Genomic DNA, 113,808 nt, shown 5'->3' on the forward strand with positions numbered 1-113,808 from the left:
CCATTCGCTCGTGTCGTAGTCGGGATGCTGATAGGACACGATGTCCGCCTCGTCCACACTCTGTTCGGTGTTGGGCTTGTCGAACAACGTCCTGATCCAAGGCATCCGCATGTGGGCATTCACCTGAACCTGAGGCTCGATTTCGGCCGGATGATCGAACGCGCCGATGGCGATCTCTACCCCGCCCGGATAATGATAGGTCAGCGGTGTGCCGCATTTGTTGCAGAAACCGCGATGGATTTTCTGGGACGAGCGAAACAGGGAAGGCTGACCCCGCGTCCATGCCAGATGCGCCTGATCGGCTGTCACCAGCGCGCCGAAGAAATTGCCGAAATGTTTCTGGCACATGCGACAATGGCAGATGGAAGGGCGGCCGATCTTGCCCGCGTGAAAACGCACCGCGCCGCACTGGCATCCGCCGGAATAACCCGTATCGCTCATGACTTGTTCTCCGGCGGCCAGTTTTCGGTATCTTGATCGGGGTGCTGGTAGGAAACGAGGTTTTCGAGGAAGGGAACGGCCTCGAAATCGTCCGGTGTGTCGTGGCCGGGTAACTCGGACAGATGATCGACAAAGGCGATCTTCGCCTCCGTTCCATATTGCAGCGTCGGGGGAAACAGGGCCGGATCGTCGAAAGCACCCGCAGCGATTGCTATTCCGTCCGGCGCTTCATAGGTCAGCGGCGTGCCGCATTCGGGACAGAACCCGCGTTTCACCACATTGGAAGACTGGAAGCGCTTCGGCTCTCCCCGCGTCCAGCGAAAAGCAGCTTTGCGAACGGAAACGAGCGGCGCGTAATAGGCGCCGAACGCCTTCTGGCACATGCGGCAATGGCAGATCGAACTGTCGCTCAGATCGCCCTCAGCCCGAAAACGCACGGCGCCGCACTGGCATCCGCCGGTGTAGACGGTCATGGATGATCCTCCTTTCGCCTTCTAGCCTTGTTCGGCCAGCCTATGCGGCGAAAGGAGGCTTCGCAAGCGTGTTACCGCTTCAGCTCCCACGTCGTCGTGCGCTCACCTGTCTGCTTGTCCTTGCCGTCCTTGAGCTGGATGCCCTTGGTGGAAAGTTCGTCGCGGATACGGTCGGCCTCGGCGAAGTTTTTCGCCTTCAGCATTTCGAGGCGCATTTCGACGAGCGAGTCGACGGCTGCTGCGATGGCTTCATCCACCTCCGCCTTTTCCGGCAAGACGCCAAGCAGGGCGGCACTGGCGGCAAAAGCGGCCAGTTTCTCGGGGGCGTTATGGGCGGATTGCGCCAAGGCGTGCAATGCCTGCACGGCGGCGACCGTGTTGAGATCGTCGGCCAGTGCGTCGAGCACCGTCTGGTCCGGATCGGCATCGCTCGGCTCAGCAACAGGCCATTTTGCCAGCAGACGTTCCGCTTCTTCCAGTCTCTTCACGGAAAAGTCGATAGGCTCGCGGTAGTGCGTCATCAGCATCGCCAGACGCAGAACCTCGCCCGGCCACTGCCTGCCGCCGAACTTGTCAGTGTGCAGCAATTCGTAGATCGTCACGAAGTTGCCCTCGGACTTCGACATCTTGCGGCCTTCCACCTGCACGAAGCCGTTGTGCATCCACACATTCGCCATGACATGGGTTCCGTGCGCGCAGCGCGACTGGGCGATTTCGTTTTCATGGTGCGGGAAGATCAGGTCCAGCCCGCCGCCGTGAATATCGAAGACTTCGCCGAGATAACGGCCGGACATGGCCGAGCATTCGATATGCCAGCCGGGACGGCCACGGCCCCACGGGCTTTCCCAGCCGGGTTCGTTGTGGCTGGAAAGCTTCCAGAGCACGAAGTCGCCGGGGTTTTTCTTGTGCACATCGACGGCGACGCGCGCGCCAGCCTGCTGCTCGTCCAATGGTCGCTTGGAGAGCTGGCCGTAATCAGCCATCGACTTCGTATCGAACAGAACCTCGCCGCTCGCCACATAGGCATGACGGCGCTCGATCAGCTTTTCGATGATCTCGATCATCTGCGGAATGTTGTCGGTCGCGCGAGGCTCGACGGTCGGCTCGAAGCAGCCGAGTGCGGCTACATCGTCGTGGAACTGCTTTGCGGTCTTTTCTGTGACGGCGTGGATCGCGTCGTTCAGCGGTAGGTGAGGGTAGTCCCGCAGCGCCCGCGCATTGATCTTGTCGTCGACGTCCGTGATATTCCGGGCATAGGTTACCTGGCTTTCGCCATAGACATGCCGCAGCAACCGATAGAGAACGTCGAACACGATGACCGGGCGTGCGTTGCCGATGTGGGCAAAATCGTAAACGGTCGGGCCGCAGACATACATGCGCACATTGTTTGCGTCGATTGGCGTAAATTCCGCCTTTTCGCGGGTCAGCGTATTGTGAAGTTTCAGGCGCAAGGACATGCGGCAGTTCCCTAAAGGCAGTCAATTGTCCTGGCCGGAACGTTTGTCTTTTGGACCTTTCGGGAGACGAAAACGATCTGGCCGGTGGCAAACCAGCAAAATTTGTTTCAGCAGCAGGTGCGGATCGTCGTTTTCATGACTTGCGTTATGGCGCGGAGGCATTCGCCGGTCAAGGGCATCGTCCAACGCTTGCATGAAGACCGAGCGGATTTTACTCCGGCTGGCGGTAATCCACGAACCTGTCTTCACGCACGACGAACAGCTTACCGGTTTCCTTCAGTTCCGGGGAAGCCAGCGGCAGGATGGCGGCTGCGACTTCCGAAGGGTGCGGCACGGTCGCCGGGTCTTCACCGGGCATTGCCTGAGCCCGCATCGCGGTTCGCGTGGCGCCCGGATTGATGCTGTTGATGCGCAGGTGAGTGTTCTGCGTTTCGGCGGCCCATGTGCGGGCAAGCGCCTCGACGGCGGCTTTCGACGTTGAATAGACGCCCCAGAAGGGGCGACAGGAATGCGCGGCACCGGACGAGAGGATCAGCGCACGGCCCGCATCTGATCTGAGCAGCAGCGGTTCGACTGAGCGGATCAGCCGCCAGGTTGCGGTCACGTTGATCGTCATGACCTTCTCGAACACTTTTGCCTCGATATGCCCGACCGGCGAGATGACGCCCAGAACCCCCGCATTGGCGACCAGAATGTCCAGCTTGCCCCAACGCTCAAAGATATTGGCGCCGAGCGCATCGATGGCATTCATATCGGTAAGGTCGAAGGGAACGAGCGTCGCGGTGCCGCCGACGGCCTTGATGGCGTCGTCCAGCTCTTCAAGACCACCTACCGTACGAGCGCAGGCGATGACATGCGCACCGGCCTTGGCAAGTTCCAGCGCGGTGAAATAGCCGATGCCGCGCGATGCGCCGGTCACAAGCGCGATCCTGCCTTTAAGGTCGATGGTCATGGTATTTCCCCCCGAATGAATTGCACTTCTTTTTAGAAAGCGGCGGCCCGTGACCGCAAGCAATCAAAATGTCGCATGCGATAATCCCCGTCGCAGGCAACAAAAAGCGGCCACCGAAGAACGGTGACCGCTTGTTTATCTGGAGTATCAGCCGTTGCTGGCCAGCACGGAAATCTTGCTTCCGAGCGATTCGCCGTTCTTGTCGAGAAGGCGTGTCGGGTAATCACCGGTGAAATAGTGGTCGGTGAACTGCGGACGCGCATTGTTGCGGTCCTCGCCGCCGACGGCGCGGTAAAGGCCGTCGATCGACAGGAAGGCAAGCGAATCGACACCGATGAATTTCGCCATGTCGTTCACGTCGGCATACTGGTTAGCCAGCAGCTTGTCGGCGTCCGGCGTGTCGATGCCGTAGAAGTCGGGATGGAAAATCATCGGGCTGGCGACGCGGATATGAACTTCCTTCGCACCGGCTTCGCGGATCATCTGTACGATCTTGACCGAGGTGGTTCCGCGTACGATGGAATCGTCCACCAGAACGACGCGCTTGCCTTCGATCATCGCCCGGTTGGCGGAATGCTTCAGTTTCACGCCGAATGCGCGGATCTGCTGTGTCGGCTCGATAAAGGTACGGCCGACATAGTGGTTGCGGATGATGCCGTATTCGAAGGGAATACCGCTCTGCTGCGCAAAACCGAGAGCCGCAGGCGTCCCGCCATCGGGAACCGGCACGACGACATCGGCTTCAAGCGGCGCTTCCTTGGCGAGGTTGATGCCCATATTCTTGCGCGTCGTGTAGACGTTGCGGCCGCCGACGACGGAATCGGGACGGGCGAAATAGACATATTCAAAAAGGCAAAGGCGCTCGGGCTGCGGCTTCTGCGGCTTGCGGGCGTCGATGGTGATCGAACCGTCGGGCTGGATTTCGCAGATGATGACTTCGCCGTTTTCGACGTCACGAACGAACTTAGCACCAATGATGTCGAGTGCGCAGGTTTCGGAGCAGAAGATCGGTTTGCCGTCGAGTTCACCCATGACGAGCGGGCGAATGCCGATCGGGTCGCGGGCGGCGATCAGCTTCGTGCGGGTCATCGCCAGCATCGAATAACCGCCTTCCATCTGGCGGATGGCGTCGATGAAGCGGTCGGCAGTCGAGCTGTGGCGCGAACGGGCGATCAGGTGCAGCACCACTTCGGTGTCCGAGGTGGACTGACAGATGGCGCCGGTCGCGATGATCTGACGGCGAAGCGTCAGGCCGTTGGTGAAGTTGCCGTTATGGGCGATCGAAATGCCGCCTTCTTCCAGTTCGGCAAACAGCGGCTGCACATTGCGCATCGCCACTTCGCCGGTGGTGGAATAACGGGTGTGACCGATGGCCATGGAGCCGGGAAGGCGGGCAAGCGTTGCCGGATCGGTATAGTGATCGCCCACGAGGCCCATATGGCGTTCCTGATGGAAGCGCTTGCCATCGAAGGAAACGATACCGGCTGCTTCCTGGCCGCGGTGCTGCAGCGCATGCAGGCCAAGCGCCGTCAGCGTTGCGGCATCCGGATGCCCGAGAATGCCGAACACACCGCATTCTTCATGCAGCGTATCGCCGTCGATCTCTTCATTGAAAGTGGAATGCGAAAGCGGCTCAATCATTCGGCTTGCCCTTGCTCTCTTACCAAAAAAAGAAAGACCTGTCCGGCGAGCATGTCTCCGGGGCGGCCTGTCTGTTGTCGTGCTAGATATTTAGCACAAATAGCGCGCCTTGCATGCATTGCAAGGCGCGACACTGTGTCAATTATTTGTAGCCGGTGGATTTGTTGCCGGTACGTCCTCGGCTGGCGTCTGCCCCGGAGCCGTCTCCTGCTGTTTTCCAAGGATGCGGGCGCGGATCTGCGGCTCGATATCTTCAGGAAGAACGGCTTCCAGCTTGCCGACCAGCCCGTCAAGGAAGGGCTTGGACTTTGCCTGCGTTACCCACTGGGGCTGCGTCTTGACGTCAACCAGCCAGTTCCAGAAGGCGACCGCGACGACCAGCAGCAGAAGGCCGCGCGCCGCGCCGAACAGGAAGCCCAGCGTGCGGTCGAGCGCGCCGATGCGGCTGTCGATGATGAAATCGGCGATCCGCGAGGTGATGAAGGAAATGATGATCAGCGCGACGAGAAAGACGACTGCCGCAGAACCCGCGATGGCGATCTTGTCGTCATCGGTGTAGTTGCGCGCATAAGGTAGCACGACCGGGTAGAGATAATAGGCGGCGGCAACCGAACCGGCCCAGCTGGCGATCGACAGGATTTCTCTGGAAAAACCACGCACCATTGCGAGAATAGCGGAGAAAAGAACAACGGCGATAACGATGCCGTCGAAAATTGTAATGGGCATATACCAACTCCGGAGGTGCGACGCCTTGTCAGACGCTGCCGTGCCAATTTTGCGATCCTCTTACACCACTGTTTCGCCGGGTGAAAGGATCAATATTCTTCTTCCTCAGCCTGCTTGAACCGGTTGCCGGAACCGGCGATGCGTGCCACGAGGTCCGGCAGGCTTTCGATTTCCGTCCAACGACCCCCGGCGCCTTTCTTGGCGCCCTTTGACAATTCAGCCGAAGCGGAAGGCAGAAGTGCGGCGGAAAAGCCAAGTTTCTCCGCTTCTTTCAATCTTTGAACCGTATGTGCGACAGGCCGAACCGCGCCAGACAGGCTGATTTCGCCGAAATAGACGCAATCGGCAGGCAGGGCAAGACTGGCAAGTGACGAAACCAGTGCAGAGGCTATCGCCATGTCTGCGGCGGGCTCCGATATCCGATAGCCCCCCGCGACGTTGAGATAGACGTCGTGCTGGCCGAGCTTGACGCCGCAATGTGCCTCCAGGACGGCGAGAATCATGGCAAGACGCGACGAATCCCAGCCGACGACGGCACGGCGCGGTGTGCCGAGCGAAGTGGGTGCCACAAGCGCCTGCACCTCCACCAGCACAGGCCGCGTGCCTTCGATGCCGGCGAAAACGGCAGCACCGGGTGATTTTTCGTTGCGTTCGCCAAGGAACAGTTCCGACGGATTGGAGACTTCCCGCAAGCCCCGGTCCGACATCTCGAACACACCGATTTCGTCCGTGGGGCCGAAGCGGTTCTTGACGGTGCGCAGGATCCGGTAATGGTGGCCGCGGTCGCCTTCGAAATAGAGCACCGCATCCACCATATGCTCGACCACGCGCGGACCGGCGATCTGGCCTTCCTTGGTGACGTGGCCGACGAGGACCATGGTGGTGCCTGTCTGCTTGGCGAACCGGATCATCGCCTGAACCCCGGTACGCACCTGCGTGACCGTACCCGGAGCGGAATCGGCCGTGTCGCTCCACAGGGTCTGGATGGAATCGATGATGACGAGATCGGGCCGTTTGCCTTCGGAAATCGTCGCCAGAATGTCCTCGACATTGGTTTCCGCCGCCAGCAGTACATCCGTTTCGGCCGCGCCCAGACGCTGCGCACGCAGCCGCACCTGCGCGACGGCTTCTTCGCCCGACACATAGATGACACGATGATTGCGGCGCGAAAGGGCAGCGGCAGCCTGCATCAGCAAAGTTGATTTTCCGATGCCGGGATCGCCGCCGATCAGCACCGCCGAGCCGCGCACGAAACCGCCGCCGGTCGCCCGGTCAAGCTCGCTGATGCCGGTCGGAATGCGCGGCGCTTCCTCGATTTCACCGGAAAGAGAGGTAAGCGTAACCGGCTTGCCCTTTTTCGGCATCTTTCCGGGGCCGGAGCCGATGCCACCCATCGGATCTTCTTCGACGATGGTGTTCCACCCGCCACAGCCGTCGCATTTGCCCGCCCAGCGGGTGTGAACCGTGCCGCAGTTCTGGCACACGAATTGGGTCTTGGCTTTGGCCATGTCGGGGGTATTTCTCCAGCAGTGCGACACGCATTGTCCATGAGAACAAATGCGGAACTTTATTCTCCGATAAACCCGTGCCGGAGAATTTGCAAGACCGCCCGGCAATCACCCTGTATTAGTCCTCGTCCACCAGATACTGCCGCTCGTAACGCAATCCAAGCCCGGTCAGCAGTTCGTAGCCGATGGTGCCGGCGGCATGAGCCACCTCGTCGACAGGCACGTTCGGGCCGAACAGTTCGATATAGTCGCCTGCGCGGACTGCGTTTTCAGGAATGTCGGTGACATCGAAAATGGTGAGATCCATCGTCACACGCCCTGCCACCGGGGCCTTGTGGCCGTTGATGAAACCATATGCGCCGCCATGACCCATTTCCCGCAATGGAATGCCTGAGCCGGAAAGCGAACGCTGATAACCATCCGCATAACCGACGGAGGCGATTGCGAGACGGCTGGCCCGCTTCAACAGAAATGTCCCGCCATAACTCACGGTCTGGCCTTCGCCTGCTTCGCGGATCTGGATGATGCGCGCTTCGGCTTTCGCGACCGGGCGCATGGGATTTTTAATGCCATTGACGGCTTCGCCACCATAGACGGCAATGCCAGGGCGGGTGAGGTCGAAGTGATAGTCCGGTCCGAGAAAGACACCGGCCGATGCCGAGAGACTTGATTCGATGCCTTCGAAAGCCGCGCTAACCTGCCGGAATGATTCGAGCTGCACCTTGTTCATCGGCGCGGAAGGTGTATCGCCGCAGGCGAGGTGGGACAGCACCAGAACCGGATCGAAACTTGCAGGGCGCGTCGGATCGTCGGCAAGATAAAGGGCATCGTTCAACGGCAGACCAAGGCGGTTGAAGCCGGTATCGACATGCAGCGCGAAGGGATGCTCGCCACGATCCGCCAGCGTACTCGTCCAGAAGGAAAGCTGCTCCTCTGAGGCAATAACCGGCACCAGATCGTTGTCGAACACCTGCCGCTCCTGTCCCGGCCAGATGCCGGAAAGCACGAAAATACGTGCTTCGGGCGCGTATGAGCGCAGCGTCGCGCCTTCGGCGACCGTCGCCACGAAGAAATCCCTCGCTCCGGCATGGTAAAGCGTTGCACCGCAATCCTCGATACCGAGGCCGTAGGCGTCCGCCTTGACCACGGCTGCCGTGCGCGCCTTGCCAGAGCGCTTTTTCATGTCGCGCCAGTTGTCCGCCAATGCGCCAAGATCAATGGTCAGACGCAGCGGCGCATGATCGAAAGCGTCGGTATCGGTGTCAGTGAAGGTCGTGTCGAGGTCGTCTGTCATGCCATGCGTCCGGATTTGTTGGAGCCGACCTATCCCTAGCACTTTTGTTCAAGACGGTAATGACCGATTGGGGTAAACGTCACCTATGCACAATGTTTCGCAGGAACAGGCCATCGATGTCATGCCTCTGGCAGCGGCAGAAACCACGCGTTTCTGGCGCGATGGCCGATTCGAAGATATGGAGTGCCTGAGCGCGACCTTTCTGACGCATGAATATTCGCCACATGCGCACGACACGTTTTCCATCGGAGCGATTGAAAGCGGCTCGCAGATCTCCACCATTCAGGGCACCACCGAACAGACGGGACCAGGACATCTCTATCTCATAAATCCCGGCGAGATTCATGACGGCGCTCCCGGCGGTGGCGGATATCGTTATCGCATGATCTATCCGGATATGGGGCTGCTTCGCGGGGTTCTGGAGGATGTGACGGGGAGGGCGTTTCACGGAACGCCGTTTTTCCCGCGCTTCCTGCCGTACGATCCGCAAATGGCCGCTGCATTCCAGATCGCGCACCGGCGGCTGGAGGGAAAATCCGGCGCGCTGGAGGCGGATGAGGGCATGTTCTCTGTGCTGGCGGAGCTATTTCGCAGACATGGCGGCGCCATGATCCTGCCCGTGGAAACACGTGAACGAACAGCGGTGTACCGTGCGCGCGACTATCTTGCCGACAACTATGAAACCGATATCGGTCTTGAGGAACTGGCAGCGGTCGCCGGTCTCAGCCGGGCGCATCTCATTCGGGCATTCCGCAAGCAGTTTTACATCACTCCGCATGCTTTTCTGACCGACATCCGCATCCGCAAGGCGAGAGCGCTGCTGCGTGGAGAAGAAACGCTGGCAGACGTGGCGGCATTGTGCGGCTTCGCCGATCAGGCGCACTTTACCCGGCACTTCAAGGCGCGCACCGGCATCACACCCGGACAGTTCCGCGCGGCATGATGTGTCGGCCAGCCCCGGCGACATGTCACTTTCATTCAATACGCGACGCCGTTTGAGGAATAGAGGCAGTCTCTCGAACGGGAGAATACAATGTCTGAACAAACCAGAACCGCGGAATTCGGGGCCGGACTGAAAGCCGCCGCGCCCTTGCTCGTTGCCATGGTCCCCATCGGTGTCGTGTTCGGTGCGGTCGCCGTGTCCAAAGGGCTTTCACCGCTGGAAGCCTCGTTGATGTCGCTGCTGGTCTTTGCAGGCGGCTCGCAATTCGTGGCGATGGATCTGTGGACACATCCCGCCAACTGGGCCGCACTCGGCTTTGCCGCGCTGCTCGTCAATCTGCGCCATGTGTTGATGAGTGCCTCCATTGCCGGAAAACTAGAAAATTTCACGGGCTGGCGGAAATATGCCGCGATGCTGATGCTGACGGACGAATCCTGGGCGCTCGCGGAATTCCGGGTGATGGCGCGCCGTTTGACGCCCGCCTTTTTCGCCGGCGCCGCATTGTCTATCTACATCGTCTGGAACATCGCGACGCTGGCTGGCGCGCTTCTCGGTGCTGTCGTGGGAGACATGTCCGTGATCGGTCTGGACTTTGCATTCCCGGCCGTCTTCATCGTGTTGCTGATGGGCTTCTGGAAAGGAACGGAGACGGGCCTTGTGCTGCTTGCCAGCGCCATGGCCGCCTTCGTGACGCATAAATATGTCCCGGGTGCCTGGTATATCGCGGCGGGTGCTCTGGCGGGATTGGCCGCTGCCGCTTTCGGCAGCCGTGAGCAGGCCGAGCAACCCGCATGACACTCGACTGGAACACGCTCCTGACAATCCTTGCAATGATGGCGGCAACCGTTGCGACGCGCTTCGGCGGCCTGATGCTCGTCAGCTACATGGATATGACGCCGCGCATGAAAAAGGCGCTTGGCGCGGTGCCGCCCGCCGTGCTGATGGCGGTCGTCACCCCGACGGCGCTGACCGGCGGCCTGGCGGAAACCATTGCCTGCGCCGTGACGGCCATCGCCGCTTTGCGCCTGCCGTTGCTTCCGGCGGCCTGCGCGGGAGTGGTGACGGTGGCAGTTCTACGCGGAATCGGATTGTAAACGAACTGCACCAACCCCTTGAAAAGATTCCGCCCCGCGCTTTGGACAAGGCGGGGCGGATTTTTGGGTCAATGTTCTTCGTACTGGCTGAAGGAAGGGTCGGCCAGATCGGTGAAGCGGGTGAATTCCGACTGGAACGCCAGCTTCACGGTGCCGGTCGGTCCGTGACGCTGCTTGGCGATGATAACGTCGGCCGTGCCTTTCACCTTGTCGAACAAGGCTTCCCATTCCGCATATTTCGGATCGGCCGGGTCGCGTGGCTCCATGTTCTTGACGTAATATTCCTCACGGAACACGAACAGCACCACGTCCGCGTCCTGCTCGATGGAGCCGGATTCGCGAAGGTCGGAGAGCTGCGGCCGCTTGTCTTCCCGGCTTTCCACCTGACGGGAGAGCTGTGACAGTGCGATGATGGGAACGTTGAGTTCCTTGCCGAGTGCCTTGAGGCCGGTGGTGATCTGGGTGATTTCCTGCACGCGGTTTTCGCCGCCCTTGCCGGAGCCGGTCATAAGCTGAATATAGTCGACCACCAGAACATCAAGGCCGCGCTGGCGTTTCAGGCGGCGTGCGCGCGCCGAAAGCTGGGCGATGGAAATACCACCGGTCTGGTCGATATAGAGCGGCACCTTCTGCATCATCTGAGAGCATGCGACGAGTTTTTCAAAGTCTGCTTCGGTGATATCGCCTCGGCGGATTTTCGAGGACGAGACTTCCGTCTGCTCGGAAATGATACGCGTGGCGAGCTGTTCGGACGACATTTCGAGTGAGTAGAAGCCGACGACGCCGCCATTCTTGGCCTTGAACGAACCGTCCGGCTGTACCTCCTGCTCGTATGCCGCTGCAATGTTGTAGGCGATGTTTGTCGCAAGCGACGTCTTACCCATACCCGGACGGCCGGCGAGCACGATCAAGTCCGAGCGTTGCAGACCACCCATGCGGCCATCCAGTGAGTGGATGCCGGTCGAAATGCCTGAGAGGTTGCCGTCGCGCTCGAAGGCGGCGCCTGCCATGTCGATGGCCTGTGCAACCGCATCGTTGAACGACTGGAAACCACCATCGTAGCGGCCGGTTTCGGCAAGTTCGAACAGACGGCGTTCGGTATCTTCGATCTGCGCCTGCGGCGGCATGTCCAGCGGCGCGTCGTAGGCGATGTTGACCACATCTTCACCGATCTGGATCAGTGCGCGACGTAGCGCCAGATCGTAGATCGCCCGGCCGTAGTCTTCCGCGTTGATGATCGACACGGCTTCGGCCGCAAGGCGGGCAAGGTACTGCGCGACTGTCAGGTCACCAATCCTGTCGTCCGCGGGCAGGAACGTCTTGATCGTTACCGGGTTGGCGGTCTTGCCCATGCGGATGATGTCGCCCGCCACCTCGAAAATCTTTCGGTGCAGCGGCTCGTACAGATGAACGGGCTTCAGGAAGTCCGAAACGCGGTAGTAGGCGTCATTGTTGACGAGGATTGCGCCGAGCAGCGCCTGTTCGGCCTCAATGTTGTTCGGGGCTTCCCGATAGTGCGGGTCTGCGGCCTGTGCGGGGGTGATCTTCCTTGCAGCGTCGTTCATGGTTTTGCGCGATCTCCCTTGCCTTGCATCTTGAAGAACCGGGTTTGACCCCCTGCGGCATGGCAGTCAATGATAATGTTGCAACAGAGACAGACAGCCGCACACCTTGCCGCCGAACCGCGATCACATCTTCAGTTGTCCCCAGCAATCCACAGGAGTGCTGGAAAAAACGGGAGCCGTACCGGCGGCGGCATGATTCGGGTATCATGATTTTATCGCATAGCTGCCCCTCAGGAAAAATTCTTGAAAATAGTCAGCTTTCAAAATAAGTAGGGACAAAATAGATAGTGTACTAATTATAAGGTTTGCTTAGATGTCGCGTGAAACCGACAAGGAACAACTTCTCGATGAGGTTTCGGCCTTCACCCGAAAGCTGCGGGCGTTTTTCGACGCGCGGGTAGGGGAAAGCGGCCTGACGCTGGCGCGTGCACGTGCGCTTTTTGCCCTGTCGCGCCGCGGGCCGCTGACGCAGACGGAACTTGCCGAAGAGATGGAAATCGAAACGCCGACGCTGGTGCGCGTGCTTGACGGCATGGAGAAACAAAACCTCATCGAACGCCGTTCCGACGCGAATGATCGCCGGGCGAAACGGATATATATGACGCCGGATGGAGAGAAAACGTCTGACGAGGTTCAGAACCTCGCAAGGGGACTCCGTGCGGAGATCGCCGCCGATATATCGACGGAGGATCTGCGCATGGCTCTGAATGTGATGCGCAGGCTTTCGGCGAATCTGCAGAACCTTGCGGTTGAAAGGGCAAAGCCGTGAGCAACACCCTGTCTCAAAGCACTTCTTCCGATGCGACGGGCGAAACGGAAAAGGTTGCCGATATAGCGCAGCCGCAGCAAGTGACTCCCGCCCAGCCGCCACAGCCTGCCGAGCTTTCGCTGGGCAAGCGGCTCGGCTACATTTTCGGTGGCCTGCTGTTTTTCGTCACGCAGGGTCTCGGCATGAACCTCGTCATGGCCAATATCTATCAGTTGCAGGGAGAGTTCTCTGCAACGGTGGCTGAGGTCGCCTGGCTTTCCGCCGCCTATATGGCCCCCTATGCGACATTTTCCATAGCTCTGTTCAAGGTCAGGGCGCAATATGGTCTGCGGCCTTTCGCGGAAGTCAGCATTCTGCTGTTCGTTGTCGTATCCTGCCTTAATCTGTTCGTGACGGACCTCCATTCGGCAATCGTCGTGCGCTTCGTCAGCGGCATGGCCGCCGCGCCTCTGTCGTCGCTTGGCTTTCTTTATATCCTCGAGGCTTTCCCTCCAGCGCGAAAGTTTTCGCTCGGTTTCAGCATCGCGCTTACCGGCACCCTTCTGTCCGCGCCGATTGCGCGTATCGTTTCACCTTCGCTGCTTGCGATCGACGGATGGAATGCCCTTTATTGCCTGGAAATCGGACTGGCGCTGATATCTTTCGCCGTCATCTATGTTCTCAAGGTCACGCCGCCGCCGCGCGCCAAGGTGATCGAGCGGATGGATATTCTCAGCTACATGCTGTTTGCGGGCGGTCTTGGCTGTCTTGCCGTGTTCCTGACGCTCGGCCGTTTCTACTGGTGGTTTGAAACCTGGTGGCTTGGCGTGCTTCTAGCCGTATCTGTCGTCCTGCTAACGCTGATGGTCTTCATCGAACTGCCACGCAAGAACCCGCTGCTCGACCTGCGCTGGATCTTTTCGAAGACGAATATGCATGCCATGGCGGTCCTGCTCGTGTACCGTGCGGTGTCTTCCGAACAGTCTTCCACCGCGGTCGGCCTGTACCAGCAGCTTGGCCTGCTCAATGAACAGACAACGTTGCTCTACGCGCTGATCCTGCTGGCAACCATCCTTGGCGGAGCTGCCTGTGCCTGGCTGATGCTGACGAAATATGTCGATACGGCGCATGTGATCGCGCTTGCCCTGATCGCGACAGGCGCTTTCATGGACAGCCAGTCCTCGAACCTCACACGGCCCGAGCAGATGTATCTGAGCCAGATGATGATCGCGTTCGGTGCCGCGATGTTCCTGCCGCCGGTCATGGCGAAGGGCTTTGGCGCGGCACTGACAAAGGGCGCGCCCTACCTGGTCAACTTCATCACCATTTTTCTGTTCACGCAGATTACCGGATCGATGCTGATGACCGGTCTACTTGGCAGCTTTGTCACGTTGCGGGAAAAATTCCACTCCAACGTTCTGGTCGAAAACATTCTGATGACCAACCCGCTCGTTGTGCAGCGCGTATCGCAGCTTTCAGGCGCATACAGTCACACCATTACCGATCCGACATTGCTGAACGCCGAGGGGCTGGCTCTTCTGAGCCAGCAGGTCAGCAAGGAAGCCTATGTGCTCGCCTATAATGACACCTTCCTGCTCATCGCCACGGTTTCGGCGCTGGCGCTGGCCGCCCTTTTGATCCACCTTGCCTGGTTGCGCATCCGTCCTTTCCTCGTCCGGGAAAATGTCGATGCCGCACCGGCACAACAGTCTTGAACATCCAAGAGTAACAAAAATGCTGAAGAAGATTTTTACCCCGGTTTCCCTTCTGGTTCTCCTTGGCGGCATCGCCGGTGTTGCGCTCGTGCTGTATGCATGGAGGCTGCCGCCGTTCCTCTCCGCCGTCGAAATGACCGACAACGCATTTGTTCGTGGATATATCACCACCATGAGCCCACAGGTCAGCGGTTACGTGGTCGACGTTCCGGTCAGGGACTATCAGGAGGTCAAGCAAGGCGCGCTGCTGGCGAAGATAGATGACCGCATCTACGCCCAGAAGCTGGCACAGGCCGAAGCGACGCTCGATACGCATAAGGCAGCGCTGGATAATTCCCGCCAGCAGGAAAACGCCGCCAATGCCAACATCGCATCCAGCAAGGCTGCGGTGCAGAGCGCCGAAGCCTCGCTGAAGCAGGCCCAGCTGGCGTCTGATAGACAGGACAACCTCATCAGAAGCGGCGCAGGCGTGTCCAGCTCGCAGGAAGAGGCGCATGCCGGTCTTGAGAAGGCGCGTGCATCGCTCTCGCAGGCAAAGGCCGCACTCGAAGTGTCTCAGCAGGACCTGCAGACGATAATCGTCAACCGCAGCTCGTTGCAGGCCGCCGTCGCCAATGCCGAAGCCGCCGTCGAGCTCGCGAAGATCGACCTCCAGAATACCGAAATCCATGCGCCACGGGATGGTAAGCTGGGTGAGGTCGGTGTGCGCGTTGGCCAGTATGTCACGTCAGGCACGCAGCTGATGGCCGTGGTGCCGCACGACATCTGGATCATCGCAAACTTCAAGGAAACACAGCTTCAGGGCATGCAGGCCGGTTTGCCCGTTACCATTTCGGTGGATGCGCTGCATCGTCAGAAACTCAGCGGACATATCGAACGCTTTTCGCCCGCAACCGGCTCTGAATTCGCGGTCATCAAGCCGGACAATGCCACGGGCAACTTCGTCAAGATCGCCCAGCGTGTCGGCGTTCGCATCTCCATCGATCCGGACCAGCCGCTGGCCGCGAACCTGTCGCCGGGCATGTCGGTGGTCGTGCATGTGGACAAGAGCGCAGCGCCGGATCAGACGAAAATCGCAGGCAATTGATGCATTTGCACTGACTGCCCCAAGGTCCTGTCAGAGACAAAGAAAAACCCCGGATGTTGCCATCCGGGGTTCTTTTTTGAGCCGTGGTGGCGCAAAAATATTATTCGTCGTCGCCGTCGAAGTCGGCTTCCGGATCGAAGAAGTCTTCCGGACGCAGAGCGTCTTCGTCAACGCCGTAGATGGCGTCAGCGGAGGTGAGGCTTTCGCCCTTTGCCTGACGCTCGCCTTCTTCAGCCGAACGTGCAACGTTCAGCTCGACCTGAAGCTCGACTTCAGCGTGGAGGTGAAGCGTAACGTTGTGCAGACCGATGGTCTTGATCGGCGTGTTGAGTTCGACCTGGTTGCGGCCGACGTTGAAGCCTTCTGCAGCGAGGATTTCAACAACGTCACGAGCAGCGACAGAACCGTAGAGCTGACCGGTTTCGCCAGCCGAACGGACGACGAGGAAGGACTTGCCGCTGAGTGCTTCGGCAACCGTCTGGGCTTCCGACTTGCGCTCGAGGTTACGGGCTTCGAGCGTTGCGCGCTCGTTTTCGAAGCGGGCCTTGTTGGCGGCGTTGGCGCGCAGCGCCTTGCCCTGCGGCAGCAGGAAGTTACGTGCGTAGCCGTCACGAACCTTTACGGTTTCGCCCATCTGGCCGAGCTTGTTGATGCGTTCGAGAAGAATAACGTCCATCTTCTTGATCCTTTCTTGTTTCAGGTGTTGGTTTCGTTCGTATTGTCGGTTTTCCGTATCGGTGTGAGGGAGATCGTGCTGCGCACGTCGCTCAATCCGAATACGAGAATGATGAAAAGCGGAAAGACGAAGATTGCCGACATGTACGCAAGAACGAGGACGGGAATCCTCCAGTCCTTGCCGCGTGCCCGCGTGTGCAGCGAGGCATAACCCGCCATCAGGAATCCCGCGCCGAAGGTGCCGCACACGACCGCGCCGATCATGGCGACCGAGCCGCCAAGAAACGTCGCCACGATGCCGGCGAGGAAAATGAATACCGCGTTGCGGTGCATGCGAAGCGCGGACGCGATGTCTTCGCGTGGGCGAAGACCTTTGCCAAACGAACCGACGAGACGCGTCGCGAAATAATAGGCTGCAAACAGCAGGATGACCCATAGACCGCCCTGGACGATCGGCAGCATCAGCACGAGCAGCGATTTGCTCTGTGCCAGCGCCTGCGAATCCGGCTCGAACAGCGGCTCACGGCTCTGTACCGACGTCATCATCATGTCGACCATGCGCGAGACGAGATCCGGGCCGTAACCGATCGTCCAGCCGAGAATGACGACGGCGATGGAAATGAGAATGCACAGGTGCAGCACGATGCCGGAAAGCGGATACCATGCGAGAAGGTCTTCCGGGCCGCCGATTTCGGAGGCCGGGCGCGCCAGATTGGCCAGGTGCGACAGCCAGCCCGCCGGGATCAGCGTGAAGATCGCGATCGTCACGGCAAAGAGCGGAGACATCACGACCGCGCCGATGGCGCCGGTGGTGACGATGGCCACCACGGCGGCCATGTTGCCCCAACCCATGCCGGCGATGAAGATCGGCATGGCGGAGGCAGCGTAAAGCAGGAAGGAAAAGGACGACTGCGCCGTTGCGCCAAGCGTCAGAAACGCGGCGCATATGCCGGCAAGGATGCCGGTAGTCAGCACTGTCTGGTTCAACTTTTGCACTTCGCTGTCCTGCTGGAAACTTGAGCAGTTAGAGGACTGTTCAGGTGGAACGTCATCCCCAACATGGGTTTTATTTCATATCGATCCGCGCCCAACGCGGAAGGATTTGGAACCTACGACCTACTGCTTAGAAGGCAGTTGCTCGAGGTAGAAACGAGGCCGCGACGAGCGCGGCCTCGCTTCAAATCATTACGCTACGACGTAAGGCAGCAGGCCGAGGAAGCGTGCACGCTTGATCGCCTGAGCGAGTTCGCGCTGCTTCTTCTGGGAAACGGCCGTGATGCGGGAAGGAACGATCTTGCCACGCTCGGAAATGTAGCGCTGCAGAAGACGTACGTCCTTGTAGTCGATCTTCGGAGCGTTGGCGCCGGAGAAAGGGCACGTCTTGCGACGGCGGTGGAACGGGCGGCGTGCCGGGGAAGAGGATGCGTCAGCCATTGGTCAGAACTCCTTCTTATGCACGGTCTTCGCGCGGACGGCGCGGACGGTCTTCGCGGTTGAAACCGCCTTCACGCGGGCCACGGTCCGGACGGTCACCGTCACGGCGCGGGCGGTCGTCGCGATCGCGCTTCTGCATCATCGCGGACGGGCCTTCTTCGTGGGCTTCGACTGCGATGGTCATGTAACGAAGAATGTCTTCGTTGATGCGCATCTGACGCTCTACTTCGTGGATAGCGGCGGCCGGAGCGTCGATGTCCATGAGGGCGTAGTGAGCCTTGCGGTTCTTCTTGATGCGGTAGGTGAGGGACTTCAGACCCCAGTTCTCGACGCGTCCGACTTTACCGCCGAACGATTCGATAACGCCCTTGTACTGTTCTACAAGTGCGTCGACCTGCTGAGCAGAAATATCCTGCCGAGCAAGGAAGATGTGTTCGTAAAGAGCCATTTAAGCTTGCCTTTCTTGCGTTTTGTCCTTCACCCGGCAATAGCGCTAAGCCTCAACGACTGCTCTTGGCCGGCATGACCGGAAGCAAGAAAAGCGTTGTTCGAGACGGTCGAGAGCGGAGACACGGGAGGCCGGAAAAACCTTATGGTTCCTGCTGTTCCGTAACCGGAACCAGCCCTCCGTTCAGCCACCAGCCATAAGACCGGGTGTCGTGAACAGCGCGCTTATACGGATTTTTACCCGAAATGCAAGCGCGCTGCCGTAAAAAGCCATCTGGTACTGCTTTTGTATCAGATCGGCATCGGATATTGCCGATGAAGATCGGCGATGCCCTTCAGGACGTCTTCGGAAAGCGTCACGTCCGCAGCGGCGATATCGGTCTTCAGCTGTTCCATCGTGGTTGCGCCAATGATGGAGGAGGCAAGGAAGGGGCGGGTGAGCGTGAAGGCGATCGCAAGCTGTGCCGGATCGAGGCCATGCCGGGCGGCGAGATCGAGGTAAGCCTTGACGGGCGTTTCCTGAAGCGGCTGCAGGCGCCCGCCAAGATCCCTGTTGATCGTGCCTCGCGATCCTTCCGGGCGGGCACCATTCTGGTACTTGCCGGTCAGAAGACCTGCCGCCAGTGGCGAATAGGCGAGCAGTCCGACGTTCTCATGATGCGCCACCTCCGCCAGATCGAGATCGAAGCTGCGGTAGAGCAGATTGTATTCGTTCTGGATGGTCGCAACGCGTGGCAGACCGGTGGCCTCGGCGATATCGATATATTTCTGCGTACCCCATGCGCTTTCGTTGGAAAGACCGATGGCGCGGATTTTACCAGCCTTCACCAACTCGCCGAGTGTTTCCAGCTTCTCGGTGATTTCGGCAATCGTCCGTTCGGTCGCCTGGGTGGAGGCGTCGAAACCCCATACGCCGCGGAAATGATACGTGCCGCGATTCGGCCAGTGAACCTGATAGAGGTCGATGTAGTCGGTCTTCAGACGCTTGAGGCTGGTGTCGACGGCCTCACGAATGGCGGCGGCATCGATATCCCGCCCGCCGCGGATGTAGTCGCGACCCGAACCTGCGACCTTGGTGGCAAGAATGATGTCCTTGCGCTTGCCGGTTTTCTCGAACCAGGTGCCGATATAATCTTCCGTGCGTCCCTGCGTTTCTGCTGAAACCGGAGTGGTTGGGTAGAGTTCGGCCGTATCGAAGAAATTGACGCCGTGTTCCAGGGCGTAATCCATCTGCTGATGCGCTTCGGCTTCCGTGTTCTGGGTGCCCCACGTCATCGTGCCAAGGCAGATTTCGGACACGGAGATATCCGTGCGGCCCAATAGTCTCTGTTTCATGGAAATGTCCTGATGCTTGGAAGGTGGCATGAAAGTAGTCCGGAATTGACGCAGTGCAAGAAAAAATATGCTGCGCTGAAAACGTGATTTTGGACGGCAAAACCCCTTGGCGAAGCCTGTCCGAAGGCTTCAAGCCTTGACTTCGAGGACCGGAATGTGAATGGAAGTCCCGATAATATAAGGGAAGGCCAGAAAAGAAGGACCACATCCCATGGGTATTGCATTTACATTTCCCGGTCAGGGAAGCCAGGCCGTCGGCATGGGTAAGGAACTCGCCGATACGTTCGTCGAGGCGCGCGCCGTCTTCGAGGAAGTCGATGAGGCTCTCGGCCAGAAGCTGTCCGACATCATGTGGAACGGACCGGAAGAGACGTTGACGCTGACCGCCAATGCGCAGCCGGCGCTGATGGCGGTTTCGATGGCCGTCATGCGTGTTCTGGAAGCGCGCGGCTTCAAGCTGACCGACGCCGTTTCCTACGTCGCGGGCCACTCGCTGGGCGAATATTCTGCGCTGTGCGCTGCCGGTACGTTCTCGATTGCAGACACCGCGCGTCTTCTTCGTATCCGTGGCAACGCCATGCAGGCTGCCGTGCCGGTTGGCGAAGGCGCAATGGCCGCCATCATCGGCCTCGAGCATGACGTGGTTTCCGCAATCTGCGAAGACGCGAAAAGCCTCGGCGTCTGCCAGATCGCCAACGACAATGGCGGCGGCCAGCTGGTTATTTCGGGTGGTAAGGCGGCCGTGGAAAAGGCTGCGGCACTTGCTTCCGAGAAGGGTGCCAAGCGCGCCATCATGCTGCCGGTTTCCGCGCCCTTCCACTCCGCGCTGATGAGTCCTGCTGCAGATGCCATGCGCGAAGCGCTTGCCAAGGTGGAAAAGAAGAACCCCGTCGTGCCGGTCATCGCCAACGTGCGTGCCGCACCGGTTTCCGATGCCAACGAGATCGCTGCTTTGCTCGTCGAGCAGGTCACGGGTCAGGTGCGCTGGCGCGAGACGGTGGAGTGGTTCGCCGCCAACAATGTCACGCAGCTCTATGAAATCGGCTCCGGCAAGGTCCTGACCGGACTTGCACGCCGTATCGACAAGACGGTGAATGGCGTTGCCGTCAACAATGCTGCCGATATCGATCAGCTTTTGGTGGCGCTCGAAGGCTGAACGCCGCGGTCGTCCCGTTAAAAGAAGGAACGTTTCATGTTTGATTTGACTGGCCGCAAGGCTCTCGTCACAGGCGCAACCGGCGGCATCGGCGAAGAGATCGCTCGCATGCTGCATGCGCAGGGCGCAATCGTCGGCCTGCACGGCACCCGCGTTGAAAAGCTCGAGGCGCTGGCCGCCGAGCTTGGCGATCGCGTCAAGATTTTCCCGGCAAATCTGGCTGACCGTGCCGAAGTCAAGGCGCTCGGCGAAAAGGCCGAGGCGGAGCTGGAAGGCGTCGACATTCTCGTCAACAACGCCGGTATAACCAAGGACGGCCTTTTCGTTCGCATGAGCGACGAGGACTGGGACAACGTGATCGAGGTCAATCTCACGGCCATGTTCCGCCTGACGCGCGAACTGACCCATCCGATGATGCGCCGCCGTTTCGGCCGCATCATCAACATCACCTCCATCGTTGGCGTGACCGGCAACCCTGGCCAGGCAAACTACTGCGCGTCGAAGGCTGGCATGATCGGCTTCTCCAAGTCGCTGGCGCAGGAAATCGCCACTCGCAACGTCACCGTCAACTGTGTGGCTCCGGGCTTCATCGAAAGCGCCATGACCGGCAAGCTGAACGACAAGCAGAAAGAAGCCATAATGGGCGCCATCCCCATGAAGCGTATGGGCACGGGCGCTGAAATCGCTTCCGCCGTGCTTTATCTTGCTTCGAATGAGGCCGGTTACATGACCGGGCAGACACTGCACGTCAACGGCGGTATGGCCATGATCTGACGAGAGTTCGGTCGAAAGAGCCTGTGATACGCTGTGCTTAGCGCGTTTTCAGGCTTTTCGACCGATTGAAACCATGTTAAGCGGGCCAAGACTGTGAACAGTCGTCCCGGAGAGACAGTAAGCCGTTGCGAATTCTTGCAACGATGTCTAGCTTGGACCGGGTTTAACGGGTTTGCCCGCGGCACTGGATTTGAACGGTGCTTGAGGGCTTCTGACAGGGCAGGGTGCCGTAAGGCATTCCCTTTTAAAATAAAGGTCGAGGAAACCGACATGAGCGATATCGCAGAACGCGTAAAGAAAATTGTAATTGATCATCTTGGCGTTGACGCCGACAAAGTTGTTGAAGGCGCAAGCTTCATCGACGATCTGGGCGCTGACTCGCTCGACACCGTTGAACTGGTTATGGCTTTCGAAGAAGAGTTCGGCGTTGAAATCCCTGACGATGCTGCCGACTCGATCCTGACCGTTGGCGACGCTGTAAAGTTCATCGAAAAGGCACAGGCCTGATCGATCCTGCTCGGGGAGGTTCCTGAACCTCCCGTTCTGGCCCGGCTTGTCCGGGCCAATATTTTATCGTGAGAGGCACAATCCGTAACGGGTGCGTGTTTCCCGCGCGTAATCCTTTTGGCCGGAAATGGTCCGGCAAAATGGTTTATGCGCAAGTTCAAAGTTTTGCGGCATCCACCACCTGTTTTTTGTATCGGGTGCGGCAAAGAAGACCGATGATTTGGATAAGGGCGGAGCGTTGCTATGAGACGTGTCGTTATCACCGGTACCGGCATGGTATCTCCTCTTGGATGCGGAACTGAAGTCACCTGGGAACGGCTGCTTGCCGGCCAGAACGGTGCCCGCCTTGTGACCGAATTCGAGGTCGAAGACCTTCCCGCGAAAATCGCATGCCGCATTCCTGTGGGCGATGGCACCGACGGCACCTTCAATCCCGATGATTGGATGGAGCCGAAGGAACAGCGCAAGGTTGATCCCTTCATCATCTACGGCATGGCAGCGGCCGAAATGGCGCTGAACGATGCTGGCTGGCACCCCGAAACCGACGAAGACCAGATCATGACCGGCGTCCTGATCGGCTCGGGTATCGGCGGTCTGGAAGGTATCGTCGAGGCTGGTTACACGCTGCGCGACAAGGGTCCGCGCCGCGTTTCGCCGTTCTTCATTCCCGGTCGCCTCATCAATCTGGTGTCCGGCCAGGTGTCCATCCGTCACAAGCTGCGCGGACCGAACCATGCCGTCGTCACCGCCTGCTCTACCGGCGCACATGCCATTGGCGATGCCGCCCGCCTGATCGCTCTCGGCGATGCGGACGTCATGGTTGCCGGTGGTGCGGAATCACCGGTCTGCCGCATCGCGCTTGCCGGTTTTGCCGCCTGCAAGGCACTGTCTACCCAGCACAATGACGATCCGCAGAAGGCGTCGCGACCCTACGACCGCGACCGTGACGGTTTCGTCATGGGCGAGGGCGCCGGTATCGTCGTTCTAGAAGAGCTTGAGCACGCCAAGGCGCGTGGCGCCAAGATCTACGCCGAGGTCGTCGGTTACGGTCTGTCGGGTGACGCCTACCACATCACGGCGCCGTCCGAAGATGGCGAGGGCGCTTATCGCTGCATGTCAATGGCGTTGAAGCGCGCCGGTCTGACGCCTGCCGATATCGACTACATCAACGCCCACGGTACATCGACCATGGCCGACACCATCGAACTTGGTGCTGTCGAGCGTCTGGTTGGTGATGCGGCATCCAAGGTTTCCATGTCGTCCACCAAGTCGGCGACCGGCCACCTGCTCGGCGCTGCCGGTGCGATCGAGGCGATCTTTGCGACGCTGGCCATCCGCGACAATATCGTGCCGCCGACGCTCAACCTCGACAATCCCGACGTCGAAACGAAGATCGATCTCGTGCCGCACAAGGCGCGCAAGCGCGACGTCAACGTCGCCCTGTCGAACTCCTTCGGCTTTGGCGGTACCAACGCTTCACTCGTTCTACGCCGTTACGAGGGCTGATTGTCTGACGGCTCTTGCCGTTACAGACGGAATCGTCGAAAACCGCCTCCGGTCGTTGTGCATCGGAGGCGAGGGCAACTGACTTGGCGAGCGATTTTTTCGCCTCGTCATGCATTCGTCAGTTTGCATGATCTGCCGTATGGAGAACGAATCTTCGTGAAACCATGCGGAAAGCCTCCACCGACGCTTCGATGTGGTGCAGGATGGCATCCCGAACCTGTTTTTGCCGCATTGCCTGCGCAAAAAGCGCTGACAATGCCGAACTGAAAAGGACCGCCGGTGAGCGATACGAACCAGAACAGCCAGGGACAATACGGACGCGACGGCGCGGGAGAAGGTAACCGCGGCCCGATCATCCCTAAATCTCCGACCGAGGCATTGCGGCCGGAAAAAGTCCCGGCTCCGCCGAAGCGCTCCCGCAAGGCGCATGGCCAGCTGGTAATTTTCCTGAATTTCCTGATGACGATCGCCGTTGCGGTCTGCGTGCTCGCCGTCGCCGGCTTTTATTACATGATCAACGCTTTTCAGGAGCCGGGTCCGCTGGAAGCAAACACGCATTTCACCGTGCGTAACGGCGCGGGCCTTATTGAGATCGCCAACAATCTGGAACGCAACGGCGTGATTTCCAACGCACGCGTTTTCCGTCTGATGACGGGCAGCTACCTCCAGAAGGAACAGACGCTGAAGGCTGGCGAATACGAGATCAAGGCTTCCGCCTCGATGAAGGATATCCTGCTGCTGCTGGAATCCGGCAAGTCGATCCTCTATTCCGTATCGATGCCGGAAGGTCTGACGGTCAAGCAGATGTTCGCGCGCTTGGCCGCCGACGAGGTTCTGGACGGCGAACTGCCCGCGACCTTGCCGGCGGAAGGAAGTTTGCGCCCGGATACCTACCGTTTTACGCGTGGTACGAAGCGCGAAGAGATCGTCAATCAGATGAGCGTCGCGCAGAACAAGCTTATCGAGATGATCTGGGAGAAGCGCGATCCTGATCTGCCCATCAAGACGATCGAGGAGTTTGTGACGCTGGCCTCCATCGTCGAGAAGGAAACCGGCAAGGATGACGAGCGTGCCCACGTTGCTTCCGTGTTCTACAACCGGCTGAAAAAGGGCATGCGCCTGCAGTCCGATCCGACGATCATCTACGGTCTGTTCGGCGGTGACGGCAAGCCGTCCGACCGTCCGATCTACCAGTCGGACCTGCAGAAACAGACACCGTTCAATACCTATGTCATCAAGGGACTGCCGCCATCGCCGATTGCCAATCCGGGTCGCGCGGCGCTCGAAGCCGTAGCAAACCCGTGGCGCACGGATGACCTCTATTTCGTTGCCGATGGGACGGGTGGGCACGCGTTTGCCAAGACGCTCGAGGAGCACAACGCCAATGTTCGGCGCTGGCGCAAGATCGAGGCTGAAAAGGCTGCGGCAGGTGCAAACCCGGATGTGGTCGTTGACGGCCAGCCGGGTGGCGCGGAAGCCGAAAAACCTGCCAACAACTGATATTTTTTTACCGGGCCTCCATCAAAAGAGGCCCGGTTTGCATACTGCTGTGGGGACTTCAGAAATGACATTGCAATCGATGACCGGCTTCGCGCGCAGCGAAGGTGCTTCCGGGCGCTATCGCTGGGCGTGGGAACTACGATCCGTGAACGGCAAGGGACTGGATCTGCGCTTGCGCCTGCCAGCGGGCATGGAAGGGCTGGAAACCGAACTGCGAGAGGTCGCTTCCCGTAGTCTTTCACGGGGGAACATTCAGGCTGGCCTGTCCTTGGCGGCTACGGAAAACCGGCTGGAAGCCGTCATCAATCGCGAGGCGCTGGACGCGGTTCTGGCGCTCAAGAAAGAACTCGGCAACGTCGTTGATGATAGGCCGTTGAGCTTCGACACGCTCCTGTCCGTGCGCGGGCTGGTGGACTTCCGCGAGGCCGAGGACGACGCCGAAGCTCAGGCCGCACGCAATGCCGACGTACTGGCCGGCTTTTCCGAAGCTGTTCTCAAGCTCAAGGCCATGCGTGAGCGTGAGGGTGATTCTCTCTTTTCCATCCTGTCGGGCCAAATCGACCGCATCGAGCAGTTTGCCACCACGATTGAACGCGACCCGTCGCGCCAGCCTGAACAGATCGCAGCGCGTCTTGCCACGCAGATCGCGTTGATTGGAGATGGCGCTCAGGGGCTGGATCGCGACCGTCTGCATGCCGAAGCGGCGCTGATCGCGACGAAGGCGGATCTGCGCGAGGAGATCGACCGGCTATACGCCCATGTTGCAGCCTCGCGTGAGCTCTTGAAGGATGGCGGCCCGATCGGGCGCAAGCTCGACTTTCTTGCACAGGAATTTAACCGGGAGTCGAATACCATCTGTTCCAAATCGAACGCGAGTGCGGTAACCGCTGCTGGTATCGAGCTGAAAGTCGTGATCGACCAGTTCCGCGAACAGGTCCAAAATCTGGAGTAGGCCATGGCCCCGGTGAACAATTCTCCCGTCAAGATTGCCCGCAGAGGGTTGATGCTGGTGATCTCGTCGCCGTCCGGCGCGGGCAAGTCCACCATTGCCAGAAACCTTCTGGAAAAGGACAAGAACATCAAGCTTTCTGTCAGCGTGACGACGCGCCCGCGTCGGCAAAGCGAGATCGAGGGCATCCACTACCATTTCATTTCCAAGAAGGAATTCGAGCGCCTGCGTGACAGCGACGAACTGCTGGAATGGGCAGAGGTGCACGGAAATTTTTACGGCACACCGCGGGAGCCGGTGGAAACCGCGATGGCCGACGGCATGGATATGCTGTTCGACATCGACTGGCAGGGAGCGGAGCAGCTCCAGGACAAGATGAAGGCAGATGTCGTCTCCATTTTCATCCTGCCGCCCACCATGACGGAACTGCAATCGCGCCTGCATCGTCGCGCCGAAGATACCGAAGCCGTCATCCAGACGCGGCTTGCCAATTCCCGTGCCGAAATCGAGCACTGGCGCGATTATGACTACGTGATCCTCAACAATGACCTTCAGGCTGCTTTCGATGCTGTGGAAGCCATTGTAAAGGCTGAACGCGTTCGTCGTGATCGCCGCCACGGCATGTTCGATTTCGTGCGCGAATTGCTGGCGGAAGAGCCAAAGCTCTAAAGTCCAGCTGCTCGGGGGTGGGTTGTTTGCTGACACGACAGCCAGTTCAACGAATGGTGCACATCAGTGGCGTCATCTGCCAGCCGTGACCGCTCGCCATCGTCTTCGGCGAAACCTCAGCACGTGCTTTATCCAGTTGATCGGCCAGTTACGGCGCGCCGTCCTGATTCTGCTTGAAAACGCTGATCCCGTTCTTGTCATATGCAAGGAGGGGCGAGGAAAATCCTAGAGCGAATTCGCGAGCGTCACGAATTCCTCGACGGAGAGCGTTTCCGCCCGACGCGTCGGATCGATCCCGGCTTTTTCCAGAAGCGTTTCGCCGCCGAGTGCCTTTACGCTCTGGCGAAGCATCTTGCGGCGCTGGCCGAAGGCCGCTTCCGTGACTTTCTCAAGCTTTGCCACATCGCAGGGCATCGGCTTGTCCTTGGGCAGCAGGTGCACGACGGTCGATGTGACCTTTGGTGGTGGGCTGAAAGCCTGTGGCGGTACGTCAAAAGCCATTTCGGCGACGGTGCGCCAGCCGGCAAGCACGCCAAGGCGTCCATAATGGTTGTCGCCTTCTTCCGCCACGATGCGCTGACCGACTTCCTTTTGGAACATCAGCGTCATCGACAGCCAGAACGGCGGCCATCGGTTTGGTAGCAGCCAGTTGACCAGCAGCTGCGTGCCGACGTTATACGGAAGGTTGGCGATGATCCGCACAGGTTCGCCCGCAGGCACGAGCGCTTCGAAATCGGTCTTCAGCGCATCGCCCTCGATCACTTCGAGGCGACCGGGATAATGTGCCTCGATTTCGGCAAGCGCCGGCAGGCAGCGGCTGTCGCGCTCCACGGCAATGACCTTCTTGGCACCGAGCGAGAGAATGGCGCGGGTGAGGCCGCCGGGACCGGGACCGACTTCGATGACTGTGACGCCTTCCAGTGGACCGGCTGTTCTGGCGATCTTCTGGGTGAGGTTCAGGTCGAAAAGGAAGTTTTGTCCAAGCGACTTCTTCGCATCGAGGCCGTGGCGCTGGATGACGTCTCGCAGTGGCGGAAGCCCATCGATAGCAGCCATCAGAGCGCCGCCTTGCTGCGACCGGCAATTTCTGCGGCCATCTTCAGTGCCGCGACGAGACTTGCCTCGTTGGCAACGCCTTGGCCCGCGATGCCAAAGGCTGTGCCATGGTCCGGCGAGGTGCGGATGAAGGGCAGGCCAAGCGTGACATTGACGGAATCGTCGAAACCGAGCGCTTTCGCCGGAATGAGCGCCTGATCATGGTACATACAGACGGCGACGTCGTAGCGTTTGCGGGCAGCATCATGGAACATGGTGTCGGCGGGCAGGGGACCGAATGCGTCGATGCCCTCTTTGCGAAGGCCGATCACGGCAGGATGAATGATGTCGCGGTCCTCGATGCCGATCGCGCCATCTTCGCCCGCATGTGGATTAAGACCTGCTATGGCCAGACGCGGCGCGGCAATGCCGAATTTCTGCTTCAGATCCGTATCGATGATACGGCACGTCTCCATGATCAGCTCTTCCGTCAGGGCGGCAGGAACGTCCTTGACCGGAATGTGAATCGTGACGGGAACGACGCGAACCTTCGGTCCGGCAATCATCATGACCGGCGTTACTTGGCGACCATTGAGGCGCAGAGCGAGATCGGCAAGAAATTCCGTATGTCCCGGAAAACCGAACCCGGCTTCATAAAGCACTGACTTTGCAATCGGATTGGTGACGACGGCAGCCGTCTTGCCTTCTGCCGTCAACGCCACCGCGGTTTCGATGGCCTTGATCGTTGCATGGGCGGCGCCGATATGCGGCTGCCCTGCCTGAACCTCGAACCCGACGTGCAGGGGCAGGACCGGGAACGCCCGCTCAAAGACCTGACCAGCGTCTGCCGCCTCGCAGGTTTCGATTGCGATGTCGATACCGATCAACGCCGCACGACTTGCCACCACGTCCGGATCGCCGATGAAAACAAACGGCGGGAGGCCGGTTTCGTGGCGTTTTGCCCATGCCGCAATGGCGATGTCAGGGCCAATACCAGCAGGATCGCCCTGGGTAAGGGCAAGCGGCAGGGAAGCATGTGTCACGGATGGCGAACTTTCGCGTCAGGTGTTGACGATCTGCGCCTTCTTGCGCAGCTCATCCATATATTTCGTCTCGTTGGGGTTTTCGCCGTCCTTGGCTTTCATCAGATCTTCCGACTTGAAGACCATTTCAGCCGCGTAGTCATCCGAAACCTGGCGCTGCTTGCAGATCGCGAGGTATTCCACGCCCTTTTCCGTCACGCGCGTTCCGGTAGTACCACCTTCTTTTGCCTTTTCGACAAGCGCCTTCCACTCTTCCGGCAGTTCGGGTGCGAGAATTCTGCCAAGATCCTTGATCGAAACGTCCCGCATGGTTGCGGCAAACGTCTTGGCCTGCTCGCAGCCAGGATAACGGCTGCGCGATGCTTCCGCCTCGCTCTTGCGCTTACCGGTGATCGAATTGCGCTTGGATTCGGGAATGACGAAAATGATCTGCTGCAGGAAGTATTCGGTCGTGACCGGCTTCTCTCCGCGCTCCTTGAGGCGGGTAACGAGATCCTGGTTCGACATCTTTCCACGTCCACCGTAGCGGGCGTTGACAAGGCGCGGCCAGCTCATCTGCACGGCGATGAATGACTTGAAGTGGTCGGCACCGACGCCAGCCTGCCCGAGGACCTGCGTCAGCTGCTGCGGGGTCATCTTGTTGTTGGCAGCAAAGCGGGCGAATGCGGCGTCGACGTCATTGGTGCTGACCGACATTTTAACACGCGCGATTTCCTCGCGTTTCAGGGCTTCGTCGACCAGCTGGTCACGTGCCTTCTGATTAAGGTTGCCGGTCTGGCGCTGCAGCTTCAGGAATGCCACCCGCTTCGAGATGTCGTCACTGGTGATAGGCGTCTTGTTGACGACGATTTTCACCGTGTTGTCCGCAAATGCCTGGCTGGTAAATGGCGAAACGGCCATCGGGACGGCGAAAATCGCAAAGGCAAAAGCAGCGCTACGCAGAGCCGTCTTTCCGAAGTTCATCATATCCTTCTCCCTCTCGTCGGGCATGCAGCGCTTTCCGCTCACCCGGCAATCTGTTCCGTCCGCTCCGTACGAATGCCGTTTACGGCTCGTCTCTGTCAGACTTAGGCTTGTTCATCCGCGCCGCGAATGCGCCACGTATATATCATCGTGATCCGCAAAACGGCAATGTATCGTTTTTCCAAAGGAAAACCAAAAAATCCGTGATGGACACTGCCGATCTCTTGCGGCGAAAGCGTGGCGTTTCAGGCTGTTGCCGACACGAATGGCGAAAGCGGAGCGCATTTTTCGTGCGCCCCGCATGTCAACTCAATAATTATTCGGCTTCCAGCCAATATCCATGTTGTTCCAGTCCTCATCGGCGGAACCGACGCTGATATCGCCGAGCGTACGGAACGCCAGTCGCGCATTGATGGACCAGTCGTTGGCCGACTGCCGCGACGAGGAAATGGTGCCTTCATCCGAATAGCTGACCGTGAAGATCGTGCATTCGTCCTGGTAGAGGATGCCAACCCGGCGCTCTTCGGCAAATTTGCCGTTGAGATCGTAGTTGATCGAACCGAACAGCGACCAGTTGTCGTTCATGCGCAACGTACCGGACGCCTGAACGATGTCGCGGTCTTCGGTGTAGCCGTACTTCGGCTGCGCCTTGACCTGCGTGTAGCTGACCTTGCCGGTTACGCGGCGGTCGGAATAGGCGATACCCGTCTCCGAGCGGTTGATCTCCAGATTGTCCTTGTCGAGACGCAGGCTCGACGAGAAGGACAGGCCGATCGGAGCATCGAACGCTGCCATGGCCACATAGTCCGAACGATCGGATTCCAGGCCCGAATTAGCACCGGCATTGACCAGGTCATAAGAGGCGAAGGAATTTTCACCCGCGAGATGGAAGGACTGGCCGGCAATCGCCCGCACACCGTAACCGTTGTCGAAAGTACCGTTGTAGCGGACACCGAGGTTGGCCCGCGTACCGCCTTCGATCCGGTCATAACCGGAGAACTTGTCACGCTCGAACAGGTTGGTCGCGTCGAACACGAAAGCCTGCGAGTCTTCGTTCGGGAAACGGCCGGCAAACGGCTCGTCCGGGCGCACGAAGATCTGCGCGATCGGTTCGATGACGTGGCTGCTGTTCTGGGCGGTGAAAAGCCAAGGGTAACGGACTTCAAGACCACCCGTAACCATTCCGCGCAGGGCCGCGTCGTCCTTCAGCATGCCTTCATAGGCATAGGACGTGCCGCCGGAAGTGAAGCTCGCAGCAGACATGTCGGACCACATGGCATCGCCGCGTGCCGCCAGAAGAGGCGTTACCTGCAGGCCGCTGTCAAACGTATAAGTCCGCTTCCACTCGGCTTCCGTGGTCAGGCGCGTATAGTCGCCCTCGAGGCCGTTGAAACGCGGATACCCGCCGAGTGCATACGCGTCCTGTTTCAGGCGGGTGATGCTAGTCAGGTTGGCTGTCAGGGACAGTTCGCCACCATAGACCGGATCAGGCACGAAATAACGATAGTCTACAACCGGATGAACGATTGCCTGCTTGCGCTCCTCGGACTCGGAATCATCCGTGTCCTGAACGTTGAAGTAGTAGGCGTTCGCGTCGAACTTGTTCCGCTCGCCAATGCCGGTCAGATAAATCTGGTTGACCTGGACGTCGCTGTTGTAACCCTTCAGCTCGTAGGTGCGCGAAAAGTTATTGTCGGTCTGGACCATGGCGTCCCAGCCGAACGCCCAGCGAGGATTGATCGTGAAGTCGCCCTTGCTGGCGATCATGCCGCGTGTATCGTTCAGTGCATCGCTGGTTCCGGCCGTGAAAGTATCCGAATTCTGCTGGTCGATGCCGGCCATGCGGACCGTATGATAACCGGTTTCGAAACGCTGGCGGATTTCGGCCTGAAGAAGAAGACCCTGCGTCGTGTAATAGGTGGGCGTAACTGTCACATCCGCCGTGTCGGAAAGGACGTGGAAATAAGGTACGCCGATACCGAAACCAAGATTGTCCGTGACGCTCATCTGCGGAAACAGGAAGCCCGATTTCCGCTTCACCGTATTATCCGGAACCGTGAGGAAAGGCAGATAACCGATCGGCTGGCCGAACAGTTCGAAGCGGGCTTTCTCCAGACGCACCGTATGGGTCTTGCCGTCCTGAATGACCCGCTCTGCCTTGACCTGCCAGAGCGGCGCCTTGTCCGGTCGCTGTGCGCAGGGCAGACAGGCCGTATAGACGCCGTTGTTGAGGATCATCACGTCGCTGTTGACGCGTTCGGCGCTTTCACCCGCAATGCGGGTGTTGTCCGTCGTTTCGACACGAAGGGCATTCACGAAGCCCTGTCCGAAGTCGTCGGTGACATCCATCTCGTCGGCATAGATCTTGTTGCCGGTAGGCTCGATCAGTTCGATGTTGCCACGTGCAATCACCCGGCCGGTCTGTTGGTTGTATTCCACTTGCTGGGCCACCATGCGGTAACCCGAATAATGCATGCGAACCACACCCTTCGCGATAATGCGTTCCGCATCCCGGTTATAGGTCAGTTCATTCGCTGTAAGCAGGAGTTTCGAATCGTCTTGGCTTCCGGACGCAAGTACACCGTCCTGGCCGATAGCGACCTGACCCGATGCCAAATATGCGCACACAGCGGCACCTGTCAGAAGGGCCGTCCAAAGCCGCCTGATATTCCCGCGGTCATATACCGCCACTAGCCGTCCTCCTGATGAAGCAAGATTGTTGCACCCAGCGCCAACGCGACGGTAACTGGAACCCAGACCGCAACGAAGGGAGGGACAACGCCACTGCTCCCGAACGCTCTTACGAGCACGGTTACTACATAAAGCACGAAGCCGGAAACGATTCCACCCAGAATCACGGAGCGCGATTGGGCGAAGCGGCTGAACTTTAGTGAAACGGTCGCGGCGATCAAGGTCATCGCGACCAGAAGAAGAGGCGTCGACAGCAGAAAATGATACTGCGTCTCGAGCGCCTTTGAAGAAAGTCCGAAAGACCTGGCAATCTCGATCTTGCGAGAAAGATCAAAGAAAGCAACGGTTTCCGCCTGCGTCATGCGCTCCTGGACGAATTCCTGTCTCAGATTGGTACTGATGCGGGTGCTCTCTTGCCGAACCGGCACATGACCCGGACGAGTTTCCGTAACGCCGTTAAGAAGCCAGTAACCATCTTCCAACTTAGCCGACTTTGCATCCTGTCGGGAAATGATGTTCCCACCCTTGTCGAGGTGGACCAGAACCACGTCGAGAAGCAGCGTTCCGTTGTCCTCGAAACTCTTCGCGCCGATGATCGTGTCCTGTCCGCCGCTCGACTGGCGAATCCATGGAATGATGTCCTGCTGGCGTCCGCCATTTGCCTCGTTGCGCCAGCCGGCTTCCATCGAAAGCGACTGGTTCTGGCCCCATGCAGCGATGGGATTGAGAATGGTAACGGACATCACGCCGATCAGCACTGAGCCCAGAACGAAAGGCAGGATGAATTGCCACGCCGAAATGCCAGCCGCTCGCGTAACAACCAGTTCATAGCGACGATTGAGCGAGATGAGGGTGGTCATACCCACGAAGAGCGCGATGAACGGAACCGTCTGCTGAAGGATCAGCGGCAGGCGCAGCGCTGTAAGACCCAGCGCTGCCGGAACGGAATATCCGGGCAGGTTGGACATGCGTCGCGCCGTCTCACTGAAGTCGGCAAGATAGATGATGGCCGAAACGCCGAGTACGAACCATACGGCCGTCATCAGGTAGCGTTTCAGGAAATAGCGGGCGAGGGTGTTGAAAATCATGCGTTGCCGCTCCCGGGACGACGCGCCATCGTATTCGAGAATAGACGGCGAAGGCGGTTTGCCGCATCCGCAATGAACTTTGGCGTTCTGGGTTTGCGGCCGGTGATCAGCACGAAGGCAGCAGCAGCGCCGCTGAGGCCCGGAACGGCATAGACCAAAGGAATGAACGCGGCACTCTGCTTGACCTGGTTCGTCACGTAGAACCCGGCCCAACGCAATATGAAAGCCGTAATCAATGCGGCGACCATCGGATGCAGGCGCGCTTCGCGGTGCGAGCGGGCATCGGCCGCGATCACAAGCGAGATAAGCGCGAAGGAGAATGCGAACATCCAGTCTGACAGACGCTTGTGAAGCTCGCTACGGAAGTTCTCCGGCGAGCGCTGGTAGCTCGAATTGTTCTCGTCTGGCGAAAGAAGGAAACCAAGGCTCGCATCGCCGGGCGAAAGCGACTGCTCGGTGTCTTTCTTCTCGGACATCGTGGAGAGGTCGAAGGCATAGGACAGGAACTTGACGATGGAAACCTTGCCGTCGGGCGTTTTCTGCTGCACTTCGCCGTCACGCATCGTCAGCGACGTGCCGCTCTCGTCGATCATGCCTTCCTTGGCGTAATAGATGAGATCGAAATTCGGGTCGCGACGGTCGGCGACGAAAAGCCCCTTGAGGATGCGGCCCTGCCGCTGTGCGATCTGGACGTATAGACCGTCCTGAATGGTACGGAACGTCTTTTCCTCGATCACCGAGGACAACAGATCGGCATAGGCCGCCGCCACCATCTGACGTGCCGAATTGCGGGCGGGCGGCTCGACGAAATTGGTGATCGTGAAGGAAAATGCGCTGAGGACAGCGGCAAGAACGAGAACCGGACGAAACAGCACCATGCGCGGCGATCCTGCCGCGTCGATGATGGCAAGTTCGGAATCGTTATTCATCGCCGTGAAGGTCTGCGTGATGCCGATAACCAGCGCGAAGGGAAGAACGACCGGGATGAGTGTCGGCAGAATCATGGTCGCAAGCGCCATGAAAGACCCCATGGACTGACCGGTGTCCGTCACCAAATTGATTCTCTGAAGAACCTGGATGGTCCAGATGATGGCCAGCACCGGAAGCAGTGCTACCAGAAACATCTGCGTTGTCCGTCGCAGGATATAGTTCTCGAGAAGCTTCATGCGGCCCTTGTTGTCGTCATTTGCTCGTGTGGATCGGCGAGCGGATTTCCGCCTATCTAATCGCAACATTTGCGCTTGGCGACTCCGGACTGCTCACAAATCTGTTTTGTGCGATGTTTTTTCTCGGGTCTGTGTCTTTTTGTGGAACACTGTGGGGGATTGTCGAAACCGACATTTCTTTCTGGTGTTTCATTAAAAAGCCTTTGCCTTTAAATCGTCACCACGACCTAGATATTCTTGGTTGCGCCGAGGTCTTAAAAGGCCATGATCGCGCCCATCACATCAGTTGTTCAGCAAGAGCAGGAAAACATGTCCGCCAAATTCGATATTTCGTTCGCCAGTTCCGTTTCTCTTCAAGATAGCCTCGCCATCGTGCTGCAGGCGTCGGGTGGCGATGGGCAGCCGTCGGGAGCGTCGGCTGCGGATCCTGAAGGCGTTCTTGCCAGAGCGGCAAAAATTTCCGGTTTCTCTGGCAAGTCCATGGCAACGCTCGATGTAATCGCGCCACACGGGTCCAGCGCCGACCGCATTCTGGTCGTCGGCCTAGGCAAGCCATCGAAACTGACGGCTCACGACTGGCTGCGCGCCGGGGGCACCGCAGCGGCGAATTTCAGGAAGGCGGAGAAGGTCGCGATCTTTCTCGATGCGCCGGGTGTCGAGGTAATCGGTCAGGCCGCAGCCGATTTCGCGCTGGGTCTTCTGCTGCGCGCCTACAGCTTCGACGCCTACAAGACAAAGAAGAAGTCAGACGACGAAAAGGCGCCGAAGAAGGTTGAGGTCGTTATCGTCACGGCTGCCCGTGAAGATGCGGAAAAAGCATTCGAGGCATCGCAGGCTATTGCCGGTGGCGTGATCCTCGCCCGCGATCTGGTCAATCTGCCGCCAAATGCGCTTGGTCCGGTCGAGTTCGCCGAGAAGGCCGAAGAGTTGCAGAAACTCGGCGTCGAGGTCGAAATCCTCGGCGAAAAGGAATTGAAGAAACTCGGCATGAACGCGCTGTTGGGCGTGGCGCAGGGTTCCGCCCGTCCGCCGCGGCTCGCTGTCATGCAGTGGAACGGCGGCTCGAAGAAGGATGCGCCGATTGCATTCGTTGGCAAGGGCGTCGTGTTCGATACCGGCGGCATCTCGCTGAAGCCTGGCCTCAACATGGAGGACATGAAGGGCGACATGGGCGGCGCGGCTGCCGTGACCGGCCTCATGCACACGCTGGCGGCGCGCAAGGCGAAGGCAAACGTTGTCGGCGTCATCGGGCTTGTGGAAAACATGCCGGACGGCAACGCCCAGCGTCCGGGTGATATCGTCACCTCCATGTCCGGCCAGACCATCGAGATCATCAACACCGATGCGGAAGGCCGTCTCGTTCTGGCCGATGCCCTGTGGTACACCAAGGACCGTTTCGACCCGAAGTTCATGATCAATCTCGCCACGCTGACGGGCGCCGTCACGGTGGCGCTCGGCAATCTTCAGGCTGGCCTCTTTTCAAATGACGACGAACTTGCTGTCCGTCTTTCGCAGGCAGGGGAGGAAACTGCTGAAAAGCTTTGGCGCATGCCCCTTGGCAAGGAATACGACAAGATCATCGATTCCAAGTTTGCCGACATGAAGAACAGCGCCGGCCGCCTTGCCGGATCCATTACGGCTGCACAATTCCTCAAGCGGTTCGTTGGCGAAACGCCGTGGGCGCATCTGGATATCGCCGGAACGGCCATGGGTTCGCCGCTGACGGAGATCAACCAGTCATGGGGATCGGGTTATGGTGTGCGGCTTCTGAACGAACTCGTTCGCGCTCACTACGAAGACTGATGCGGAGCGATTCCGGGAAAGTTCGCAGCGGTTTTCCGTCTGGAATTGTGAAATCAAAAGAAAGCGGCAAACCGACCGATGACTGAAGTTCTGTTCTATCACCTGACGGAATCGAAGCTGGAGGATGCCCTGCCGCCTTTGCTTGAAAAATCTCTGGAACGCGGCTGGAAGGTCGCGGTCCAGACGACCGATCAGGATCGGCGCGATTTTCTCGATACCCATTTGTGGACCTATCGCGACGACAGCTTTCTGGCGCACGCCACCGATACGTCGTCTTCGCCGGAGCATCAGCCGGTCCTGTTGACCGCCTCTGAAACGAACGTCAACAGCGCCACCGTGCGCTTCGTGATCGACGGCGCCGAACCACCGCCGGTCGAATCCTATGAGCGGGTCGTTTTCATGTTCGACGGTTACGATGCCTATCAGCTGGAAATGGCGCGCAATCATTGGAAAAGGCTGAAGGGTGAAGGGCATGCGTTGACCTACTGGCAACAATCGCCCGAAGGCCGCTGGCAGAAAAAAGCGTGAGCATGGCACTGCTACAGAGCAGCGACCTGTGTATTTGCACAGGTAAAAAGTCGCATGTGGCAAGACACACAAGCTTCTGCATTATGGCGATTGTATCGGCTGGCCGCAGGAATCGAGTTCCGGCGTGAACGATATACAATTCAGATATTTAGAGTGTTTTCGCGTTCGCGTGGATGTACTTCTCTCTGGCGACATCGAAGTGACACGATTGCCGATTGAATTGCGTGTCCAGAGCGCAGCTTGATTTCGCTCCACAGTGTTTCGCCCGTCAGGCGGGATGAATGAAATGACGGAAGGATAGAGCTATGGACCAGATGACTTCATTACCGGAACGGGAAATGGAGCGTCTCTTGGCCGTGCGGTCGCTGATGTCATTCAAAAATGGACCTTCGCCTGAACTCGAGGCGCTCTCAGAACTGGCACGCGGCGTCTTTTCCGTGTCGCGTGCGTCCGTGCACCTCATGGATGACGACTGGCTGTACATCGTGGAACAGGCTGGCATGCAGCTGTCGGAATGCCCGCGTGATATCTCTATCTGCAACCGCGTCCTTGCCAAGCAGGATGTGGTCGTCATTCCAGATCTGACCGAGCACCCGGATTTCAGCCTCATGCCTTATGTGCAGGAAGGCCCCAAATTGCGTTCCTATGCCGGTGCGCCGATCGAACTGGAGCCCGGATTGATTGTCGGCGCGTTTTGCGTCGTGGATACGGTGCCACGGAATTTTTCAGCCGCTGAAATCGACAATCTCCAGCGCTTCGCGGTTCTTGCGACGGCGTTGCTGCGTCTTCAGCAGGCCAACTTCACCATGAGTCTCGCCGAGCGGGAGCTTCGCAATGCGGCCATGACCGACCCGCTGACCGGATTCTACAATCGCAAGGCGCTGGATGTGGTGGTGGATCTTCAGCTTGCCGTGGCGCTAAACGAGAATGAGACGTTCGGCGCTCTTTATCTGGATATGGATGGCTTCAAGTCCATCAACGACACGTTTGGCCATTCCGTCGGGGATTGCGTTCTGGCTGCTGCCGCCGATCGCATCCGTGCGGTAACCGGCAGTGAAGACATCATCGTGCGCATGGGAGGCGACGAGTTCGCCATTTTCGTGCCGCGCCCGGAAGGGTCGGAGACGTTGCGCGGACTTGCGGATCGCCTGCTGTGCGCTTTCCGGGAGCCTTTCGAGGTTGAGGGCCGGCAGGTGGTATCTCGGTTGAGCATTGGCGGTGCGATTGCGCCGCAGGCGGGCGCTGATTGTGCAACGCTTCTGTCGAACGTTGATTCTGCACTCTATCAGGCGAAAAAAGCAGGGCGCGACCGTTACGTCAGCCGCGCCCTCTGATCACTATAGGAAGATCGTCAGCCTCAATCGTAGAACGAATCCACGAACTTGTGACGGCCGAACAGGAATGCGTCGGCGACATGCGTAAGCGGCGCAAGGTCGACGTCCGATTCGCCCGCCTTGATGATCTCGGCAAAGCGCTGGTAAAGGGCAGGGTACTCGCGCTCCGGCTCGGAGAACTTCAGTTCGCCGTTGATCGAAAGCTTGGCGCCGCCTTCCGAGAGCACCATCTGGCCGTCCGCCGTTTCGGCAATGATGTCCCAGCTCTGCTTGCCTGTCTGGCGCCAGTCGAACTCGGCGCGCACCGGCATCTTCGTCACGTCGGCGAAATGCAAGTCCGCAGCAATTGGCGCGTCGCGGTTTTCCGGGAATTCCAGCGTTGCCTTGGTGATGAACAGGGCACGCGGCAGGATATGGGTGACGATCGACAGCGCATTGATGCCGGGATCGAAAACGCCGAGACCGCCCGCCTGCCAGATCCATTCCTGGTTCGGATGCCAGTGGCGTACGTCTTCCTTCCAGATGACATGCACGCTCTCGATTTTCGTCGAGGCCAGAAATGCCTTGGCGGCTTCGACGGCAGGTGCGTAGCGGGAGTGCCAGCTGGCAAAGAGCGAAAGTCCCTTGGAATCGGCGAGACGAACGAGATCCTGCACTTCCGAAAGCGTCGCACCCGGCGGCTTTTCAAGGAAAACATGCTTGCCGGCGTTCAGCGCCGAATATGCGGCTTCATAACGGTACTGCGGAGGCATGCAGAGGGAAACCGCCTGGATTTCCGGCACGGCTTCCAGCATGGCGTCGATTGTGCCGTAGGATGGGATACCGTCGACGGTGCCGTGGCGGCTGGCCGTGGCGATCAATTCGAAATCGGAATTGCCTGCAATGGCTGGAAGATGCTGGTCGCGAACGATCTTGCCGACGCCGACGATGGCGAGTTTGGTGGCTGACATGCGTGGTACCCGTGTGCGTGTTTCACTCTAGAGCACGTCGAGACGTGCTCTATCTCTTTTTTTCCGCATTTCCCAAACGTAAAACCGCTGGGCACTTTTACCGGAAATGCTCAAAAATAACATTTTTGAAGTGTTGTAGCAGAAAGCCATGGCCGGGCAAGACATGGCTTTCTCTTCTTTTTCAGCCTGATTTCAGTTCAGCGACGCCATCACCATCGGCAGCTTGCGTGGCGCCTTGTATCGCAAATGTACGACTTTATATCCTTCGGCCTTCAGCTGCGTCAGCAGGGCAGGCAGCATTGCTGCGGTGCGTTTGTGAATGTCGTGCATGAGGATGATGCCGCTGCCGCGGTGACGCAGCGCCTGCATCGTGCGAGACGCGACCACGGCAGGCGCATCCCTGAAATAGTCCTTCGAATCGACCTGAACGTCCATCACCACAGTACCGCGCGATGCGAGCGAATGACGAAGCCGCGAGGTGTCGGCAAGATATGGGAAGCGGAAGAAGGGCGCATCCGTCTCGGTGGCGTCGGCGACGGCCTTGGCACCCTTGGAGATTTCGTTGAGTGCACGATCGAAGGACAGGTGCGCAAGATTGGGGTGGCTGTAGGTATGGCTGCCGATACTATGGCCATCGGAGACCACCTTGCGGGCAAGTTCCGGGTGAGCCTTGGCCATTTCACCCACCATCAGGAATGTCGCCTTCACGCCGAATTCGTCGAGCGTCGCCAGAATGTTCTCCGTCTTGCCCGGCACGGGGCCGTCATCGAAGCTCAGCACGACTTCCTTGTTTGCGAGGCTGATATCCGAAATCGCCGAAACCTCGATATCCCGCCCCGCCAGACCGCCGGGATGCCGCGCGCGAACCCAGGCTGCAGGAGACAGTGGGACAGGATCGCTTGCATCGGCATGGCCGGCCGGATTGGCGGGCATCGTTGCGGCAAACGCCGTCTTCAGCGAGCCATCGCCCTGTGGCTTGCCTGCGCAGCCCGAGAGGACGGCAGCCATGAAAACGGCGACGGAAACGATGCGAAAAGACATGGAGAAACTCGGTTCAAAAGCAGCAAATCAACTGCGTCCGAATTTCTCCGATTATGGTTAATGAGGCGTTACTGTCCGTCCCTGGAAACTGGCTGTCTGTTCAGACAGCCATCGCCTCTTCGTATTCGCTGGACAACATCAGCCATTGCTCTTCTGCGTCGGAGAGCTTGGCGGCCGCTTCACCCCGTTCCTTGACCTTCTGCGCGGCCTTCGCGGGTGCCTTTTCATAAAGGGCAGGGTCGGCCAGCTCCTTGTCGAGCGACTGAATCAATTTCTCAAGCTTTGCCGTCAGGGATTCGATTTCATTGATCTTTTTCTTCAGCGGCGCGAGCTGCGCGCGCTTTTCGGCATTTACCTTGCGCTGGTCCGCCTTGGAGGTCTGGTCCGTTGCGGTTTCCGGCTTGTCTTCCTTCTTTTTGCCGGAAGAGACGACGATATCGCGGTACTCCTCCATGTCGCCTTCGAAGGTCTTGACAGTGCCGTCGGAAACCAGCCACAGCCGATCCACGGTCGCCTCGATCAGGTGACGGTCGTGCGAGATGAGGATGACCGCGCCGTTATAGTCGTTCAGCGCCTCGATCAGTGCCCGGCGGCTGTCGATATCGAGGTGGTTCGTCGGTTCGTCGAGGATGAGCAGATGCGGTGCGTGGAAGGCCGCAAGCCCCATCAGAAGGCGGGCCTTCTCGCCACCAGAGAGATCCTTGGCCGCGGTCGACATCTTCTCCGTCGCAAGACCCATCTGCGCCACGCGGGCGCGCACCTGCGCTTCCGATGCCTGCGGCATCAGCTTTCGCACATGCTCGACCGGCGTTTCGTTGGGAACGAGATCGTCCAGCTGGTGTTGGGCGAAGAAGCCTATCTTCAAGCCGGGTGCGACGCGCAGATCGCCCGCCTGCGGGGCTAGGCGACCGGAGATGAACTTGGCAAAGGTCGATTTGCCGTTGCCGTTCGAACCGAGCAGCGCGATGCGGTCGTCATTGTCGATACGCAGGTTCAGCTGCTTGAGAATGGACTTGCCCGGTTCGTAACCGACAGCGCCACCATTGATAGCGACGATGGGGGAGGCGGGCTGCTTCTCGGGTTCCGGAAAGGTAATCGGCTGAACGTGGTCTTCGATGACCGACGCCACGGTGCCCATGCGCTCCAGCGCCTTCACGCGGCTCTGCGCCTGCTTTGCCTTGGAAGCCTTGGCCTTGAAGCGGTCGATGAAGCTTTGCAGGTGCTTGCGTGCCGCATCGTTCTTGGCCTTCGCCTTCATCTGCAACTCGTCTGCTTCCGCCTTCTGGCGTTCGAACTGGTCGTATCCGCCGCGATAGAAGGTCAGCTTCTTCTGGTCGAGATGGACGATCGAGTTGACGGCGTTGTTCAGAAGATCGCGGTCGTGGCTGATGATGATGACGGTATGCGGATAGCGGCGGATATAGTCTTCCAGCCAGAGCGTGCCTTCGAGATCGAGATAGTTGGTAGGCTCGTCAAGCAGCAGCAGGTCCGGTTCGGCAAACAGCACGGAGGCGAGCGCCACGCGCATGCGCCAGCCGCCGGAGAAGGACGAGGCGGGGCGAAGCTGCGCTTCCTGATTGAAGCCGAGGCCGGCCAGAATGCTGGAGGCGCGTGCTTCGGCCGAATGCGCGTCGATATCGACGAGGCGCATCTGGATTTCGGCGATGCGATGCGGGTCGGTCGCTGTTTCGGCCTCCGCCAGCAGCGCGGCGCGCTCCTTGTCGGCAGAAAGCACGATGGATATCAGCGATTCTTCGGTTCCCGGCGCTTCCTGAGCCACCTGACCGATGCGGGCGCTTTTGGGAATGGTGACCGATCCACCTTCCGATGCCATGTCGCAGGTTATGACACGAAACAGCGTGGATTTACCTGCGCCGTTACGGCCGACGAGACCCGCTTTCACACCGGCAGGCAGCGTGACACTGGCGTTGTCGAGAAGCAGGCGTCCTGCGATGCGGGCGGAAAGATCGGTAATCGTAATCATGCCGCCGTTTTGTCTGAACTCTGGCCCCGATGCAAGTGTGTCGCGAGGCGCTTCGGCGTTCAGCCGCCGAGTTGCAGCAGATAGCTGGCGCGGCTGCGCTGCGCCACATCCCTCGAGTAACCGACAACGCAGTTCCGGGTGCTGCTTCTGGCTGCCAGAAGTGCCAGTTCCGAGTGGCTGTAGAATTCGGCGGGTGCTGTCGCGCCATCCATCGCCGCGACGCCGACGGAAATCGTCAGGTGGTCGCCGTCACCGTCTCTCGTTGCAAAGCGGAGGTCCTCGACGCTGCGGCGAAGTCGTTCAGCGATGCTCTGAGCCGTGTTCTGTGGCACGCCCATGAACAGGAAGGCGAATTCGTTGCCGCCGATGCGGGCGACGAAATCGTCCTTCTTGATCGTTTTGCGGAAAAGAGCGGCGAGCCGACGCAACGCCTTGTTGCCAGCGGCGGGGCCGTACTTGCTGTTGATTTCGCGGAAGTGGTCAATGTTGACCAGAACCAGCGAGGCTGCGGATGGAGCGTCGTCCGCCTCGTACATCGCGGTCAGTTTTTCAAGGAAGGCCGCGCGGTTCGGCAGCGTCGTCAGCGTGTCACGCAGCGATACGGCCTGGATGCGCGTGCTGTTTTTCTCGGTGGCGCGAATTTTCTGCAGCCCGTGCGCAAGGAAGTTCTTGAGGCTGGATTGCTCGTCATGGATTTCCTGGACCAGCCGTGAAACCTGGTCCGGTTCGGCGTGCTGCAAAGTCCCTAGGAACGTCTCCGTACGCTGTAGGCTGGCATCCAGCCGAGCCGTTATCTGCTCGACTGTCTCAGCCGCTTCGTTGGTCGCCTTGGTAGCAGCGATTCGCGAGAATCCGGCAAGGCCGTGCCGCTGTCCGACGATATCCAGTTCATGCTGCTGCGGCGCGTTGCCAAGCGCCAGGACTTCACGGCCCATGGCAGGGTTGTGGCCCGCCAGTATCTCGAAAATCAGTTCGTAGTTGCGCGGAAGGGGTGCGATGTTCATCTTGGCGATGAACTGCGTGATCTTCGTAACGATCAGGCTGTTTTTCGCATTTTCACGATGTCTGTCACCTGTCGGAATAGTCACTTGCAGCCCCAACACTGTTGTCATTACACCCAAGCCGGAAGCGCCGGTTGCGGAATGATGATGTTTTATCTGGGTGGTTGCTTAAAATACCATAAAGCCGGGGAATGCATACGTTTTATGCTTACCAGAATCTTGTACGGGCTTGTGGTTTTCCCACCGCATGACGTGCCTGCCTGATGAGTGCCATGACAATTCCTGATTTGATTTCAGCCCGCGCCCGTCCTTATATCGTCGTCCGCATGTCCATGCTGAAAGGTGCTGTTCCATGTCGACGTCCAGAACGCTGTATTCCCTGTGTGGAAGCGATGCTTCCCGTCCTTTTTCGCCCCATTGCTGGAAAACCGTTCTGTCGCTGGCCCACAAGGGGCTGGATTTCGAGGAGCGTCCCTTGCCGTTCACGGCAATTCCCTCTGCTGAAGGCGGTTTCTCGAAGACGGTGCCGATCCTCCGGGATGGCGACCAGCTGGTAAGCGACAGTTTCGAAATCGCTCTTTATCTTGATGAGGCCTATCCGGAGCGGCCATCCCTGTTCAATGGCGAGGGTGGCAAGGCCATGGCCCGGTTTGTCGAGAGCTGGTCGCAGACGGTGCTGCATCCGGCCATCGTCCGGATCGCCGTTCTCGACATTCACGACATGCTCGATGAACCTGACCGCAGCTATTTCCGAGAAAGCCGGACAAAGGCGCTGGGGCGGTCGCTGGAAGAGACGGTGGCGAACCGCGAAGCGGAAGTGGCTGCTTTTCCGGCATTGCTGACGCCGATCCGCCGTATGCTGGGCTATCAGCCGTTCATCGGCGGTATGTCGCCGCTCTTTGCGGATTATATTGTTTTTGGTGCGCTGCAATGGGCACGCATCACGACAGGCATCGACCTGTTTGCCGGAAAGGATCCCGTCCGCGACTGGTTCGAGAGCTGCCTCGACCTCTACGACGCGAAGGGTCGCAGTGTGACAGCGGCGTGAAATGTCTGGCTTCTCGGTTGCAAAGTGGTGCATCCCCCTTGTTTTCGGGCCTTTGGGCGGGTAAACACCGCCCACTTTCTCTCAAGGAACAGGAAACGGACATATGGCGATTGAACGCACATTTTCGATGATCAAGCCGGACGCAACCAAGCGTAACCTGACTGGCGCCATCACCAAGGTATTTGAAGACAACGGCCTGCGCATTATCGCGTCCAAGCGCGTCTGGATGAGCAAGCGCGAAGCCGAAGGCTTCTACGCCGTTCACAAGGAACGTCCTTTCTTCGGCGAACTCGTTGAAGGCATGACGTCTGGCCCGACCATCGTTCAGGTTCTGGAAGGCGAAAACGCAATCCTCAAGAACCGCGAAATCATGGGCGCGACCAACCCGGCAAATGCTGACGAAGGCACGATCCGCAAGCAGTTCGCTCTCTCCATCGGCGAAAACTCCGTTCACGGTTCCGACGCTCCGGAAACTGCTGTTCAGGAAATCGCCTACTGGTTCGCCGAAACCGAAATCGTTGGCTGATTCAGTTTGTCAGGCACTTGAATCGATCCATCAGGGATTCAACTCAAGAGACTGAAATGACTAAAGGAACGGAGCCGAAAGGCTCCGTTTTTGTTTGCGGTGACGATGAGAGCGTCTTGTCTGGCCTCATTCCTGCGACAACCACAGGAATGAGCGTATTACATCTTTGCTTGGTGTGCCGGTGATGCGACTTCAGAAAACAGGGCAATCCTGCACCGGCCGCATATCGGTTGTACCATCTTTCCGGAAAACCTCCGGGTTGGGCGTGTATAGCGGCCCGACCACCAGAGGCTTTGCGGGCAGCAGCGATTGGTCCGTGTCGGAGGTGATGCTTGTCTCTATGGTCTGAATCACATGCCCGTCAGGCGCTTTCAGGCGGATCTTCACCGCGTAGGGACGACCTTCCCTGATGCACTCCACCGGTGGGCTTTGCAGAACGATCTTCGGATTATTGGGGAAGAGCGGCTCGGTAATGGAAATGGCATCCCCACCGCGCGGGTTTTCGAAGTCTGCCTCAACGCTGCTGCCATCCCTGATGGGTGCTGTCGGCCGAAGCGTCACCAGATAGGTCGCCGTGGCCACCCTATAGTTGAATACGAACATGCGGCCCGACACGGTGACAATTTCGCGCTGCTCTTCCCGTTGGCAGGCAGTGAGCGAAAGCATTGCAAGGATGACAGTCGCAGCGGACCTCATGATGCCGCCTCCTTTTTGCGCCGGTAATGTCTGGCCGCTTTCTGACGGTTGCCGCAGACGGCCATGTCACACCAGATCCGGCTGCGATTCTTGCTTCGGTCGATGAAAAGCCAGCCGCAATTGCCGCAGATCCGCAGACGCTCCCGATCCGGCGACGCGATCAGCGATAGGGCGGAATGCGCCGTTGCGTTGGCTAGGCTTGCGGCGTGCGGGAATGTTCGTAGCGTCGCGCCGCAGGCAAAAAGCAGATCGGCCAGTTTTTGATCGTCACTTCTTCCTTCAAAGACAGCTGCACGGAAATAACCGTCGATTGCCTCCCTGAGATCGAGAAGCACCTGCCGGCTCGAAGCATCGGGTGCCAACAATGCCGAAAACCTGTCTCGCTCGGCACAGAACGCACTCACAGCATCGGCGAAACTCTCGATTTGCTCTGGCACCGCGAAGCGATCCACCGATTTCGAGGCGTCAAAACGCAGGATGACGCTGTTGGCGACGTCCAGCGCCAACGCGCCACCAGCAAAACGATGCGGGGTCCAGCGAAAACTCATCTCGATATTATAACTGTTAAAATCGCTTTTAGTAGTTATAATATCGAAAGAGGAGGGCTGCCGTGGCCTATTTCCTGCAGCAGCTTCTGAACGCCGTGCCGGTCGCCTCGCTCTATGCGATGCTGGCCTTCGGCTATGCGATCGCCTTTTCCGTCACAAAAAGAGCCGATGTGACCTACGGCGCGGTCTTTGCGTTTGCCGGTCAGACATGCCTGTTGTTTGCCGATTTCGGCTGGAACCAGCTGTGGCTTGTCATGCCAGCAACGCTTGCTCTGGGCGCAGGTATGGGGCTGTTTGGCGGCCTATGGGCGGCAACATTTCTCGGGCGAGCCGTGATGCGACCGCTGGCGACCACCTCCGCCAACGCAGTCACGGTGGCTTCGGTTGGCGCGTTGATAGCACTTTCCGAAAGCGCGCGGCTTGCCGCCGGAACCCGCCAGCTCTGGCTGCCGCCCCTGCTGTCGCAGCCGGTGCCGTTCTGGCGGGACGGGGAGTTTACCGTCACGCTGACGCCGATGCAGATGGTGAATACCGCCATCTTCTGCCTGCTTGTCGTGCTCGGAGTGTTATACCTCGCACGCTCGTCCTTCGGACGGCGGTGGAAGGCAGTGTCCGACGATCCGCTTGCCGCATCGCTCTGTGGGGTCAATGCGGGCAGGGTGTTCCTGCTGTCATACTGCGCCGCTGGACTGTTTGCCTCTGTCGCGGGCGTGATGGCGACCTTTTATTACGGCACGATGGATTTTGGTGCGGGGCTGGTCTTCGGCCTGAAGATCGTGCTGATTTCAGCAGCCGGTGGCTACACCAGCCCGCTTGTCTGCGCGCTCGGCGCTGCCGCTATCGGTGTGGTGGAAACGATTTGGGCCGGCTACGGGCCGGTGATGTGGCGTGACGCTGCGGTACTTGCAATGCTCGTTTCATGGCTGATCGTTCTGCGCAGTGCGCGTGACGCGCCCTGAAACCTTACCGCCATTTATCCCGTGCGGCATCGTCGGCATCCTTCGCCGCTACCCAGTCGCCAGCGATCCCATCCTTGCCATGTTCCTTTTTCCAGAACGGCGCGGACGTCTTCAGATAGTCCATCACGAAATTGGCGCCATCGAATGCTGCCTGGCGATGGGAGGAAGCGGCAATCACGAGCACGATGTTGTCGCCCGCAGCGATTTTACCATAGCGATGGATGGCAGTCAGTCCGAGAAGTCCGAAACGCTTGATGGCAAGCTCGGCAACGCGGTTCATTTCCGCTTCGGCCATGCCGGGATAATGCTCAAGCTCGAGTGCCGCCAGCGTGCCGCCGTCATCGCGGCAAAGCCCGGTGAATGCCACCACCGCGCCAACGCTCCTGTCGCTCGCCGTCAGCCTGCGCGTTTCCTCGGCGGCGTCGAAATCGCCCGCCTGAACGCGAATGGTCGGTGTGACGGCTTGCGTCATCGCCTCAGCCCCCCGTCATGGGCGGGAAGATGCCGATCTCGCGCGCTCCGGTGATCGCCTCGTCATGCTCGACATGTTCCTGATTGACCGCGACGCGGATCACATCGGGAAACTCGAAGGCGGCTTCGTAGTTCTCGCCGAGCGTTGTCAGGTAGGCGATGAGTTCGCCAGCCGTCGTCACGGATGTGGGAATATCGATGTCTTCTTCGGCTGTGCCGATCTTTTCACGAATCCAGGCGAAATAGACGATCCGGGTCATCAGTCTGCGTCCACGATATGCTTGAGGCCTGCCTTGAAGTAGTCGTAACCTGTGTAGATGGTCAGCGCCGCTGCGAGCCACAGAAGCGTGATGCCCATTTCGGTCGTGTAGGGCAGAACCTTGTCGCCCGCCGGACCTGCCAGAAGGAAGGCGATGGCGACCATCTGGATCGTCGTCTTCCATTTAGCGATGCGGGTGACGGGAACGCTGACCTTCAGCGCCGCCAGATATTCGCGAAGGCCAGATACCAGAATTTCGCGGCAGAGAATGGTGATGGCGGCCCACAGCGACCAGCCCGCGATGGTGCCGTCGGCAGCCATCAGCAGAAGCACGGATGCGACCAGCAACTTGTCGGCGATCGGGTCCAGCATGCGGCCGATATTCGAGGTCTGGTTCCAGATCCGCGCCAGATAACCGTCCAGGAAGTCCGTCAGCGAAGCGATGATAAACAGCCACAGCGCGGTCCAGCGGGCGAAGTCCGAACTCTCCAGCTTTCCTTCGATGAAGAAGCACAAAACGATGACCGGAACCGCGAGAATGCGGCCGTAGGTCAGGAGGTTGGGAATGCTGTATGCGCGCGAAGCCATGGGAACCCTGTCAATCGAATGTCTGACCTTAGATGCCGCCCCGAAGCAGCAGGGTCAACATCTGATTGTGGTTTTTTAGCAGTCAGTTCCTCACGGTCACGTCAGTCACCACTGCTTTCGTGAAAGTGATTGTAGATTTGCTTCGCCACCGTCTCGGAAATGCCGGTAACAGTCATCAGATCGTTGAGGCCGGCGCGTGACACCGCCTTTGCCGTGCCGAAGTGCTGAAGCAATGCTCGCTTGCGCCCGGGACCGATCCCCGAAATCTCGTCCAGCGGGTTCTTGACCATTTCCTTCTTGCGCCGTGCTCGGTGCGAGCCGATTGCGAAGCGATGCGCCTCGTCGCGCATACGCTGTATGAAATAGAGAACCGGGTCGCGAGGGGGCAGGGAGAAATCGCTGCGCCCGTCGGCAAAGAAACGCTCGCGTCCGGCATCGCGGTCCACCCCCTTGGCCACGCCGATGGCGATCACGCTGTCGCGGATATCCAGCTCGTCGAGAATGGCGCGCACCGCCGTCATCTGGCCCTGGCCACCGTCGATCAGTATCACGTCCGGCCATGTCGGGAATGGCGCGTCGGCAAGCTCGTCCTGTGTCGGTGTCTGGGTGCGGTCGGGTTTGCCTTCCTCTGTGAGAAGGCGCGAAAAGCGTCGCGTCATCACTTCACGCATCATGCCGAAGTCGTCGCCTGGCGTGATGTCGGTCGATTTGATGTTGAACTTGCGGTACTGGTTCTTCACGAAGCCTTCCGGCCCGGCCACGACCATGCCGCCCACGGCGTTGGTGCCCATGATGTGGGAGTTGTCGTAAATCTCGATGCGGCGCGGCACATAGGGAAGACCGAAGGTTTCTGCGAAGCCCTTCAGCAGCCGCCCCTGTGAGGATGTTTCCGCCAGCTTGCGGCCATGCGCCTCGCGGGCATTGGCAAGAACGTGGTCGGTTATGTCTTTCTTTTCGCCACGCTGCGGCACGGCGATCGTGACCTTGTGACCGGCTTTTTCGCCGAGCGCGGCAGCCAGCAGCTCCTGCTCCTCGACGGTTTCGGAAAGCAGGATCTGCCGCGGCACGGGTTTGTCGTCGTAGAACTGCGCCAGAAAGGCATTGAGGATTTCCGCACCCGACAGCGATGGATCGGCCTTCGGGAAATACGCGCGGTTGCCCCAGTTCTGCCCGGTGCGGAAAAAGAACACCTGAATGCAGGAAATGCCGCCTTCATGGTGGATTGCGAACACATCCGCCTCTTCTATACCGGCGGGGTTGATGCCCTGATGGCTCTGGACGTGGCTGAGCGCTGCCAGACGGTCGCGGTAAACGGCGGCACGCTCGAAATCCAGATCTTCCGCAGCCTCGTTCATCTGCCGCGCAATGGCCGTCTTCACGCTCTGGCTCTTGCCGGAAAGGAAGTCCTTGGCCTCTTGTACCAGTTCATCATACCCCGCATCGCTGATTTCATGCGTGCAGGGGCCGGAACAGCGCTTGATCTGGTAGAGAAGACAGGGGCGGGTGCGCGTTTCGAACACGCTGTCGGTACAGGTGCGGATCAGGAAGGCGCGTTGCAGCGAATTGATCGTGCGGCCCACCGCGCTTGCCGAAGCGAAAGGGCCGAAATAATCGCCCTTGCGGGCGCGGGCGCCACGGTGCTTGAAGATCGCCGGTGCGCGGCTGTCGGCTGTGATGAGAATATAGGGGAACGACTTGTCGTCGCGCAAAAGCACGTTGAAGCGAGGCCGCAGGCGCTTGATGAGATTGGCTTCCAGCAGCAGCGCTTCGGTTTCCGTCCGGGTGGTGACGAATTCCATATGCACCGTCAAGCGCACCATCTGGCCAATACGGTTGGAGTGGAACCGGCCTTGTGCGTAGTTGCCGACACGCTTCTTCAGCGAACGCGCCTTGCCGACGTAAAGCACGTCGCCCGCTTCGTTGAACATGCGATAGACACCCGGCGCGTTCGGCAGGTGTTTGACGAATTCGCCGATCAGGTCCATGCCCGTCAGGCCGGATTCGTTTTTCCAGCCCGCGGTCCAGTCGATGCCCTGTGTGTCGCCGGTCTGGCCTGCGTCAGGCGCGGCAATGCTGGCGTCATCGTCTTCATCATCGGTTTCATCGAAGAGAACACCGCCATCCGGCAGCTTCTTTCCGTTCATTCAGGTATCTCCGCCACGTCCGGGGTTTCCCAGCTCAGGTGCTGGCCGCCGTCGAGCGCGATCATTTGTCCGGTGATCGACGGCGTGTCAAAAAGAAAGCGAATCGTCCGCCCGAATTCTTCCGGTGCCGGACCTCTCTTTAATATAAGGCCGTCAATCTGTGCCTGAAAGTCCTCCGGTCGCTGTCTTTCGCTTTTGAAGGAGGGGCCGGGGCCGATTGCGTTGACACGCACACGCGGTGCAAAACTCTGCGCCATCGTCTGCGTCGCCATCCACAGCGCCGATTTGGAGAGAGTGTAGGAGTAAAAGCGCGGATTGGGCGACAGAACTCGCTGATCGACGATATTGACGATCAGTCCGGAATTTTCGGCAGGCAACTGGCTGACCAGTGCTGCGGCCAGAACGGACGGAGCGCGGACATGAACGGCAAAATGCGCGTCGAAAGCGGCCGCATCGGGCTTTTCGGCCGCGTCGTGGCGGAAGACAGAAGCATTATTGACAAGCACACCGATCGGTCCGAGCGCGGATTGCGCCTTTGCCACGAGGTCGGCCGTCGCAGAAGATTCTGTCAGGTCCGCCTGGAGGGCAACGGCCTTGCCGCCTTTCTGCCTTATTTCGTTAGCGAATTCCTCTGCCTGCGCCATGGAGGTGTTGGCGTGGATGGCAACGGCAAAGCCTTGCGCTGCAAGGTCTTCGGTTATTGCTCGCCCCAGCCTGCGTGCGGCCCCGGTTATCAAGACGGTCTTTGGTATATTCTCGATCACATTCAACCTGCATTTGCTCACACTCGTCCTATTTGGTTGATATAGATGCAAACCGCAAGATTTTCCTGAATGACCAAGGAAAAATGTGGAATTTTATTTTTGATATATTCAAAGTTTAATTAAAATATAATCAAGTTTAATTTGGATATACTGAAAATTAAATCTCCATTATCCTTAATAAAATATTTGTTGCAGTTAGGCAACGTCAAATTCTAGTCACGTCACTGCCCCAAACAATTCACATTTTGGCTCTGTGATTTCCGCATTCTCCTATCAAATTCAATTTCCAGAGGGGCGATTAACCCGAGGAATTATGCCGTGTCTGAAAAACCGATGTTTTTGAGTGCAGCGCGGTCTTGAAAGGAGAATAGCATGCGTATTTTCGTAGCAACCCTGATGGCTTCGACCATGGCCGCAGCGGCCTTTTCTGCCGCTCATGCTGCGGACGCCGTAAATGAAGTGCCGCAGGCGCCGGTCTCTTACGACCAGCCCGCACCGGTCAAGGATTGGTCCGGCGCTTACCTCGGTGGTACGGTCAACTACGATTGGGGCCGTTTCAGCTCCAGCAACGACGGACGTGACGCCAAGGGCGCTGGCGGCGGTCTGTACGGCGGTTACAACTGGCAGAACGGCCAGATCGTTTACGGTGCCGAAGCTGACGTCAACCTCGGCGACGAGCGTGGCTCTGCCGGTGTGGTCAACGGCAACGCCGTTGAAGGCAAGCAGGGTGTAAACGGCTCTATCCGTGCCCGCGTCGGTTACGACATGAACCCGTTCCTGGTTTACGGTACGGCCGGTCTGGCAGCATCGGACAACAAGGTTCGTGATACAACGTCCGAGGACAGCGCAACCGCTCTCGGTTATACGGTCGGTGCCGGTGTTGAAGCCATGGTTACGGACAACATCACCGCTCGTCTCGAATACCGCTACAGCGACTACCAGAAGAAGGACTACGGTCTGGACTCCGGCGCATTCTCGCGCGGTTACGACGACCACTCGGTCAAGGCCGGTATCGGCGTCAAGTTCTGATCCTTCCAGGATCATCCATTGGAAAAGCCGGGGTTTGCGCCCCGGCTTTTTTGTATTCTGGTATCGGATCGTTTGAAGCGTGAAGCAGATCAGGCCGCGGCCTTGATCTCGTTGTAGGCCTCGAAACGCTTGGCGAATTTTTCCGGCCATGCGGCCAGTGCCTCGCGGCCTTCTGCCCATTCACCGGCGAAACGCAGGTCGAGATAGCTGATCATTGCCGCCAGCGCGAAATGACCGCCATGCAGCTTCTTGCCCGTCTTGGGCAGGTTGGCGTTCAGATGGTCGAGGCCCTTGACGACCTTCTTCCACTGCTTGTCGATCCAAGGCTGATGGATTTTTTCTTCCGGGCGGAAACGGCGCTCGTAGACGATGGCCAGCAGGCAGTCCATGATGCCGTCGCACAGTGCTTCCAGCACTTCGGCATCGGTGCGCTTTTCATGCTTCTTGGGGTATAGCTTGCCGCCCGAAAGCCGGTCGAGGTAATGCATGATGGCGACGCTGTCATAAACGGAGCCGCCGTTGTCGAGCAGCAGAACCGGGATCTTGCCGAGCGGATTGTTGTCCATCAGCGTTGCGGGTTCGGCGTTGGTGTCGACGCGCACGGCGGTAAGTTCGATGCCGAGATGCCGTGCGGCCATGCGAGCTTTGGCGGAGTAGGGGGAGGCGGGCGAATAAAGCAGTTCCATGATCGGGTCCTGATGTGGGTTAGCGGATCGGAATGATTTCGGTCGTGTTGGCGCGGCAGCCCCTGCGGTCCAGTTCGGGGCATTCGCGAAAGGTCATGTCCTTGCTCAGGCATATGCGGACTTCCTCGAAGCGCTGCCCGTCGCAACTTATCGAGACGCCGCGCCTGGACATGCCGGGATTGGCTTCGGTGAAGGCGGTTTCGATGGCATCGGCAGACAGGCTGGTGGCGCGCGTACCCGAGGCGATGGTGGCTGGCAGCGCCACGGCTTCGAAGGCGTTTCGTGTCGCGGCGAAATATTCCTTTTGCGAAAGACCCGAACAGGAGCCGTGCTTGCGCCACTGATGGCCGATCAGGCCCATCGACGGCATGATGTCGAACATCGTGCGGCCGAGGGCATCGGGTACGCGGTCCGGCTCGCTGCTTTTGCAGAACTCGGGATAGCCGCTTTCATTCTGAGGCCACAGGCCGTGCACGACAAAGCCATAGCGCTTGCCGGTGCCGCATTGCTGCCTGTTGCTCGAAGCATCCGCTCCGGCGCAGAAAGCGGGCGACCATGACAGAGACAGCACGTAAAAATCGAAACCCGTCCCGGTCGGCAAGGATGTCTTTACATCGTCGGAGCGTTGCGGTTTTCTGGGCGTGTCCGGGCGCACAGTGCTCGTTTCTGTTGCCGGCGAAGGAGACTGTGGCTCGTGACCAGGCTGATTTTCCCGCGTCAGCCAGAGTGCTGCAAGCGATAGCAATCCAAGAGCTATGAAACCGGCATAACGCTTCATTTTATGGCACGTTCTCCGGAGATATGGTGGCCGTTTGGGTCTGTGGCGCGTGATGTCCCGGTCTTACATCAAGTTGTGAACGAGGCAAACCGCCAATCGCCGATGAAAAGGTTGAAAGCCATCGGCCATAACGAATAAGGTCAAACGAATCTCCCAAAAAACGATGAATAAATGGGGAAACTGGAGGAATTTGGCGGGCATGGCCGCATGAAATTGAAGAAGTATATCTGGCCTGTCGTGGGCCTTGCGACGATCGGTTTTTCCGCCTGGTTGCTGTATCACGAATTGCGTGGCCTCTCGCTTGACGATCTGTGGGATAGCCTGACGGCGATCCGCGCCCGTGACTGGATTTGTTCGGGGTTGGCAACGCTGGTCGCCTATGCCGCCCTTGCCGGCTATGACCGTATTGCTCTCCAGCATCTGGGCCGCAAGGTGAACTGGCTGTTCATCACATTGACGTCGTTCACCACCTACGCATTGTCTCACAATGTCGGGGCGTCGGTCTTTTCGGGGGCTGTAGTCCGTTACAGGGCTTACACTTCAAAAGGCCTGACGGTCGGTGAAGTTGGCGTACTTGTCGCGCTTTGCTCATTCACCTTCGCCATCGGCACGATCATGCTCATCGGTCTAGTGTTGCTGTACGAGCCGGATATCACCGAGCGTTTCACGGGAATTCTGCCGGTGGAGGCATCGACCACCACAGGCGCCCTGCTGCTTCTCGTCGTCGGGCTTTATGTGCTCGGCAGTCTGCTGAAGCTCAAGCCGCTGAGGATCGGCTCCTTCTTCCTTCCGTATCCGGCCCCGAAACTGGTGGCGCAGCAGCTTGTCATTGGTCCGATCGAGTTGATCGGCGCTGCTGGCATCATCTATTTCGCGCTGCCGGAGGCTGGAAACCCCGGATATATGATCATCCTCGGGATTTTCCTGATATCCTTCTCGGCCGCGCTGATTTCCCATGCGCCCGGAGGGCTGGGTGTGCTGGAGCTGGTGTTCGTGACCGGTCTGCCTGACATGAACCCGGCCGATGTCATCGCGGCGCTCTTGGTCTTCCGGCTTTTCTACCTCATCGTCCCGTTCGTGCTGGGGCTGTTCGTCATCCTGTTTTTCGAACGCTCGCAGCTTGCTGCCGCACAAAGGGAAGAAGGGCTTAAATAGCCCTTCATGTCTCGTCCGACTTTTCCTCACCGCGCAACCAGAACGCACGGTGAGAAGCGTAACGGTCCTGCGCCATGATGGTCTTGAGAACCGGGAGCAGGGTGTGCAGTTCGTCCTTCAAAGTGTAGGGCGGGTTGACGATGATGAGGCCGGAGCCGCTGAGGCCGTCCAGCCGGTCGCTTCTGACGGACAGCTCGGCGCACAGCATTTTCGGAATGTCGAAGGATTGCAGCCGCTCGTGGAAATCGCGGATCGGTGCGCCTTTTTTCAACGGATACCACAGGCAATAGGTGCCGGTGGAAAAACGCTTGTAAGCCTTGTTCAGGCCATCGGCCAGACGCTGATATTCATTTTCGAGTTCGAACGGCGGATCGACGAGAATGAGGCCGCGCTTTTCCTTCGGCGGCAGATGTGCGCCGAGCGACAGCCAGCCATCCAGTTCGGTCACACGCGCCTGATAATCGCCTTCGAAGAGACGCGAGAGGGCGCGGCAATCGTCCGGATGCAGTTCCATCGCTGACAGCCGGTCCTGCGGACGAAACAACATGCGCGCCAGCTTGGGAGAGCCGGGATAATACTGGATGCCGCCTTCCGGGTTCAGCTCCTTCACGGCGGTCAGGTATGGCTCCAGCAGTTCGGCAACCGCAGCTGGCAGATTTGCTTCCATCAGCTTGCCGATACCCGTCTGCCACTCACCGGTCTTCTGCGCTTCCTCGCTGGAAAGGTCATAAAGACCGATGCCTGCATGCGTGTCGAGCACGCGGAATGCCTTATCCTTGTTCTGCAGGTAGCGCACCAGCCGCGCCAGCACGGCGTGCTTGAGGACGTCCGCGAAATTGCCGGCGTGATAGATATGGCGGTAGTTCATGGACGTGTCTCGCTTGCCGATGGTAAGGATGAATATTCTTGATAAGCGCCACTTCGGCCTTTTGGCTGCTCCGTTGTTGCAATATACAAAAGATATGAACGTTGCGACCCCGATTTCCGCCAAAACCCAGGCAGATGCTACACGCGTCGGCCATACGGTCTGTCCCCATGACTGTCCGAGCGCCTGCGCGCTGGAGGTCGATATCAATGCCGACGGCCGGATAGGCCGCGTGCGCGGCGCCAATGCCAACACCTATACCGCCGGTGTGATCTGCGCCAAGGTGGCGCGCTATTCCGAGCGCATCTATCATCCGGGCCGCCTTTTGACCCCGAAGCGCCGTAAAGGCGCGAAGGGTGCTGGAGACTGGCAGGAGATTTCCTGGGAAGCGGCGCTCGACGAGATCGCTGACGCCTTCATCAAGGCGGAAGCGAAGCATGGTGCCGAGGCGGTTTGGCCTTATTTCTACGCCGGAACCATGGGGCAGGTACAGCGCGACTCGATCGAGCGCTTACGCCACGCCAAGAAATATTCCGGCTTCTTCGGCACGATCTGCACCAACATGGCCTGGACCGGTTATGTGATGGGTACCGGGGCGCTGCGTGGCCCGGATCCGCGTGAAATGGCCAAAGCCGATGTGGTGGTGATCTGGGGGACCAATGCGGTCGCCACGCAGGTCAACGTCATGACGCACGCGGTGAAGGCCCGCAAGGAACGCGGTGCGAAGATCGTAGTGGTCGACATCTACGACAACCCGACAATGAAGCAGGCGGACATGAAGCTCGTCGTCAGGCCGGGCACGGATGCCGCACTTGCCTGCGCCGTGATGCACATCGCCTTCCGCGACGGTTATGCCGATCGGGCCTATATGGCGAAATTCGCTGACGATCCGGCTGGGCTGGAAAGCCACCTGAAAACCAAAACACCGCAATGGGCATCCGAGATCACCGGTCTGTCCGTCGAGCAGATCGAGGATTTCGCACGCCTCGTCGGCACGACGAAAAAGACCTTCTTCCGCCTCGGTTATGGTTTCGCCCGCCAACGCAACGGCGCTATCGCCATGCATGCCGCGCTGTCCATCTCCACTGTTCTCGGTTCCTGGCAATATGAAGGCGGCGGCGCATTCCATAACAACGGCGCGATCTTCCGGCTGAACAAGGCGGAACTGATGGGCACTGCCTATGCCGATCCTGACGTGCGCCAGCTTGACCAGTCGCAGATCGGCCGCATCCTGACGGGTGACGCGGACGCGCTACGCCATCGTGGTCCGGTGACAGCGCTTCTCATCCAGAACACCAATCCCGTCAACGTCACGCCGGAGCAGCGGCTGGTGAAGCAGGGCTTCCTGCGCGACGATCTCTTCGTGGCCGTGCATGAGCAGTTCATGACCGAGACGGCTGAACTTGCCGATATCGTCCTGCCCGCCACCATGTTCCTTGAACATGACGACCTCTATCGTGCCGGTGGCCAGAACCACATTTTGCTCGGCCCGAAGCTGGTCGATCCGCCGGAAACCGTACGCACCAATCTCTTCGTCATCGAAGAACTGGCAAAGCGTCTCGGCGTTGATCACATGCCGGGCTTCGGCCTGTCTGCGCGCGAACATGTCGACCGCATTCTACAGGCGAGCGGCTGGGGCAATTTCGAAACGCTCGAGGAAGAAAAGTGGATCGATGCGCAGCCGTCTTTCGAGGTCGCGCACTATCTGGAAGGTTTCGGCCATGACGATGGCAAATTCCGCTTCAGCCCGGATTGGGTCAACGGCCCGGCACCAGACAAACCCCCGGCAAGCATTGGCGTCATGGGGCCGATTGGGGAGTTCCCGAAATTTCCCGATCAGGTGAACGTCATCGAAACCGCCGATGAAAACCATCCCTTCAGGTTGGCGACGTCGCCTGCCCGCAACTTCCTGAATTCCACCTTCGCGGAAACCAAGACGTCCGTACAGAAAGAAGGTCGACCGGAGCTTATGATCTGTCCTGACGATGCCGCCCGTCTCGATATCGCCGAGGGCGATGTCGTGCGGATCGGCAACGGGCGGGGCGAGGTTCGCCTCCATGCGAAGATCGTCGAGGGCGCGCGGGCCGGTGTGGTGATTGCCGAAGGGCTATGGCCCAACAAGGCGCATCTGGACGGTGAGGGTATCAACGTGCTGACCGGTGCCGATGCCGTTGCCCCTTACGGCGGTGCGGCCTTCCATGACAACAAGGTCTGGCTGCGGAAAGACTGCTGAATGTCGAAATTCGAGAATGTGAAGATCGAGATCCTGAAGGAAGAAACCCTTTCGGACAACTGGTATCACCTGCGCAACATCACCTATCGCTATACCGATTCCAAGGGCGAGACGAAGGTCCACAAGCGCGAGGCCTATGATCGCGGCAATGGTGCGACGATCCTGCTTTACGATCCGCGCCGCGATACGGTGGTGCTGGTGAGGCAGTTTCGCATGCCGACCTATGTTAACGGCTATCATGGCTGGCTTCTGGAAACGCCTGCGGGCCTTCTGGATGGTGAAAATCCCGCTGAGGCCATTCGCCGCGAAGTCATGGAGGAAACCGGCTATCTCCTGAAAGATGTCCGCTTTCTGTTCAAGTCCTTCATGTCGCCGGGATCGGTGACGGAGATCGTGCATTTCTTTGCCGCCGTCATCGACAGTTCCGATCAGGCGGAAGAGGGCGGCGGGGCCGCGCATGAGGGCGAGGATATCGAGGTTGTGGAAATTCCGCTCGCCGATGCCATGAAGATGATAGAAAACGGCGATATCTGCGACGGCAAGACCATCATGCTGCTGCAATGGGCTGCGCTCAATCGGGCCTCGCTCACCATCTGACTTTTTGATTGCGAGCGGAGTTTCGAATGCACGGTTCAGTTATCGGTTCACCTGCCGTCAACAGCGATGAAGATCGTGTCCGGCTGGTCGAAAAGACAACGGTGTGGAAGCGCTTCGTTCATCTTCAGACGCTTGTCTTCGATCAGCGCATGCCGGATGGACGGATTATCCGCATTGATCGCGAAGTGCATGACCATGGCAAGGCCGCGGCCATCCTGCTTTACGATTCCGTGCGCGACAGCGTTGTCATGGTGCGCCAGTTCCGCCCGGCCGCGTTCGTCAACGGCGATCCGTCTTTCATGCTCGAGGTTCCCGCAGGCCTTCTCGACGACGATGATGCCGCCGAGGCGGTCCGCCGTGAGGCGATGGAGGAATCCGGTTATGCGGTTGAAAAGGTGCAATATCTTTTCGACATGTATGCCAGCCCCGGCACGCTGACGGAAAAGGTAAGCCTGTTTTTTGCCCATGTCGATCTCGACATGAAGGCGGGCGAGGGCGGTGGCCTGGACCATGAAGGTGAGGATATCGAGATCCTGACGTACACGCTCGATGATGCTTTCGCGATGATCGCTTCCGGCGAAATCACCGATTCCAAGACCATCATTCTGCTGCAATGGGCGATGCTGAACAGGCAAACGTTGCGGTAAGCGTCGCAGCCGCGCCGTTAAGCCGCTCATTCGGTTTTAATGAAGTTCTGCGTTATGCCGAGATAACTTGGGCGGTGGGATCCGCATTGCCGCCGTCTCTGATCGCCCGGCCATTTTGCATGCGTACCTTGCCTTGCGCAAGCAGCTTGAGCGCAAGCGGATAGAGCTGATGCTCGACGGTCAGAACGCGTGCCGCCAGCGTGTCGGCGGTATCGTCGGCCAGAACCGGGACGACCGCCTGGCCGATCACCGGGCCTTCGTCCATGCCTTCGGTCACGAAATGCACGGTGCAGCCGGAAACCTTCATGCCGCTGTCGATGGCGCGCTGATGGGTGTGCAGGCCGGGGAAAAGCGGCAGCAGGGACGGGTGGATATTGATGATCCGGCCTTCATACGGTTTGATGAAGTCACCGGAAATCAGCCGCATGTAACCGGCGAGGCAGATAATATCGGGCGCGATCTCACCGAGAGCGGCGAGAATGGCCGCTTCGTGTTCCGCCTTGCTGGCATAGTTCTTCCGTTCGAAAGCAAGGGTCGGAATGCCGAGTGCCTGTGCTTTGGCAAGTCCGCCGGCAGAGGCCTTGTCGGAGATGACGCAGGCAATTTCCGCTGGAAACTCTTCGTCCTGACATGCCTTCGCAAGCGAAATCATGTTGGAGCCGCCGCCGGAAATGAAGACGACGACTTTGCTGCGAGTGAACGAAGAGGCAGGGCTGCTCATAGGCCAAGCGTGCCCTTGTAGATCGTGCCGTGAGCGTCTTCAGCGCGGGCGACCATGCGGCCGAGCGGGAGTACTGTTTCACCCTCGGCGGTCAGCACGTCAGTGACCTTCTGCGCATTTTCTGCCGAAACGACGACGATCATGCCGACGCCGCAGTTGAAGGTGCGCAGCATTTCGGTGGCTTCGACGCCGCCCGTCTTGGCCAGCCACGAAAAGACAGTCGGAACCTTGATCGAGGCAAGGTCGATTTCGGCAGCGAGGTGCTTCGGCAGCACGCGCGGAATGTTTTCCGGGAAGCCGCCGCCGGTGATGTGCGCGAGAGCCTTCAGGGCACCCGTTTCGCGGATCGCCTTCAGGAGTGGCTTCACATAGATGCGTGTCGGGGTGAGCAACGCTTCGCCCAGCTTCTTGCCATCGGCGAAAGGCGCAGGTGCATCCCAGCCCAGGCCGGACAGCGACACGATCTTGCGAACCAGCGAAAAGCCGTTGGAGTGGACGCCGGAAGAGGAAAGACCGAGAATGATGTCGCCTTCGGCAATGTCGCCAGCCGGAAGAAGCTGACCGCGCTCCGCAGCGCCAACGGCGAAGCCCGCGAGGTCGTAGTCGCCATCCGAATACATGCCGGGCATTTCAGCGGTTTCTCCGCCGATCAGTGCGCAGCCGGATTCGCGGCAACCAGCCGCAATGCCAGAAACGATGGCCGCGCCCTGATCCGGGTCCAGCTTGCCTGTTGCGAAATAATCGAGGAAGAAAAGCGGTTCTGCGCCCTGTACGACCAGATCGTTCACGCACATGGCAACGAGGTCGATGCCGACCGTATCGTGATAATCCGCATCGATGGCGATCTTGAGCTTGGTGCCGACGCCGTCATTGGCGGCAACCAGAACCGGATCGGTAAAGCCTGCTGCCTTGAGGTCGAACAGGCCGCCGAAGCCGCCGATTTCGCCGTCCGCGCCGGGACGTCGCGTCGAACGCACCGCCGGTTTGATCTTCTCGACCATCAGGTTGCCGGCGTCGATATCCACACCTGCATCACTATAGGTAAGACCGTTCTTGCCCGACTGGCTCATGGCTCTCGTCTCCGCTGGTTCCGTTGGCGTCGCCATTCGCATGGGATGGAGGCATATGCAAGGGTAAGAGTGGCAAAAGCTCCCGTTTTTAACGGGTTTGGGCCTCTCGCGGCGTCAGCTTGGACTTGAGGCGACGCGGCAAACGAGATTGAGCAGGCCATCGCGCGATGTATCCGAATTCTCGCTGATCGGCCGCCCGTCTTCTCCGTATCGTGCGACGATCTCGAAACCGGCCGCTTCCAGCTGGCGGGTCTGGTTCGCAAGGTCGATGAAATAGAACAGCCCGCTCCAGCGATGCGCTTGATCGACGAGGATGGCGTATTCGTCCGTCTTGCGCGTCTGCTGTTGCAGGCGCAGGTAGTTGAGCCAGCTTTTCGGGTGGAAGGAATTCACCACCTCACGCGGATGCCAGGAGCGTGAATGCAGCGGCATGCCGCCTGAACGCTTCCAGTTGCGGTTGTGAAACGAAAAGATGAAATAGCCGCCAGGCGCCAGGATGTCCCGTGCCGCATGAATGATTGCCAGCCGGTCGACATGGTCGAAGGCGCTGAGAATGGCCAGTGCGCCCAGCACGCAGTCGAACCGCGCTGGTCCGAATTCGCCGATGGCGCGCACATCCATGTCCATGAAGGTGGCGGCGGGGAAATTGCGTCGAGCAAGTCCCAGCATCTGATGGGAGCGGTCGATACCCACATAATCGCTGACAAGGGGCAGAAGGGGTTTTGTCGTCCTGCCGGTCCCCACGCCAAGATCGAGCAGCCGTTTATCGGCGTAGGCGTGGCGGAATTGTTCGAGGATGATACGCTCGGCGGGGTAAAGTTCCTGGTTGTCATACCATGCCGCCACGTCGGCGTGATCGAAAAGCTCGGCATTATGCTCCGCCATACTGGTTTCACGCATGCCTTGCATTGTTTCCCCCAATAAAAACGATCTCTGAAGGCGGTCAACGTATAATTGATACTCATCTAATCTTGGATGGTGGTCAACCTCCGGTTTATCCGCAGTCGTGGAGGAGAGTAGTCGTTACCGCGCCCGGTCTTGACCATTCGCGCAAGTGCATCCTATCTGCATCGGGGCGGATGATGACAGAGCGGCAAAGGGTGAGTGGATGCAGCAACATGTAAGCGGTACGAATCTTCGCCGGCAGGTTTTCTTCTGGGTCGGCGCGCTCATTCTCTTTATCGTGTTCCTGACGGTTTTCAGCTCCATCCTGTTGCCCTTCGTGGCGGGCATGGCACTTGCCTATTTTCTCGATCCGGTTGCCGACTGGCTTGAGCGTCGCGGCCTGAACAGGATGATGGCGACGGTCGTCATCCTCGTCACCTTTGTTCTCCTGTTTACTCTTTCGCTCATCATCATCATTCCCGTGATCGTTGCGCAGGCTTCGGAGTTCATCACCCGTATCCCGCAGTATATCTCGTCCCTGCAGCAACTGATCGCAGGCGCCGATACCAACCTCCTTCCGGATTGGGTCAGCAGCCAGATCAATGCGGTAAAAGAGAACTTCTCCAAACTTCTGGCCGAAGGCGCGGGTTTCATTGGAACCTTGCTGACGCAGATCTGGAACTCCGGCAAATCGCTGATCGATGTAGTCTCGCTGCTTGTGGTCACGCCGGTCGTTGCCTTCTATCTGCTTCTCGACTGGGACCGGATGATCGACAAGGTTGACAGCTGGATACCGCGCGACAGCGTTCATACGGTGCGTCAGATTGCCCGTGACATGGACAAGACCATTGCCGGTTTCGTGCGCGGACAAGGGTCGCTCTGCCTCATTCTGGGCGTTTATTATGCCGTTGGCCTGTCGCTGGTCGGCCTCAATTTCGGGCTGCTGATCGGTCTGTTCTCCGGCCTTATCAGCTTCATTCCCTATGTGGGCTCGATGGTCGGGCTTATCCTCGCAGTGGGGGTGGCGCTCGTTCAGTTCTGGCCCGATTATATCTACGTCGTCCTGACGCTGGCGGTGTTTTTCTCCGGCCAGTTCATCGAAGGCAACATCCTCCAGCCGAAACTCGTCGGCGGCAGCGTCGGCCTTCACCCCGTCTGGCTGATGTTCGCCCTGTTTGCTTTCGGCGCGCTTTTCGGCTTTGTAGGGCTTCTGGTGGCAGTTCCGGCCGCAGCCGCTGTCGGCGTGCTTGTCCGTTTCGCACTGTCGCGATATCTTCAGAGCGATCTTTACCACGGGCATGGTGCAAACTTTCCCTGGCAGGAGCAGGAAACGCCCCAGGAAAAGAGCGATTCTCAGAGTTAACCGATGACTGACCCATTCAAGACCGACACTGCCCGGCCGAACGCCGAGCAGCTTCCGCTCGTATTCTCGCACCAGACTGCCCTCGGGCGGGATGACCTTCTCGTGTCTGCTCCGGTGGAAGCAGCCGTCAGCCTTGTCGATGAGTGGCCCAACTGGCCGTCGCCCGTGGTGGTCCTCGCCGGACCGCCGGGGTCCGGGAAATCGCATCTGGCGAACATCTGGAAAGAGATCAGCGGCGCCCAGGAAATTCATCCGAAGGCTGGCGCGGATGTCGCGCGTCTGGCGCAGTCAGGGCCGGTTCTCTTCGAGGATGCTGACCGCCGCGTGTTCGACGATACCGAGCTTTTCCACGTCATCAACAGCGTTCGCCAGCACGGCACTGCGCTTTTGATGACGAGCCGCCTGTGGCCTGCTGCCTGGCCGGTATCGCTGCCGGATCTGCGTTCGCGCCTCAAGGCTGCGACCGTGGTGGAGATAGGTGAGCCGGACGAGGCGTTGTTGGGCCAGGTGTTGATAAAGCTGTTTGCCGACCGCCAGCTTTATATGGACGACAGGCTCATCGGCTATATCGTCAACCGCATGGAGCGCTCGCTCGATACGGCGCAAACGATCGTCGACAGGATCGACCGGCTGGCCCTCTCACGCGCCACGCGCATCACGCGGCCACTCGTCGCAGAAGTTCTGAATGCCCTTGGCGGAGGAGTGGACGTCGAATAACTGTCACAGTTCCGTCGTCAAACTGTTATACGGGCAGCAACATAATCAGGAGATGGGAAGCGCATGGACGCGGCAGGGCAGGAAAGATTGGACACGATGCAGACGCTGAATGAGGGCGAAGACCTTTGGGATAGCCCGGCACGGTTCATCAACCGCGAATTTTCCTGGCTGCAGTTCAACCGCCGTGTTCTCGAGGAAACGCTGAACACCGATCACCCGCTGCTGGAGCGGTTGCGCTTTCTGTCGATTTCGGCGGCGAACCTCGATGAGTTCTTCATGGTTCGCGTGGCTGGCCTCGAAGGTCAGGTGCGCCAGTCGATTACCATCCGCACCCCGGATGGCAAGACCCCGGGCGAGCAGCTCGAAGACATCCTGAAGGAAATCGACAACCTGCAGATGGAGCAGCAGGCCTCTCTAGCGGTTCTGCAGCAATATCTCGCCAAGGAGGAGATCTTCATCGTGCGTCCGGCGGCGCTTTCCGATGAGGACCGCGCGTGGCTGGAGAACGAGTTCGAGGAACGCATCTTCCCGGTTCTGACGCCGCTTTCGATCGACCCGGCGCACCCGTTCCCGTTCATACCCAATCTCGGCTTCTCGATGGGTCTGCAGCTCGATAGCGTGAATGGCCGCGAGCCGATGACGGCTCTCTTGCGTTTGCCGCCCGCACTCGATCGCTTCATCCGCCTGCCGGACGACAGGAACGCCATCCGTTACATTACGCTGGAAGATGTCGTCGGCCTGTTCATTCATCGCCTCTATCCGGGATATACGGTCAGGGGATTTGGTACCTTCCGCATCATTCGCGACAGCGATATCGAAGTGGAAGAAGAGGCGGAAGATCTTGTTCGCTTTTTCGAGAGCGCGCTGAAGCGTCGTCGCCGCGGTTCGGTTATCCGCATTGAAACCGACAGCGAAATGCCGCAGTCCCTGCGTCAGTTCGTGGTACATGAGTTGGGCGTGCCGGATAATCGCGTTGCCGTTCTGCCGGGCCTTCTGGCCCTCAACACCATCTCCGAAATCGTCAAGGCCCCCCGCGACGATTTGAAGTTTGCGCCTTACAACGCCCGTTTCCCCGAGCGTGTGCGCGAACATGCAGGCGATTGCCTTGCCGCGATCCGAGAAAAGGACATGGTGGTTCACCATCCTTATGAAAGCTTCGACGTGGTTGCGCAGTTCCTGCATCAGGCTGCACGCGATCCCAACGTCCTCGCCATCAAGCAGACGCTGTATCGTACCTCCAACGATAGCCCCATCGTGCGCGCCCTGATCGATGCTGCGGACGCCGGCAAGTCGGTGACGGCGCTGGTGGAGCTGAAGGCCCGTTTCGATGAGGAGGCCAACATCCGCTGGGCGCGCGACCTTGAGCGTGCAGGCGTGCAGGTCGTCTTCGGCTTCATTGAACTCAAGACCCACGCCAAGATGTCCATGGTCGTGCGCCGAGAGGATGGCAAGCTCAGAACCTATTGCCACCTTGGTACCGGCAACTACCACCCGATAACCGCGAAGATCTACACCGACCTTTCCTTCTTCACCTGCAATCCGAAGATCGCCCATGACATGGCGAACATCTTCAACTTCATTACCGGCTACGGTGAGCCGGAAGAGGGCATGAAGCTGGCCGTATCGCCCTATACGCTGCGGCCGCGCATCCTCAAGCATATCAACGAGGAAATCGAGCACGCCAAGAGCGGCGCACCGGCGGCAATCTGGATGAAGATGAACTCGCTCGTGGATCCGGAAATCATCGATGCGCTGTATCGTGCAAGCGAGGCGGGCGTCGAAGTCGATCTCGTGGTGCGCGGCATCTGCTGCCTGCGTCCACAGGTAAAGGGGCTGTCGGAAAATATCCGCGTGAAATCGATTGTCGGGCGCTTCCTCGAACACAGCCGCATCTTCTGCTTCGGCAATGGTTACGGCCTGCCGTCGGACAAGGCGCTGGTCTATATCGGCTCCGCCGACATGATGCCGCGTAACCTCGACCGGCGCGTCGAGACACTGGTGCCGTTGACCAACCCCACCGTACATGAGCAGGTGCTTTCACAGATTATGCTGGGCAATCTGATTGACAATCAGCAGAGCTACGAGATACTTGCGGACGGAACGTCAAGGCGCATCGAGGTGCGCAAGGGCGAGGAACCGTTCAACGCGCAGCACTATTTCATGACCAATCCCAGCCTTTCCGGACGTGGTGAAGCCCTGAAATCCAGTGCGCCCAAACTGATAGCCGGGTTGATTTCGTCCCGCAAGAAACAGGCTGAATGACACGATCAGAAGCACAGGGGCGGCTGACCGGCCTTGCCCCCGTTTCCGTCATAGATATCGGATCGAACTCCGTTCGTCTCGTCGTATATGAAGGTCTTTCGCGCGCCCCGGCGGTCCTTTTCAACGAAAAGGTTCTGTGCGGCCTTGGTAAAGGCCTGGCCCTGACGGGGCGTATGCACGAGGAAGGCGTCAGCCGCGCGCTCCTGGCCCTGCGTCGTTTCCACATGCTTTCCGAGCAGGCACAGGCACAGCAGCTTTATGTTCTGGCAACGGCTGCGGCGCGTGAGGCGGAAAACGGCCCCGACTTCATCCGTGAAGCCGAAGCGATCCTCGGCTGTGAAATCGAGGTTCTATCCGGCGAGAAGGAAGCGCTTTATTCGGCCTATGGCGTCATCAGCGGTTTCCACGATCCGGATGGCATCGCTGGCGACCTCGGCGGCGGTTCTCTCGAGCTGATCGACATCAAGGGCAAGACCTGCGGTCAGGGCATTACCCTGCCGCTTGGCGGGCTGCGTCTGTCCGAGCAATCGGGCGGATCGCTGGAGAAGGCGGCAACCATCGCCAGAAAACACGTCAAGTCTTCGGCGAAACTTCTGGCGGCGGGCGAGGGGCGGACCTTTTACGCCGTCGGCGGCACCTGGCGAAACATCGCCAAGCTGCACATGGAGATTACCGGCTATCCGCTGCACATGATGCAGGGTTACGAACTGCCTCTGGATGAGATGCTGCGTTTTCTCGACGAGGTCGTTACCTCCCGCGACAGCAAGGATCCTGCCTGGCAGGCGGTGTCCAAGAACCGCCGTACGCTGCTGCCGTTCGGGGCGATTGCCATGCGCGAAGTTCTCAAGGCCATGAAACCTGCAAAGATTGCCTTTTCTGCCCAGGGCGTGCGTGAGGGGTATCTCTATTCGCTGCTCTCTGAAACGGACCGCGATGCAGACCCCTTGCTTGTGACCGCTGACGAACTGGCGATCCTGCGCGCACGTTCGCCCGAACATGCGCGCGAACTGGCGGACTGGAGCGGTCGCACATTCCCGGTCTTCGGTATCGAGGAAACGGAAGAGGAAAGCCGCTACCGGCAGGCAGCCTGCCTTTTGGCCGACATCAGCTGGCGCGCTCATCCCGATTATCGTGGGCTGCAGGCGCTCAACATCATTGCCCACTCGTCATTCGTGGCCATCACCCATCCGGGGCGTGCCTATATCGCACTTGCCAACTACTACCGGTTCGAGGGGCTGAACGACAACGGAACGACGCAGCCGCTTGCAAGCATCGCCGGTGACCGCTTTCTGGAGCTGGCAAAGCTTCTGGGCGGGCTGTTACGGGTTGTCTATCTGTTCTCCGCCTCGATGCCGGGCGTGGTCGATCATCTGAAATTCCGCAAATCGGACAATCCCGATCTCGATCTGGAATTCGTGGTGCCGCATGACTATTGCGATTTCGCCGGTGAACGCCTCGATGGTCGTCTGCAACAGCTGGCCAGACTGACAGGCAAACGGTTGGCCTTCGTCTTCGAATAAACGTGCTGGCGGTTACTGCTGCTGAGATTGGAAAAACCGGCGCCGGATGTTCCGGCGCCGGTTTTTTACTTATTTCGCCTCGAGCAGATCCTTGACGTCGAGCAGGACGAATTCGTTATCGTCCGCCTTGTCGAGTGCGCGGCCTGCCGAGAAGGGCAGGTTGTTGTCGTTGCCAACGACGATGTGCGTTGCATCGACGCGATCGACGTTCTCGATGGTGAGGAAAGGCATGTCGTAGAAGCCTTCGCCGCCGCCCTGACGCTTCTTGTTGTCCGGGTCTGCGATCTTCAAAAGATCGATGTAGCCGATCTTGCGTGCGGCCTTGCCGACATTGGCGTCGGTGAACTCGATCTTGTAGATGCGCTTGACCTTCGATGGCACGGCAAAGCACGTCACTTCGGGCTTCTTTGGATCGGCGCACGCCTTATCGGTGGTGCCTACGCCGTTGTCGCGTTCGATGACGAGGGCGGTCGTGGCATCCAGCATGTTGAAGTCGCCGATGGCCTCGCCGCCTTCCGCCAGTGGATAGAGCCATGTGCGGCCGGTCCATTTCTTCGACGCGACATCCAGTTCGATGATCCGCAGAGCCGTCGCGCCGTCCTCGGTCTTCTCTACCTGACCGTCGGTATTGTAGAGCGGGCCTTCCAGCATGCCGTAGAGCTTGGTGCCGTCCGTGGACATGGCCAGGCCTTCGAACCCGCCGGAGCGCTTCAGATTGAACCCCGGTAGTTTCTGCGTCGGATTGCCCGGCAAGGTCAGAGTGGGGTGATCCGGCGATTTGACATCGATATCGCCAGCCTTGGTGGCAATGACGTCGGTCAGCTTTCCGTCGCGGCTGAATTTTAGCACGTAGGGGCCGAATTCTTCGGCAACCCAGAATCCGTCTGCAACAGGCTGAATGGATTCAACGTCGAAGTCCGCGCCGGTCAGATAGCGCTTGTCGGAGCCTTCCATGACGATGGGGAAGGGAGCTTTCTTGTCAGGGTCGGACAGGAATACGGTTTCGAGCGGGTTCACCTTGCCCTGATCCCAATCGAACTTGATGTGATGAAGCATCAGCATCGCGTCGCTGGACGTGGTTTTCGAGCCGAAGCCGTTGTCGGAAAGGCTCCAGAACGTGCCGTCTTCCATGGTCTTGATGCCGGAAAAACCCTGCATCGGCTGGCCGTTGAACGGCATGGAAATCCCGGTCGGACGCACGCCGTCCTGACCCGGTATGGTTTCCAGTCCTTCGGCGCGCTTGCGGTCGGACGTGGTGAATTTCGCGGATGTCTTCAGGTGCTCTGGTGCGTCTGCCGGAGCGGCAATGATCGTTTTGGCAGGCAGGATCGCATGCGACACGAGCTTTGCCGGAAATTCCTTTTCGGCGGCGAAGGCCGAGGTCGAAAGCGCAAGAACGGCGCATGAGGCGACGAGAATATGTTTCATGGTATAGAACCCCCGATACCGGTTGAAGACGGATCGATCCGATAAAGGGGCCATATGACAGTCAGGTGATCTGTCGTTGAAGCTTTGATGAATTTGTCGCGCGTCCGGTAAAACTTCGCCGCGGTTCTACGTTCCGGGTACGGCCTGGGTCGCGTTCACGTCGAAAACCTGAAGGCGAATGTCTAGGCTGCGGTTCGATGTTTGGTGAGCGTACATACGCCCAGCGTCTGGCCACGTCCCTTCACGGCATGCTCTCCCAGATATTCGCTGCGCACGCCTTTCGGCAGCACGATCTGGTGGGCGAGATCGGAGGAGATCAGGATAGGATGCCCGAGCATCTTGCTGAGCGATTCGAGACGCGCCGTCGTGTTCACCGTATCGCCGAAATAGGTGATCTTGTGGTGATCGACGCCGATTTCGGCCGTGATGACGGGACCGCCGTGGATGGCGAACCGCAGCCGTGGGACTTCACCGAAACGGTCGAGCCAGAGATTACGCTTCTCCTCGACGGCGTTCAGGATATCGAAGACACAGTTTATGCAGGCGGCGCGCCGCACCGCGAGATGATATGGCCACGTTATGATGGCCGCGTCGCCGATATAGTCGTCGATGATGCCGCCGGACTTTCGCACAGGCGCCGCGTAGGTCGCGAAGAGTTCTCCCAGAAATTCCTGGGCTTTCAGGTCGCCGTGGGTTTCGGCGAAGGACGTGGATCCGACAAGATCGATAAACAGGAACACGCGGTCTTCGCTGACGGGGCGTCTGTAGCGCCCGAGGATAAGGTCGGTGAAGATGTCCCGGCCGAGAAGCTCGCGCACGCGCATGATGAAAACGATGATGCCGCAGACGATGAGCGTGAAGACGAGTGTCTGAAACTCGGCATGGACCGCCCGTCGCCAGGTGCCTGGAAAGATGCCGCTGGCCCAAAGGATCGTGCCGCCAAGCCCGAAGCCGCAGAACACCAGAACCGCGTAGATGAGAAAACCGGCGGCGATATACATAGGCGTCGGCAGGGCGCTGACGCGTCGGGAAAGGCCAGGCATGATATAGCCGCGTTCGAACGCAAGTATCGGCGCACAGGCAAACAGCGCGTAGGTTGCGCCGATGAAAGCGCCGCCGCCATATTCAAGGAACGCGTAGACCACGCCGCTGCCGGCGACGGCAACGAACAGCACCACGTAATCCAGAATTGGAAGCAGTTTTCTCATAAGGTTTCTTGATCTTGCGATAGGAAAAGAATCGCCGGGCCCGCCCAGCGAAACCTCTTTCCGCTGATATGCGACATTAGTGTGGAAAAAGCGCCGCAAAAAGTGACGTTTCGGTAAGGTCGGGCGAAGGATTGGCGAGGCTGTTGCCGCGATGTCGCAAAGGCCCTGTCAGGGCCCTGTGCGCACCTCGAAAATGGTCCTGGACAGATCGCGCCGGGCGACTGTGTGGGTCGGGAGCCGGCGATTATTGCTCGCCGAGTTCGACCGCCTCGACCTTCTTGTTGACGAAACGAAGCACCACATCGCCGTTGATGAGCTTGAGGGCCACATCACCGAAAAGTTCGCGCCGCCAGCCGGAAAGAGCGGCGACCGTCGCGTTTTCACCTTCGGCGGCGATCTTATCCAGATCGTCGCTATTAGCGAGAACCTTGGCGGCGACGCCGTGTTTGTCGGCCGTCAGCTTCAGCAGAACCTTCAGAAGTTCCACAGCCGCCCCGGAACCCTCGGGCGAGTGCGTATGGCGAGGCGCCTTGGGCATTTCTTCCCGCGGCAGGGCCAATGCTGCGTTGACGGTTTCGACGATTGCGGTGCCGGACGATGAACGCTCCCAACCCTTCGGGATGGTTCTCAGTCGCGACAACGCTTCCGCATCCTTCGGCTGCTGCTGGGCGATTTCGAAAATGGCGTCGTCCTTCAGAACGCGCGCACGTGGCACGTTGCGCGAGCGTGCTTCGCGCTCGCGCCATGCGGCGACGAATTTCAGTGTCGCGAGTTCCGTCGGCTTGCGCAGTCGCGATTTCAGCCGCAGCCAAGCATCGTCGGGATGCATGTCGTAGGTGTCGCGCGATTCGAGGATGTTCATCTCTTCGGTCAGCCAGAGCGAACGGCCTTCGCGCTCGAGCTGTTCCTTGAGGGCCAGATACACGTCACGCAGATGCGTCACATCGGCCAGCGCATAGTCGAGCTGCTTGTCGGTAAGCGGCCGACGGCTCCAGTCCGTGAAGCGCGAGGATTTGTCGATCTGCACGTTCTTGATCTTCTGCACGAGCTGGTCGTAGGAGATCGAATCGCCGAAGCCGCAGACCATGGCCGCGACCTGCGTATCGAAGATCGGGTGGGGGATGAGGCCGCCGAGATGATAGATGATCTCGATATCCTGACGCGCGGCGTGGAACACCTTGATCACGTTGGGATTGGCCATCAGTTCGAAAAGCGGCGCAAGATCTATACCCTTGGCAAGCGGGTCGACCAGCACTTCCAGCGTAGAGCTTGCCATCTGTACGAGGCACAGTTCCGGCCAGAACGTCGTCTCGCGCAGAAATTCCGTGTCGATGGTGATGAATTCCGATTTCGCCAGTTCCTTGCAGGCTTCGGCGAGGGCGGCAGTCGTTTCAATCATTGTTGTTGGCCAATCTAGGAAAAGTATTCGTCTTACTTTCCCTTTGCCGTCCGCATGTCAATACAAAGGCCGCTTTTCCGGCATTACGGATCATTTTTCTCTTGCCGATGTGGCTTCTCGTCGTCGTCTTTCGGTCGTCCGGGCGCCGCCAGCTTCTGGAAATAGGCGGAGGTGCGAAGCAGCGAACGGAAACGCCAGTGGCGATCTTCCACCGGAACGCCTTCCCGTACCCTCAGCCGATGGATCGTGTAGGCGATGAAGACGATCTGAATGGCGGCCGTGTAACCGAACAGGGCTTTGGGGCCGAAAACATCGATCAGCACCGAAGCAAGCAAAGGCCCCATCGTCGCGCCGATTGACCAGAAAAACAGCAGTCCCGCCGATACCATAGCGTGTTCGCCTTCCTTGGCGTGGTCGTTGCCATGCGCGGAGCTGAGCGAATAGAGTGGCAACGCGAAGGCGCCGAAGATGAAGACGCCGATGATGTTGCTCCATTCATCCGTGCCTGCAAAGAGTGCCAGGAACAGCCCGACAACGACCGATCCGGCCGTGGTTGCAAGAATGATGATGCGCCGGTCATAACGGTCGGAATAGGCGCCGAGCGGATATTGCAGCACCACGCCGCCGATGATCCCGGCACTCATGAATGTTGCGATGGACGTGACGGAGAGCCCTATCTGTTCAGCGTAGATCGGCCCGATGTTGCGGAAAGCCGCCATGCTGAGGCCAACCGCCACGCATCCAACCACGGCCAGCGGCGAAATGCGCCAGACGGCGAAGAGGTTGAAGGGTATCTGTTTCGGCGGCGCGGGGTTGGATTTGTCGGCGAGCGAGATCGGCACCACCGACAGCGAAAGCGCCACTGCAATAAGCGTGAAGACGACCGGACCCGCAATGCCCGCGATGGGAATCACATACTGGGCGAGCGTCACCGACCCGAGGTCCACGAAGCGATAGATGGAAAGCGTGCGTGCCCTGTTCGAATTCGTCACCTGCGCGTTGATCCAGCTCTCGATCACCGCAAAAAGACAGGCAACAGCGATGCCGATGATGAAACGCATCAACATCCAGAAGAGGGGATGCATGATCAGCGGCATGGCGATGGAGGCGGCCGAAGCGATGGCTGCCATGGTGGCGAATGCGCGAATATGGCCCACCTTGCGCAGGATACGGGTCACATAGATGCAGCCGAATGCGAATCCCATGCTGTAGGCGGCACTGATGAGGCCGATGGTGCTGGCGGCAAAGCCTTCTGAAAGACCGCGCAGCGCAATGTAGGTTCCCTGAAGCCCGTTGCCTCCGATAAGGATGCCTGCGGTAATCAGCAAGGGGATGAGAGGTCTGATCTGGTTCATGCGTGTGGCACCGGCAGGCGGAGGTGATTTGAGATCGGCGGGAATTAAAGATAGATCATACTTACCGGTGCAATGCGCTGAAAGACAGCGCGATACGCGACAAAATTCCGCTTTGCCTTGACAAATCAGGCGCGTCATGCGCTTTTCCGCCCGATTTAGATACGCGATCCATCCATGTGGTCGCCGCTATGTTTCAGGATAACAAAATGCATCGTTACCGCAGCCACACCTGTGCCGCTCTCCGCAAGTCGCATGTCGGCGAGACTGTCCGTCTTTCCGGCTGGGTTCATCGTGTGCGAGATCATGGCGGCGTTCTCTTCATCGATCTCCGCGATCATTACGGCATCACGCAGGTCGTGGCCGATCCGGACAGCCCTGCCTTCAAGGTTGCAGAAACCGTACGCGGCGAATGGGTCATCCGCATCGACGGTCTGGTCAAGGCCCGCTCCGAAGACACCATCAACAAGGGCATGGCGACCGGCGAGATCGAGCTTTACGCTCAGGAAATCGAGGTTCTCGGCGTTGCCAAGGAACTGCCGCTGCCGGTCTTCGGCGAGCCTGAATATCCGGAAGACGTGCGCCTGAAGTACCGCTTCCTCGACCTTCGCCGCGAAACCCTGCACAAGAACATCGTCAAGCGCACGCAGATCATCTCCGCCATGCGCGCTGGCATGGGTGAAGCCGGTTTCGCCGAATATACCACGCCGATTCTGACCGCTTCTTCGCCGGAAGGCGCGCGTGACTTCCTCGTGCCGAGCCGTATCCACGAAGGCAAGTTCTTCGCGCTGCCGCAGGCGCCGCAGCAGTACAAGCAGCTTCTGATGGTGGCCGGTTTCGACCGTTATTTCCAGATCGCGCCGTGCTTCCGCGATGAAGACCCGCGTGCAGACCGTCTGCCGGGCGAATTCTACCAGCTCGACGTTGAAATGAGCTTCGTGACCCAGGAAGATGTCTGGGAAACCATGGAGCCGATGATGACGGCCGTGTTCGAGAAGTTTGCCGAAGGCAAGCCGGTGACGAAAGAGTGGCCGCGCATTCCTTACGACGAGGCGATCCGCAAATACGGCTCCGACAAGCCTGACCTGCGCAACCCGATCGTCATGGAAGCCGTGACCGAACACTTCGACGGTTCGGGCTTCAAGGTTTTCGCCAACATGATCGCCTCGAACCCGAAGGTTCAGGTCTGGGCCATTCCGGCAAAGACCGGTGGCTCCAGAGCATTCTGCGACCGCATGAACGCCTGGGCGCAGTCTCAGGGCCAGCCGGGCCTCGGCTACATCTTCTGGAAGGAAGAGGACGGCAAGGTTGGCGGCTCCGGTCCGCTTGCAAAAAACATCGGCGAAGAGCGCACCGAAGCGCTGCGCGTACAGCTCGGCCTCGAAGCTGGCGACGCCTGCTTCTTCGTGGCTGGCGATCCGGCCAAGTTCTACAAGTTTGCCGGTGAAGCGCGCACCCGTGCTGCCGACGAGCTGAACCTGATCGACCGCGACCGTTACGAAATGTGCTGGATCGTCGACTTCCCGTTCTTCGAATATAACGAAGAGGAAAAGAAGATCGACTTCGCGCACAACCCCTTCTCCATGCCGCAGGGCGGTCTGGAAGCGCTGGAAGGCGATGATCCGCTGTCCATCAAGGCTTATCAGTACGATGCGGTCTGCAACGGTTTCGAAATCGCTTCGGGTTCGATCCGTAACCAGTCGCCGGAACTGATGGTCAAAGCGTTCGAGAAGGTTGGCCTCTCGCAGAGCGACGTCGAAGAGCGTTTCGGCGGTCTGTACCGCGCGTTCCAGTACGGCGCGCCTCCGCACGGCGGCTGCGCATTCGGCATCGACCGCGTGGTCATGCTGCTCGTCGGCGCCAAGAACCTGCGCGAAATCACGCTCTTCCCGATGAACCAGCAGGCGCAGGATCTTTTGATGAACGCGCCGTCGCCGGCAACGCCGACGCAGCTTCGCGAACTGGCGCTGCGCGTCGTGCCGACCAAGAAGGACTGACGCGTCCGTGCTGGAAAAGCTGCTCGGACGTGTTCGTGCAGCCTTCTTCCGCGCTATGGCGGCCGCAATTGCGGCCGCTTTTGCGTTCTGGGTGGCGCATGAGTTTCTTGGCCATCCGCAACCCGTCTTTGCTGCCATCGCTGCCCTTATCTGCCTTGCCCCCGGTGTTTCCGATCATCTGAAACAGGCACTCGGGCTGATGCTCGGTGTAACGCTCGGCATTGTTGTCGGTGAACTGACGCTGCTCGTTCCGCATGACTACGGTGAGGTGCGTATGGCAGTCGCAACCTTTGCCTCGATGATGCTGGCATCGCTGTTCGGTCTGTCTGCGGTCGTGCCGATACAGGCAGGAGCTTCCGCCATGCTCGTTCTGCTCCTCGGTCCCCAGAACGCCGGTCTAGTCCGTTTTCTGGACGTATCCGTCGGCGCGCTCGTCGGAGTCGCCGTCACATTGCTTTTTTTCAGGCCACGTCCCGGCTCCTGAACTTCCTTGCCTCCCGATAAGCAGGGGTTTGTCATAAAAACTTCATCGAACTGACGAGCCGGGTAGAGGAGTCCTTAAACCTTCGCTGGCAATTGATCCCTGAACGAGAAATATCTCATACGAGGGGCGAATGTTTTCTGTGTTCTCGACGCTTAGAATTTCGCATCGCGTGATGATGCTGGCACTCGTCGCTCTTTGCGGCATCGCGACGATTGCGGGTACGCTGCTCTGGCAAAGGCAGATGGAGGCGCAGCACCGCGTTGCTGGCGAGGCATTGTTGAAGCGTGATCGCGTATTGATCGGGCTGACGGATGATCTGCGCGAAAGCCTGCTGTACGAGAAGAATTTCCTGCTGTCGAAGGACACGGCCTCCATTGCGCAATTCGAAACGGCGATCGGAATGGCGGAACAAGCGCTTCGCGATCTCGAACGTGCCGCCGCGCCAGACGCCCGCGGTCAGATCGATACACTGAAGCAGGGGGTTGCATCCTATGCCGCGGAGGCGAAGGTTCTGTTTGCCAAAAGCCAGGAACTTGGACTGAAACCGACCGAGGGTCTGGAAGGGGCGATGCGCAACAGCGTCCATTCCATCGAGAAACTGGTGGACGGCGTAGCCAATCCGGAAGTTCGGGCCAGCATGCTGATGATGCGCAGGCACGAGAAGGATTTTATCCTGCGGCGCGACAACGCCTATACGGAAAGACATGCCGCCGAGGTGGAGACGTTCAGAGCGCTCGTGAAGAAGGAATTCCGCCCCGGCGCTGAACGTCAACGCATCATGGATGCACTTGAAATCTATACGGCGTCATTCCGTTTTTACGCTCGGGCCGTTCTGGAACAGCAGAAGGCGAGCGAGGCGGTCGTGAACGCCTATGACGCGTTGCAGCCCGTCGTGGCCGCGATCTCGGCAACCTATCAGACCGAACGAGATGCCAGCATCGTTGCAAACGAGCGCGCTGCGGAAACAACGGTGTCGATCGTGATCGGCTTCATTGCTCTCACCGTCGCCAGCCTGTTTGCGGGCGTTTATTTCATTGGCAGGTCGATCACGCGGCCGGTAAATGCGATGACGCGGGGCATGCGCCAGCTTGCCGATGGCGAAACCGGTTTCATTGTTCCGGGACTGGAGCGCCGGGATGAGTTTGGCGCGATGGCGGAGGCGCTGGAAGTTTTCCGTATGGCCGCCATTGCCAAGATGCAGCTTGAAGGCGAAGCTCTGGCTGCTCGCCAGCAGGCCGAAGAGGAGCGGCTGCGGTTCCAGCGTGATGCCGAGGCTGAAGCGCAGGCGCGCCTCATGCAGGCGACCACGGGCCTTGCCGCTGCGCTGCAGCGTCTTGCTGCCGGTGATCTGTCCTTCGCGCTCGATGAGCCGTTCGCTCCCGATTTCGAAATGCTCCGCCACGACCTCAACCAGACTGTGCGCCAGCTTGACGCCGTGATGTACGGTGTCGTGCAATCGAGCATGGCAATTGATGGCGGCAGCCATGAAATCAGCCAGAGCGCTGACGATCTCGCCCGCCGCACGGAACAGCAGGCCGCGTCGCTGGAGCAGACAGCCGCGGCACTGGATGAATTGACCGCCAATATCCGTATTTCCGCTGATCGCGCCATGGAAGCGCGCTCGATTGCGGTTTCCGCCGATCAGGACGCGACCCGTACCGTGGCGCTCGTTTCCGAGACGATCGGCGCGATGGAAAAGATCGAGCACTCGTCTGGCAAGATCGGCAACATCATCGGCGTTATCGATGAAATCGCTTTCCAGACGAACCTGCTGGCCCTGAACGCCGGAGTGGAGGCTGCGCGTGCCGGTGAGGCGGGGCGTGGTTTCGCGGTCGTCGCACAGGAGGTTCGCGAGCTTGCCCAACGTTCCGCAAGGGCAGCGGGTGAGATCAAGGCATTGATCCGGGCATCTGCCGATGAAGTAGCAGAGGGCGCCCGCTACGTACACGAAACAGGGGAGGCCTTGTCGCGCATCGGTGGATCGGTCAAATTAATCAACGACCATATCGAGGCAATTGCCGCTGCGACGAAGGAGCAATCGCTCGGACTTGGCGAGATCAACACCGCCGTCAATCATCTCGATCAAGGAACGCAGCAGAACGCGGCGATGGTTGAGGAAAACAATGCAGCCAGCACCATGCTGGCAAATGAGACGGTGCGGCTAAAGGAACTGGTGTCGATGTTCCAGCTCAGTGATGCGCAGACACCGCAGCAGCAGCGGATACGCCACGCCGCCTGATCGAACCGGATCGAAAACAAAAAGCGGGCGCCAAACTTGTCGCCCGCTTTTTTGATATCTATAGATTGCATACTCACCACGGACCCGGTGAAATTCCGGGTGGCTCTTCTGGCCGCCGATCCGCCAGACAACGCAAAGCACCGACGACATCTTCGATCTACCGGACATAGCTCCGGCCGGTGCATGTTTCTTTGCGAAAAAATAACATGAACAGACTTCAAGCCTATAAACGCGAATGGTTTTCCAACATTCGTGGCGACATCCTCTCCGGTATTGTCGTCGCGCTTGCCCTTATTCCCGAGGCGATCGGGTTTTCCGTCATTGCCGGCGTCGATCCGAAGATCGGCCTGTTTGCTTCGGTTGCCATCGCCTGCGTGTCCGCCTTTACCGGCGGACGTCCCGGAATGATTTCGGCGGCAACCGCCGCGACAGCTGTGTTGATGGTGACGCTGGTCAAGGAACACGGGCTGCAATATCTTTTTGCGGCGACAATCCTGATGGGCGTTCTTCAGATCATCGCCGGTTTCGCTAGGCTCGGCAGGGTGATGCGCTTCGTATCGCGTTCGGTCATGACTGGCTTCGTCAATGCGCTGGCCGTTCTGATCTTCATGGCGCAACTGCCGGAGCTGATCGGTGTGCCGGTGGCGACATATGTCATGATCGCGGCGGGTCTTGCGATCATCTATCTTTTTCCGCTCATCACGAAAATCATTCCGTCGCCGCTGGTTGCTATCGTCGTGCTGACCTGCGTGGCGGTTTTCTTCGGCATGAATATCCGCACCGTCGGCGATTTGGGCGAACTGCCGTCGTCCTTGCCGGTGTTTACCCTGCCGCAGCTGCCGTTGACCTGGGAAACCCTGCAGATCATCTTCCCTTATTCCTTCGCGCTTGCAGCGGTCGGTTTGCTGGAATCGCTGCTGACGGCGCAGATCGTCGATGACATGACCGACACGACCTCCAACAAGAGCCAGGAGTGCATCGGGCAGGGCGCTGGCAACATCGCCTCCGCCCTGATCGGTGGCATGGGCGGCTGCGCCATGATCGGCCAGTCGGTCATCAACGTCAGTTCCGGTGGGCGAGGGCGTCTTTCGACTTTCATTGCCGGGGCGTTTCTGCTCTTCCTCATTCTTGTGCTCGATGACCTCGTGCGGATCATCCCCATGGCGGCACTTGTGGCAGTGATGATCATGGTGTCGATCGGCACCTTCTCGTGGCGTTCGATCCTCGATCTACGCCGCAATCCGCCATCCTCCAGCATCGTCATGCTGGTAACGGTTGGCACCGTGCTGGCGACCCACGATCTTGCGAAGGGCGTGCTTGCCGGCGTTCTTCTGTCGGGTGTGTTTTTCGCAGGCAAGGTTGCGAAATTATTTCACGTTCGCCCGGAAGTCTCTGAGGAGGGACACGCGAGGATCTACCGTGTGGACGGACAGATTTTCTTTGCTTCGACGGAGAGTTTCATCGCCGCGTTCGATTTTGCCGACGAGGTGCAGGCGGTGACGATCGATGTATCAAAGGCGCATCTGTGGGATATCTCGGCCGTCGGAGCGCTCGACAAGGTGGTGATGAAGTTCCGCAGGAATGGAAAGACGGTCGAAGTGATCGGCCTCAACGAGGCGAGCGCCGATATGATCGACAGGTTTGCCCTGCACGACAAGCGGGACGGCACGACACTTCCCTCGCATTGAGCGGTAAAACAAAAAGCCCCGGCAGAACCGGGGCTTTTTTCTTTTCGTCTTATTCGTTCGCCGTGACCGAAACACCGAGCATCTTCGGCAGGGTATTCGGTGCGCCCATGGCCGCTCCCATGATCATCGGGAACGGAACCGGGTTTTCGGGTTCGGCCGTAATCGTGAGGTTCTTCGGATTGTCGACATAGGCATTGACGGCTGCTGTCACCATGTTCTGCAGTTCCGGCACGTTGAGCGAAGCCAGCATCAGCGGTGTCATGCCCTTGATCGTCTGGGCGAGCTGATCGCCCGACATGCCCTGCTGGGTGGCGGCATAATCGATGGCGCGCTTGGTGATGCTGGCGTCCTCGAAGCTGATTTCGGCATTGATGAAGGAGAGCTGCTGCATCAGACCGAGCATGGCAAGGTTTGCGGCCTGTTCAGCCTGTTCCTTGTTGGGGTTCTCTGTCTGGGCCTTTACGGCTTCCTGCATCGACTTGATGAATTCGAGCGTGTAACCCGAAAAGCCCAACGACATGTTCAGGCGTCCCACGTTGTCGAGATCGAGCGCATATTCCTCGATGTCGACGGTGCCGGACTTGACTTCCCAGCTGCCGCTCACGGTCATTTCGCCAGAAATGGACTGCAGGCTGAGCTTTTCGATGGCGTCCTTCGTTGCAGGATCTTCGACTTCGCTGAGATCGGCCTTGAAGCCCGATGCGTTGAGATCGAAGCCAACCGTGTTCTTGTCGTCGCTCAGGGACATGGTGGCGGTGCTCTCCGTCAGCGAGAACGCTTCCTTGCCGCCGACCGAAAGGGAGACAGGACCGCTGTGTGCTTCATCGTAGAAGAGCAGCGCGTCAACGGTACCCGTCGTCGCATCGGCCGGAATGGTGATACCCGACATGTAGATGTCGCTTGCCTTGATCGACACGTTGTCCTGATTGTAGTCGACGTTGCCGAAACGTGCCGTTTCGACCGTATAGCCGCCGTTATCTTCCTCTACGCCTTCCAGCGTGATCGTGCCGACCGGGATCTTTTTTGAAGGGTCGGTCGCAACGGCAAACGTCACGTCGCCCAGCGTTATCGTGGAGCCGTTGACGACGGTGGACTTGGCGCTGATCTCGCCGCCCTGCGCGGCATAGGCGGCATTGATCTTCTTCAGCACGTCTGCGCCATCGAGTGCGAAAGCTGGCGCGGAGAGTGCGAGAAAGGCCGCGCTGGCGAAAAGAACTTGCCGGGTGGATTTCAGTTTCATGATGTTTCTTCCCTTGAAGCGCAGATTCGCGCACGATTATCGACATCGATAGTGGCATTTATATTAGCGGATAATCAAAGGTCTACCGGATTCCATCTCCCCGGCATGCACAGCACACTGAGGCGATTGGAACGCAGTTAACAAAAAACTGACGAATGGCGGTAGGTTCATCCACAGTGGAGGCCCTCGGAATTCTTGCCGGGAATCGGCATTTCGGCTAGTCAAGCACCATGGGAAAAAATCTTGTGCCTCCGTCCGGCGGAGACGATAACATTCTTCCGGTTGATCTCAAGGCTGCGCTCGAGGAGCGTTACCTTGCCTATGCGCTGTCGACGATCATGCATCGCGCGCTGCCGGATGTCCGCGACGGCCTGAAACCGGTGCATCGCCGTATCGTCTATGCCATGAGTGAAATGGGTCTTAGACCCAACTCCGCCTTCCGCAAATGCGCGAAGATCGTCGGTGAAGTGATGGGTAACTATCACCCGCATGGCGACCAGGCGATCTATGACGCGCTGGCGCGTCTGGCGCAGGATTTCTCGCTACGTTATCCGCTGGTGGACGGGCAGGGGAACTTCGGCAACATCGATGGCGATAGTCCCGCCGCCATGCGTTACACCGAAAGCAAGATGACGGCGGTTGCCGAACTCCTGCTGGAGGGTATCGATCAGGATGCCGTCGATTTCCGCGACACTTACGACGAGTCGAATTCCGAGCCGGTCGTTCTGCCGGGGGCATTTCCGAACCTGCTGGCGAACGGCGCTTCGGGCATTGCCGTGGGCATGGCAACGTCGATCCCGCCGCACAACGCCCATGAACTGTGCGACGCGGCGCTTTATCTCATCAAGCATCCCGATGCGACGGTGGAAAAGCTGGTTGAATTCATTCCCGGCCCCGACCTGCCAACCGGCGGCGTCATCGTTGAGAGCCGCGAGAATATCCTCGACGCCTACAAGACGGGTCGCGGCGGTTTCCGTGTCCGCGCCAGGTGGGAGACGGAAGATCTCGGCCGTGGCGGCTACCAGATCGTCATCACGGAGATTCCGTTCCAGGTGCAGAAGTCGCGCCTGATCGAAAAGATCGCCGAGTTGTTGATTGCCCGCAAGCTGCCGCTGCTCGAAGACATCCGCGATGAGTCCGCCGAAGATGTGCGCATCGTTCTGGTGCCAAAGAACCGCACAGTCGATGCGACGCTTCTGATGGAATCGCTGTTCCGCCTTTCCGATCTGGAAAGCCGCCTGCCGCTGAACATGAACGTGTTGTCGCTCGGCAAGGTGCCGAAGGTCATGGCGCTGAACGAGGTGCTGACGGAGTGGCTGGCGCACCGCAAGGACGTGCTGATCCGTCGCTCGCGTCACCGTCTCGCAGCCATCGACCGGCGGCTTGAAATTCTCGGTGGCCTGCTGATCGCCTATCTCAACCTCGATGAGGTGATCCGCATCATCCGGGAGGAGGACGAGCCGAAGCAGGTGATGATGGCCAAATGGTCGCTTACCGATCTTCAGGCCGAAGCCATTCTCAACATGCGCCTGCGCAATCTGCGCAAGCTCGAGGAATTCGAAATCCGCAAGGAGTTCGATGATCTCAGCAACGAGAAGGCGGAAATCGAAGCCCTGCTGGCCTCTGACGAAAAGCAGTGGCAGACGATCGCCTGGGAAATCGGCGAGGTCAAAAAGAAATACGCCAAGGCAACGGAAATCGGCCGCCGGCGTACGCAGTTCGCTGACGCGCCGGACGCCGATATCGAGGCCATCCAGCAGGCGATGATCGAAAAAGAACCCGTCACCATCGTCATTTCGGAAAAGGGCTGGATCAGGGCGCTGAAGGGCCACATCGCCGACACGTCGGCATTGACGTTCAAGGAAGGCGATGCGCTGAAGGTGGCTTTCCCGGCACAGACGACGGACAAGCTGCTGCTGCTGACGACCGGTGGCAAGGCCTATACGCTGGGCGCGGACAAGCTGCCGGGCGGTCGTGGCCACGGTGAACCCATCCGCATCATGGTCGATATGGAAAACGATCAGGATATCCTGACTGCATTCGTGCACGACGCGTCGCGCAAACTGCTGCTCGTCTCGACGGCAGGAAATGGCTTCATCGTGCCGGAAACGGAAATGATCGCCAATACCCGCAAGGGCAAGCAGATCATGAATGTCTCCATGCCGGATGAGGCGCATCTGGTCGTGCCGGTGTCTGGTGATCATGTCGCGGTTGTCGGTGAAAACCGCAAGCTCCTGGCGTTCCCGATTTCGCAGGTGCCGGAAATGTCGCGCGGCAAGGGCGTTCGCCTGCAGCGTTACAAAGATGGCGGCGTCGTCGATGTGAAGTGCTTTGCGCTGGCGGATGGCCTGAGTTGGTCGGACAGTGCGGGCCGCGTCTTCACCAAGGTCGGAGATGAATTGCGTGAATGGCTGGCAGACCGCGCCACCGCCGGAAGGACAGTGCCCAAGGGCTTTCCGCGTAGCGGCAAGTTTGGTGGGTGAGGGCTAGGCCTCATCATATCTTTTAAAGGCGCCGCATACCCACGATATGCGGCGTTTTTCATTTCCGCAGCAGGGTGTGTCAGTCCCCCTGCTCAGTCGGCGGCGTGTAGCGTTCCCAACCACGCGGTGTCAGGTGTTCCTGCGGATGATAGCGGGTTTTGTAGCCCATCTTCTCCGAACCATCGACCCAATAGCCTAGATAGACATGCGGCAGGCCGAGGGTGCGCGTGCGGCTGACATGATCGAGAATCATGAAGGTGCCGAGCGAACGTTTTTCCAGAGCCGGGTTGAAGAACGAATAGACCATCGACAGCCCGTCGCTCATCACGTCGCTGAGCGCCACAGCCAGCAATTCCCCGCGTTTGCTGGAATCGATACCCGCCCCCGGTTCGCGCAGGCGATATTCTATGACGCGGGTGTTGACGTGGGTATCCTCGACCATGATGGCGTAGTCGAGTGCGGACATGTCCGACATGCCGCCTGACTGGTGGCGGCTGTCGAGATAGCGACGAAACAGCGCAAACTGCTCGGTCGATGGTTCGGCGGCATGAACGGTCGCGACGATATCGCTGTTGGCGGAAAGGACCCGCCGCATCGATTTCGTCGGTTGAAACTCAGCTGTCAGGATACGAACCGAGACGCATGCCCGGCAGTTTTCGCAGGCCGGGCGATAGGCGATGTTCTGGGAGCGCCTGAAGCCGCCTTGGGTCAAAAGGTCGTTCATTTCCGAGGCGCGCGGTCCCACCAGATGGGTGAAGACTTTTCGCTCCATCTGGTTTGGCAGATAAGGACAGGTGGCCGGTGCAGTGAGATAAAATTGAGGAGAGGGCGTCGTCTGCGTGTTCATCGAACCGTGAGCGCCTCCTTCGCCTGTCACATAATGTCACAGAATGGCAAAATGCCGCAAAACGTCAACTGCGAGATGCGGCATCAACCATGTTTGAACGCCATGATTCCATGGCTTTTAACGGGTTCTGACGACAACGGTGCCTAAAAGGAAGTCGTGAACCAGCCTGGAGCGCTCGGTAAACAGGCCTGCAAGCAGGATAAGCGGTGTCAGAACCGAGTTGATGACCCAGAAAAGGACGATGTGAACGGTCGCCAGCAGGAAGTCGATTCGCCTGCCGTCCTGCCGTGCCATTGCGATACCCATTGCGCGCATGCCGGGTGTGGCCTGCGAAAGACCGCCGAGCGATACGCCGAAATAGAGCACCGCAACGATCACAAAAAGGGCCGGGTAGAGGAACCATCCAAGGCCTAGTGTGATGATGCCGAGAAAAAAGACGATCACGGCTGCCGGAATGCAAAGAAGCAGAACGATGGCATAGTCGATGATGAAGGCGAACACGCGCCTGCTCAGGACACCGCTATATGCGCGCCAGTCATCCGGTGCGATATAGGTGGGATTCTGTTCAAGGCTCATCGGCAGTCGTCTCCTGATAATGTCAGAGAACAATATGGGGGCGAAGCCGCCGAATTCAATAAGCCCAAAGCGTCGTCAGCTTCTGGCGAGTTTGCGCGCCGCTTCAACCGCGAAATAGGTCAGGATACCGTCGCATCCGGCGCGCTTGAAACAGAGCAGCGTTTCCATCATCACGCGTTCGCCGTCGATCCAGCCATTCATCGCCGCAGCCTTGATCTGCGAATACTCACCGGACACCTGATAGGCAAAGGTCGGCAGTCCGAAGGATTCTTTCAACCGCCAGCAGATATCGAGATAGGGAAGGCCCGGCTTCACCATCAGCATATCGGCGCCTTCCTCGACATCGAGTGCCGCATCGCGTACGGCTTCCGTGCCGTTGGCAGGGTTGATATAATAGCTGTTCTTGTCGCCCTTCAGCAGACCGGCCGTCGAAATCGCTTCGCGATAAGGACCGTAATAACCGGACGAGAATTTCGTGGCATAGGACATGATGCCTACGTTCTGGTGACCGGCTGCATCCAGCCCGCGACGGATCGCGCCGATGCGGCCGTCCATCATCTCGGAGGGAGAAATGATGTCCGATCCGGCATCCGCCTGAAGGATGGCCGCCTTCACGACCTGTTCGACGGTCTCGTCGTTGACGATCTCATCGCCGCGAAGAATGCCGTCATGGCCGTGGCTGGTGAACGGGTCGAGCGCGACATCGGTAATCAAGCCGATATTCGGCACGGCTTTTTTGACGGCTGCAGTCGCCTGATTGATGAGATTGTTCGCGACAAGCGCGTTGGAGCCCGTCTCGTCGCGTAGCTCCATCTCTATATTGGGAAAGGTCGCGATTGCCGGGATACCGAGGTCGGCTGCTTCTTTTGCTGCCTCGACGAGCTTGTCGACGCTCATGCGGTTGACGCCTGGCATGGCGGCAATCGGGTCCACGATGCCTGTGCCCGGAACGATGAAAACCGGCCAGATCAGATCGTCGACGGTCAGGCGGTTTTCCTGAACCATGCGACGTGTCCAGTCCGCCTTGCGATTGCGCCGCATGCGGCGGTGGCCGGTAATCTCATCGACCAGATGGGTTTTGTCCTGCATGAGAGAATGTCCTTCCAAATCTGGAATGCTGCATAACACGAAGGGCGCGCCATGCGAATGCGACAATCGATCCCGGCAGCAGGGTTGTTTTGACAAGGCGGCGGCAAAGAAACAATATGGGCTGTTCGCCCGCTTATCGAGAACGTATCTTCCGGCCATGGAACCTGATTCTCAACCACAGCCGAAACGCCCGCTCACGGGGATCTTTTATCTGGTCTTCATGCGGCTGGTGGCCGTTTCGTGTTTCTGGTTCGGCCTGCAGTACTGGGCGATGCTCACCGGCTATTCGCTGGGCGGACATGGTCGCTTCGATCTTCTCAATCTTCCATGGCGTGTTGCGGGTGCGGGGCTTGCCATGGTTTTCCCGGTCGCCGCACTTGGCCTTTGGCTCGGCGCGTCTTGGGGTGCGGCGATGTGGGTCATCGGTGCCGGTGCCCAGATCGCCATGTATAAGGTCTGGCCGCATATCTTCGGCTCAAACACTCTCGTTCCGGTTTTGCACGGCCTCGTGGCAACCGTTTATATACTATTTCTGGTCGCTTTCTGGCTGGATGCGCGTCAGAACGAGGAGCGTGCAAGAATTGATTTACCATGAAAAGAAAGCAATTCGGTCCGTTTTCAGGGTGGTTTTATAGAGTAAGTATTTGATTTTTATGGTGTCGAATAAGTCTCGTCCGGGATTGCCACAACTTCGGTGCTATCTGATCGATGCAGGTAAGTATTTGTTAATCGTAGCTTTTAAGTAGAATTTTATGCGCATTGATTAGGTTCTCACTCAAGGCGGGAGACAAACAAACACACCGCCAAACAAAACAGTGAGGCAGTCATGATCAATACAAACGCAAAGCCGCAGACCATTGTCGCTGACGCACAGGAAGAAACCATCCGTTCGCTCTACATGGAGTCGCTGCACCTTGTTGAGCGTCTTCACCGCCGCCTTCTCGATGTCATCAAGGACGAGTTCGATCGTCAGGGTCGTGATGACGTCAACGCCGTTCAGGCGCTCCTGCTTTTCAACATCGGTAATTCCGAACTGACCGCCGGTGAGCTGCGTTCGCGCGGTTACTACCTTGGCTCGAACGTTTCCTACAACGTCAAGAAGCTGGTTGATCTCGGCCTTATCAACCACCAGCGTTCGCGTGTCGACCGCCGCTCGGTTCGTATCAGCCTGACCGAAAAGGGCCAGCAGATCGCCGAAACGGTAGCCCGCCTTTATGAGCGCCACGTCGGCTCGATCGAAAAGGTCGGCGGCATCGGCTCCGGCGAATTCGCCGAAATGAACAAGCTGCTGCAGCGTCTCGACCGTTTCTGGAACGACTCGATCGCTTACCGCCTGTAATTTCGATTGCAGATTTCCTTCAAAGCCGGACGCAAGGCGATTGCGTCCGGCTTTGCCGTTTCGCCTTGTTTTACAGTGCACACAGCTTCGTGAGAAAAGGGCTGTCGACACGAATTGGCCATATTGATATGGGACCGGCAAAGGCGAAGGAGCCGGCGGTTTCTCCTGCTGTCGCGGCATGTTCCGACTGTTGTGAATAGCACGAGCGTAAAGAGTGTTTCCGGCCGGCAGATGCGTTGTACGTGTTTGTTAATCATATTGGTTTAGGCATTTTTCAGAATGCCTGATTGAGTGGCTGGTAGGTAAAATGACAAAGAAATCCGTTTCCGATCCATTGTCGCGTCGCGCGCTTCTGCGCTCGGCCGTTTCCGTTGGTGCAGCTGCGCTGGCCGCGCCTGCCCTGGCGCAGGACGCGTTTAACGACCTGATGGGTTCCTCCCGCCGTGGCAACTGGGATGACCAGTTCGACGCCAACACCTCGCGTTCTGCGGTCGGTGTCGTCTCCAACAACCCGGTCCTCGGATCGGAAGCGCCGATCTACATGCAGCAGGCGATCATGCAGTATCAGCAGATCGTCCAGAACGGCGGCTGGCCTGACGTGCCGCCAAGCCAGCAGCGTCTTCAGATCGGTGTCAGCGATTCTTCGGTGCAGGCTTTGCGCCAGCGTCTGATGGTGTCCGGCGATCTGCCCCGCGAGGCCGGTATCTCCAGTGCTTTCGATTCCTACGTGGACGGCGCGTTGAAGCGTTTCCAGGCTCGCCATGGCCTTCCGGCCGATGGCGTGATTGGCGAATACACCACGAAGGCGCTCAATGTTTCTGCGCAGATCCGTCTGGCGCAGCTGCAGACGAACCTCGTGCGTATCGATTCTATGTCGGGCGATCTCGGCCAGCGTCACCTGATGGTGAACATCCCGGCGGCCGCCATCGAAGCCGTTGAAAACGGTCGCGTCGTCCTTCGCAACACGGCCGTCGTCGGCCGCGCCAGCCGCCCGACGCACGTGATCAACTCCAAGGTCTACGAGGTCATCCTCAACCCGTACTGGACCGCGCCGCGCTCGATCGTCGAGAAAGACATCGTGCCTTTGATGCAGAAGGACCCGACATATCTGGAGCGGAACAACATCCGCCTCATCGATGGCAAGGGACAGGAAGTCTCGCCGACCACGGTGGACTGGTTTGCGCCAAAGGCGCCGAACCTGATGTTCCGTCAGGATCCGGGCAAGATCAACGCGATGTCCTCGACGAAGATCAACTTCCACAATCCGCACAACGAATACATGCACGACACGCCGCAGCAGGGCCTATTCAACAAGCTGATGCGTTTCGAATCCTCCGGCTGCGTACGCGTGCAGAACGTTCGCGACCTGACGTCCTGGCTTCTGCGCGACACGCCCGGCTGGTCGCGTCAGGAGATGGAGCGCGTCATCGCCTCGCGCGTCAACACGCCCATCAAGCTTGCACAGGAAGTGCCGGTCTATTTCGTCTACATCACCGCCTGGTCGGCAAAGGACGGCGTGGTGCAGTTCCGTGACGATATCTATGGCAAGGACGGCAATGCCGAGCTGGCGCTCAACACCACGAGCGGCATGGAGCAACCTGCCGGAGCCGTGGATGACGACCTGCTGCCGCGCAACTAACCGAGGTCGGATAGCCTGAAATTTCCAAAGCCCGCGCCTTCCGGTGCGGGCTTTTGTTTTTAGCGGCCGGTTTTGCCCGGCTGAAATGTCGTTTTTTCCGGCGACGTCGCAGTTTGACGGGCAAATCTCGCTGCCCGTATTGCTCTTGAAGGGGGAGGGCGCTAAGACGCCTTCGCATTACTGTTTCAGGAGCCTTCACCATGTCGAACACAGATGCTTTCTTCTCCCGTCCGCTTGCCGATGTCGATCCGGAAATTTTTGGCGCGATCGAGAAGGAACTCGGTCGCCAGCGCCACGAGATCGAACTGATCGCCTCGGAAAACATCGTTTCCCGCGCCGTGCTGGAAGCCCAAGGGTCGATCATGACCAACAAGTACGCTGAAGGTTATCCGGGCAAGCGCTACTACGGTGGCTGCCAGTTCGTTGATATCGCTGAAGAGCTTGCTATCGAGCGCGCCAAGAAGCTGTTCGGCGTCAACTTCGCCAACGTTCAGCCGAACTCCGGTTCGCAGATGAACCAGGCCGTATTCCTTGCGCTGCTACAGCCGGGCGATACCTTCATGGGCCTCGACCTGAACTCGGGTGGTCACCTGACGCACGGTTCGCCGGTCAACATGTCCGGCAAGTGGTTCAATGTGGTGTCCTACGGCGTTCGCGAAGGCGACAACCTGCTCGACATGGATGACGTTGCCGAGAAGGCCCGTACCCACAAGCCGAAGCTCATTATTGCTGGCGGCACGGCCTATTCTCGCATCTGGGACTGGAAGCGCTTCCGCGAAATCGCTGATGAAGTTGGCGCTTACCTGATGGTCGACATGGCCCACATCGCCGGTCTGGTTGCCGGTGGCCAGCACCCGTCGCCGTTCCCGCATTGCCACGTTGCAACGACGACGACGCACAAGTCGCTCCGCGGCCCGCGTGGTGGCGTGATCCTGACCAACGATGAGGATCTGGCCAAGAAGTTCAACTCGGCTGTCTTCCCCGGTCTTCAGGGCGGCCCGCTGATGCACATCATCGCTGCCAAGGCCGTTGCCTTCGGTGAGGCGCTGCAGCCTGAGTTCAAGGATTATGCGGCACAGATCGTCAAGAACGCCAAGGCACTGGCCTCGACGCTGATCGAAGGCGGTCTCGACGTCGTTTCCGGCGGCACCGACAACCACTTGATGCTGGTCGACCTTCGCAAGAAGAACGCCACCGGCAAGCGTGCGGAAGCAGCCCTCGGGCGCGCCTATATCACCTGCAACAAGAACGGTATTCCGTTCGACCCTGAAAAGCCTTTCGTCACCTCCGGCGTACGCCTCGGCGCACCGGCTGGCACGACGCGCGGCTTCAAGGAAGCTGAATTCCGCGAAATCGGCAAGCTGATCGTCGAGGTTCTCGATGGCCTGAAGGTTGCCAATTCGGATGAAGGCAATTCTGCCGTCGAGGCTGCGGTTCGCGAGAAGGTCGTCGCTCTGACCGATCGCTTCCCCATGTACCCGTACATGTAAGAAGGAACTGTAGATGCGCTGCCCTTTTTGCGGTTCTGAAGACACGCAGGTCAAGGACTCTCGTCCGGCGGAGGATAACACCTCCATCCGCCGGCGGCGCATCTGCCCGGATTGTGGCGGCCGCTTCACGACCTATGAGCGCGTGCAACTGCGCGAGTTGATGGTCATCAAGAAAAGCGGTCGCAAGCTGCCGTTCGATCGGGAAAAGCTCGTGCGATCCTTCGAGATCGCTCTGCGCAAACGCCCTGTTGATCGCGACCGGATCGAGCGTGCCGTTTCCGGTATCGCCCGTCGTCTGGAAAGCTCCGGCGAGACGGAAATTCCATCCGAAGAAATCGGCCTGCAGGTTCTGGAAGCGTTGAAGAGCCTCGATGACGTGGCCTTTGTGCGCTACGCTTCGGTCTACCGCGATTTCAGCCACGCCGAAGATTTTGAAAACGTCATCGCCGAGATCAACGCCAAGATTGCGCGTGATACGGAAGGTGGGGTCTGATCGTGACGACCCGTGCTGATGACGAAAGGTTCATGGCGCGGGCGATCGCTGTCTCCCTGCGCCATCAGGGCCAGACCGACACCAATCCCTCCGTCGGCTGTGTGCTCGTCAAGGATGGCGAAATCGTCGCCGAAGCCGTAACTGCGATCGGCGGACGCCCGCATGCCGAGCGTCAGGCGCTCGAACTGGCGGGCGATGCAGCACGCGGCGCAACGGCCTATGTAACCCTCGAACCCTGTTCCCATTGGGGCAGGACGCCACCCTGCGCCAATGCCCTGGTCGACTTTGGCGTCGCGCGCGTCGTCGTGGCTGTCGATGACCCCGATGAACGTGTCTCCGGACGTGGATATGAGATATTGCGCGCCGCTGGCATCAAGGTGGAAACTGGTCTGATGCGAGAGGAAGGCAGGCGTGCTCTTGCCGGATACCTCACGCGCAAGATCAAAAGTCGCCCGCATGTGATTCTGAAACTTGCCGTTTCTGCCGATGGCATGATTGGTCGGAAAGGCGAGGGGCAGGTGGCGATTACCGGGCGGGAAGCGCGCCGCGCCGTGCATGAACTGAGAGCGCGCTGTGACGCGATCCTCGTCGGCATAGGCACCGCGATTGCTGACGATCCCGAACTCACCGTCCGTATTGAAGGTATGGAACGCCGTTCGCCGGTTCGCATCGTTCTGGATCGCAGGCTCGAATTGCCGCTCACCTCCAAGCTGGTGAAGACGGCAAGAGAAGTGCCGGTCATCGACGTTACCAACATCTCTGCGACGGGTGCTGAAAACCACATCCGTTTTCTGGCTGGTGGGCAGCTGGAAGCTGCAGGCGTCGAGATCCTTGAAGTATCCAACCTGAAAGACCTGCTGCACAGGCTTGCCGAACGCGGCATGTCCGAGCTTCTGGTCGAAGGCGGTGCGTCGGTTGCCAGGGCATTTCTCGATGCCGGGTTGGTGGATCGCATCCTGATGTTCGAAAGCCCCGTTGCTGTCGGCGAAGATGGGGTTGAAACGCCGCTTCGCCGTGCCGATATCCCGGGCGATTATGTGCTCGTCGGCGAAACCGCCTTTGGCGAGGATCGCTGCTTCGATTTTGAAAGGCCGCTTTGATGTTTACCGGAATTGTCACCGATGTTGGAACCGTGTCCGAGCTCGAGGCTCTGCCGGAAGGTGTGCGCCTTCGCGTGGCGACCAACTATGATCCTGAGACCATCGACATGGGAGCTTCCATTTCGCATGGCGGCGTTTGTCTGACGGTCACGAAACTGCCGGACACCGGCAGCAACGAGCGCTGGTATGAGGTGGAGGCCTGGGAAGAAGCGCTGCGCCTGACGACGATTGCCAGCTGGCAGAAGGGTACGCATGTCAATCTCGAACGAGCCCTGAAGATCGGTGACGAACTCGGTGGTCACATCGTTTCCGGCCATGTGGACGGCAAGGCGGAAATCCTGTCGGTCGAGTCGGAAGGCGAGGCGGTTCGCATTCGCCTTCGCGCACCGGAGCATCTGGCGAGGTTCGTTGCACCGAAGGGTTCGGTAGCGCTAGATGGCACGTCGCTCACCGTCAACGCCGTCGAGGGCGCGGATTTCGACGTGCTCCTGATCCGCCACACACTGGCCGTCACCACATGGGGCGAGCGCCAGGCCGGCGATTTCGTCAATTTTGAAGTCGATACCATGGCGCGTTACGCCGCGCGGCTGGCGGAGTTCCCTTCGAAATAATGCCAAGGGCGCCGTCTGGCGCCCTGACACAAATTGGCTTGGGGAGGGGATTTCGACATGCCGTCATTGGAAGTGCTGACCGCCTTTTTTGTCACCACTGCGCTGTTCGCCTACATTCCCGGTCCCGCGATGCTTTATGCCGCAGCCCATACCATGGCGCGTGGCCGTTTTGCAGGGCTGATGGCAGTCCTCGGTATACACGTCGGCTGCTACTTCCATATCGTCGCGGCATCCGCTGGCCTTTCGATGCTGTTTCAGGCCGTTCCGTGGCTTTATCTGGCGGTCAAGCTGGGCGGTGCGCTTTACCTGATCTGGCTCGGCTTCTCCATGCTGCGCGCCAAGCTTGAGGGCGAAAACGTCAATCTCGCCATTGAGCCGAAATCAGCGCGACGGGCGTTCATCGACAGTATCATCGTCGATGTGCTGAACCCGAAGACCGCGCTGTTCTTTCTGGCTTTTCTTCCGCAGTTCGTTGATCCAACGGCCGCCTTTCCGGTCTGGTTGCAATTCCTTATCCTCGGCATTGCCGTAAATTTCATATTCTCGTCGGCCGATCTTGTCGGCGTGCTGCTGGCGGGCGCAATGGTCGGGCGTTTGAAGCGTTCCAGTGCCGTGCAGGTGCTGGCGAGGCGTGCGGCCGGAACCGTGTTGATGGGCCTTGGCGTCCATCTGGCCTTCCAGAAAAGCTGACGAAAACCGCTGAAATCCAGCGTGCCACGGCGCGTTAAACCGGCCGGGTTGGGCAGCCATGCGTTAAAAATACTTGCCAAGAACGGCAAGCCGTGGTTTGACCGCCCCAAAAGCCGGTTTGATCCGGCGCGAACCTTTTCAGGAAAATTCCATGTCCAAGCCTCATCTTCTCATCGTGGAAGCACGTTTTTACGATGATATGTCCGACGCTCTTCTCGATGGCGCAAAGTTCGCGCTCGATGAAGCCGGTGCGACCTATGATATCATCACCGTCCCCGGTGCGCTGGAAATCCCGCCGGCAATCGCCATGGCGCTTGATGCAGCAGACAATGACGGCACCGAATACGACGGTTTCGTCGCGCTTGGCATGGTCATCCGTGGTGAAACCTACCACTTCGATATCGTTTCCAACGAGTCGTCCCGCGCCCTGATGGACCTTGCCGTCAGCGAGTCGCTGGCCATCGGCAACGGCATCATGACCGTGGAGAACGACGATCAGGCGTGGGCGCGTGTCCGTCGCTCCGACAAGGACAAGGGTGGCTTTGCCGCTCGCGCCGCGCTGACCATGATCGAACTCAAGAAGAAACTGGGTGGCTGAGCGCATGTCGAACGTTGAAAACGGCGGTGCACCTCGTCAGCCTTCGGTCAAGCCGGTCAACCAGCGGGGCGCAGCGCGCCTGGCTGCCGTGCAGGCGCTCTATCAGATGGATGTCGGCGGCACCGGCGTGATGGAAGTCGTGGCCGAATACGAAGCGCATCGTCTCGGTCAGGAAGTCGACGGCGATACCTACCTCAAGGCCGATCCTTCGTGGTTCCGCTCGATCGTCTCCGGTGTTGTCCGCGATCAGACGAAGATCGATCCGCTGGTGCGCTCCGCACTTCTGGAGGACTGGCCGCTGTCGCGTCTCGATGCCACAGTGCGCGCCATCCTGCGCGCCGGCACTTTCGAGATTCTTGAGCGCAAGGACGTTCCGGTTGCCGTCGTCGTTACCGAATATGTTGAGATTGCCCGCGCCTTTTTTGCCGAAGACGAGCCGAAGCTCGTCAATGCGGTACTTGACCGCATTGCCAAGCAGGTTCGTGGCGAGGTAAAACGCTGACCATTCCCATGTGAGGAAAATATGAGCGCTGTGACCACCTCCGGATTTGATGCGACGATGAAGGAGGCGCGGCGCAACGTTCATCTTCTCACGTTGGCGCAGGCGATCATGGGTGCCTGCGCCCCACTATCCATCTCGGTTGGCGGCATCGCCGGTTATCAATTGCTCGGCGCTGACAAGTCGCTGGCAACCGCGCCCTTGACCGGATTCAACGTAGGCGTCGCTGTCGGCGCAATCGGTGTTGCCGCAACCGCCCGTTTTTCGGGTCGAAAGGCGGCTTTCGTATTCGGTGCCATGGTCGGCGCGCTTGGCGGGGCCGTCGCCTCTCTGGCACTGTTCCGCAGCGATTTCTGGCTGTTTGCCCTCGGAATGCTGCTGATTGGCGTGTCGGGCGGTTTCACCCAGAAAATACGCTTTGCCGCAGCCGATGCCTCGCCCTCCAGCTACAAGCCCACGGCGATCTCCTGGATTCTGGCAGGAGGCATCGTTTCCGCGATCCTCGGTCCGCAACTATCCATCCTCGGCAAGGATATCTTTTCGCCGGTCACCTTTGCCGGTGGCTTTCTGGCAATCATTCCGCTCGAAATCATAGCTATTGTCGTACTTGCGTTCATCAGGCTGCCGGACATGCGTAACGCGGCGGTCGGCGCAGAGATGCCGCGTCCGCTATCGCAGATCGCGCGAACGCCACGTTTCCTTGTCGGCATGATCTGCGGTATCGGGACCTATGCCCTCATGACCTTCACCATGACAGGCGCGCCGCTGGCCATGGTTGTCGGCTGTGGATTCCCCACCGAACTTGCAACGCTCGGCATCCAATGGCACGTCCTTGCCATGTTCGGGCCAAGCTTCTTTACCGGCATGCTGGTGAAAAGGTTCGGCGCTGAAAAGGTCGTGGTTGGCGGTCTTCTCATCCTCATGGCCTGCGCCGTTGTTGCCCATATGGGTGTTGAACTGTGGAACTTCTGGCTGGCGCTGGTGCTGCTGGGCATTGGCTGGAATTTCGGTTTCATCGGCGCGACAGCCATCGTCGCATCCACCTACCGGCCCCACGAGGCGGACAAGGTTCAGGGTTTTCATGACATCGTGCTGTTTGGTGCCGTGGCCATGTCGTCCTTCTCCTCCGGCAAGATATTCACCACATGGGGATGGTCCGTGATGAACCTTGTCATCTGGCCCGTTGCCGGCCTCTGCCTGTTGCTGGTTCTGTCATTGCTGCTGACCTCGCGCAGAAATCCCGCTTGAGGTCATCGCGACACTCTACACCTTTCATGTTTCAGGCAAATTTGTGGGGTTGACGCCACGCCTTCGGGCAACGCAATCTCGACGTGCGGTTGTTTTTTTCTTGGGAGGGGAACAAACGGCCGCAGCACATGGTTTCGCCGCGCCGGGGAGGGAGTGAGACCCGGCCTTTTGGGAGGTAAGTGCGCATGACCGTAATACCCATTGTAATTTTATGCGGTGTCTTGTCCGTGGTTTACGCGGGATGGGCAACGAAAAGCGTTCTTGATGCCGATGAGGGCAACGAACGCATGCGGGAAATAGCGGGTTATATCCGCGAGGGTGCGCAGGCTTATCTCACTCGTCAGTATCTCACCATAGCCATCGTCGGACTGATCGTGGCGGTCCTCGCCTGGTATCTCCTTTCGTCTCTGGCGGCCATCGGCTTCATCATAGGCGCTGTCCTTTCAGGTGCCGCCGGTTTTGTCGGCATGCACGTCTCGGTGCGCGCCAATCTGCGCACAGCGCAGGCTGCGTCTCACAGCCTGTCGTCTGGCCTGGACATCGCCTTCAAGTCCGGTGCGATCACCGGCATGCTGGTTGCCGGTCTGGCGCTGCTTGGTGTGTCGATCTATTATTTCATCCTGACATCGGTGCTGGGTCATCCGGCAGGATCGCGTGAAGTGATCGATTCGCTGGTGTCCCTCGGTTTCGGTGCATCGCTGATCTCGATCTTTGCCCGTCTCGGCGGTGGTATCTTCACCAAGGGGGCCGATGTCGGTGGCGATCTGGTGGGAAAGGTGGAAGCGGGCATTCCGGAAGATGATCCACGCAACCCTGCGACCATCGCCGACAACGTGGGGGACAATGTTGGCGACTGCGCCGGTATGGCCGCCGACCTCTTCGAAACCTATGCCGTCTCCGTTGTGGCGACCATGGTGCTTGCCGCGATCTTCTTCGCCGGAACGCCGGTGCTGGAAAGTGCGATGGTCTATCCGTTGGCCATCTGCGGTGCTTGCATTCTGACCTCCATTGCAGGAACATTCTTCGTCAAGCTCGGCACCAACAACTCCATCATGGGCGCGCTCTACAAGGGACTGATCGCAACCGGCATCTTTTCCATCGCCGGTCTCGCTGTTGCGACGTTCGGTACGGTCGGGTGGGGACCGGTCGGCACGGTCGCCGGCATGGAAATCACCGGAACGAACCTGTTCTTCTGCGGCATCATCGGTCTGGTCGTGACGGCATTGATCGTCGTGATCACCGAATATTATACCGGCACCAACAAGCGTCCCGTCAATTCCATAGCGCAGGCGTCAGTCACCGGCCATGGCACCAACGTCATTCAGGGACTTGCAGTGTCACTGGAATCGACAGCTCTTCCCGCCATTGTCATCGTTGGCGGCATCATCACCACCTACCAGCTTGGCGGCCTTTTCGGCACCGGTATCGCGGTGACCGCAATGCTTGGCCTTGCGGGGATGATCGTCGCGCTCGATGCCTTCGGTCCCGTGACAGACAATGCTGGCGGCATTGCGGAAATGGCTGGTCTTGACCCGGACGTCCGCAAGGCGACTGACGCTCTGGACGCGGTGGGTAACACCACGAAAGCTGTGACCAAGGGGTACGCCATCGGCTCCGCGGGGCTTGGCGCGCTGGTCCTGTTTGCTGCCTATTCGAACGACCTGTCCTATTTCGCCGCAAACGGCGATACCTATCCCTATTTCAAGGATATCGGCGAGATTTCCTTCAGCCTTTCCAACCCGTATGTCGTCGCTGGCCTGCTGTTCGGTGGCCTCATCCCCTACCTCTTCGGCGGTATCGCCATGACGGCGGTGGGTAAGGCCGCAAGCTCCATCGTGGAAGAGGTTCGTCGCCAGTTCCGCGAAAAGCCCGGCATTATGGCTGGAACGGAAAAGCCTGATTACGGCAAGGCCGTCGACCTGCTGACGAAGGCTGCGATCAAGGAGATGATTATTCCATCTCTGCTGCCGGTTCTGGCGCCCATTGTCGTTTATTTTGGTGTGTTGCTGATTTCCGGATCGAAGGCGTCCGCCTTCGCGGCGCTTGGCGCATCGCTGCTCGGCGTCATCATCAACGGTCTGTTTGTGGCGATTTCCATGACGTCCGGTGGTGGCGCCTGGGACAACGCCAAAAAAAGCTTTGAAGACGGCTTCGTCGACAAGGACGGCGTACGCCACGTCAAGGGTTCGGACGCCCACAAGGCATCCGTGACTGGCGATACGGTTGGCGATCCTTACAAGGATACCGCAGGTCCCGCCGTCAACCCGGCCATCAAGATCACGAATATCGTGGCCCTGCTGTTGCTGGCGATTCTCGCAGGCTGACGATCCGGCCGTAATCACGAACAAGAAAGGCCCGTGGATCGCTCCACGGGCCTTCGTTTTATGATCCGAACCTGCCGGTTCCGGTTAGTTGTTGGCTTCCGAACCCAGAATGCTCTTGGCGATGTTGGCGCCGGATGTGCCGCCCGACAGAAGCTGCTGCAGGAAGGTAAGATCCTTGCCGCCGGTCGGCGTCGTGCGGGAAATCGTGTCGAAGACCTTGCCGTCCTGAAGCGTATAATTGGCCTTGCGCTCGATCACGCCATCCTTGTTGAAGTAGATGGCCAGAATGTTCTGTTCGACCAGCTGCGGCTTCATGAACGCGGCTTTGCGCACGCGCTTCTGCGAGATGTAATAGAAGACTTCGTTCCCGAAGGTCGCCGTCGTCGATGGAGTGCCCATCGTCAGCAGAACCTGTTCGCGGCTGGAGCCTTCCGGAATGAGTGGCAGCGACTGTTCGTCCATCACATAGCCGTTATGGAAAACGTCGGTGGTGCTGCTGCAGGCGGAAAGCAGACCGGCTGAGAGCACAACGGCGATGGCGGTCGCGCTCAGGGTCTTGCGGTAACGTGGCGATTTCTGCGTGCTCAACTGCGACTCCCCGACTGCGGTCATATATCATACCTTCCGGCATTACGTGGTGCACAGTCTCTGTACACATGATTATGTCAATCCGGGGACGGACACCTCCGCTTCCCCCCGAATGCAGTGCTTTCGCGAACCCCAGAATCTCCTCCGGTTCTCTTCGACTGTTTCAGCCAAAGGATGAACGTGACCGCGACGGCATTGCAATTCGTGGATGCTTCGGTAAACCAGCTTTCACGATCATGCAACAAGTGCGGTGAATAGGAATCGAAATCACCGGTTCTGTTCGGAAAAAACGATGATATTCGGGCTGTTCAAGAAGAGAAATAACAACCGCGTCATAGTCGACCGCCAATATACGGTGCTGACAACGGCCGCGCGCACCCCTGCGTTTTATCTGGACATGGGCGTTCCGGACACCGTGATGGGCCGTTTCGAGATGCTTGCGGCCATTATGATTCTCTATTTCCGTCGCACGAAGTCGTCGGACGTCAGCGGTCAGGAGATCGCACAGGAGATTGTCGACGCCTTTTTTCAGGACCTCGATCACTCGATGCGAGAACTTGGCATAGGCGATCAGGGCGTGCCGAAGCGCATGAAGAAGTTCGCGGGCATGTTTTACGGACGGCTCGAATCCTATGCCGCGGCACTTGATGCTTCAGATTCCAATGCTCTTGCGGTGGCCCTCAAGCGCAATATATATCCGCAATCAGATGAAGCCGCGCCCGACATGATGGCGCTGGCACAATGGATGATGAAAGCATCAGATGCTCTTTCCGCGCAATCCGAAGATACGGTTGCGACCGGAAGCCTGACGCTTCCCTTGCCCGGACAGTGAGGTTCAACATGAACGCGCGACACGCAGCAAATGATGACGTGCCTTTTTCCTATCCCGTGAAGGTAGGCCATATTTCCGCCAATCCCGTCAGGATTGGTCTGGAAGCCGATGCCGAGGAACTGAAGGCGCTGGCTAAATTCTGGGATGTGGTTTCCGTCGAATACCTCAAGGCGGAGCTGCAGGTATCCCGCTGGAAAAAGGATGGGGTGAAGATCAAGGGCGAGGTGCACGCTGCCATCACCCAGTCCTGCGTCGTGACACTGGAGCCTGTTTCGAGCAAGATCGATGAAACGCTCGAGCAGATTTTCGTTCCGGAAGGATCGAAGCTGGCGCGAATGGTGACGAATGAGGAAGGCGAGATCGTGCTCGATCCCGATGGCCCCGATATTCCCGACCAGTTCACCGGCGACAGCATCGACCTTGGGACGGTGGTAACGGAATTCGCGGCGCTGGCCATCGATCCTTATCCGCGCAGAGCCGACGTGGAATTCGCAGGCTTTGGTGAAAAGGAAGCGGAGCAGGAAAAACGCCCGTCCCCCTTTGCGGTGCTGAAAGACTGGAAAAAAGACTGAATGCCCTCCAGGGGCGGAATAATTTGATTGTAACAAAAGCCGGAAAAGGTATTTTCGCGCAAATTTCCGCTGCACTGGCAGCAAGAAGGACAAGGGACGAGTGATCAGAATTGCAATTGACGTCATGGGCGGCGACTTCGGTCCCGAGGTTGCCATCCCAGGTGCTGCCAAGGCGCTTGACCGGCACAACGATGTGACTTTTCTGCTCTACGGGCAGAAGAGCAAATGCGAACCCATTCTGGCACAGTATCCCGCACTCCGGGAAAAGTCGGTTTTTCACGATTGCGAAGTGTCGGTCGGCATGGACGAAAAGCCAAGCCAGGCGCTGCGTCGCGGACGTTATGTTTCCTCCATGTGGCGTGCCATCGAGGCCGTTAAACTGGGTGAGGCCGATGTGGTCATCTCTGCGGGCAATACCGGCGCGCTGATGGCGATGGCCAAGTTCTGCCTGCGCACCATGGCTCGGGTCGAACGTCCGGCGATTGCCGGCATCTGGCCAACGCTGAAAGGCGAGAGCATCGTTCTTGATGTCGGCGCGACGATCGGAGCCGATTCCCAGCAGCTTCTCGACTTCGCCCTGATGGGCGGCGCGATGGCGCGGGCGCTGTTTGACATCGATCGTCCGACTGTCGGCCTGCTGAATGTCGGCGTCGAAGAGGTCAAGGGACAGGATGAGGTCCGCGAGGCGGGCCGCCTGATCCGCGAGGCCGATCTCGCTACCATCGATTATCGCGGTTTTGTCGAAGGTGACGATATCGGCAAGGGCACCGTTGATGTCGTCGTGACCGAAGGTTTTACCGGCAACATCGCGCTGAAAGCCGCGGAGGGTACGGCGCGCCAGATCACAACGCTGCTACGTGAAGCGATTTCCCGCAGCTTCATCGCCAAGATCGGCTATCTTCTCGCGAAGAGCGCCTTCGATGTGCTGCGCGAGAAAATGGATCCGCGCAAGGTGAACGGTGGCGTGTTCCTCGGCCTGAACGGCATTGTGATCAAGAGCCATGGCGGTACGGACGCGCTTGGTTTCGCGTCTGCCGTCGATGTCGGCTACGACATGGTTCACAACGGTCTTACTGCGAAAATAGAAAACGATCTCAAGATTTACCACGCAAGACGGCTTCCGCCACCGGCGCCTGAAGCTCTCGTGGCTGACGAGGAATAACGGAATGATCCGCTCAATCGTACGTGGCTTCGGGGCAGCGCTCCCGAAGCGTGTCATGACCAACCAGGAAATCGAAGGGGTTGTAGAAACCTCCGACGAATGGATCGTGCAGCGCACCGGCATCAGGCAGCGTTATATCGCCGGGGAAGGCGAAACGACGGCATCGCTTGGTGAAGCAGCCGCCCGCGCGGCTCTCGATAACGCCGGTCTGACACCTGCCGATATCGATCTCATCATTCTGGCCACGTCCACGCCGGACAACACTTTCCCGGCGACTGCCGTCAACATCCAGAACCGTCTGGGGATGACGCATGGTTTTGCATTCGACGTGCAGGCGGTCTGTTCAGGCTTCGTCTACGCCATGTCGACGGCCGATCTCTACATTCGCGGCGGCATGGCCAAGCGTGTGCTGGTCATCGGTGCCGAGACGTTCTCGCGCATTCTCGACTGGAAAGACCGCACGACCTGCGTCCTCTTCGGCGACGGTGCTGGCGCGTTGGTGCTCGAGGCAGGCGAGGGCGAGGGTACTTCGGCCGATCGTGGTGTGCTGACCTCCCAGCTTCGCTCGGACGGTTCGCACAAGGATAAGCTCTACGTCGATGGCGGCCCGTCCACCACCGGAACGGTGGGTCATCTGCGCATGGAAGGCCGTGAAGTCTTCAAGCATGCTGTCGGCATGATTACGGATGTGATCGAAGCGGCTTTCGACGCTACGGGAACAACGGCGGGCGATCTGGATTGGCTGGTCCCGCATCAGGCGAACAAGCGCATTATCGACGGATCGGCGAAAAAGCTCGGCATCGATCCCGAAAAGGTGGTCATCACCGTCGATCAGCATGGCAACACCTCTGCCGCTTCCATTCCGCTTGCAATTGCGGTTGCTGCCGGTGACGGACGCATCAAGAAAGCCGATCTGGTGATGCTCGAAGCTATGGGCGGTGGCTTCACCTGGGGTGCGGTGCTGTTGCGCTGGTAGCACTCGTCTTTCGGCAATGACTAAACCATTGCAGTGATTGCCGAAAGCTACGCTTAAATCTGGAACAATCGCTTGACCGACCGTCACAAGGGAAATAATCTCGAGTGCTCAAGAGAAGATTTTTTTTTGACGGTTTGCGGGGAAAAATGGCCGGGAAGACAGTGACACGCGCAGATCTGGCAGAATCTGTGTTTCGTAAGGTAGGTCTGTCCCGAACCGAATCCGCTGAGCTGGTCGAGACGATCATCGACGAGATCTGCAACGCCATCACCCGTGGCGAGGTCGTCAAGCTTTCTTCCTTTGCAACGTTTCAGATCCGCGAGAAGAACGAGCGTATCGGCCGTAACCCGAAGACGGGTGAGGAAGTGCCGATTTCTCCGCGCCGCGTCATGACATTCAAGGCGTCCAACGTGCTGAAGCAGCGTATTCTCAAGGCCCACACGGCCCGCAAGGTCAAACAGAAGAGCCAGAAAGCCGGCAGTTGAACGACTGACCGGTACCGGCTTTTGCCGTCGCCGCCCGATCTTTTCTATTCCTTCCTGTGAACATAGTTGAATTTCAGCGCTCAAGCCGTTGAATTGAAGTCGATTCGCATCATAATCAATTTTAGCGATTTGAATTTGCGCATCGTCCCGTCGAAAATCGTTCCTGGTATTCAGGTGCTGCGCGAGGATCTGGCATCCTGCGCTATCGACGGTTTGCATGGGAGTTAAGAGTTGGACAAAAGCCCCGACGCGTTTCGCACGATCAGTGAAGTGGCGGATGATCTGAACCTGCCGCAGCATGTGCTTCGTTTCTGGGAAACGCGTTTTCCGCAGATCAAGCCCATGAAGCGGGGCGGGGGGCGTCGTTATTACCGTCCTGACGACATCGATCTGCTCAAGGGCATTCGCCACCTTCTCTATGACCACGGTTACACCATCAAGGGTGTGCAGAAGCTCCTGAAAGCCAATGGAAACCGTTTCGTGGCGGCAATCGCTTCGGGTGATCTCGCCACGATGGAAGCTATCATGGCGGCGAGTGGCGAAAAGGAAGCGGCCGAGCCGCGCGTTCTCGATGCGGATGAGGACGAAGTCGTCGGCCGCGCCAAGGTAAGGCCGAGTGGCCGTTTCTTCGGTTTTGGCGGTAGCAGCAGCGATTCCGAGGTGTCTATCGGCAAATCGAGCATCGGCAAGGACGATCAGGCCCTGTTGCAGGAAGCTCTCTTCGACCTTCTGGAATGCAAGCGCCTTCTGGATCAGGTCCGCTGATCCGTTATCCACAGGCATCGTGAAATGCCAACCTTTCGGAAACTCCTTTGACCGATAATGCGGCTCCGTAAAAAGGAGTCCAACCGTGAGCAATCGAAAAACGACAGCGCGGCGGCGCAAATCGTCAAAGTCGAGCGGCGGCAGTGTCTGGCCGTGGCTGTTGATGTTCGGCGTCGTTGTCGGCGGCATTCGGGTTTACGAGCATCGCGATAGCCTCCTGCCGAAGCGTCATGTCGCGACAGCATCGCAGCAGGTGAAGAATGTCTCGCGACCGGCGGAGGAGGCAAAGCGTGATGCGCAGACGACTGCGCCGGTGAAAACCGCAGCGATCCGCCCCGCCGCTCCGGCTCTGCCAGGCAATGGTCCAATTCCTCCGCGTCCGATCAACTCCATGCCAGCCGCGCAGGCACCTCAGGCCGCCGCCTTGCCCGAGACGCGCCCAGCGGTGGAGAAGGTATCGCTTGGCGAAAAAAGCGGTGCGTTCGCGTTCTGCGGCCAGTCCGGACTCAACAACTGTGTGGCGGACGGCAACACCTTCTGGATGAAGGGCGTGAAGATGCACCTTGCGGGCGTCGAGGTTCCGCAGATCGATGGCGCCCGCTGCATGGAAGAGCGCCAGCGTGGATTCATCGCCAAGGTACGTCTGCGCGATCTGATGAATGCCGGATCGTTTGAGGTCGCATCCTCCGGAGCGGGCGGCGCACGTCTTTCCCGTTCTGGCGTTTCCTTCGCAGACCAGCTTGTGCGCGAGGGACTAGCGCATCGCTCGGGTGCGAAAAATCAATCCTGGTGCGGCAGGCTGTAAGAACAGCCGTCGTACCGCGCAGCGTTCTGGTGATTGCCGTGTCGGTTTTCTTTACGCGGAACGTTTGACGACCTCCCTCGTTTTCCCGGTGTGAAATACCGGGAAACATAGGGAGAGAATTCATGAAAACGCTAGCTGACATTTTCGAACATACCCTGAAGGATGTCTATTACGCCGAAACGGCAATCACCAAGGCGCTGCCAAAGGTTGCCAAGGCAGCACACAGCGCCGAACTGAAACACGCCGCCGAGAGCCATCTTTCGGAAACGAAGGAGCAGATCAAGAAACTCGAGCAGGTCTTCAAATCTATCGGCAAGAAGGCATCGGGCGAGAAATGCGACGCCATCGAAGGCCTGATCAAGGAAGCCGATGGCTTGATGAAGGAAGCCGAAGGCACCGCGCTCGACGCGGGTCTGCTGGCGGCCTGTCAGGCAGTCGAACATTACGAGATCGCGCGCTACGGGTCGCTTCGCGAATGGGCGAAGGATCTCGGACATGAAGAGGCCCATACGCTTCTGAGCGAAATTCTGGATCAGGAAAAAGCGACGAATAACAAGCTGACGAATCTTGCGGTGACGTCGATCAACAGGACGTCTGACAAGGCGAAGGCAGCCTGATGAAATAACGGGACCATAATCCCGACAACATCGATCCCCAGCCGCGGTGGCGGATGGGGATTTTTTTCATTTCGTGGCATCGTTGTATGCTTGGGAAATATTGGTGCGGACGGCGGGACTTGAACCCGCAAGACCAAGGGCCGGCAGATTTTAAGTCTGCTGCGTATACCGATTCCGCCACGTCCGCGCTGGTTTCCATCTACACAGTGCGAAAGGCACTGGTCAACTCCACGCGTCGCCTTTTATCGGCATCAGCTACGCCAGAAAATCGGTATCAGCAGCACTAAGACGGTTAGGATTTCAAGGCGTCCAAGCAGCATCATGACCGACAGCAGATAAAGTGCCGGGTCGCTGATGGTTGAGAAGTTGCCTGCTGGCCCTATGATCGGTCCGATACCGGGTCCGACATTGCCCAGAGCGGTTGCTACACCCGATGTTGCGGTAAGGAAATCATAACCCATGGCGCTCATTGCGAGGCTGCCGGCGACCCAGAGCGCAATGTAGCAACTGATGAACAGGAAAACGGTTCGTATCGTCTCGAGGTCCACAGTTTGCTGGCCGTAGCGGACAGAATAGACTGCGTTCGGATAGATCAGTTTTTTAAGTCCGGCTCTGACGACATTGAAGATGATCAGGAAACGATAGGCTTTGATGCCACCGGCCGTCGAGCCGGAGCATCCGCCCATGAACGTCGCGAAAAAGGCGACGACCACCACAAACGGTCCCCACAGCATGTAGTCGTCACTCGCAAAACCGCCCGTCGACAGGATGGAGGTCATGTTGAAGAACGAGTGGCTGAGCGCGTCGTCCAGCGGCACGCCGTTTCTGAGATGGTGATAAACTCCGACCGCGATGGAAATCGCGCCGAGATATCCTAAAAACACGACAATCTGCGGATCGCGCAGCGTTTCCAGTCGGCGGCGCACGGCAAGCAGGATCATTACGGAAAAGGGCAGGCTGCCGAAGATCAGGAAGATCGTGGCGATCCACAGAAGCGCAGTATTGTCGAAATAGGCAAACGAAGCGTCATGCGTGGAAAAGCCGCCGGTCGCGACAGTAGACATGGCATGATTGAGGGCATCGAAATGGCTCATGCCCGCAAAATCGAATGCTACGGTGCAGGCGAGCGTCATGATGATGTAGATGCCGACGAAGGCGCGGGTGAAGCTGGCAAGCCGGGCGAAAGGCCGGTCATTGCCGGTGTCGGACGATTCCATGCGAAAGAAGGTCATGCCGCCGACCCGCAGCAGAGGCAGGATGAAGAGCCCGAGCGCGACGATACCGATGCCGCCCAGCCAGCACAGAAGCGACCGCCAGATCAGGATACCCTGCGGCGCATGATCCAGTCCTGAGATGACGGTGGAGCCCGTTGTGGTGATGGCGGAAACGGATTCGAACACGGCCTGTCCCAACGTCAACTCGAGTTCCGACAGGAAAAGAGGCACAGCGCCGATCACGGAAAACACCAGCCACAAAAGATTGACGAGCAGAAATCCGAAGCGCTTGTTGAAGGTGGCGATGGGGCCGCGGGTCGCCAGCGCACAGGCAAGCGAGAAGCCGCCACACATGAAGCCGGACAGCGCGAACACCTTCCAGTCCTCGTTGCCGTAATAGAGATCCGTTAGCGCAGGCACGGACATGGCCGTCGCCATGTAAAGCCCGAAGATCGAAGCCACGTAAATGACCGAGCGCAGAAGGTTACTGTTCAAGAAATGAAACCCAGAGTTCGTGCCGCGCTGAAATGAGTCTTTGTCTCCGACGTCTTCCTATGGCATAGCGAGTGCCATCATGAATTTCAATGGATTGACAATCGTGGACAAGCAGCTTGTGGAGGCAGCGCGGCGGGAAGTACGGGAAATCTTTCCTGAAACGCCGTTGCAGTTGAATGAACATCTCAGCCGTCGGTACGGCGCTTCCATTTGGCTGAAGCGCGAAGACCTGACGCCGGTTCGTTCCTACAAGATCAGAGGCGCATTCAACTTTCTGCGCAAGGCGGTTGCCAAGGCGGGCAAGGACAAGGTTTTCGTCTGTGCGTCCGCTGGCAACCACGCGCAGGGCTTTGCCTTCGCATGCCGCCATTTCGGCGTTCGCGGCGTTGTCTTCATGCCGGTCACGACCCCGATGCAGAAGATCGACAAGACCCGCACTTTCGGCGGTGAGTACATCTCCATCCGTCTCGTCGGCGATATCTTCGACCAGTGCTATGCCGCAGCACGTGCCTATGTCGTGGAAAATGACAGCTATATGGTGCCGCCATTCGACCACGCGGACATAGTGGAAGGTCAGGCGACTGTTGCAGCGGAAATCATTGATCAGCTTCCCGATGGTACGACGCCGGACATGGTGGTCATGCCCGTCGGCGGTGGCGGGCTGTCGGCTGGCCTTTCCGGTTTTCTGGCGGGAACGGTGAAGAAGGACGGATTTGTCTTCTGCGAGCCGGAAGGCGCGCCGAGCCTGAAGCGCAGTCTTGAAAAGGGTGAGCCTGTCACGTTGAACAAGGTGGATAACTTTGTCGATGGCGCAGCCGTTGCCCGTATCGGCGATCTGAATTTCGAGGCACTGAAAGGGTTCCCCGCTGAGCAGGTCATGCTCATCCCGGAAAACGCCATCTGCGTCACCATCATCGAAATGCTGAACGTCGAAGGCGTCGTTCTGGAGCCTGCAGGCGCCTTGTCGATAGCCGCACTTGAAAAGCTAGGGCGCGAAAAGCTCGAAGGCAAGACGGTGATTGCCGTCGTGTCCGGCGGAAATTTCGATTTCGAGCGTTTGCCGGACGTGAAGGAACGCGCCATGCGTTACGCCGGGGTGAAGAAATACTTCATCCTGCGCCTTCCGCAGCGTCCCGGTGCGTTGCGCGATTTCCTCAACTTGCTCGGCCCGGATGACGATATCGCCCGTTTCGAATATCTGAAGAAGTCTGCGCGCAACTTCGGCTCGATCCTGATCGGCATCGAAACCAGCGCCAAGGAAAACTTCTCAGGTCTTCTGGAACGCTTCGAGGCGGCTGGTCTTGGTTATGAGGATATAACCGAGAACGAAATTCTGGCGAACCTGATTATCTGATCCCGGAGCGGACAGGGAAGGGAGAGAAACGCTCTCCCTTCAAAACACGACGTTGACACAGGGAGTGAAAGTCATGGCTTCGTTTTTCTCGAAAATTCTTTCCATCTTCGGGTCCAGCCAGTCTTCCGAAGCGCCGCAGAAAACCGCCAAGGCCGAGCCGCATGCCCATGGCGAATATCTGATCTACGCAACGCCGATCAAGGAAGGTGGTCAGTTCCGTCTGGCCGGTCGTATCGAGAAAACAGTCGGTGACGAGACGCTGGTGCACGAATTCGTTCGCGCGGATGTTTTTACCAGCATGGACGACGCGGTTGAGTTTACCATCCGCAAGGCGCAACTGATCATCGATCAGAATGGCGCATCGCTGTTTGCGGGAAAGTGACGACGCCTTTTTTCAGCGTGTATTAAGACTCCGTTGTCGCTTCCGGCCTATCTTCGCCCGATAGGAACATGAAGTCGTGCCGGTGCGTTGGCGCGATAAGGATCGATAGGGCGCATGCCGATGCAATGGGCTAATCAGGCACTCTTTGTCTTGGAGGCCATCGTCTATTTCTCGGTAATGACGGCGTTCCTTCATTACCGCCGTATTCTCGGAATAGGCGTCTTCCTTACGGCGCTCGGGGTCATGCACTTTCTGGAGACCTACCTCGCAGCGGTCTTCTATGTAGGCCTGCCGTTCGGTGTTGCGTCGCCCGGTTCCTCGATCCTGTTTGCCGGTAAACTGATGATGATCCTCATGCTTTACATGCGTGAGGACGCCGCCGTCGTGCGGCAGCCTATCTACGGTCTGTTCCTCGGCAATATCCTCACCGTCGTCATAGCGCAGATTACGCGGTTTCATCAGACGGTTGCCATTGTTCCAGGACAGACGGTCGATACCGGCTTCCTCGACGAAATGGGCCTGTTGATGCTCTGGGGAACCAGCATTCTGTATATCGACGCGATTGCTATCATCCTGCTCTATGAAAAGCTCGGGCGTCGCCTGCAGCGTCATACCGTATTGCGGTTCGCACTGTGCGGGGTGGCGATTCTGACCTTCGATCAGGCCGGATTTTACGTTGCGCTGCGCTACCTGTTCGAAGCCCCGCTTGATGTTTTCTACGACGGCTGGCTGGCCAAGATGGTGGCTGTCGGTATCTATTCCGTGCTGTTCGCCCTCTATCTCAAGCTGTCGTCATCCAAGGGCCGTTTGCTGCTTCGGCGCAGTGTTGGCGATGTCTTCAACGACCTGACCTTCAGGGAGCGTTACGAAGAGCTGCTATCCCGGTCAGGTCGCGATATGCTGACCGGTGTATCGGATCGGGCACGGATGGAGCTTGATGCTCCGGCGGTGGTGGAGGAATGCCTGGGACGGAAGAAGCCCGTCAGCGTGCTGCTTGTCGATATCGACCACTTCAAGGCAGTCAATGATACGTTCGGGCATCTGAAGGGTGATGAGATACTGAAGGAGTTTGCGGCAGTCCTGAAGGACGTGGTGCAGCCCCACGGCGACCTCTACCGCTTCGGCGGCGAGGAGTTCGTCGTTCTCCTGCCCACGATGGCGCACGACGATGCCCTTGCTTTCTCACAGAACCTCAGATCCGCCATTGCGTCGGGTCTCAGTAGACCGGATCGTACGCCTCTGACGATCAGTATTGGCGTTGCCACGTCCGTCGATGACGGAACTCAGTTCAGGAACCTGTTGGCGGAAGCCGATATCCGCCTCTATGCCGCAAAGAATAACGGCCGCGATCAGGTTCACGGCCGTCATGGTGTCTCGATGGAGAGCCGGAGCGTTTCAAGTTAAGGGAAACGCTCCAGACAAAGATTAGGCAGCCTGCGCCAGTTCGGCGACCTTGGCTTCAGCCGCGGCAACAGCCTTTTCAACGGCTTCCGGACCGAATGCCAGACCTTCGACGTAGATGACTTCCACATCCGTCATACCCATGAAGCCGAGAACGGTCTTCAGGTAGGGAACGGCATGGTTCATCGAGGCAGCCGGGCCTTCCGAGTAAACGCCAGCGGCGGCGAGCACGATGTAGACCTTCTTGCCGGTCGCGAGGCCGACAGGGCCTGTTTCGGTGTACTTGAAGGTCTGGCCTGCGCGGGCAACGTTATCGATCCAGGACTTCAAACCGGAATAGATGTTGAAGTTGATGAGGCCGGTGCCGATGACGACCGTGTCGGCAGCCAGAAGCTCTGCAACCAGCTTGTCGGAATAGTCGGCGGCAACAGCTTCTTCGCTGGTGCGCTGATCGGGAGCCTTGCGAATGGCAGAGGTCTTGACGGTATCGAGGTGCGGGATCGGATCGGCAGCGAGGTCGCGGTGGGTCAGGGTGTTGGCCGCCGACTTGGCCTGCAGCTTGCCAGCAAGTTCACCTGCAAATTTGTTCGATACCGATTCGTCGCCACGCGGGCTGGAGGTGATGAGAAGAATGTTCGACATGATATTTTCCTTCTGTGGAACTGTCTTCCAGTCGCCTTGGAAGAACGGCAGGAGACGTGAGATTCTTTCGTTGCTGCCTATATGGAAAAATCTCGCTATCGAGAAAACTGTGATAATGTGGAACTGATCTATCGAAGAATTGGATGGGACATGGACGCGAACCCGACACTCGACCAGTTGCAGGTGTTTTTGACTGTAGCCGAGACAGGAAGCTTTTCTGCTGCGTCGCGCTCGCTCAATCGTGCACAGTCGGTGGTAAGCTACACGATCGCAAATCTTGAGGCCCAGCTGGAAGTGACCTTGTTCGAACGCAATGGCGTGCGCCAGCCGCGATTGACGGACGAGGGGCGGGCCATGCTGGAAGATGCCAGAAGGATAGTGGCCGGACTGCAGGAAATGCGTGCGCGTGCCAAGGGGCTGAAGCAGGGGCTGGAGGCCGAACTGTCGCTTGCAATCAGTACCATGGTTCCCGCCGAGGCCGTCGTGGCTGTCTTGCGGGATTTTAGAAACCAGTTCCCGACCATCGGGTTGAGCCTCAATGTCGGGGAACTCGGCATGGTCATGGACCTGGTGCTCAGCCGCAAGGCCGACGTGGGTATCGGCGGTGCCTTGCTACGTCAGGACGACGAACTGGTGAGCGAAAAGATCGGCCATTCCTTCCTTCTGCCGGTCGTGGCCGCCGACCATCCTCTTGCGCAGATCGAACGGCCGCTCGTTCTTGCCGACGTGCGCGAGGAAGTGCAGCTCGTCGTAACCGATGCGTCCGGATTGACGAAAGGGCGCGATTTCAACGTCTTGTCCTACAAGACTTGGAAGGTGAGCGATATCGCCACGAAGTACCAGCTCATCAAGGGCGGTCTTGGATGGGGAGGTCTGCCGGCGTCACTCGTTCGCAACGATATCGTCAATGGTGGTTTGAAGGTGCTTGATCTGGACGCCTACGAGCAGGGCGAGTATCCGCTCTTTGCTCTGCGCAGGCTCGATACCCCTGCGGGGCCGGCCGGGAAATGGCTGATGCAGGCTTTTCAGGAGCGGCTGTCGCAATGCCCCAACCACAAGAATTTTCATGAACTCATCGAGGTCGGGCAAGGCAAGAGTCTGAACGTCGCCGCTGAGTGACATTCGCCCGTTTATGTCGATATTGACGGATGTGTACCGCTGCCTGTAGATTTCCGCACGGTCAGCAGTTCACCGAGGCACCGCCGTCCCGCAAGGGAAGCTAAACCTGCGTTGAGAATTTAAGACAGCACTTATCCTGTGCCACGTCGAAAGCCGGCGATCAGCGACACCCATTCGGAATGGCACATCTGAGGGTAAGTCATGCCACGTTCTATCCTTTCCATGGAGGTCGCCGACCTCTCGAGTTTCGCAAAATCCGTCCGGGAGCAGATCGGCAGGCTGGACCGCAAGCCCACCCATCTGGAGATGCTCAACCTTTTGAGCCGTGCTGGCGGGTTTCGTAATTTTCAGCATTTTCGTGCATCACGTGCCGATGCAGCGCCTGGAGAGCCTGTCGCTGGGGATGCTTTTCCTGCGCCCGATGAGGGTAGGGTGTTGAAGTCTGCTCGGCTCTTCGACAGTGAGTGCCGGCTTGTTCAATGGCCTGCCAGGCGATCGCAGCAGGAACTGTGCCTCTGGTATCTGTGGTCGAGGATTCCCGCCGGGCGCAGCTTTTCGGAACGGGAGTTCAGCAGCATTCTGAACGAACTTCACCTGTTCGGCGATGCCGCGATGCTGAGGCGGGACATGTTCGGTCTTGGACTTGTCCGCCGTAATCGTGATGGCAGCGACTATCAGAGCATCGAGCGCAAGCCGCCGCCGGAACTGCCGTTGTTACTACGGGCTGTCAGCGCATTGAAATAGGCGGGCAAGCCTCCCGACGACATGACGCCGGGAGGTTGTTCGTTATCAGAGTATAAGCCGGAATTTGGCGAAGCCGTCCGCGCCGTCGCCAGCTTCCTCGATCTTCGCGCCTTTGACATCCTTGGCGTATTGCCGCCCCTTAGGGCCGGTTTCGAAGATGGCGGTGGTGTTGGCGACCGGCGCGAACGACCAGTTCGCATCCGCCGAAGGATTGATCGTACCCTGCTCGATGATGTAGCGGACGATAACGTCGCGGTTGGTATCCGGGGCGACGAAGATGATCTTGTCCGTACCGATTTCCGGGAACTTGCCGCCACCGCTGGCGCGGTAGTTATTGGTCGCAACCACGAATTTCTGCTCCGGATCGATCGGCTTACCTTCGAACTGGAGATTGACGATGCGGTTGCTGTCCGGGTTGACCGCCTTCCCATCCTTGTCGAACTTTGCCGGTTTCGACAGGTCGATCTGGTAGGTCACGCCATCGATGACGTCGTAATTGTAGGACGGGAAATCCGGATTGAGCAGCGGTGCATCCTTGGCACCCGCTTCGACGGTGTTGAACATGCCAGCCGACATTTCCAGCCAGCCCTTCACCTGCGCGCCGGTTACCAGAACCGCCTGCACGGTGTTCGGGTAGAGGTAGAGGTCGGCGACGTTCTTGATGGCGATGTCACCGGTCGGTACGTCGGTGTAGTACTCGGAGCCACCACGTCCGCCCGCCTTGAACGGAGCTGCTGCGGAAAGCACGGGCAGATCCTTGTATTGCCCTTCCTTCAGCATATCCTTGATGTACCAGATCTGGGCGTTGGAAACGATCTGAACCGAAGGATCGTCCGCCACCAGTGCAAAATAGGAGTAGAGCGGCGCCGACGTCTTGCCGACCGGGCGGCGGACATAGGCAAGCGTCGCTTCATGCTCGGTTTTGGCAGCGGCAATCACCTCCGGCTTGTCTTTCACGTCGGCGACGATCTTACGATTGTCGTCACGGTGATAGATCGGGCGCGCTTCGGAGGTGAAATCGACGATCTTCCAGCTCTTGCCATCCTTCTCAAGCAGCAGGTCGATCAGGCCCATATGAGAGCCCCAGAAACCGCCCATCACGGCAGGCTTGCCCATCAGGGTGCCTTTCACCCCATCAACGCCTGCAATGCCGTCCCATGTTTTCGGTCCGGGGAACACCAGATGCTGGTGGCCGGTGAAAATGGCATCGATGCCCTCGACGCCAGCCAGGTAGAGCGAGGCATTTTCCATACGGTCGCTCTGGCCCTTGCCGTCGATGCCTGAGTGGGAGAGCGCGATGATGACATCCGCCCCCTGTTCCTTCATGACCGGAACCCACGCCTTCGCCGCCTCGACGATATCGCGTGTCTGCGCCTTGCCCTCGAGGTTCTTGGAGTCCCACATCATGATCTGCGGTGGCACGAAGCCGATGATGCCGATCTTGATCGGGCTCGTTGCACCGGATCCGTCCTTGATCTGCTTGTCCATGATGACGAACGGCTTGAAGAACAGGTCGTCCTGTTTGGGATCTGAGGCGAGCTGGCCCTTCGTCACGTTTGCGCAGACGAAGGGGAAATTGGCGCCCGCCAGCGTGTTCGACATATAGTCGAGCCCGTAGTTGAACTCATGGTTGCCAAGCGTACCGCAGTCGTAACCGAGGACGTTCATGGCGTTGATGACCGGATGTTTGTCACCAGCCTTCATGCCGCGCTCGTAGGCGATGTAGTCGCCGAGCGGATTGCCCTGAAGGAAGTCGCCGTTATCCACCAGCATCGAGTTTCCGGCTTCTGCGCGGATACTGTCGATGATCGACGCGGTGCGCGCGAGGCCCATCGTGTCG

107 protein-coding genes, 1 tRNA gene and 1 other annotated feature (2 of these 109 running past the window's edge) are annotated in these 113,808 nt (G+C 58.8%); of the genes, 58 read left to right on the forward strand and 50 right to left on the reverse strand.

The window, feature by feature from the left end; translation table 11 throughout:
* The 8 genes from N7578_RS14120 to alr all read right to left on the reverse strand — a co-directional run.
* Positions 1–441, reverse strand: partial view of a GFA family protein gene (locus tag N7578_RS14120; protein ID WP_311110935.1) — the 5' portion only. It extends 24 nt beyond the left edge of the window; only the first 441 of its 465 coding nucleotides appear in the window; the start codon lies at positions 439–441; the stop codon falls past the left edge of the window.
* Positions 438–914: a GFA family protein gene (locus N7578_RS14125; RefSeq protein ID WP_311110936.1), complete on the reverse strand. Its 477-nt coding sequence runs from the start codon at positions 912–914 to the stop codon at positions 438–440. The genes N7578_RS14120 and N7578_RS14125 overlap by 4 nt, the downstream gene beginning before the upstream one ends.
* A 71-nt stretch (positions 915–985) precedes the next feature.
* Positions 986–2,371 (reverse strand): cysteine--tRNA ligase, encoded by a 1,386-nt coding sequence (gene cysS, locus N7578_RS14130; RefSeq protein ID WP_311110937.1) that lies wholly within the window; start codon positions 2,369–2,371, stop codon positions 986–988.
* A 211-nt stretch (positions 2,372–2,582) separates the two neighbouring features.
* On the reverse strand, positions 2,583–3,323 hold the full coding sequence (locus N7578_RS14135) for an SDR family NAD(P)-dependent oxidoreductase (RefSeq protein ID WP_311110938.1): 741 nt from the start codon (positions 3,321–3,323) through the stop codon (positions 2,583–2,585).
* 147 nt (positions 3,324–3,470) lie between these two features.
* Positions 3,471–4,964 carry an amidophosphoribosyltransferase gene (purF, locus tag N7578_RS14140; protein ID WP_311110939.1) on the reverse strand — a complete coding sequence of 498 codons (1,494 nt, stop codon included), beginning with the start codon at positions 4,962–4,964 and terminating at the stop codon, positions 3,471–3,473.
* A gap of 138 nt (positions 4,965–5,102) precedes the next feature.
* On the reverse strand, positions 5,103–5,690 hold the full coding sequence (locus tag N7578_RS14145; protein WP_311110940.1) for a CvpA family protein: 588 nt from the start codon (positions 5,688–5,690) through the stop codon (positions 5,103–5,105).
* An 89-nt stretch (positions 5,691–5,779) separates the two neighbouring features.
* Positions 5,780–7,198 (reverse strand): DNA repair protein RadA, encoded by a 1,419-nt coding sequence (gene radA, locus N7578_RS14150; RefSeq protein ID WP_311110941.1) that lies wholly within the window; start codon positions 7,196–7,198, stop codon positions 5,780–5,782.
* Positions 7,199–7,316: 118 nt separating this feature from the next.
* Positions 7,317–8,492, reverse strand: a complete 1,176-nt coding sequence (alr, locus tag N7578_RS14155; protein ID WP_311110942.1) for an alanine racemase — start codon at positions 8,490–8,492, stop codon at positions 7,317–7,319.
* An 85-nt stretch (positions 8,493–8,577) separates the two neighbouring features.
* Between alr and N7578_RS14160 the strand changes: the two genes are divergently transcribed.
* The 3 genes from N7578_RS14160 (at position 8,578) to N7578_RS14170 (ending at position 10,529) form a co-directional block, all read left to right on the forward strand.
* On the forward strand, positions 8,578–9,435 hold the full coding sequence (locus tag N7578_RS14160; RefSeq protein ID WP_311110943.1) for an AraC family transcriptional regulator: 858 nt from the start codon (positions 8,578–8,580) through the stop codon (positions 9,433–9,435).
* A gap of 90 nt (positions 9,436–9,525) precedes the next feature.
* Positions 9,526–10,230, forward strand: coding sequence for an AzlC family ABC transporter permease (locus N7578_RS14165; RefSeq protein ID WP_311110944.1), 705 nt, complete (start codon positions 9,526–9,528; stop codon positions 10,228–10,230).
* Positions 10,227–10,529: an AzlD family protein gene (locus N7578_RS14170; protein ID WP_311110945.1), complete on the forward strand. Its 303-nt coding sequence runs from the start codon at positions 10,227–10,229 to the stop codon at positions 10,527–10,529. The genes N7578_RS14165 and N7578_RS14170 overlap by 4 nt, the downstream gene beginning before the upstream one ends.
* A 68-nt stretch (positions 10,530–10,597) precedes the next feature.
* On the opposite strand, the gene N7578_RS14175 is transcribed toward N7578_RS14170, so the two are convergent.
* Positions 10,598–12,094 (reverse strand): replicative DNA helicase, encoded by a 1,497-nt coding sequence (locus N7578_RS14175; RefSeq protein WP_311110946.1) that lies wholly within the window; start codon positions 12,092–12,094, stop codon positions 10,598–10,600.
* 313 nt (positions 12,095–12,407) lie between these two features.
* Between N7578_RS14175 and N7578_RS14180 the strand changes: the two genes are divergently transcribed.
* The 3 genes from N7578_RS14180 (at position 12,408) to N7578_RS14190 (ending at position 15,644) form a co-directional block, all read left to right on the forward strand.
* The gene (locus tag N7578_RS14180; RefSeq protein ID WP_311110947.1) at positions 12,408–12,863 is read left to right on the forward strand and encodes a MarR family transcriptional regulator; all 456 of its coding nucleotides are present in this window, start codon (positions 12,408–12,410) and stop codon (positions 12,861–12,863) included.
* A 62-nt stretch (positions 12,864–12,925) separates the two neighbouring features.
* Positions 12,926–14,557, forward strand: a complete 1,632-nt coding sequence (locus tag N7578_RS14185) for an MFS transporter (protein ID WP_422646727.1) — start codon at positions 12,926–12,928, stop codon at positions 14,555–14,557.
* A gap of 19 nt (positions 14,558–14,576) precedes the next feature.
* Positions 14,577–15,644, forward strand: coding sequence for an HlyD family secretion protein (locus tag N7578_RS14190; RefSeq protein ID WP_311110948.1), 1,068 nt, complete (start codon positions 14,577–14,579; stop codon positions 15,642–15,644).
* A 100-nt stretch (positions 15,645–15,744) separates the two neighbouring features.
* Here the strand turns inward: N7578_RS14190 and rplI are convergent, their stop codons facing one another.
* From rplI to N7578_RS14215, 5 genes are all read right to left on the reverse strand, one after another.
* Positions 15,745–16,320, reverse strand: a complete 576-nt coding sequence (gene rplI, locus N7578_RS14195) for a 50S ribosomal protein L9 (protein WP_311110949.1) — start codon at positions 16,318–16,320, stop codon at positions 15,745–15,747.
* 20 nt (positions 16,321–16,340) lie between these two features.
* A complete protein-coding gene (locus tag N7578_RS14200; protein WP_311110950.1) occupies positions 16,341–17,315 on the reverse strand; it encodes a DUF2232 domain-containing protein in 975 nt (324 codons plus the stop codon).
* Between the two features lie 189 nt (positions 17,316–17,504).
* Entirely contained in the window at positions 17,505–17,753 is a 249-nt protein-coding gene (gene rpsR / locus N7578_RS14205) for a 30S ribosomal protein S18 (RefSeq protein WP_099057306.1), read from the reverse strand.
* A gap of 16 nt (positions 17,754–17,769) precedes the next feature.
* Positions 17,770–18,201 (reverse strand): 30S ribosomal protein S6, encoded by a 432-nt coding sequence (gene rpsF / locus N7578_RS14210; RefSeq protein WP_311110951.1) that lies wholly within the window; start codon positions 18,199–18,201, stop codon positions 17,770–17,772.
* Between the two features lie 290 nt (positions 18,202–18,491).
* Positions 18,492–19,535, reverse strand: coding sequence for an aldo/keto reductase (locus N7578_RS14215; RefSeq protein WP_311112515.1), 1,044 nt, complete (start codon positions 19,533–19,535; stop codon positions 18,492–18,494).
* Positions 19,536–19,746: 211 nt separating this feature from the next.
* On the opposite strand from N7578_RS14215, the gene fabD reads away from it, so the two are divergent.
* The 7 genes from fabD (at position 19,747) to gmk (ending at position 26,596) form a co-directional block, all read left to right on the forward strand.
* A complete protein-coding gene (gene fabD, locus N7578_RS14220) occupies positions 19,747–20,691 on the forward strand; it encodes an ACP S-malonyltransferase (protein ID WP_311110952.1) in 945 nt (314 codons plus the stop codon).
* A 36-nt stretch (positions 20,692–20,727) separates the two neighbouring features.
* Positions 20,728–21,465: a 3-oxoacyl-[acyl-carrier-protein] reductase gene (gene fabG, locus N7578_RS14225; RefSeq protein ID WP_311110953.1), complete on the forward strand. Its 738-nt coding sequence runs from the start codon at positions 20,728–20,730 to the stop codon at positions 21,463–21,465.
* A 270-nt stretch (positions 21,466–21,735) separates the two neighbouring features.
* On the forward strand, positions 21,736–21,972 hold the full coding sequence (locus tag N7578_RS14230) for an acyl carrier protein (protein WP_003502080.1): 237 nt from the start codon (positions 21,736–21,738) through the stop codon (positions 21,970–21,972).
* A 243-nt stretch (positions 21,973–22,215) separates the two neighbouring features.
* Positions 22,216–23,478, forward strand: coding sequence for a beta-ketoacyl-ACP synthase II (gene fabF / locus N7578_RS14235; protein WP_311110954.1), 1,263 nt, complete (start codon positions 22,216–22,218; stop codon positions 23,476–23,478).
* A 279-nt stretch (positions 23,479–23,757) separates the two neighbouring features.
* Complete coding sequence (gene mltG / locus N7578_RS14240; RefSeq protein ID WP_311110955.1) at positions 23,758–24,978, forward strand: endolytic transglycosylase MltG; 1,221 nt, start codon at positions 23,758–23,760, stop codon at positions 24,976–24,978.
* Between the two features lie 64 nt (positions 24,979–25,042).
* Positions 25,043–25,930: a YicC/YloC family endoribonuclease gene (locus tag N7578_RS14245; RefSeq protein ID WP_311110956.1), complete on the forward strand. Its 888-nt coding sequence runs from the start codon at positions 25,043–25,045 to the stop codon at positions 25,928–25,930.
* A gap of 3 nt (positions 25,931–25,933) precedes the next feature.
* Positions 25,934–26,596, forward strand: coding sequence for a guanylate kinase (gmk, locus tag N7578_RS14250; protein WP_311110957.1), 663 nt, complete (start codon positions 25,934–25,936; stop codon positions 26,594–26,596).
* A gap of 225 nt (positions 26,597–26,821) precedes the next feature.
* Here the strand turns inward: gmk and rsmA are convergent, their stop codons facing one another.
* The 6 genes from rsmA to N7578_RS14280 all read right to left on the reverse strand — a co-directional run bounded on the left by rsmA (position 26,822) and on the right by N7578_RS14280 (position 34,582).
* Positions 26,822–27,652, reverse strand: coding sequence for a 16S rRNA (adenine(1518)-N(6)/adenine(1519)-N(6))-dimethyltransferase RsmA (gene rsmA, locus N7578_RS14255; RefSeq protein WP_311110958.1), 831 nt, complete (start codon positions 27,650–27,652; stop codon positions 26,822–26,824).
* Positions 27,652–28,674, reverse strand: coding sequence for a 4-hydroxythreonine-4-phosphate dehydrogenase PdxA (pdxA, locus tag N7578_RS14260; RefSeq protein WP_311110959.1), 1,023 nt, complete (start codon positions 28,672–28,674; stop codon positions 27,652–27,654). The genes rsmA and pdxA overlap by 1 nt, the downstream gene beginning before the upstream one ends.
* Before the next feature lie 18 nt (positions 28,675–28,692).
* Entirely contained in the window at positions 28,693–29,640 is a 948-nt protein-coding gene (locus tag N7578_RS14265) for a peptidylprolyl isomerase (RefSeq protein WP_311110960.1), read from the reverse strand.
* A gap of 306 nt (positions 29,641–29,946) precedes the next feature.
* The gene (locus tag N7578_RS14270) at positions 29,947–32,328 is read right to left on the reverse strand and encodes an LPS-assembly protein LptD (protein WP_311110961.1); all 2,382 of its coding nucleotides are present in this window, start codon (positions 32,326–32,328) and stop codon (positions 29,947–29,949) included.
* The gene (gene lptG, locus N7578_RS14275; protein ID WP_311110962.1) at positions 32,328–33,416 is read right to left on the reverse strand and encodes an LPS export ABC transporter permease LptG; all 1,089 of its coding nucleotides are present in this window, start codon (positions 33,414–33,416) and stop codon (positions 32,328–32,330) included. Before lptG ends, N7578_RS14270 begins: the two co-directional genes overlap by 1 nt.
* The gene (locus N7578_RS14280; RefSeq protein WP_311110963.1) at positions 33,413–34,582 is read right to left on the reverse strand and encodes an LptF/LptG family permease; all 1,170 of its coding nucleotides are present in this window, start codon (positions 34,580–34,582) and stop codon (positions 33,413–33,415) included. The genes lptG and N7578_RS14280 overlap by 4 nt, the downstream gene beginning before the upstream one ends.
* A 309-nt stretch (positions 34,583–34,891) precedes the next feature.
* Between N7578_RS14280 and N7578_RS14285 the strand changes: the two genes are divergently transcribed.
* The 3 genes from N7578_RS14285 (at position 34,892) to N7578_RS14295 (ending at position 38,247) form a co-directional block, all read left to right on the forward strand.
* The gene (locus N7578_RS14285; RefSeq protein ID WP_311110964.1) at positions 34,892–36,385 is read left to right on the forward strand and encodes a leucyl aminopeptidase; all 1,494 of its coding nucleotides are present in this window, start codon (positions 34,892–34,894) and stop codon (positions 36,383–36,385) included.
* Between the two features lie 78 nt (positions 36,386–36,463).
* Complete coding sequence (locus N7578_RS14290) at positions 36,464–36,913, forward strand: DNA polymerase III subunit chi (protein ID WP_311110965.1); 450 nt, start codon at positions 36,464–36,466, stop codon at positions 36,911–36,913.
* Positions 36,914–37,218: 305 nt separating this feature from the next.
* Entirely contained in the window at positions 37,219–38,247 is a 1,029-nt protein-coding gene (locus tag N7578_RS14295) for a sensor domain-containing diguanylate cyclase (protein ID WP_311110966.1), read from the forward strand.
* Between the two features lie 23 nt (positions 38,248–38,270).
* On the opposite strand, the gene N7578_RS14300 is transcribed toward N7578_RS14295, so the two are convergent.
* The 4 genes from N7578_RS14300 to N7578_RS14315 all read right to left on the reverse strand — a co-directional run bounded on the left by N7578_RS14300 (position 38,271) and on the right by N7578_RS14315 (position 43,310).
* Positions 38,271–39,197, reverse strand: a complete 927-nt coding sequence (locus N7578_RS14300) for a Gfo/Idh/MocA family oxidoreductase (RefSeq protein WP_311110967.1) — start codon at positions 39,195–39,197, stop codon at positions 38,271–38,273.
* A gap of 192 nt (positions 39,198–39,389) precedes the next feature.
* Positions 39,390–40,238: a polysaccharide deacetylase family protein gene (locus N7578_RS14305; RefSeq protein WP_311110968.1), complete on the reverse strand. Its 849-nt coding sequence runs from the start codon at positions 40,236–40,238 to the stop codon at positions 39,390–39,392.
* Between the two features lie 100 nt (positions 40,239–40,338).
* A complete protein-coding gene (locus tag N7578_RS14310; protein ID WP_311110969.1) occupies positions 40,339–42,222 on the reverse strand; it encodes an ABC-F family ATP-binding cassette domain-containing protein in 1,884 nt (627 codons plus the stop codon).
* A gap of 59 nt (positions 42,223–42,281) precedes the next feature.
* On the reverse strand, positions 42,282–43,310 hold the full coding sequence (locus N7578_RS14315) for a GGDEF domain-containing protein (protein ID WP_311110970.1): 1,029 nt from the start codon (positions 43,308–43,310) through the stop codon (positions 42,282–42,284).
* 265 nt (positions 43,311–43,575) lie between these two features.
* Between N7578_RS14315 and N7578_RS14320 the strand changes: the two genes are divergently transcribed.
* Positions 43,576–44,271, forward strand: coding sequence for a glutathione S-transferase family protein (locus N7578_RS14320; protein WP_311110971.1), 696 nt, complete (start codon positions 43,576–43,578; stop codon positions 44,269–44,271).
* Positions 44,272–44,374: 103 nt separating this feature from the next.
* Positions 44,375–44,797 carry a nucleoside-diphosphate kinase gene (ndk, locus tag N7578_RS14325; RefSeq protein WP_018898730.1) on the forward strand — a complete coding sequence of 141 codons (423 nt, stop codon included), beginning with the start codon at positions 44,375–44,377 and terminating at the stop codon, positions 44,795–44,797.
* 192 nt (positions 44,798–44,989) lie between these two features.
* On the opposite strand, the gene N7578_RS14330 is transcribed toward ndk, so the two are convergent.
* Together N7578_RS14330 and N7578_RS14335 are read right to left on the reverse strand one after the other, a co-directional pair.
* Positions 44,990–45,493, reverse strand: coding sequence for a hypothetical protein (locus N7578_RS14330; protein WP_311110972.1), 504 nt, complete (start codon positions 45,491–45,493; stop codon positions 44,990–44,992).
* Complete coding sequence (locus N7578_RS14335; protein WP_311110973.1) at positions 45,490–46,041, reverse strand: CGNR zinc finger domain-containing protein; 552 nt, start codon at positions 46,039–46,041, stop codon at positions 45,490–45,492. Before N7578_RS14335 ends, N7578_RS14330 begins: the two co-directional genes overlap by 4 nt.
* A gap of 62 nt (positions 46,042–46,103) precedes the next feature.
* Here N7578_RS14335 and N7578_RS14340 point away from each other — a divergent pair, with 62 nt between their 5' ends.
* Positions 46,104–47,000: a branched-chain amino acid ABC transporter permease gene (locus N7578_RS14340; protein ID WP_311110974.1), complete on the forward strand. Its 897-nt coding sequence runs from the start codon at positions 46,104–46,106 to the stop codon at positions 46,998–47,000.
* 4 nt (positions 47,001–47,004) lie between these two features.
* On the opposite strand, the gene N7578_RS14345 is transcribed toward N7578_RS14340, so the two are convergent.
* From N7578_RS14345 to N7578_RS14365, 5 genes are all read right to left on the reverse strand, one after another.
* Positions 47,005–47,472, reverse strand: coding sequence for a molybdenum cofactor biosynthesis protein MoaE (locus N7578_RS14345; protein ID WP_311110975.1), 468 nt, complete (start codon positions 47,470–47,472; stop codon positions 47,005–47,007).
* Positions 47,473–47,476: 4 nt separating this feature from the next.
* Complete coding sequence (gene moaD / locus N7578_RS14350) at positions 47,477–47,731, reverse strand: molybdopterin converting factor subunit 1 (RefSeq protein ID WP_311110976.1); 255 nt, start codon at positions 47,729–47,731, stop codon at positions 47,477–47,479.
* Positions 47,731–48,318 (reverse strand): CDP-diacylglycerol--glycerol-3-phosphate 3-phosphatidyltransferase, encoded by a 588-nt coding sequence (gene pgsA, locus N7578_RS14355; RefSeq protein ID WP_311110977.1) that lies wholly within the window; start codon positions 48,316–48,318, stop codon positions 47,731–47,733. The genes moaD and pgsA overlap by 1 nt, the downstream gene beginning before the upstream one ends.
* 101 nt (positions 48,319–48,419) lie before the next feature.
* Positions 48,420–50,462: an excinuclease ABC subunit UvrC gene (uvrC, locus tag N7578_RS14360; RefSeq protein ID WP_311110978.1), complete on the reverse strand. Its 2,043-nt coding sequence runs from the start codon at positions 50,460–50,462 to the stop codon at positions 48,420–48,422.
* Complete coding sequence (locus N7578_RS14365) at positions 50,459–51,247, reverse strand: SDR family oxidoreductase (protein WP_311110979.1); 789 nt, start codon at positions 51,245–51,247, stop codon at positions 50,459–50,461. Before N7578_RS14365 ends, uvrC begins: the two co-directional genes overlap by 4 nt.
* A 351-nt stretch (positions 51,248–51,598) precedes the next feature.
* Between N7578_RS14365 and N7578_RS14370 the strand changes: the two genes are divergently transcribed.
* Positions 51,599–52,255: a porin family protein gene (locus tag N7578_RS14370; RefSeq protein ID WP_311110980.1), complete on the forward strand. Its 657-nt coding sequence runs from the start codon at positions 51,599–51,601 to the stop codon at positions 52,253–52,255.
* 89 nt (positions 52,256–52,344) lie between these two features.
* Here the strand turns inward: N7578_RS14370 and N7578_RS14375 are convergent, their stop codons facing one another.
* Together N7578_RS14375 and N7578_RS14380 are read right to left on the reverse strand one after the other, a co-directional pair.
* Positions 52,345–52,941: a glutathione S-transferase gene (locus N7578_RS14375; protein ID WP_311110981.1), complete on the reverse strand. Its 597-nt coding sequence runs from the start codon at positions 52,939–52,941 to the stop codon at positions 52,345–52,347.
* Between the two features lie 19 nt (positions 52,942–52,960).
* Positions 52,961–53,719, reverse strand: a complete 759-nt coding sequence (locus N7578_RS14380; RefSeq protein ID WP_311110982.1) for a ribonuclease T2 family protein — start codon at positions 53,717–53,719, stop codon at positions 52,961–52,963.
* Positions 53,720–53,926: 207 nt separating this feature from the next.
* Between N7578_RS14380 and N7578_RS14385 the strand changes: the two genes are divergently transcribed.
* A complete protein-coding gene (locus tag N7578_RS14385; RefSeq protein WP_311110983.1) occupies positions 53,927–54,874 on the forward strand; it encodes a lysylphosphatidylglycerol synthase domain-containing protein in 948 nt (315 codons plus the stop codon).
* A 4-nt stretch (positions 54,875–54,878) separates the two neighbouring features.
* On the opposite strand, the gene N7578_RS14390 is transcribed toward N7578_RS14385, so the two are convergent.
* The gene (locus N7578_RS14390) at positions 54,879–55,742 is read right to left on the reverse strand and encodes a 23S rRNA (adenine(2030)-N(6))-methyltransferase RlmJ (protein WP_311110984.1); all 864 of its coding nucleotides are present in this window, start codon (positions 55,740–55,742) and stop codon (positions 54,879–54,881) included.
* A 28-nt stretch (positions 55,743–55,770) separates the two neighbouring features.
* Here N7578_RS14390 and N7578_RS14395 point away from each other — a divergent pair, with 28 nt between their 5' ends.
* The 3 genes from N7578_RS14395 to N7578_RS14405 are packed head-to-tail and all read left to right on the forward strand — an operon-like array spanning position 55,771 to position 59,216.
* A complete protein-coding gene (locus tag N7578_RS14395; RefSeq protein WP_311110985.1) occupies positions 55,771–57,972 on the forward strand; it encodes a molybdopterin oxidoreductase family protein in 2,202 nt (733 codons plus the stop codon).
* Positions 57,973–58,569, forward strand: coding sequence for an NUDIX domain-containing protein (locus tag N7578_RS14400; RefSeq protein ID WP_311110986.1), 597 nt, complete (start codon positions 57,973–57,975; stop codon positions 58,567–58,569).
* Positions 58,570–58,595: 26 nt separating this feature from the next.
* Positions 58,596–59,216, forward strand: a complete 621-nt coding sequence (locus N7578_RS14405; protein WP_311110987.1) for an NUDIX domain-containing protein — start codon at positions 58,596–58,598, stop codon at positions 59,214–59,216.
* 52 nt (positions 59,217–59,268) lie between these two features.
* On the opposite strand, the gene purN is transcribed toward N7578_RS14405, so the two are convergent.
* From purN to N7578_RS14420, 3 genes are all read right to left on the reverse strand, one after another.
* Entirely contained in the window at positions 59,269–59,937 is a 669-nt protein-coding gene (gene purN / locus N7578_RS14410; protein ID WP_311110988.1) for a phosphoribosylglycinamide formyltransferase, read from the reverse strand.
* Entirely contained in the window at positions 59,934–61,007 is a 1,074-nt protein-coding gene (purM, locus tag N7578_RS14415; RefSeq protein ID WP_311110989.1) for a phosphoribosylformylglycinamidine cyclo-ligase, read from the reverse strand. Before purM ends, purN begins: the two co-directional genes overlap by 4 nt.
* A 114-nt stretch (positions 61,008–61,121) precedes the next feature.
* Positions 61,122–61,907 (reverse strand): class I SAM-dependent methyltransferase, encoded by a 786-nt coding sequence (locus tag N7578_RS14420; RefSeq protein ID WP_311110990.1) that lies wholly within the window; start codon positions 61,905–61,907, stop codon positions 61,122–61,124.
* 208 nt (positions 61,908–62,115) lie between these two features.
* Here N7578_RS14420 and N7578_RS14425 point away from each other — a divergent pair, with 208 nt between their 5' ends.
* The 4 genes from N7578_RS14425 (at position 62,116) to ppx (ending at position 67,754) form a co-directional block, all read left to right on the forward strand.
* A complete protein-coding gene (locus N7578_RS14425) occupies positions 62,116–63,255 on the forward strand; it encodes an AI-2E family transporter (protein ID WP_311110991.1) in 1,140 nt (379 codons plus the stop codon).
* Between the two features lie 3 nt (positions 63,256–63,258).
* Complete coding sequence (gene hdaA / locus N7578_RS14430; protein WP_311110992.1) at positions 63,259–63,972, forward strand: DnaA regulatory inactivator HdaA; 714 nt, start codon at positions 63,259–63,261, stop codon at positions 63,970–63,972.
* Between the two features lie 63 nt (positions 63,973–64,035).
* Entirely contained in the window at positions 64,036–66,234 is a 2,199-nt protein-coding gene (locus tag N7578_RS14435; RefSeq protein WP_311110993.1) for an RNA degradosome polyphosphate kinase, read from the forward strand.
* Positions 66,231–67,754 carry an exopolyphosphatase gene (gene ppx / locus N7578_RS14440; RefSeq protein WP_311110994.1) on the forward strand — a complete coding sequence of 508 codons (1,524 nt, stop codon included), beginning with the start codon at positions 66,231–66,233 and terminating at the stop codon, positions 67,752–67,754. Before N7578_RS14435 ends, ppx begins: the two co-directional genes overlap by 4 nt.
* A gap of 69 nt (positions 67,755–67,823) precedes the next feature.
* Here ppx and N7578_RS14445 read toward each other — a convergent pair whose 3' ends face one another.
* The 4 genes from N7578_RS14445 to N7578_RS14460 all read right to left on the reverse strand — a co-directional run bounded on the left by N7578_RS14445 (position 67,824) and on the right by N7578_RS14460 (position 73,144).
* Positions 67,824–69,182 carry an esterase-like activity of phytase family protein gene (locus N7578_RS14445; protein WP_311110995.1) on the reverse strand — a complete coding sequence of 453 codons (1,359 nt, stop codon included), beginning with the start codon at positions 69,180–69,182 and terminating at the stop codon, positions 67,824–67,826.
* 182 nt (positions 69,183–69,364) lie between these two features.
* Entirely contained in the window at positions 69,365–70,390 is a 1,026-nt protein-coding gene (locus N7578_RS14450; RefSeq protein ID WP_311110996.1) for an adenylate/guanylate cyclase domain-containing protein, read from the reverse strand.
* A gap of 244 nt (positions 70,391–70,634) precedes the next feature.
* Positions 70,635–71,789: a ribonuclease D gene (rnd, locus tag N7578_RS14455; RefSeq protein ID WP_311110997.1), complete on the reverse strand. Its 1,155-nt coding sequence runs from the start codon at positions 71,787–71,789 to the stop codon at positions 70,635–70,637.
* A gap of 83 nt (positions 71,790–71,872) precedes the next feature.
* Positions 71,873–73,144 carry an MFS transporter gene (locus N7578_RS14460; RefSeq protein ID WP_311110998.1) on the reverse strand — a complete coding sequence of 424 codons (1,272 nt, stop codon included), beginning with the start codon at positions 73,142–73,144 and terminating at the stop codon, positions 71,873–71,875.
* Positions 73,145–73,350: 206 nt separating this feature from the next.
* Here N7578_RS14460 and aspS point away from each other — a divergent pair, with 206 nt between their 5' ends.
* The 4 genes from aspS (at position 73,351) to N7578_RS14480 (ending at position 79,549) form a co-directional block, all read left to right on the forward strand.
* A complete protein-coding gene (aspS, locus tag N7578_RS14465) occupies positions 73,351–75,138 on the forward strand; it encodes an aspartate--tRNA ligase (protein WP_311110999.1) in 1,788 nt (595 codons plus the stop codon).
* Between the two features lie 7 nt (positions 75,139–75,145).
* Entirely contained in the window at positions 75,146–75,622 is a 477-nt protein-coding gene (locus N7578_RS14470; protein ID WP_311111000.1) for an FUSC family protein, read from the forward strand.
* Between the two features lie 130 nt (positions 75,623–75,752).
* On the forward strand, positions 75,753–77,861 hold the full coding sequence (locus tag N7578_RS14475) for a HAMP domain-containing methyl-accepting chemotaxis protein (protein WP_311111001.1): 2,109 nt from the start codon (positions 75,753–75,755) through the stop codon (positions 77,859–77,861).
* A gap of 77 nt (positions 77,862–77,938) precedes the next feature.
* Positions 77,939–77,994, forward strand: a sequence feature (sul1 is cis-regulatory element that is thought to sense ions involved in sulfur or methionine metabolism; They are found in Alphaproteobacteria).
* Between the two features lie 73 nt (positions 77,995–78,067).
* Positions 78,068–79,549 carry a SulP family inorganic anion transporter gene (locus N7578_RS14480; protein ID WP_311111002.1) on the forward strand — a complete coding sequence of 494 codons (1,482 nt, stop codon included), beginning with the start codon at positions 78,068–78,070 and terminating at the stop codon, positions 79,547–79,549.
* Between the two features lie 49 nt (positions 79,550–79,598).
* On the opposite strand, the gene N7578_RS14485 is transcribed toward N7578_RS14480, so the two are convergent.
* Positions 79,599–80,789, reverse strand: coding sequence for a hypothetical protein (locus N7578_RS14485; protein WP_311111003.1), 1,191 nt, complete (start codon positions 80,787–80,789; stop codon positions 79,599–79,601).
* Positions 80,790–81,019: 230 nt separating this feature from the next.
* Here N7578_RS14485 and parC point away from each other — a divergent pair, with 230 nt between their 5' ends.
* Positions 81,020–83,272: a DNA topoisomerase IV subunit A gene (gene parC, locus N7578_RS14490; protein ID WP_311111004.1), complete on the forward strand. Its 2,253-nt coding sequence runs from the start codon at positions 81,020–81,022 to the stop codon at positions 83,270–83,272.
* 79 nt (positions 83,273–83,351) lie between these two features.
* On the opposite strand, the gene N7578_RS14495 is transcribed toward parC, so the two are convergent.
* The 3 genes from N7578_RS14495 to hemB form a co-directional block, all read right to left on the reverse strand.
* Positions 83,352–84,119, reverse strand: a complete 768-nt coding sequence (locus N7578_RS14495; protein WP_311111005.1) for an arginyltransferase — start codon at positions 84,117–84,119, stop codon at positions 83,352–83,354.
* A gap of 117 nt (positions 84,120–84,236) precedes the next feature.
* The gene (locus tag N7578_RS14500) at positions 84,237–84,695 is read right to left on the reverse strand and encodes an RDD family protein (protein WP_311111006.1); all 459 of its coding nucleotides are present in this window, start codon (positions 84,693–84,695) and stop codon (positions 84,237–84,239) included.
* Between the two features lie 75 nt (positions 84,696–84,770).
* On the reverse strand, positions 84,771–85,784 hold the full coding sequence (hemB, locus tag N7578_RS14505) for a porphobilinogen synthase (protein WP_311111007.1): 1,014 nt from the start codon (positions 85,782–85,784) through the stop codon (positions 84,771–84,773).
* Positions 85,785–85,941: 157 nt separating this feature from the next.
* Between hemB and N7578_RS14510 the strand changes: the two genes are divergently transcribed.
* The 12 genes from N7578_RS14510 (at position 85,942) to N7578_RS14565 (ending at position 97,815) form a co-directional block, all read left to right on the forward strand.
* On the forward strand, positions 85,942–86,379 hold the full coding sequence (locus N7578_RS14510; protein WP_311111008.1) for a DUF6163 family protein: 438 nt from the start codon (positions 85,942–85,944) through the stop codon (positions 86,377–86,379).
* A 234-nt stretch (positions 86,380–86,613) separates the two neighbouring features.
* A complete protein-coding gene (gene ldtR, locus N7578_RS14515) occupies positions 86,614–87,123 on the forward strand; it encodes a transcriptional regulator LdtR (protein WP_422646728.1) in 510 nt (169 codons plus the stop codon).
* Positions 87,124–87,430: 307 nt separating this feature from the next.
* Positions 87,431–88,762: a murein L,D-transpeptidase gene (locus tag N7578_RS14520; protein WP_311111010.1), complete on the forward strand. Its 1,332-nt coding sequence runs from the start codon at positions 87,431–87,433 to the stop codon at positions 88,760–88,762.
* Positions 88,763–88,962: 200 nt separating this feature from the next.
* The gene (glyA, locus tag N7578_RS14525) at positions 88,963–90,252 is read left to right on the forward strand and encodes a serine hydroxymethyltransferase (protein ID WP_311111011.1); all 1,290 of its coding nucleotides are present in this window, start codon (positions 88,963–88,965) and stop codon (positions 90,250–90,252) included.
* Between the two features lie 13 nt (positions 90,253–90,265).
* Positions 90,266–90,745, forward strand: coding sequence for a transcriptional regulator NrdR (gene nrdR / locus N7578_RS14530; protein ID WP_138795644.1), 480 nt, complete (start codon positions 90,266–90,268; stop codon positions 90,743–90,745).
* 2 nt (positions 90,746–90,747) lie between these two features.
* A complete protein-coding gene (gene ribD, locus N7578_RS14535) occupies positions 90,748–91,845 on the forward strand; it encodes a bifunctional diaminohydroxyphosphoribosylaminopyrimidine deaminase/5-amino-6-(5-phosphoribosylamino)uracil reductase RibD (RefSeq protein ID WP_311111012.1) in 1,098 nt (365 codons plus the stop codon).
* Complete coding sequence (locus tag N7578_RS14540; protein ID WP_311111013.1) at positions 91,845–92,456, forward strand: riboflavin synthase; 612 nt, start codon at positions 91,845–91,847, stop codon at positions 92,454–92,456. The genes ribD and N7578_RS14540 overlap by 1 nt, the downstream gene beginning before the upstream one ends.
* Before the next feature lie 57 nt (positions 92,457–92,513).
* Positions 92,514–93,146, forward strand: coding sequence for a LysE family translocator (locus N7578_RS14545; protein ID WP_311111014.1), 633 nt, complete (start codon positions 92,514–92,516; stop codon positions 93,144–93,146).
* Between the two features lie 151 nt (positions 93,147–93,297).
* A complete protein-coding gene (gene ribH / locus N7578_RS14550; protein ID WP_311111015.1) occupies positions 93,298–93,744 on the forward strand; it encodes a 6,7-dimethyl-8-ribityllumazine synthase in 447 nt (148 codons plus the stop codon).
* A gap of 4 nt (positions 93,745–93,748) precedes the next feature.
* Entirely contained in the window at positions 93,749–94,246 is a 498-nt protein-coding gene (gene nusB / locus N7578_RS14555; RefSeq protein WP_311111016.1) for a transcription antitermination factor NusB, read from the forward strand.
* 21 nt (positions 94,247–94,267) lie between these two features.
* Positions 94,268–95,491 (forward strand): MFS transporter, encoded by a 1,224-nt coding sequence (locus tag N7578_RS14560; RefSeq protein ID WP_311111017.1) that lies wholly within the window; start codon positions 94,268–94,270, stop codon positions 95,489–95,491.
* Between the two features lie 185 nt (positions 95,492–95,676).
* Positions 95,677–97,815: a sodium-translocating pyrophosphatase gene (locus N7578_RS14565; RefSeq protein WP_311111018.1), complete on the forward strand. Its 2,139-nt coding sequence runs from the start codon at positions 95,677–95,679 to the stop codon at positions 97,813–97,815.
* A gap of 84 nt (positions 97,816–97,899) precedes the next feature.
* Here the strand turns inward: N7578_RS14565 and N7578_RS14570 are convergent, their stop codons facing one another.
* Complete coding sequence (locus tag N7578_RS14570; RefSeq protein WP_311111019.1) at positions 97,900–98,427, reverse strand: outer membrane protein assembly factor BamE; 528 nt, start codon at positions 98,425–98,427, stop codon at positions 97,900–97,902.
* Between the two features lie 268 nt (positions 98,428–98,695).
* Here N7578_RS14570 and N7578_RS14575 point away from each other — a divergent pair, with 268 nt between their 5' ends.
* The 8 genes from N7578_RS14575 (at position 98,696) to N7578_RS14610 (ending at position 104,617) form a co-directional block, all read left to right on the forward strand.
* The gene (locus tag N7578_RS14575; RefSeq protein ID WP_311111020.1) at positions 98,696–99,235 is read left to right on the forward strand and encodes a ubiquinol-cytochrome C chaperone family protein; all 540 of its coding nucleotides are present in this window, start codon (positions 98,696–98,698) and stop codon (positions 99,233–99,235) included.
* Between the two features lie 8 nt (positions 99,236–99,243).
* Positions 99,244–99,807, forward strand: a complete 564-nt coding sequence (locus N7578_RS14580) for a DUF177 domain-containing protein (RefSeq protein ID WP_311111021.1) — start codon at positions 99,244–99,246, stop codon at positions 99,805–99,807.
* Positions 99,808–99,907: 100 nt separating this feature from the next.
* Positions 99,908–100,969, forward strand: coding sequence for a phosphate acyltransferase PlsX (gene plsX / locus N7578_RS14585; protein ID WP_311111022.1), 1,062 nt, complete (start codon positions 99,908–99,910; stop codon positions 100,967–100,969).
* A gap of 4 nt (positions 100,970–100,973) precedes the next feature.
* Positions 100,974–101,945 carry a beta-ketoacyl-ACP synthase III gene (locus N7578_RS14590; RefSeq protein WP_311111023.1) on the forward strand — a complete coding sequence of 324 codons (972 nt, stop codon included), beginning with the start codon at positions 100,974–100,976 and terminating at the stop codon, positions 101,943–101,945.
* 146 nt (positions 101,946–102,091) lie between these two features.
* A complete protein-coding gene (locus tag N7578_RS14595; protein WP_138795632.1) occupies positions 102,092–102,430 on the forward strand; it encodes an integration host factor subunit alpha in 339 nt (112 codons plus the stop codon).
* A 231-nt stretch (positions 102,431–102,661) separates the two neighbouring features.
* Positions 102,662–103,195, forward strand: coding sequence for a MerR family transcriptional regulator (locus N7578_RS14600; protein ID WP_311111024.1), 534 nt, complete (start codon positions 102,662–102,664; stop codon positions 103,193–103,195).
* Between the two features lie 85 nt (positions 103,196–103,280).
* On the forward strand, positions 103,281–104,000 hold the full coding sequence (locus N7578_RS14605; protein ID WP_311111025.1) for a nuclease: 720 nt from the start codon (positions 103,281–103,283) through the stop codon (positions 103,998–104,000).
* Positions 104,001–104,122: 122 nt separating this feature from the next.
* Positions 104,123–104,617: a ferritin-like domain-containing protein gene (locus N7578_RS14610; protein ID WP_311111026.1), complete on the forward strand. Its 495-nt coding sequence runs from the start codon at positions 104,123–104,125 to the stop codon at positions 104,615–104,617.
* Positions 104,618–104,718: 101 nt separating this feature from the next.
* On the opposite strand, the gene N7578_RS14615 is transcribed toward N7578_RS14610, so the two are convergent.
* Both N7578_RS14615 and N7578_RS14620 read right to left on the reverse strand, forming a co-directional pair.
* Positions 104,719–104,804 (reverse strand) — tRNA-Leu (locus N7578_RS14615).
* Between the two features lie 64 nt (positions 104,805–104,868).
* Positions 104,869–106,326 carry a TrkH family potassium uptake protein gene (locus N7578_RS14620; RefSeq protein ID WP_311111027.1) on the reverse strand — a complete coding sequence of 486 codons (1,458 nt, stop codon included), beginning with the start codon at positions 106,324–106,326 and terminating at the stop codon, positions 104,869–104,871.
* A gap of 79 nt (positions 106,327–106,405) precedes the next feature.
* Here N7578_RS14620 and ilvA point away from each other — a divergent pair, with 79 nt between their 5' ends.
* The 3 genes from ilvA to N7578_RS14635 all read left to right on the forward strand — a co-directional run bounded on the left by ilvA (position 106,406) and on the right by N7578_RS14635 (position 109,466).
* Complete coding sequence (gene ilvA, locus N7578_RS14625; protein ID WP_311111028.1) at positions 106,406–107,680, forward strand: threonine ammonia-lyase; 1,275 nt, start codon at positions 106,406–106,408, stop codon at positions 107,678–107,680.
* A gap of 73 nt (positions 107,681–107,753) precedes the next feature.
* The gene (locus tag N7578_RS14630) at positions 107,754–108,062 is read left to right on the forward strand and encodes an HlyU family transcriptional regulator (RefSeq protein ID WP_311111029.1); all 309 of its coding nucleotides are present in this window, start codon (positions 107,754–107,756) and stop codon (positions 108,060–108,062) included.
* A 120-nt stretch (positions 108,063–108,182) separates the two neighbouring features.
* Complete coding sequence (locus tag N7578_RS14635; RefSeq protein WP_311111030.1) at positions 108,183–109,466, forward strand: GGDEF domain-containing protein; 1,284 nt, start codon at positions 108,183–108,185, stop codon at positions 109,464–109,466.
* Between the two features lie 21 nt (positions 109,467–109,487).
* Here N7578_RS14635 and N7578_RS14640 read toward each other — a convergent pair whose 3' ends face one another.
* A complete protein-coding gene (locus N7578_RS14640) occupies positions 109,488–110,105 on the reverse strand; it encodes an FMN-dependent NADH-azoreductase (protein WP_311111031.1) in 618 nt (205 codons plus the stop codon).
* Between the two features lie 150 nt (positions 110,106–110,255).
* On the opposite strand from N7578_RS14640, the gene N7578_RS14645 reads away from it, so the two are divergent.
* Both N7578_RS14645 and N7578_RS14650 read left to right on the forward strand, forming a co-directional pair.
* Complete coding sequence (locus N7578_RS14645; protein ID WP_311111032.1) at positions 110,256–111,224, forward strand: LysR family transcriptional regulator; 969 nt, start codon at positions 110,256–110,258, stop codon at positions 111,222–111,224.
* Between the two features lie 201 nt (positions 111,225–111,425).
* The gene (locus N7578_RS14650; protein WP_311111033.1) at positions 111,426–111,968 is read left to right on the forward strand and encodes a DUF2087 domain-containing protein; all 543 of its coding nucleotides are present in this window, start codon (positions 111,426–111,428) and stop codon (positions 111,966–111,968) included.
* A 45-nt stretch (positions 111,969–112,013) separates the two neighbouring features.
* Here the strand turns inward: N7578_RS14650 and N7578_RS14655 are convergent, their stop codons facing one another.
* Positions 112,014–113,808, reverse strand: the 3' portion of a protein-coding gene (locus tag N7578_RS14655; RefSeq protein WP_311111034.1) for a bifunctional 2',3'-cyclic-nucleotide 2'-phosphodiesterase/3'-nucleotidase. The gene runs 194 nt beyond the window's last position; only the last 1,795 of its 1,989 coding nucleotides appear in the window; its start codon lies off the right edge, out of view; its stop codon occupies positions 112,014–112,016.

It is taken from the genome of Agrobacterium tumefaciens, from assembly GCF_031801495.1.
In the GTDB taxonomy this organism is placed as follows: Bacteria; Pseudomonadota; Alphaproteobacteria; order Rhizobiales; family Rhizobiaceae; genus Agrobacterium; species Agrobacterium tumefaciens_K.

Bases quoted from the DNA above. Each gene is read 5' to 3' on its own strand.
- N7578_RS14125 (WP_311110936.1), bottom strand. From the start codon at position 914: ATGACCGTCTACACCGGCGGATGCCAGTGCGGCGCCGTGCGTTTTCGG.
- cysS (WP_311110937.1), bottom strand. From the start codon at position 2,371: ATGTCCTTGCGCCTGAAACTTCACAATACGCTGACCCGCGAAAAGGCG.
- N7578_RS14135 (WP_311110938.1), bottom strand. From the start codon at position 3,323: ATGACCATCGACCTTAAAGGCAGGATCGCGCTTGTGACCGGCGCATCG.
- purF (WP_311110939.1), bottom strand. From the start codon at position 4,964: ATGATTGAGCCGCTTTCGCATTCCACTTTCAATGAAGAGATCGACGGC.
- N7578_RS14145 (WP_311110940.1), bottom strand. From the start codon at position 5,690: ATGCCCATTACAATTTTCGACGGCATCGTTATCGCCGTTGTTCTTTTC.
- radA (WP_311110941.1), bottom strand. From the start codon at position 7,198: ATGGCCAAAGCCAAGACCCAATTCGTGTGCCAGAACTGCGGCACGGTT.
- alr (WP_311110942.1), bottom strand. From the start codon at position 8,492: ATGACAGACGACCTCGACACGACCTTCACTGACACCGATACCGACGCT.
- N7578_RS14160 (WP_311110943.1), top strand. From the start codon at position 8,578: ATGCACAATGTTTCGCAGGAACAGGCCATCGATGTCATGCCTCTGGCA.
- N7578_RS14165 (WP_311110944.1), top strand. From the start codon at position 9,526: ATGTCTGAACAAACCAGAACCGCGGAATTCGGGGCCGGACTGAAAGCC.
- N7578_RS14170 (WP_311110945.1), top strand. From the start codon at position 10,227: ATGACACTCGACTGGAACACGCTCCTGACAATCCTTGCAATGATGGCG.
- N7578_RS14175 (WP_311110946.1), bottom strand. From the start codon at position 12,094: ATGAACGACGCTGCAAGGAAGATCACCCCCGCACAGGCCGCAGACCCG.
- N7578_RS14180 (WP_311110947.1), top strand. From the start codon at position 12,408: ATGTCGCGTGAAACCGACAAGGAACAACTTCTCGATGAGGTTTCGGCC.
- N7578_RS14190 (WP_311110948.1), top strand. From the start codon at position 14,577: ATGCTGAAGAAGATTTTTACCCCGGTTTCCCTTCTGGTTCTCCTTGGC.
- rplI (WP_311110949.1), bottom strand. From the start codon at position 16,320: ATGGACGTTATTCTTCTCGAACGCATCAACAAGCTCGGCCAGATGGGC.
- rpsR (WP_099057306.1), bottom strand. From the start codon at position 17,753: ATGGCTGACGCATCCTCTTCCCCGGCACGCCGCCCGTTCCACCGCCGT.
- rpsF (WP_311110951.1), bottom strand. From the start codon at position 18,201: ATGGCTCTTTACGAACACATCTTCCTTGCTCGGCAGGATATTTCTGCT.
- N7578_RS14215 (WP_311112515.1), bottom strand. From the start codon at position 19,535: ATGAAACAGAGACTATTGGGCCGCACGGATATCTCCGTGTCCGAAATC.
- fabD (WP_311110952.1), top strand. From the start codon at position 19,747: ATGGGTATTGCATTTACATTTCCCGGTCAGGGAAGCCAGGCCGTCGGC.
- fabG (WP_311110953.1), top strand. From the start codon at position 20,728: ATGTTTGATTTGACTGGCCGCAAGGCTCTCGTCACAGGCGCAACCGGC.
- N7578_RS14230 (WP_003502080.1), top strand. From the start codon at position 21,736: ATGAGCGATATCGCAGAACGCGTAAAGAAAATTGTAATTGATCATCTT.
- fabF (WP_311110954.1), top strand. From the start codon at position 22,216: ATGAGACGTGTCGTTATCACCGGTACCGGCATGGTATCTCCTCTTGGA.
- N7578_RS14245 (WP_311110956.1), top strand. From the start codon at position 25,043: ATGACATTGCAATCGATGACCGGCTTCGCGCGCAGCGAAGGTGCTTCC.
- gmk (WP_311110957.1), top strand. From the start codon at position 25,934: ATGGCCCCGGTGAACAATTCTCCCGTCAAGATTGCCCGCAGAGGGTTG.
- rsmA (WP_311110958.1), bottom strand. From the start codon at position 27,652: ATGGCTGCTATCGATGGGCTTCCGCCACTGCGAGACGTCATCCAGCGC.
- N7578_RS14265 (WP_311110960.1), bottom strand. From the start codon at position 29,640: ATGATGAACTTCGGAAAGACGGCTCTGCGTAGCGCTGCTTTTGCCTTT.
- lptG (WP_311110962.1), bottom strand. From the start codon at position 33,416: ATGATTTTCAACACCCTCGCCCGCTATTTCCTGAAACGCTACCTGATG.
- N7578_RS14280 (WP_311110963.1), bottom strand. From the start codon at position 34,582: ATGAAGCTTCTCGAGAACTATATCCTGCGACGGACAACGCAGATGTTT.
- N7578_RS14285 (WP_311110964.1), top strand. From the start codon at position 34,892: ATGTCCGCCAAATTCGATATTTCGTTCGCCAGTTCCGTTTCTCTTCAA.
- N7578_RS14290 (WP_311110965.1), top strand. From the start codon at position 36,464: ATGACTGAAGTTCTGTTCTATCACCTGACGGAATCGAAGCTGGAGGAT.
- N7578_RS14295 (WP_311110966.1), top strand. From the start codon at position 37,219: ATGGACCAGATGACTTCATTACCGGAACGGGAAATGGAGCGTCTCTTG.
- N7578_RS14300 (WP_311110967.1), bottom strand. From the start codon at position 39,197: ATGTCAGCCACCAAACTCGCCATCGTCGGCGTCGGCAAGATCGTTCGC.
- N7578_RS14305 (WP_311110968.1), bottom strand. From the start codon at position 40,238: ATGTCTTTTCGCATCGTTTCCGTCGCCGTTTTCATGGCTGCCGTCCTC.
- N7578_RS14310 (WP_311110969.1), bottom strand. From the start codon at position 42,222: ATGATTACGATTACCGATCTTTCCGCCCGCATCGCAGGACGCCTGCTT.
- N7578_RS14320 (WP_311110971.1), top strand. From the start codon at position 43,576: ATGTCGACGTCCAGAACGCTGTATTCCCTGTGTGGAAGCGATGCTTCC.
- ndk (WP_018898730.1), top strand. From the start codon at position 44,375: ATGGCGATTGAACGCACATTTTCGATGATCAAGCCGGACGCAACCAAG.
- N7578_RS14330 (WP_311110972.1), bottom strand. From the start codon at position 45,493: ATGAGGTCCGCTGCGACTGTCATCCTTGCAATGCTTTCGCTCACTGCC.
- N7578_RS14335 (WP_311110973.1), bottom strand. From the start codon at position 46,041: ATGAGTTTTCGCTGGACCCCGCATCGTTTTGCTGGTGGCGCGTTGGCG.
- N7578_RS14345 (WP_311110975.1), bottom strand. From the start codon at position 47,472: ATGACGCAAGCCGTCACACCGACCATTCGCGTTCAGGCGGGCGATTTC.
- moaD (WP_311110976.1), bottom strand. From the start codon at position 47,731: ATGACCCGGATCGTCTATTTCGCCTGGATTCGTGAAAAGATCGGCACA.
- pgsA (WP_311110977.1), bottom strand. From the start codon at position 48,318: ATGGCTTCGCGCGCATACAGCATTCCCAACCTCCTGACCTACGGCCGC.
- uvrC (WP_311110978.1), bottom strand. From the start codon at position 50,462: ATGAACGGAAAGAAGCTGCCGGATGGCGGTGTTCTCTTCGATGAAACC.
- N7578_RS14370 (WP_311110980.1), top strand. From the start codon at position 51,599: ATGCGTATTTTCGTAGCAACCCTGATGGCTTCGACCATGGCCGCAGCG.
- N7578_RS14375 (WP_311110981.1), bottom strand. From the start codon at position 52,941: ATGGAACTGCTTTATTCGCCCGCCTCCCCCTACTCCGCCAAAGCTCGC.
- N7578_RS14380 (WP_311110982.1), bottom strand. From the start codon at position 53,719: ATGAAGCGTTATGCCGGTTTCATAGCTCTTGGATTGCTATCGCTTGCA.
- N7578_RS14385 (WP_311110983.1), top strand. From the start codon at position 53,927: ATGAAATTGAAGAAGTATATCTGGCCTGTCGTGGGCCTTGCGACGATC.
- N7578_RS14390 (WP_311110984.1), bottom strand. From the start codon at position 55,742: ATGAACTACCGCCATATCTATCACGCCGGCAATTTCGCGGACGTCCTC.
- N7578_RS14395 (WP_311110985.1), top strand. From the start codon at position 55,771: ATGAATATTCTTGATAAGCGCCACTTCGGCCTTTTGGCTGCTCCGTTG.
- N7578_RS14400 (WP_311110986.1), top strand. From the start codon at position 57,973: ATGTCGAAATTCGAGAATGTGAAGATCGAGATCCTGAAGGAAGAAACC.
- N7578_RS14405 (WP_311110987.1), top strand. From the start codon at position 58,596: ATGCACGGTTCAGTTATCGGTTCACCTGCCGTCAACAGCGATGAAGAT.
- purN (WP_311110988.1), bottom strand. From the start codon at position 59,937: ATGAGCAGCCCTGCCTCTTCGTTCACTCGCAGCAAAGTCGTCGTCTTC.
- purM (WP_311110989.1), bottom strand. From the start codon at position 61,007: ATGAGCCAGTCGGGCAAGAACGGTCTTACCTATAGTGATGCAGGTGTG.
- N7578_RS14420 (WP_311110990.1), bottom strand. From the start codon at position 61,907: ATGCGTGAAACCAGTATGGCGGAGCATAATGCCGAGCTTTTCGATCAC.
- N7578_RS14425 (WP_311110991.1), top strand. From the start codon at position 62,116: ATGCAGCAACATGTAAGCGGTACGAATCTTCGCCGGCAGGTTTTCTTC.
- hdaA (WP_311110992.1), top strand. From the start codon at position 63,259: ATGACTGACCCATTCAAGACCGACACTGCCCGGCCGAACGCCGAGCAG.
- N7578_RS14435 (WP_311110993.1), top strand. From the start codon at position 64,036: ATGGACGCGGCAGGGCAGGAAAGATTGGACACGATGCAGACGCTGAAT.
- ppx (WP_311110994.1), top strand. From the start codon at position 66,231: ATGACACGATCAGAAGCACAGGGGCGGCTGACCGGCCTTGCCCCCGTT.
- N7578_RS14445 (WP_311110995.1), bottom strand. From the start codon at position 69,182: ATGAAACATATTCTCGTCGCCTCATGCGCCGTTCTTGCGCTTTCGACC.
- N7578_RS14450 (WP_311110996.1), bottom strand. From the start codon at position 70,390: ATGAGAAAACTGCTTCCAATTCTGGATTACGTGGTGCTGTTCGTTGCC.
- rnd (WP_311110997.1), bottom strand. From the start codon at position 71,789: ATGATTGAAACGACTGCCGCCCTCGCCGAAGCCTGCAAGGAACTGGCG.
- N7578_RS14460 (WP_311110998.1), bottom strand. From the start codon at position 73,144: ATGAACCAGATCAGACCTCTCATCCCCTTGCTGATTACCGCAGGCATC.
- aspS (WP_311110999.1), top strand. From the start codon at position 73,351: ATGCATCGTTACCGCAGCCACACCTGTGCCGCTCTCCGCAAGTCGCAT.
- N7578_RS14475 (WP_311111001.1), top strand. From the start codon at position 75,753: ATGTTTTCTGTGTTCTCGACGCTTAGAATTTCGCATCGCGTGATGATG.
- N7578_RS14480 (WP_311111002.1), top strand. From the start codon at position 78,068: ATGAACAGACTTCAAGCCTATAAACGCGAATGGTTTTCCAACATTCGT.
- N7578_RS14485 (WP_311111003.1), bottom strand. From the start codon at position 80,789: ATGAAACTGAAATCCACCCGGCAAGTTCTTTTCGCCAGCGCGGCCTTT.
- parC (WP_311111004.1), top strand. From the start codon at position 81,020: ATGGGAAAAAATCTTGTGCCTCCGTCCGGCGGAGACGATAACATTCTT.
- N7578_RS14495 (WP_311111005.1), bottom strand. From the start codon at position 84,119: ATGAACACGCAGACGACGCCCTCTCCTCAATTTTATCTCACTGCACCG.
- N7578_RS14500 (WP_311111006.1), bottom strand. From the start codon at position 84,695: ATGAGCCTTGAACAGAATCCCACCTATATCGCACCGGATGACTGGCGC.
- hemB (WP_311111007.1), bottom strand. From the start codon at position 85,784: ATGCAGGACAAAACCCATCTGGTCGATGAGATTACCGGCCACCGCCGC.
- N7578_RS14510 (WP_311111008.1), top strand. From the start codon at position 85,942: ATGGAACCTGATTCTCAACCACAGCCGAAACGCCCGCTCACGGGGATC.
- N7578_RS14520 (WP_311111010.1), top strand. From the start codon at position 87,431: ATGACAAAGAAATCCGTTTCCGATCCATTGTCGCGTCGCGCGCTTCTG.
- glyA (WP_311111011.1), top strand. From the start codon at position 88,963: ATGTCGAACACAGATGCTTTCTTCTCCCGTCCGCTTGCCGATGTCGAT.
- nrdR (WP_138795644.1), top strand. From the start codon at position 90,266: ATGCGCTGCCCTTTTTGCGGTTCTGAAGACACGCAGGTCAAGGACTCT.
- N7578_RS14540 (WP_311111013.1), top strand. From the start codon at position 91,845: ATGTTTACCGGAATTGTCACCGATGTTGGAACCGTGTCCGAGCTCGAG.
- N7578_RS14545 (WP_311111014.1), top strand. From the start codon at position 92,514: ATGCCGTCATTGGAAGTGCTGACCGCCTTTTTTGTCACCACTGCGCTG.
- ribH (WP_311111015.1), top strand. From the start codon at position 93,298: ATGTCCAAGCCTCATCTTCTCATCGTGGAAGCACGTTTTTACGATGAT.
- nusB (WP_311111016.1), top strand. From the start codon at position 93,749: ATGTCGAACGTTGAAAACGGCGGTGCACCTCGTCAGCCTTCGGTCAAG.
- N7578_RS14560 (WP_311111017.1), top strand. From the start codon at position 94,268: ATGAGCGCTGTGACCACCTCCGGATTTGATGCGACGATGAAGGAGGCG.
- N7578_RS14565 (WP_311111018.1), top strand. From the start codon at position 95,677: ATGACCGTAATACCCATTGTAATTTTATGCGGTGTCTTGTCCGTGGTT.
- N7578_RS14570 (WP_311111019.1), bottom strand. From the start codon at position 98,427: ATGACCGCAGTCGGGGAGTCGCAGTTGAGCACGCAGAAATCGCCACGT.
- N7578_RS14575 (WP_311111020.1), top strand. From the start codon at position 98,696: ATGATATTCGGGCTGTTCAAGAAGAGAAATAACAACCGCGTCATAGTC.
- N7578_RS14580 (WP_311111021.1), top strand. From the start codon at position 99,244: ATGAACGCGCGACACGCAGCAAATGATGACGTGCCTTTTTCCTATCCC.
- N7578_RS14590 (WP_311111023.1), top strand. From the start codon at position 100,974: ATGATCCGCTCAATCGTACGTGGCTTCGGGGCAGCGCTCCCGAAGCGT.
- N7578_RS14595 (WP_138795632.1), top strand. From the start codon at position 102,092: ATGGCCGGGAAGACAGTGACACGCGCAGATCTGGCAGAATCTGTGTTT.
- N7578_RS14610 (WP_311111026.1), top strand. From the start codon at position 104,123: ATGAAAACGCTAGCTGACATTTTCGAACATACCCTGAAGGATGTCTAT.
- ilvA (WP_311111028.1), top strand. From the start codon at position 106,406: ATGAATTTCAATGGATTGACAATCGTGGACAAGCAGCTTGTGGAGGCA.
- N7578_RS14630 (WP_311111029.1), top strand. From the start codon at position 107,754: ATGGCTTCGTTTTTCTCGAAAATTCTTTCCATCTTCGGGTCCAGCCAG.
- N7578_RS14635 (WP_311111030.1), top strand. From the start codon at position 108,183: ATGCAATGGGCTAATCAGGCACTCTTTGTCTTGGAGGCCATCGTCTAT.
- N7578_RS14640 (WP_311111031.1), bottom strand. From the start codon at position 110,105: ATGTCGAACATTCTTCTCATCACCTCCAGCCCGCGTGGCGACGAATCG.
- N7578_RS14645 (WP_311111032.1), top strand. From the start codon at position 110,256: ATGGACGCGAACCCGACACTCGACCAGTTGCAGGTGTTTTTGACTGTA.
- N7578_RS14650 (WP_311111033.1), top strand. From the start codon at position 111,426: ATGCCACGTTCTATCCTTTCCATGGAGGTCGCCGACCTCTCGAGTTTC.